The 115,343-nt window shown below is 44.0% G+C and carries 88 protein-coding genes, 3 tRNA genes, 3 rRNA genes and 7 pseudogenes (2 of these 101 running past the window's edge); 42 read left to right on the top strand and 59 right to left on the bottom strand.

Annotated elements, in window-relative coordinates; all coding sequences use genetic code 11:
• The 12 genes from AACL30_RS15905 to AACL30_RS15850 form a co-directional block, all read left to right on the top strand.
• Window positions 1-70: the 3' portion of a phage tail assembly chaperone gene (locus tag AACL30_RS15905; protein WP_339057315.1), read on the top strand. The gene continues 242 nt to the left of window position 1, outside the view; only the last 70 of its 312 coding nucleotides appear in the window; its start codon lies off the left edge, out of view; its stop codon occupies window positions 68-70.
• Between the two features lie 5 nt (window positions 71-75).
• The gene (locus AACL30_RS15900) at window positions 76-381 is read left to right on the top strand and encodes a DUF1799 domain-containing protein (RefSeq protein WP_339057314.1); all 306 of its coding nucleotides are present in this window, start codon (window positions 76-78) and stop codon (window positions 379-381) included.
• On the top strand, window positions 378-3,386 hold the full coding sequence (locus AACL30_RS15895; RefSeq protein WP_339057313.1) for a phage tail tape measure protein: 3,009 nt from the start codon (window positions 378-380) through the stop codon (window positions 3,384-3,386). Before AACL30_RS15900 ends, AACL30_RS15895 begins: the two co-directional genes overlap by 4 nt.
• 175 nt (window positions 3,387-3,561) lie before the next feature.
• Entirely contained in the window at window positions 3,562-5,196 is a 1,635-nt protein-coding gene (locus AACL30_RS15890; protein ID WP_339057312.1) for an ankyrin repeat domain-containing protein, read from the top strand.
• Window positions 5,197-5,447: 251 nt separating this feature from the next.
• Window positions 5,448-5,789, top strand: coding sequence for a phage tail protein (locus AACL30_RS15885; RefSeq protein WP_339058502.1), 342 nt, complete (start codon window positions 5,448-5,450; stop codon window positions 5,787-5,789).
• A 14-nt stretch (window positions 5,790-5,803) separates the two neighbouring features.
• On the top strand, window positions 5,804-6,556 hold the full coding sequence (locus tag AACL30_RS15880) for a phage minor tail protein L (RefSeq protein WP_339057311.1): 753 nt from the start codon (window positions 5,804-5,806) through the stop codon (window positions 6,554-6,556).
• Window positions 6,557-6,558: 2 nt separating this feature from the next.
• Window positions 6,559-7,266, top strand: a complete 708-nt coding sequence (locus AACL30_RS15875; protein ID WP_339058501.1) for a C40 family peptidase — start codon at window positions 6,559-6,561, stop codon at window positions 7,264-7,266.
• Between the two features lie 179 nt (window positions 7,267-7,445).
• The gene (locus tag AACL30_RS15870) at window positions 7,446-8,198 is read left to right on the top strand and encodes a hypothetical protein (protein WP_339057310.1); all 753 of its coding nucleotides are present in this window, start codon (window positions 7,446-7,448) and stop codon (window positions 8,196-8,198) included.
• Window positions 8,199-8,374: 176 nt separating this feature from the next.
• Complete coding sequence (locus tag AACL30_RS15865) at window positions 8,375-8,953, top strand: tail assembly protein (protein WP_339057309.1); 579 nt, start codon at window positions 8,375-8,377, stop codon at window positions 8,951-8,953.
• 60 nt (window positions 8,954-9,013) lie between these two features.
• A complete protein-coding gene (locus AACL30_RS15860) occupies window positions 9,014-9,496 on the top strand; it encodes a phage tail tip fiber protein (RefSeq protein WP_339057308.1) in 483 nt (160 codons plus the stop codon).
• 18 nt (window positions 9,497-9,514) lie between these two features.
• Window positions 9,515-9,799 carry a hypothetical protein gene (locus AACL30_RS15855; RefSeq protein WP_339057307.1) on the top strand — a complete coding sequence of 95 codons (285 nt, stop codon included), beginning with the start codon at window positions 9,515-9,517 and terminating at the stop codon, window positions 9,797-9,799.
• A gap of 2 nt (window positions 9,800-9,801) precedes the next feature.
• Complete coding sequence (locus AACL30_RS15850) at window positions 9,802-10,551, top strand: hypothetical protein (protein ID WP_339057306.1); 750 nt, start codon at window positions 9,802-9,804, stop codon at window positions 10,549-10,551.
• 39 nt (window positions 10,552-10,590) lie between these two features.
• Here the strand turns inward: AACL30_RS15850 and AACL30_RS15845 are convergent, their stop codons facing one another.
• Both AACL30_RS15845 and AACL30_RS15840 read right to left on the bottom strand, forming a co-directional pair.
• Window positions 10,591-12,321, bottom strand: coding sequence for a putative mucin/carbohydrate-binding domain-containing protein (locus AACL30_RS15845; protein ID WP_339057305.1), 1,731 nt, complete (start codon window positions 12,319-12,321; stop codon window positions 10,591-10,593).
• A gap of 320 nt (window positions 12,322-12,641) precedes the next feature.
• A complete protein-coding gene (locus AACL30_RS15840; protein ID WP_339057304.1) occupies window positions 12,642-13,526 on the bottom strand; it encodes a hypothetical protein in 885 nt (294 codons plus the stop codon).
• Window positions 13,527-13,725: 199 nt separating this feature from the next.
• Here AACL30_RS15840 and AACL30_RS15835 point away from each other — a divergent pair.
• A pseudogene (locus AACL30_RS15835) lies at window positions 13,726-13,911 on the top strand (transposase); the annotation flags it as partial.
• A gap of 55 nt (window positions 13,912-13,966) precedes the next feature.
• Here AACL30_RS15835 and istB (AACL30_RS15830) read toward each other — a convergent pair.
• Window positions 13,967-14,764: an IS21-like element helper ATPase IstB gene (gene istB, locus AACL30_RS15830; protein ID WP_339058365.1), complete on the bottom strand. Its 798-nt coding sequence runs from the start codon at window positions 14,762-14,764 to the stop codon at window positions 13,967-13,969.
• On the bottom strand, window positions 14,761-15,939 hold the full coding sequence (istA, locus tag AACL30_RS15825) for an IS21 family transposase (protein WP_339056344.1): 1,179 nt from the start codon (window positions 15,937-15,939) through the stop codon (window positions 14,761-14,763). Before istA (AACL30_RS15825) ends, istB (AACL30_RS15830) begins: the two co-directional genes overlap by 4 nt.
• On the opposite strand from istA (AACL30_RS15825), the gene AACL30_RS15820 reads away from it, so the two are divergent.
• On the top strand, window positions 15,938-16,093 hold the full coding sequence (locus tag AACL30_RS15820; protein WP_339057303.1) for a hypothetical protein: 156 nt from the start codon (window positions 15,938-15,940) through the stop codon (window positions 16,091-16,093). The genes istA (AACL30_RS15825) and AACL30_RS15820 overlap by 2 nt on opposite strands.
• Before the next feature lie 731 nt (window positions 16,094-16,824).
• Here AACL30_RS15820 and AACL30_RS15815 read toward each other — a convergent pair.
• The gene (locus tag AACL30_RS15815; RefSeq protein WP_339057302.1) at window positions 16,825-17,475 is read right to left on the bottom strand and encodes a tyrosine-type recombinase/integrase; all 651 of its coding nucleotides are present in this window, start codon (window positions 17,473-17,475) and stop codon (window positions 16,825-16,827) included.
• Window positions 17,476-17,723: 248 nt separating this feature from the next.
• On the opposite strand from AACL30_RS15815, the gene istA (AACL30_RS15810) reads away from it, so the two are divergent.
• The 5 genes and pseudogenes from istA (AACL30_RS15810) to istB (AACL30_RS15785) form a co-directional block, all read left to right on the top strand.
• Complete coding sequence (istA, locus tag AACL30_RS15810; protein ID WP_422389559.1) at window positions 17,724-18,758, top strand: IS21 family transposase; 1,035 nt, start codon at window positions 17,724-17,726, stop codon at window positions 18,756-18,758.
• Window positions 18,755-19,024 (top strand): ATP-binding protein, encoded by a 270-nt coding sequence (locus tag AACL30_RS16620; RefSeq protein WP_422389558.1) that lies wholly within the window; start codon window positions 18,755-18,757, stop codon window positions 19,022-19,024. Before istA (AACL30_RS15810) ends, AACL30_RS16620 begins: the two co-directional genes overlap by 4 nt.
• Window positions 19,025-19,099: 75 nt before the next feature.
• Window positions 19,100-20,278 carry an IS21 family transposase gene (gene istA / locus AACL30_RS15795; protein WP_339056693.1) on the top strand — a complete coding sequence of 393 codons (1,179 nt, stop codon included), beginning with the start codon at window positions 19,100-19,102 and terminating at the stop codon, window positions 20,276-20,278.
• Window positions 20,275-21,072: an IS21-like element helper ATPase IstB gene (gene istB, locus AACL30_RS15790; protein WP_339058365.1), complete on the top strand. Its 798-nt coding sequence runs from the start codon at window positions 20,275-20,277 to the stop codon at window positions 21,070-21,072. Before istA (AACL30_RS15795) ends, istB (AACL30_RS15790) begins: the two co-directional genes overlap by 4 nt.
• Before the next feature lie 58 nt (window positions 21,073-21,130).
• A pseudogene (istB, locus tag AACL30_RS15785) lies at window positions 21,131-21,664 on the top strand (IS21-like element helper ATPase IstB); the annotation flags it as partial.
• 51 nt (window positions 21,665-21,715) lie between these two features.
• Here istB (AACL30_RS15785) and AACL30_RS15780 read toward each other — a convergent pair.
• The gene (locus AACL30_RS15780; protein ID WP_339057300.1) at window positions 21,716-22,330 is read right to left on the bottom strand and encodes a transposase; all 615 of its coding nucleotides are present in this window, start codon (window positions 22,328-22,330) and stop codon (window positions 21,716-21,718) included.
• A 28-nt stretch (window positions 22,331-22,358) separates the two neighbouring features.
• Window positions 22,359-23,100: pseudogene (locus AACL30_RS15775) on the bottom strand (IS982 family transposase).
• 348 nt (window positions 23,101-23,448) lie between these two features.
• Here AACL30_RS15775 and AACL30_RS15770 point away from each other — a divergent pair.
• Both AACL30_RS15770 and AACL30_RS15765 read left to right on the top strand, forming a co-directional pair.
• Window positions 23,449-23,595, top strand: a complete 147-nt coding sequence (locus AACL30_RS15770) for a hypothetical protein (RefSeq protein WP_339057299.1) — start codon at window positions 23,449-23,451, stop codon at window positions 23,593-23,595.
• Window positions 23,573-23,899, top strand: a complete 327-nt coding sequence (locus tag AACL30_RS15765; RefSeq protein WP_339057298.1) for an IS110 family transposase — start codon at window positions 23,573-23,575, stop codon at window positions 23,897-23,899. The genes AACL30_RS15770 and AACL30_RS15765 overlap by 23 nt, the downstream gene beginning before the upstream one ends.
• 25 nt (window positions 23,900-23,924) lie before the next feature.
• On the opposite strand, the gene AACL30_RS15760 is transcribed toward AACL30_RS15765, so the two are convergent.
• The 4 genes from AACL30_RS15760 to AACL30_RS15745 form a co-directional block, all read right to left on the bottom strand.
• Window positions 23,925-24,158: an AraC family transcriptional regulator gene (locus AACL30_RS15760; RefSeq protein WP_339057297.1), complete on the bottom strand. Its 234-nt coding sequence runs from the start codon at window positions 24,156-24,158 to the stop codon at window positions 23,925-23,927.
• A gap of 141 nt (window positions 24,159-24,299) precedes the next feature.
• Window positions 24,300-24,539: a BrnA antitoxin family protein gene (locus AACL30_RS15755; protein ID WP_339057296.1), complete on the bottom strand. Its 240-nt coding sequence runs from the start codon at window positions 24,537-24,539 to the stop codon at window positions 24,300-24,302.
• A gap of 55 nt (window positions 24,540-24,594) precedes the next feature.
• Entirely contained in the window at window positions 24,595-24,960 is a 366-nt protein-coding gene (locus AACL30_RS15750; protein WP_339057295.1) for a type II toxin-antitoxin system VapC family toxin, read from the bottom strand.
• A complete protein-coding gene (locus AACL30_RS15745; protein ID WP_006707089.1) occupies window positions 24,957-25,163 on the bottom strand; it encodes a type II toxin-antitoxin system VapB family antitoxin in 207 nt (68 codons plus the stop codon). Before AACL30_RS15745 ends, AACL30_RS15750 begins: the two co-directional genes overlap by 4 nt.
• Window positions 25,164-25,496: 333 nt before the next feature.
• Between AACL30_RS15745 and AACL30_RS15740 the strand changes: the two genes are divergently transcribed.
• The 3 genes from AACL30_RS15740 to AACL30_RS15730 are packed head-to-tail and all read left to right on the top strand — an operon-like array spanning window position 25,497 to window position 27,313.
• Window positions 25,497-26,087: an IS5 family transposase gene (locus tag AACL30_RS15740; protein WP_339057294.1), complete on the top strand. Its 591-nt coding sequence runs from the start codon at window positions 25,497-25,499 to the stop codon at window positions 26,085-26,087.
• Window positions 26,071-26,334, top strand: a complete 264-nt coding sequence (locus AACL30_RS15735) for a hypothetical protein (protein ID WP_339057293.1) — start codon at window positions 26,071-26,073, stop codon at window positions 26,332-26,334. Before AACL30_RS15740 ends, AACL30_RS15735 begins: the two co-directional genes overlap by 17 nt.
• A 46-nt stretch (window positions 26,335-26,380) precedes the next feature.
• Complete coding sequence (locus AACL30_RS15730; RefSeq protein WP_339057292.1) at window positions 26,381-27,313, top strand: IS5 family transposase; 933 nt, start codon at window positions 26,381-26,383, stop codon at window positions 27,311-27,313.
• A 173-nt stretch (window positions 27,314-27,486) separates the two neighbouring features.
• Here AACL30_RS15730 and AACL30_RS15725 read toward each other — a convergent pair whose 3' ends face one another.
• From AACL30_RS15725 to istA (AACL30_RS15700), 6 genes and pseudogenes are all read right to left on the bottom strand, one after another.
• The gene (locus AACL30_RS15725) at window positions 27,487-28,035 is read right to left on the bottom strand and encodes an IS630 family transposase (protein WP_339057291.1); all 549 of its coding nucleotides are present in this window, start codon (window positions 28,033-28,035) and stop codon (window positions 27,487-27,489) included.
• Entirely contained in the window at window positions 27,944-28,312 is a 369-nt protein-coding gene (locus AACL30_RS15720) for an IS630 transposase-related protein (protein WP_339057934.1), read from the bottom strand. The genes AACL30_RS15725 and AACL30_RS15720 overlap by 92 nt, the downstream gene beginning before the upstream one ends.
• A gap of 352 nt (window positions 28,313-28,664) precedes the next feature.
• Window positions 28,665-29,180, bottom strand: coding sequence for a phage major tail tube protein (locus tag AACL30_RS15715; RefSeq protein WP_339057290.1), 516 nt, complete (start codon window positions 29,178-29,180; stop codon window positions 28,665-28,667).
• Between the two features lie 12 nt (window positions 29,181-29,192).
• A pseudogene (locus AACL30_RS15710) lies at window positions 29,193-30,005 on the bottom strand (phage tail sheath subtilisin-like domain-containing protein); the annotation flags it as partial.
• A gap of 54 nt (window positions 30,006-30,059) precedes the next feature.
• Complete coding sequence (istB, locus tag AACL30_RS15705; RefSeq protein ID WP_339058365.1) at window positions 30,060-30,857, bottom strand: IS21-like element helper ATPase IstB; 798 nt, start codon at window positions 30,855-30,857, stop codon at window positions 30,060-30,062.
• Entirely contained in the window at window positions 30,854-32,032 is a 1,179-nt protein-coding gene (gene istA / locus AACL30_RS15700; protein ID WP_339056344.1) for an IS21 family transposase, read from the bottom strand. The genes istB (AACL30_RS15705) and istA (AACL30_RS15700) overlap by 4 nt, the downstream gene beginning before the upstream one ends.
• Between istA (AACL30_RS15700) and AACL30_RS15695 the strand changes: the two genes are divergently transcribed.
• The 4 genes and pseudogenes from AACL30_RS15695 to AACL30_RS15680 form a co-directional block, all read left to right on the top strand.
• Entirely contained in the window at window positions 32,031-32,183 is a 153-nt protein-coding gene (locus AACL30_RS15695) for a hypothetical protein (protein WP_339057043.1), read from the top strand. The two genes, istA (AACL30_RS15700) and AACL30_RS15695, sit on opposite strands and share 2 nt — an antisense overlap.
• A pseudogene (locus tag AACL30_RS15690) lies at window positions 32,137-32,577 on the top strand (ATP-binding protein); the annotation flags it as partial. The gene AACL30_RS15695 and the pseudogene AACL30_RS15690, both read left to right, overlap by 47 nt.
• 238 nt (window positions 32,578-32,815) lie before the next feature.
• Window positions 32,816-34,356 (top strand): IS3 family transposase gene (locus tag AACL30_RS15685; protein ID WP_339057289.1). Its coding sequence is split into 2 segments (ribosomal slippage): window positions 32,816-33,290 and window positions 33,290-34,356, totalling 1,542 coding nucleotides; the frame shifts between segments, so codons are not numbered across the junction.
• A gap of 45 nt (window positions 34,357-34,401) precedes the next feature.
• A pseudogene (locus AACL30_RS15680) lies at window positions 34,402-34,995 on the top strand (IS630 family transposase); the annotation flags it as partial.
• 145 nt (window positions 34,996-35,140) lie between these two features.
• On the opposite strand, the pseudogene AACL30_RS15675 reads toward AACL30_RS15680, so the two are convergent.
• The 3 genes and pseudogenes from AACL30_RS15675 to tyrP all read right to left on the bottom strand — a co-directional run bounded on the left by AACL30_RS15675 (window position 35,141) and on the right by tyrP (window position 37,971).
• Window positions 35,141-36,073: pseudogene (locus AACL30_RS15675) on the bottom strand (IS5 family transposase).
• 75 nt (window positions 36,074-36,148) lie between these two features.
• A complete protein-coding gene (gene csdE, locus AACL30_RS15670; protein ID WP_339057288.1) occupies window positions 36,149-36,589 on the bottom strand; it encodes a cysteine desulfurase sulfur acceptor subunit CsdE in 441 nt (146 codons plus the stop codon).
• A 173-nt stretch (window positions 36,590-36,762) separates the two neighbouring features.
• Window positions 36,763-37,971 (bottom strand): tyrosine transporter TyrP, encoded by a 1,209-nt coding sequence (gene tyrP / locus AACL30_RS15665; RefSeq protein ID WP_339057287.1) that lies wholly within the window; start codon window positions 37,969-37,971, stop codon window positions 36,763-36,765.
• A gap of 324 nt (window positions 37,972-38,295) precedes the next feature.
• Between tyrP and AACL30_RS15660 the strand changes: the two genes are divergently transcribed.
• On the top strand, window positions 38,296-39,882 hold the full coding sequence (locus AACL30_RS15660; RefSeq protein WP_339057286.1) for a TerC family protein: 1,587 nt from the start codon (window positions 38,296-38,298) through the stop codon (window positions 39,880-39,882).
• Window positions 39,883-40,026: 144 nt separating this feature from the next.
• Here AACL30_RS15660 and asmA read toward each other — a convergent pair whose 3' ends face one another.
• From asmA to rsmC, 11 genes are all read right to left on the bottom strand, one after another.
• Window positions 40,027-41,796: an outer membrane assembly protein AsmA gene (asmA, locus tag AACL30_RS15655; RefSeq protein ID WP_339057285.1), complete on the bottom strand. Its 1,770-nt coding sequence runs from the start codon at window positions 41,794-41,796 to the stop codon at window positions 40,027-40,029.
• 58 nt (window positions 41,797-41,854) lie between these two features.
• Entirely contained in the window at window positions 41,855-42,442 is a 588-nt protein-coding gene (gene dcd, locus AACL30_RS15650) for a dCTP deaminase (RefSeq protein WP_176487951.1), read from the bottom strand.
• 130 nt (window positions 42,443-42,572) lie between these two features.
• On the bottom strand, window positions 42,573-43,685 hold the full coding sequence (apbC, locus tag AACL30_RS15645; protein ID WP_339057284.1) for an iron-sulfur cluster carrier protein ApbC: 1,113 nt from the start codon (window positions 43,683-43,685) through the stop codon (window positions 42,573-42,575).
• Window positions 43,686-43,923: 238 nt separating this feature from the next.
• Window positions 43,924-44,403 (bottom strand): lysis protein, encoded by a 480-nt coding sequence (locus tag AACL30_RS15640; RefSeq protein WP_339057283.1) that lies wholly within the window; start codon window positions 44,401-44,403, stop codon window positions 43,924-43,926.
• A 169-nt stretch (window positions 44,404-44,572) separates the two neighbouring features.
• On the bottom strand, window positions 44,573-52,669 hold the full coding sequence (locus AACL30_RS15635; protein ID WP_339057282.1) for a TcdA/TcdB catalytic glycosyltransferase domain-containing protein: 8,097 nt from the start codon (window positions 52,667-52,669) through the stop codon (window positions 44,573-44,575).
• Window positions 52,670-52,822: 153 nt separating this feature from the next.
• On the bottom strand, window positions 52,823-60,019 hold the full coding sequence (locus tag AACL30_RS15630) for a TcdA/TcdB catalytic glycosyltransferase domain-containing protein (protein ID WP_339057281.1): 7,197 nt from the start codon (window positions 60,017-60,019) through the stop codon (window positions 52,823-52,825).
• A gap of 273 nt (window positions 60,020-60,292) precedes the next feature.
• Window positions 60,293-60,763, bottom strand: a complete 471-nt coding sequence (locus AACL30_RS15625) for a methylated-DNA--[protein]-cysteine S-methyltransferase (RefSeq protein ID WP_339057280.1) — start codon at window positions 60,761-60,763, stop codon at window positions 60,293-60,295.
• Window positions 60,764-60,795: 32 nt separating this feature from the next.
• Window positions 60,796-62,484: a hypothetical protein gene (locus tag AACL30_RS15620; RefSeq protein ID WP_339057279.1), complete on the bottom strand. Its 1,689-nt coding sequence runs from the start codon at window positions 62,482-62,484 to the stop codon at window positions 60,796-60,798.
• A 58-nt stretch (window positions 62,485-62,542) separates the two neighbouring features.
• Entirely contained in the window at window positions 62,543-64,240 is a 1,698-nt protein-coding gene (locus tag AACL30_RS15615) for a hypothetical protein (protein ID WP_339057278.1), read from the bottom strand.
• Between the two features lie 365 nt (window positions 64,241-64,605).
• Window positions 64,606-65,841, bottom strand: a complete 1,236-nt coding sequence (gene fabB / locus AACL30_RS15610) for a beta-ketoacyl-ACP synthase I (RefSeq protein ID WP_339057277.1) — start codon at window positions 65,839-65,841, stop codon at window positions 64,606-64,608.
• A gap of 101 nt (window positions 65,842-65,942) precedes the next feature.
• Window positions 65,943-66,986: a 16S rRNA (guanine(1207)-N(2))-methyltransferase RsmC gene (gene rsmC, locus AACL30_RS15605; protein WP_339057276.1), complete on the bottom strand. Its 1,044-nt coding sequence runs from the start codon at window positions 66,984-66,986 to the stop codon at window positions 65,943-65,945.
• 236 nt (window positions 66,987-67,222) lie between these two features.
• Here rsmC and AACL30_RS15600 point away from each other — a divergent pair, with 236 nt between their 5' ends.
• The 3 genes from AACL30_RS15600 to mscL all read left to right on the top strand — a co-directional run bounded on the left by AACL30_RS15600 (window position 67,223) and on the right by mscL (window position 68,699).
• Window positions 67,223-67,636, top strand: a complete 414-nt coding sequence (locus tag AACL30_RS15600) for a DNA polymerase III subunit psi (RefSeq protein WP_339057275.1) — start codon at window positions 67,223-67,225, stop codon at window positions 67,634-67,636.
• Window positions 67,605-68,048: a ribosomal protein S18-alanine N-acetyltransferase gene (gene rimI / locus AACL30_RS15595; protein ID WP_339057274.1), complete on the top strand. Its 444-nt coding sequence runs from the start codon at window positions 67,605-67,607 to the stop codon at window positions 68,046-68,048. Before AACL30_RS15600 ends, rimI begins: the two co-directional genes overlap by 32 nt.
• A 255-nt stretch (window positions 68,049-68,303) precedes the next feature.
• Window positions 68,304-68,699, top strand: coding sequence for a large-conductance mechanosensitive channel protein MscL (mscL, locus tag AACL30_RS15590; RefSeq protein WP_339057273.1), 396 nt, complete (start codon window positions 68,304-68,306; stop codon window positions 68,697-68,699).
• Between the two features lie 628 nt (window positions 68,700-69,327).
• Here mscL and sgrT read toward each other — a convergent pair.
• Window positions 69,328-69,468, bottom strand: coding sequence for a glucose uptake inhibitor SgrT (sgrT, locus tag AACL30_RS15585; RefSeq protein ID WP_339057272.1), 141 nt, complete (start codon window positions 69,466-69,468; stop codon window positions 69,328-69,330).
• Between the two features lie 216 nt (window positions 69,469-69,684).
• On the opposite strand from sgrT, the gene thiB reads away from it, so the two are divergent.
• The 6 genes from thiB to dsbC all read left to right on the top strand — a co-directional run bounded on the left by thiB (window position 69,685) and on the right by dsbC (window position 75,987).
• Window positions 69,685-70,830 carry a thiamine ABC transporter substrate binding subunit gene (gene thiB, locus AACL30_RS15580; RefSeq protein WP_339057271.1) on the top strand — a complete coding sequence of 382 codons (1,146 nt, stop codon included), beginning with the start codon at window positions 69,685-69,687 and terminating at the stop codon, window positions 70,828-70,830.
• Window positions 70,806-72,413 (top strand): thiamine/thiamine pyrophosphate ABC transporter permease ThiP, encoded by a 1,608-nt coding sequence (gene thiP, locus AACL30_RS15575; RefSeq protein WP_339057270.1) that lies wholly within the window; start codon window positions 70,806-70,808, stop codon window positions 72,411-72,413. The genes thiB and thiP overlap by 25 nt, the downstream gene beginning before the upstream one ends.
• Entirely contained in the window at window positions 72,400-73,110 is a 711-nt protein-coding gene (gene thiQ / locus AACL30_RS15570) for a thiamine ABC transporter ATP-binding protein ThiQ (RefSeq protein ID WP_339057269.1), read from the top strand. The genes thiP and thiQ overlap by 14 nt, the downstream gene beginning before the upstream one ends.
• 214 nt (window positions 73,111-73,324) lie before the next feature.
• Complete coding sequence (nadA, locus tag AACL30_RS15565) at window positions 73,325-74,386, top strand: quinolinate synthase NadA (protein ID WP_339057268.1); 1,062 nt, start codon at window positions 73,325-73,327, stop codon at window positions 74,384-74,386.
• Window positions 74,387-74,501: 115 nt separating this feature from the next.
• Complete coding sequence (gene xerD / locus AACL30_RS15560; RefSeq protein WP_339057267.1) at window positions 74,502-75,404, top strand: site-specific tyrosine recombinase XerD; 903 nt, start codon at window positions 74,502-74,504, stop codon at window positions 75,402-75,404.
• 49 nt (window positions 75,405-75,453) lie between these two features.
• The gene (gene dsbC, locus AACL30_RS15555) at window positions 75,454-75,987 is read left to right on the top strand and encodes a bifunctional protein-disulfide isomerase/oxidoreductase DsbC (protein WP_339057266.1); all 534 of its coding nucleotides are present in this window, start codon (window positions 75,454-75,456) and stop codon (window positions 75,985-75,987) included.
• A 63-nt stretch (window positions 75,988-76,050) separates the two neighbouring features.
• On the opposite strand, the gene rraB is transcribed toward dsbC, so the two are convergent.
• From rraB to trkH, 9 genes are all read right to left on the bottom strand, one after another.
• The gene (gene rraB / locus AACL30_RS15550) at window positions 76,051-76,461 is read right to left on the bottom strand and encodes a ribonuclease E inhibitor RraB (RefSeq protein WP_339057265.1); all 411 of its coding nucleotides are present in this window, start codon (window positions 76,459-76,461) and stop codon (window positions 76,051-76,053) included.
• Between the two features lie 232 nt (window positions 76,462-76,693).
• Window positions 76,694-76,769: transfer RNA gene (locus AACL30_RS15545), tRNA-Trp, on the bottom strand.
• An 8-nt stretch (window positions 76,770-76,777) separates the two neighbouring features.
• A tRNA-Asp gene (locus AACL30_RS15540) sits at window positions 76,778-76,854 on the bottom strand.
• Between the two features lie 64 nt (window positions 76,855-76,918).
• Window positions 76,919-77,034, bottom strand: a 5S ribosomal RNA gene (gene rrf, locus AACL30_RS15535).
• Window positions 77,035-77,104: 70 nt separating this feature from the next.
• A 23S ribosomal RNA gene (locus tag AACL30_RS15530) occupies window positions 77,105-80,015 on the bottom strand.
• Window positions 80,016-80,125: 110 nt separating this feature from the next.
• Window positions 80,126-80,201: transfer RNA gene (locus AACL30_RS15525), tRNA-Glu, on the bottom strand.
• A gap of 101 nt (window positions 80,202-80,302) precedes the next feature.
• Window positions 80,303-81,845, bottom strand: a 16S ribosomal RNA gene (locus AACL30_RS15520).
• The 16S, 23S and 5S rRNA genes sit together here with 3 tRNA genes alongside, the layout of an rRNA operon.
• A 342-nt stretch (window positions 81,846-82,187) precedes the next feature.
• A complete protein-coding gene (gene hemG, locus AACL30_RS15515) occupies window positions 82,188-82,736 on the bottom strand; it encodes a menaquinone-dependent protoporphyrinogen IX dehydrogenase (protein ID WP_339057264.1) in 549 nt (182 codons plus the stop codon).
• A 23-nt stretch (window positions 82,737-82,759) separates the two neighbouring features.
• Window positions 82,760-84,211 carry a Trk system potassium transporter TrkH gene (trkH, locus tag AACL30_RS15510; protein WP_339057263.1) on the bottom strand — a complete coding sequence of 484 codons (1,452 nt, stop codon included), beginning with the start codon at window positions 84,209-84,211 and terminating at the stop codon, window positions 82,760-82,762.
• Between the two features lie 742 nt (window positions 84,212-84,953).
• Here trkH and AACL30_RS15505 point away from each other — a divergent pair.
• A complete protein-coding gene (locus tag AACL30_RS15505) occupies window positions 84,954-85,457 on the top strand; it encodes a hypothetical protein (RefSeq protein WP_339057262.1) in 504 nt (167 codons plus the stop codon).
• Window positions 85,458-85,637: 180 nt separating this feature from the next.
• Here the strand turns inward: AACL30_RS15505 and asnB are convergent, their stop codons facing one another.
• Window positions 85,638-87,308, bottom strand: coding sequence for an asparagine synthase B (gene asnB, locus AACL30_RS15500; RefSeq protein ID WP_339057261.1), 1,671 nt, complete (start codon window positions 87,306-87,308; stop codon window positions 85,638-85,640).
• Window positions 87,309-87,447: 139 nt separating this feature from the next.
• On the opposite strand from asnB, the gene AACL30_RS15495 reads away from it, so the two are divergent.
• The gene (locus AACL30_RS15495; protein WP_339057260.1) at window positions 87,448-87,693 is read left to right on the top strand and encodes a hypothetical protein; all 246 of its coding nucleotides are present in this window, start codon (window positions 87,448-87,450) and stop codon (window positions 87,691-87,693) included.
• A gap of 172 nt (window positions 87,694-87,865) precedes the next feature.
• On the opposite strand, the gene ruvB is transcribed toward AACL30_RS15495, so the two are convergent.
• The 10 genes from ruvB to AACL30_RS15445 form a co-directional block, all read right to left on the bottom strand.
• Window positions 87,866-88,870, bottom strand: coding sequence for a Holliday junction branch migration DNA helicase RuvB (ruvB, locus tag AACL30_RS15490; RefSeq protein WP_339057259.1), 1,005 nt, complete (start codon window positions 88,868-88,870; stop codon window positions 87,866-87,868).
• A 148-nt stretch (window positions 88,871-89,018) separates the two neighbouring features.
• Window positions 89,019-89,627 (bottom strand): Holliday junction branch migration protein RuvA, encoded by a 609-nt coding sequence (gene ruvA / locus AACL30_RS15485; RefSeq protein ID WP_339057258.1) that lies wholly within the window; start codon window positions 89,625-89,627, stop codon window positions 89,019-89,021.
• Window position 89,628: 1 nt separating this feature from the next.
• Window positions 89,629-90,159 carry a crossover junction endodeoxyribonuclease RuvC gene (gene ruvC / locus AACL30_RS15480; protein WP_339057257.1) on the bottom strand — a complete coding sequence of 177 codons (531 nt, stop codon included), beginning with the start codon at window positions 90,157-90,159 and terminating at the stop codon, window positions 89,629-89,631.
• 247 nt (window positions 90,160-90,406) lie between these two features.
• Window positions 90,407-91,687 carry an O-antigen ligase family protein gene (locus AACL30_RS15475; RefSeq protein WP_339057256.1) on the bottom strand — a complete coding sequence of 427 codons (1,281 nt, stop codon included), beginning with the start codon at window positions 91,685-91,687 and terminating at the stop codon, window positions 90,407-90,409.
• A gap of 12 nt (window positions 91,688-91,699) precedes the next feature.
• Window positions 91,700-93,004: a tyrosine--tRNA ligase gene (tyrS, locus tag AACL30_RS15470; protein ID WP_339057255.1), complete on the bottom strand. Its 1,305-nt coding sequence runs from the start codon at window positions 93,002-93,004 to the stop codon at window positions 91,700-91,702.
• A gap of 268 nt (window positions 93,005-93,272) precedes the next feature.
• Window positions 93,273-93,845, bottom strand: coding sequence for a hypothetical protein (locus AACL30_RS15465; RefSeq protein ID WP_339057254.1), 573 nt, complete (start codon window positions 93,843-93,845; stop codon window positions 93,273-93,275).
• Window positions 93,805-96,219, bottom strand: a complete 2,415-nt coding sequence (locus AACL30_RS15460; RefSeq protein ID WP_339057253.1) for a fimbrial biogenesis usher protein — start codon at window positions 96,217-96,219, stop codon at window positions 93,805-93,807. Before AACL30_RS15460 ends, AACL30_RS15465 begins: the two co-directional genes overlap by 41 nt.
• Window positions 96,220-96,294: 75 nt before the next feature.
• Window positions 96,295-97,005 (bottom strand): fimbria/pilus chaperone family protein, encoded by a 711-nt coding sequence (locus AACL30_RS15455; RefSeq protein WP_339057252.1) that lies wholly within the window; start codon window positions 97,003-97,005, stop codon window positions 96,295-96,297.
• A 160-nt stretch (window positions 97,006-97,165) separates the two neighbouring features.
• Window positions 97,166-97,861: a DUF1120 domain-containing protein gene (locus tag AACL30_RS15450; protein WP_339057251.1), complete on the bottom strand. Its 696-nt coding sequence runs from the start codon at window positions 97,859-97,861 to the stop codon at window positions 97,166-97,168.
• A 196-nt stretch (window positions 97,862-98,057) separates the two neighbouring features.
• Complete coding sequence (locus tag AACL30_RS15445; RefSeq protein ID WP_339057250.1) at window positions 98,058-98,903, bottom strand: hypothetical protein; 846 nt, start codon at window positions 98,901-98,903, stop codon at window positions 98,058-98,060.
• 705 nt (window positions 98,904-99,608) lie between these two features.
• On the opposite strand from AACL30_RS15445, the gene ltrA reads away from it, so the two are divergent.
• Window positions 99,609-100,940, top strand: coding sequence for a group II intron reverse transcriptase/maturase (ltrA, locus tag AACL30_RS15440; RefSeq protein ID WP_339057249.1), 1,332 nt, complete (start codon window positions 99,609-99,611; stop codon window positions 100,938-100,940).
• Between the two features lie 123 nt (window positions 100,941-101,063).
• On the opposite strand, the gene AACL30_RS15435 is transcribed toward ltrA, so the two are convergent.
• The 5 genes from AACL30_RS15435 to istA (AACL30_RS15415) all read right to left on the bottom strand — a co-directional run bounded on the left by AACL30_RS15435 (window position 101,064) and on the right by istA (AACL30_RS15415) (window position 104,995).
• Window positions 101,064-101,852, bottom strand: coding sequence for a M15 family metallopeptidase (locus tag AACL30_RS15435; protein ID WP_339057248.1), 789 nt, complete (start codon window positions 101,850-101,852; stop codon window positions 101,064-101,066).
• A 46-nt stretch (window positions 101,853-101,898) separates the two neighbouring features.
• Entirely contained in the window at window positions 101,899-102,279 is a 381-nt protein-coding gene (locus AACL30_RS15430) for an IS110 family transposase (protein ID WP_339057247.1), read from the bottom strand.
• A 187-nt stretch (window positions 102,280-102,466) separates the two neighbouring features.
• Window positions 102,467-102,967 (bottom strand): IS3 family transposase, encoded by a 501-nt coding sequence (locus AACL30_RS15425; protein ID WP_339058500.1) that lies wholly within the window; start codon window positions 102,965-102,967, stop codon window positions 102,467-102,469.
• 55 nt (window positions 102,968-103,022) lie between these two features.
• On the bottom strand, window positions 103,023-103,820 hold the full coding sequence (gene istB / locus AACL30_RS15420; RefSeq protein WP_339058365.1) for an IS21-like element helper ATPase IstB: 798 nt from the start codon (window positions 103,818-103,820) through the stop codon (window positions 103,023-103,025).
• Entirely contained in the window at window positions 103,817-104,995 is a 1,179-nt protein-coding gene (gene istA / locus AACL30_RS15415) for an IS21 family transposase (RefSeq protein WP_339056344.1), read from the bottom strand. Before istA (AACL30_RS15415) ends, istB (AACL30_RS15420) begins: the two co-directional genes overlap by 4 nt.
• On the opposite strand from istA (AACL30_RS15415), the gene AACL30_RS15410 reads away from it, so the two are divergent.
• Window positions 104,994-105,143, top strand: a complete 150-nt coding sequence (locus AACL30_RS15410) for a hypothetical protein (protein WP_339057246.1) — start codon at window positions 104,994-104,996, stop codon at window positions 105,141-105,143. The genes istA (AACL30_RS15415) and AACL30_RS15410 overlap by 2 nt on opposite strands.
• Here the strand turns inward: AACL30_RS15410 and AACL30_RS15405 are convergent.
• Together AACL30_RS15405 and AACL30_RS15400 are read right to left on the bottom strand one after the other, a co-directional pair.
• Window positions 105,087-114,797: a C80 family cysteine peptidase gene (locus AACL30_RS15405; protein ID WP_339057245.1), complete on the bottom strand. Its 9,711-nt coding sequence runs from the start codon at window positions 114,795-114,797 to the stop codon at window positions 105,087-105,089. The two genes, AACL30_RS15410 and AACL30_RS15405, sit on opposite strands and share 57 nt — an antisense overlap.
• A gap of 494 nt (window positions 114,798-115,291) precedes the next feature.
• Window positions 115,292-115,343, bottom strand: partial view of a hypothetical protein gene (locus tag AACL30_RS15400; protein WP_339057244.1) — the 3' end only. It continues 521 nt past the right edge of the window; 52 of the gene's 573 nt are visible here — the last part of the coding sequence; its start codon lies beyond the right edge, outside the window; it ends in the stop codon at window positions 115,292-115,294.

Below are 115,343 nucleotides of genomic sequence, written 5' to 3'. Positions count from 1 at the left end.
CCCGCAAGCGCTGGAAGCCATCATCACCACCTTTTACCGCGAGCTCCTGGGACAGCGCGAAAAAAACTGAGGGCGGTGGCAACCGCGCTCTACACCCCTGCGCCCAGTGCAGAAGCATTAGCCTGTGCGGGCTTGCGTCCAGAGGACTTTTCCCCCACCTCCCTCGAGGTTTGGCCAGATATTTGGCCTGCGTTCAGGGTAATGCAAGCGATGTCAACCCAATGGCGCACCGGGATGATGGGTCTCACCGGGCTGGATTACGGCTGCTTGCCGCAGGTGATGGCGCTGTTAGGGGTAGAAAACATTGCCACCGTTTTTGACGATATTAGACACATGGAGCGCATTGCCTTGTCACTGATGCATCAGCGGAGTTCAACATGACGAATATTGCGACTATTTCACTCCGTGTTGATACCTCTGGCCTAGAAAAAGGTATCCACGCCCTGGAAAACGTGGGCAAAACCGCTGCGTGTACCGCCAGCAAGGCAGAAGCGGTCAATGCAGCGTTTAAACCGACTGCCACTACGTTGAATCATGTCAGCCAGCAAACGCATCAAGCGACACGGTGCTTACAACAACAGCGTGATGAACTGCATCATTTACTGAGTAAAATCCATCCTGTCACCGCGGCTTTTAGCAAACTTGATGCGATGGAAGCGCAGCTTAGGCGGTATAAAAACTCGCCTCTGATTGACCGCGATACCTTTGACCACGCCGCACAGGCAATTCATCAAGCACGGGAGACACTGGCGAAAGCGGCACAAGCAAGAACCGCGGAAGGGCAAGCGGCGAGGGCACAAGCCCAGGCAGACAAACGCGCCACTCAAGCGAAAATAGCCTTTATTGCCACATTGCGTGAACAAAGTGAATGTCAGGGCAAAACCACCGCGGATAGGTTGGCGTATAAAGCCGCTCAGCTCGGGGTGACACAGCAGGCCGCACCCTTTATCGCCACGCTGAAAGCACAAGAAATAGCGTGGAAAAAAGGCACGCTCTCCGCGGGGCAATACCGTCAGGCGCTGCGTCAATTGCCGATGCAATTTACTGATATTGCCACCTCGATGGTAGGGGGGATGCCACTGTATATGATTGCTATTCAGCAAGGCGGGCAGATTAGAGACAGTTTTGGTGGCATCGGCAATGCATTAAAGGCGATGGGGCGTTTGCTCACCCCCACCAAACTGCTGCTCGGCGGGGTCGCGACCGCGCTGGCAGGGATAGGCATGGCCTATTACCGGGGAGCGCAAGAAAGTCGTACTTTTCACAAACAGCTTATCTTAACCGGCCAATATGCTGGCAAAACCGCAGCTCAATTACAAATTTTAGCGAAAAGGTTATCAGGTGATGGGTTAACGCAATCCGCCTTATCCGCTGTCATGGCACAGGTGGTCGGCAGCGGTGCTTTTGACCGTACACAAATTGCACAAATCAGTGTTGCTGCGGCAAAAATGGCGGCCGCTACCGGGCAATCCATTGATGAAACGGTGCAACATTTCAAACGTTTACAGCAGGAGCCCCTGACTGCCGCGACGGCTTTAGACAAGCAATTACATTTTTTGACCGCCTCCGAGTATCAACAGATAGCCGCGCTGGAACAGTCGGGCAATACGCTGGGGGCAGCACGCTTGGCAATGGAGGCCTATGCCCAGGCTCTAAAAACCCGCGCTGATGATATTGTCACCAATCTGGGGACAATGGAAAAAGCGTGGCACGGTTTAAAGAGCATGGCAAAAAATGCGTGGGATACCATGCTGGATATAGGCAGAGACAAGGGACTCGGCGATAAAATTGCATTAATTGATGCGCAGTTAACTGACCTTAAAAAAGGGTACTTTAATCGCACGATAATTCAGGGGCTAGAACGGCAAAAAGCACTGCTAACAGAAAAGCAATTTCAACAAGACCTCGCTGTCGCTCGCCAAACAGCCCATAATCAGGCGGAAGAAAGCGAAAAAAGGGCATTGCGACGACGCGATTCCTGGCGTGAACAGTATGCGAGCAACGCCCAGCGGCGTAGCCGAGAACTGAAAAAATTTGATGAAATTGCCGCGCGATTCAGTCTCCAGGAGCAGCGGCGCATTCGAGCAGAAATCGCCGCCCGATACGCGGATAAAGCGCTGCCAAAAAATAAAAAACCCGTTGTGAACCGTGATAATGCCGCCACCCGCGCCTTACTGCAAAGCCGTCAACGGCTGGCAATGTTACGTCAACAGGCTACCCTCACCATGGCCATGAGCGAGCAAGAAAAACAGCAGGTGAGATTCACGCAACAGATAGCGGATTTAAAAAACAAATCGCAATTAACCGCTAATCAAAAATCTTTGCTGATACATGCTAAAGAAATCAGTGCCAGCCTGCAACTGGAAGCCCAGCTATCCCGTGAAAATAGCCAACGGCAAAAAGGGCTCACTGCCCTCAAACAGATGGAAGACTACGGCCAGTCGCTTGCTCGTCGTCAGGCTCAGCAGCAAGCCAAATTTGGCCTAACACCGCAACAGGCGCAGCGGGTTAACCAAACCTTTCAGCTGGATAACCACTACCTGAAACAAAAAGAAGGGGTGACTGATACTGAGCAATGGGAAAAAATCACCGCGTCTTATCAGCGCGCGAAACACGCCTTACAGGCCGGATGGGCGCAAGAAGACCAGCAACAAGGCCATTGGCTTGCCGGCATGCAGCAAGGTATCATCGAGTACGGTGAAACTGCCCATCATGTCTTCGCCGCGACGCAAAAACTGGCCAGTCACACTATGGGTAACTTGTCATCGATGATGACGGAATTAACCACCACCGGTAAAGTGAATCTGAAAAGCTTTGCCACTGCCTTTTTAACAAGTATCGTCGATATTATTAATCGCCTACTGATTGCTCAAGCGATACAAGCCGCCATGGGCTGGATAGGGGGGTCTTTTAGCGCGATTCCGGCGAAGGCCGCCAGCAGCGGGGCAATGGGCATCAACACCGGCTGGCAAGGTTACCTGCCCAGTCATGCGAGTGGGGGCTACACCGGTGAAGGAGATAAATACCACCCCGCCGGTATCGTTCACAAAGGGGAATTTGTCATGACCAAAGCCGCCACCGAGCGCATCGGGGTTGATAATCTTTATGCCTTGATGCGCGGGTATGCACAAGGGGGCTTGGTTAATCATCAGCGAACAACATCGGCAAAGGCTCCCCTGTTGGGGATGCAAGGAAAAGGTACCAGGTTAGAAATCAATATTGGCGATATCAACATTCTGAATCAAGGCGCAGGACAACCACAGGGCACCGTCAGCACCCAGGAGAGTGCAGCACTACGAAAACAAATCAAGATGGCCATCACCACCACCCTCAGTGAACAACTCAGTAAGCCCGGCACACCCTTATGGCTGGCAGTGCAGGGGTGATCAAAAACAGAGGCAATGAAAAAATACGAACAGTTTTGTTCACCTCATCATGTTAATCAGAGGATAAAAAATGTCAGCACTAGAAATGCCTAATAAAACGGTGCATTTTAATGGATTGATAATTATTTTTTATATTATAATTAAAAAAATAATTATTAACAAATAGGATATTCTCATGCCAATCGGTAGTAACAGTGTGAACACAGTAAACAATGTAGACCCGGTAAGATATGAAAATTCATATGGAAACACTGACTTCTCTCATAAAGTGGTATCTGTGACGAATACTTCCCAAGCTATCCCGTATACACCTGATCCTCGCACGAGATTAAACGATCTACTGGAACTCGTTAAATCAGGTGCAGATCCAAATCAACCTCACAAGGGAGTCCTAGCTCTAATCTTTGCTATTGAGAGCAACGCTCCAGAAGCAACAGTACGGGCATTCCTTAAAATGCGTGCAGATCCAAAGATATCTCATAATGGAGAAATAGCTTTGTTCTCTGCTCTCGAGCATAAAGTTTCACTAGAAATAATACGACTACTTATTATAAGTGGTGCAGATATAAATCAAACTTATAATGGAGAAACAGTTTTGTTTTTTGCTCTCCAGTGCCAAGCTTCACCGGAAATAATACGACTACTCATTATAAATGGTGCAGATATAAATCAAACTTGTAATGGAGAAATAGCTTTGTTCTTTGCTCTCCAGTGCGAAGTTTCAGAAGCAGTAATACGGGTACTCCTTGAAATGGGCGCAGATCCAGATCTATCCATTGGTACACAGAGGATTTTGTCCCTAGCTATCAGCACCGGAACTTCAAGAGAAGTAATATGGGAACTAGTTAAAATGGGTGCAAATCCGTATCCAAAGAATCCATTTTTTGGAGAGACTTTTTTACAGTTTGCTTGTGACGAGTATATCTCAAATTTTAAGGATAGAAGCCCTATTGTTTTAGAAAAAATACAAACTCTGCTTGTCAAAGTGGTTGCCAACGGTGCAGATCTAAAAACATTTTTACACGATTTTTCTGAAAAATATCTCAGTGAGCCTGCTTTTTTCAAGGATTATCTACAAATACAAAATCATTATAGAGAAAAGATATTAAATACTCTGGATTTTCTGCTTAGAAATGGTAAGAGATTATCAAAAAGTGCTAAAAAATCTCTACAAGTTCTAATTAAAGAAGAAATAATATTAAATAACCCGGCTCCTCTACTTAGCAATGATGAGCCATTAACTGATATACGGAATAACGATCAAAAATTAATTCAGAAAATTCCTGATACTACAGCATTCTTATTAAATTTCATGGCTGAAAAAAATATTCTTAAAAAAGAAGGAATATTAAAGATTCTAGGTCTTCTGCTTAGCAATGGTGTTCCATTACCTGATATATGGAATCAAGATCCAAACTTAATTCAGAAAATTCTTGGTACTACGGTATCCTTATTTGATTTCATGACTGAACGAAATCTAAATAAACTGGCTACTCTTCTAAATAATAAAAGAATAAAAGAAGTGGTGTTGCAAGCAACTAAGGATAGTAATCCTCAGGTCAGTAATTTACTACAAGTTCAGTTTGAAAAAGCAGCACAGAGAGGGGTTCTATTATCCTACGGAAAAATAGGGATGAATGAAATGATAACTAAAATGGTAACAGAGGTGAATAATGATGAAAAAAGTGAAACAAAATTGTCTTTTCCGCCACATGAGTTGCTGCAAACAATGATAAATCTTTTATCTGATGAAGAATTAGAGGCTTTTAGAAAAAAACTAATGCAGCATTTTCAAGAATTAATATTATAGGTTCCGTAAACTACCAGAAGAAAAGCGACGAGATGGAATTAGTGCCAATATTGTAGAAGTTTGAATTTAATCTTATATTTTGATCGTTGCCTTTAAGAGGTTAATGATCCCCAGCAGGTCATAGGGATAAGTCATGATGCCATTAACCGTTATTTGATTTTTTAAAAATGAACTCCACTTTTTCTTTGGTGTACTCTCATGAAGCCGATCCGATAATTATCAAACCGACTCTTTTTTATCCGGTACACATCATGACAATCAACACCTTCACTTGGCGTACGCAAGGTACCCCGGAGGGGAACTTTTTACATCGCATCAGGGTGGCGCAATTTGGCGACGGCTATCAACAGGTGGCTGGCGATGGCATCAACCCGGAACGCCAATCCTGGCCGCTGACCTTTCAAGGCACAGAACCCGATATGCTGCCGTTACTGACTTTTATTCGCCAGCATACGATAAAAGCGTGCTTATGGACTCCGCCCTATGGCGTTTTGGGTCTTTACCGTGTGATAGCGGATTCTATCAAGATGATCCCCTTAGGCGGCAACACCCTGTCTATCAGCTTTACCTTTGAACAAGCCTTTCAGCCTTAATCACGAGTAAAAACATGTCCATTAACACCGACCTGCAACGCCTGTCGCCGGGCAATCGTATTCGTTTGTTCGAAGTCGACGGCACCGCCTTTCATGCCGAGATATTACGCTTTCATGCGGATACCTTAGCCTACACGCCAGAAGAATTAGCCGCTGCCGGGGGCGATGAAACGCAATTACCCGCAAAATCCATTTGGTGGCAAGGTAAGGACTATGCCCCTTGGCCAGTACAGATAGAAGGGCTGGAAACCGCTAGCGACGGGCAACAAGCTCAGCCTAAATTAACCGTCGCCAATTTAAACGGGGTCATCACTGCACTTTGTCTGAAATTTGATGACCTGCTCCAAGCTAAAGTCATTATTCACGATACCTTCAAACACTATCTTGATGCGCGTAATTTCCCGCACGGCAATATTGAGGCCGATCCACAACAAGAAAAAGTCCAGGTTTATCACATCGACAGCAAATCGATGGAAACTAACGAAGTGGTTGAATTCACCCTCTCCAGTCCGGCGGATTTGCAAGGGGTGTTACTTCCGACACGGCAGATTCATTCGCTGTGCAGCTGGGCAATGCGCGGAGGTTACCGCAGCGGTAATGGCTGTGATTATGCGGGTAGCCTGTATTTTGATGAGCAGGGTAATCCCACCGAGGATGTAACAAAAGATAAATGCCGTGGCCTACTAAAAGATTGTAAGAACCGCTTTGGTCAACATCAGCCGCTGCCGTTTGGCGGTTTCCCTGGCTCCGCACTGGTTAAGAGGTGATGATGCGTAAAAAAACGCGACAAGCGATGCTGGCGCATGCGGCTGCCGCTTATCCCTTTGAGTGTTGTGGTGTCATCGCCCAGCAATCACGGCAAGAACGTTACTTCCCCTGCCATAATCTGGCCGCTAATCCTCTCGAGCAGTTTCATCTCGATCCGCAAGGTTACATGGAGGCTGAAAACTGGGGCACCGTCACGGCAATCGTGCACAGTCATCCCGATGCCACTACTCAGCCCTCGGCATTAGATCGCGCGCAATGTGATCACAGCGAACTGCCCTGGCATATTATCAGCTGGCCAGAAGGCGATCTACGCACCCTTCAGCCACGCGGCGAGCTGCCGCTGATCGGACGTGAATTTGTGCTGGGGCATACCGACTGTTGGGGACTGATACTGTCTTATTTTCGCCAGACGCATGGCATTGAACTCAATGATTATCGGGTAGATTACCCTTGGTGGGAATCGGGTCAGGAAAACAGGTATCTGGATAATTGGTATCAATGCGGTTTTCGTGAAGTAAGTGGAGAAACTCAGCCCAGTGATATAGCGATGATGCAAGTTTCAGCACCGGTGGCCAATCATGCCGGGATTTTGCTGGCAGAGGGCATGTTACTGCATCATTTGTACGGCAAATCCAGCCAGAGGGTGCCCTATGGCGGGTATTGGCAAGAGCGTACCGTGAAGGTGGTAAGGTATAAAGTATTGATATAACCTGACTTTGTATCTTCTAAATCATTTTGCTATTAGTTCAATGTATTTTGATTGAACTGCAAAATTTTAAAGTTATGTAATATTTGTCATATTTTATTACATGACTCTATTGTACATAATATGATCAATAAGGGCATTATTGTGGTTTGTATAACATAAAATTAAAAGAGATTAGAAATATGAAAATAAGTTCTTTGTCAATAACAAAGCTTCGAGCCTCTTCACAAGTAAAGCCAGTAGACACAGACATAAAATCATTAGTAGAAGCTAATAATTCTGGATTTCGAATTAGCACAATGCCAGTATTTCCAGTATCTCCAGCAGATCTTTTAAATCCTTTAATAGATTCTTCAATTAAATGGCAGTCTCTGTCGTTTGGACAACCTTCCGTCTCGGGTCATGGTTCTGCTACCAGCCAAGATAAACTTATAGCTTTCAGAAAAAGGCCTGCAGATGATAGCACTCTTCATAATAAACCAGCAAAGTACTTAAAAATTTCCGGCTTGGATAGAGAGAATCATTGTTCCCAATCAAATAGTTCGGACTCATCAATTGGGTTTTCTACTCCTAATAGTAAGGAAAGCATAGGGAACACGGACACCGACGAGCCTAAAAAAGCAATAGAAGACAAAGTAGATAAGTTTTTTCAAACGTACATAAAAGATACTGTGAAGCCAGGAAAATACGATGAAGTAACGAAAAAACTCGTTGAACTCTGTAGATCAGTAAATGAAGACAAGGATAGATTCAGGTGTACATCTCAGAATAATTATGACCGTAATCCCGCAACAGGTGCTATCGGAATTAAATATTCTAAAAAGACAAAAAAGCTATTCCGCGAAGTTATGAATATATGTCAAAACGTTTCTACTTCTGATTTTTATCCCTTTTTAGCTATATGTAGTAATACTTTAGATAACTGGCTGAAGTGATGCTCAGTGAAGAGAGCCGTAGCATCATACAGACATCCTTAAGACACTCACTTACTGCATATTATCATCACTAATTTCACAAAAGAAATAGACTCAAAATCCAAGATTAATACCATTTCAACTTTATAATAAAAAGGCTGCCCCTACAGCCTTTTTTCCTATTGGGAGCCAATACCATGGCAGCATTCCATTCCCCCCTTCGCACCATCCGCCTGTATGGTAAACTCGGACGCTTGTTTGGCCGTGTACATCAACTCGCGGTAGAGACACCAAAAGAAGCGATCAAAGCGCTATCAGTTATCCTCCCTGGATTTGAGCAATTTATGTTGCAAAGCCAATCAAAAGGACTGACCTTTGCGGTATTTAACGGCGCGAATAACATTGGCAAAGATGAACTTGCCAGCGCCTACGGCACTCAAGACATTCGCATTGCTCCGGTGATTATTGGCAGTAAATGGGGAGGGGTGTTTCAAACCATTATCGGTGCGGTGTTAGTGGCAGCGTCCTTTATCCCTGGTGCACAGTTCTTAGCGCCTGTCGGGATATCGATGATGGTCGGTGGCGTGGTGCAGATGCTCTCCCCCCAACCCAGCGGGTTATCACGCCGCGAAGACCCGGATAACAAGCCCAGCTATGCCTTCGGCAGCCCGGTGAATTCTACCGCACAAGGCAATCCGGTGCCTATTGGCTACGGCCAACGACGCATCGGCGGTGCGGTGATTTCGGCGGGGGTGTATGCCGAAGACCAGATGTAGAAATAGACAATAGAGCAATCAACCAAGGTCGCCAAGGCGATCTTTTTTTATGGGTAAATTATGGCCATCATAGGAAACAAAGGCGGCAGCCATCGACCGCCTACGCCGACAGAATCACCGGATAGCCTGCATTCTACCGCCAAAGCCAAAATATTATTAGCACTGGGGGAAGATGCCGGCATGGTGGTCGGTGTGGAAACCCAGGGCAGCAGCGTAAAATCACAAATAGGCTTTAATGCCGATAACTTTATGCTGTTAAGCGGCCAGCAGGGCAAAAAATTCTCCCCCTTTGCGATTAAAAATAATCAAGTCTTTATCCGTGAAGGCTTTATTCAAGACGGCAGCATTACCAATGCCAAAATTGGCAACACCCTCCAATCGACCAATTATGTCGCCAACACTTCAGGCTGGCGATGGAGTAAAAACGGCGGCATTGAAATGAACGGCACCGGCAAAGGAAAAGCCAGAATGACCATTAAAAATAACCGCATTGATGTGTACGATGAAAGAGGCGTGTTACGGGTGCGCTTTGGTAAATTGTGATCAAAAAGGAGCGAAAACATGCATTACGGCATACAAATTAAATTAGACGATGGCACCGATTTAGTTACGGCTATTACGCCGACCTTCATTTTGGATTACCTCTCTTCGGTTAAGGGTCGCACAAAAAGCTACCCGGTTCCTGAGGGGTTGACCTTGAAAGTGATGGACACCACCATGAAAGACACCGGCACTCGGCCTCAGGCGCTGTACGCTGAAAACATCATCATCTCAGGCAATACCGTCACCTTTCCTGATTCTGACCTCTATCCCTTGGGCAGTGATATTGTGGTTTATATGGAGTAAGCATGGCATTCGGATTTGCAATAAGAAACCCTGCCGGCAGACTGTGGATGTCGCCGGAGGTCACGCCGATGAATCTTATCGAACGATTAACGATAACGGCCACCCATGGCGCCCGTTTTACCACCTCGATACCCCAGCATATTCCTATCATTATTTTTGTTCAGTACCAACAAAAAATCGCAACTGCCCACTACGGTAGAACAAATCCGGCTGAAGACAGCGTATTTATAGATTCTAACTACATGAGTACACTGCCTATGTCTAAAGAAAAACTGAAGGAAAAATTATTTGGCGGCTTCACCTGTCATACCTTTATTCACGCCCCCGTTGCCGGCTATCATGCCTATCAACTCACCGGCGGGTTTAATCAATCCTCCGCGATGCGGGTGTATGTTTTTGCCGCGATGGCGAAAAAAACGTCGCGCTACGGATTAGCGATTTACAATGCGGCCGGCACCTTAGTGTATTCAGCCCAAATGAGGCCGTTACAGCTGGAGTATAACGCTACCGGCCACGGCCTTTCATTTTACAGCAACATGCAAGAATCAGTAGCGGTGGTGCCGATGACCTATTCTTTATTGCCTTATTTAAAGCACCCTAACAGTGATTTTTTAATCTGCTACGGGGTAGCTGCCTGTGGCAATGAAATATACAGTGCGATAGAACAACGACGTGACTATCACGGACCTAAAGGGGTTGTGCTAGCTTCATCCGGCTTCTTTTATATCAGAACTGCCATATACGATAAGTAGTTATGCCAGGGAAAATGATTTATCCGGCAGATTACCATGCTACCAAAAGCCGCTGTATGACCCTGCACTGACCAAAGCACTGAAAAATTCGGATGGCGTTAGCCTGTTATCTTGCTGACAGGAAACGGCGCCTAAAGGGAAAAGGGTAAAACCAGACATTGCCTGAGCCATCTTGTCTGCTGTATCGCCCTGTGTTGGCTGAGGTGAAAACAGAATTTTTTCCAGACCTCTCGGTGTCATGATAAAGGTCGTGGTTTTTGCAGCTACGGCAACATCAACCTTGACACCAGAAGAGAAAATTTTTAAGCATTCTTCTGCCTGCGCATGATATATCTCCAGTTTATCGCCCTCAGAAAACAAAACCCGGGTACGTAACATGCCGGTATCACTGCCTTTGATCTCTTTTTTAAAAAACACCCGGCCTTTTTTATTGATCACGTTAATGCTTGCGTAAACGGAGTCCTGAGCATGCTCATCCGCCAGGGGCTTACTGATATCAATCTCCAGCTGCCTGGCAACGGCATCCACAGAAAGAGAAGCAAATGCATAATTATTCCTGTCCAGCAGGGTCATTTGATGAGCCGGTATCAGCCTTTTCAGCCCGGTTTTTGTCATGATGAAACGGTTTGTTTTGGCATTGGGCACCGATGCACCCTGGATATCTGAGGCGAACAGTAAACTGGTTTCTGCCTCAGCATGATAAATTTCCAGTTGATAGCCCTCAGTAAATGGGATCTCTTCACGTGGAGACACCCTACCTGTGCTTTTTATTTTTTTTTCAAAAATAACCTTGCCTGCATGATTTCTGATTCTAATCTCAGCATAGGTTTTATCTCTGAAATAATCATCTGCCTCTGTTGCTTCATCGAACACATCAACACATAGCATGCTGTGTACTTTATCAATAGAAACGAGAGCAATATCGGTATCCCCCGCACGTAAAAGTGACTTTTTCCAATAGGCTCCTGGCGTTACCTCTTCCTTTATCCTTGCCCACATCTTTGCCCTGGCCTGTTCCCCAGCCTTTATTCGTTCCTCTGATTGCGGATTGCTGTCGCGACCATGCAGCGTCCATAAAGCCAAAAAATCAGCAACCTGTAATCCCGTCGAACCCGGGTTATACGACATTATCGTGCGAGGATCCTTCAGGTCATCGCTGTGATCCAGTCTAAGCGCATGCCCGATTTCATGAACAAGAAAAAATTTAAAATACTTTGGAGCTAGGCGAGCCTTCCGCCTGGTATTCATCCAGATTTCGTTGCTTTTAGAAGGGACAGTAGTGGAATCAACAAAACCGAGAAGGCTACTCGTTGCAGCATCGAAATTAACAAAACCGAGAAGGGTACCCGTTGAAAGATGGAAATTACCAAAGACCAGATCAGCGAGTTCATCATCCTCAACCTGGCGGAACTCCAGACCGGTTTTCTCTGCAATTTCATTAAGAACAGACTGGGTTATCTCTCGTTGTAGTGCGGTAAAGGTGGTCAAACCCGATACCGACGGCTTTTTGTTTTGCCGTATGACAACATCATGATAACGGGGGGTAAGATAGTGAAAGGTCAGTTCCTTTTCTTTATCCGCCAGTTTATCTGGCTGTAATCCAGGGATGACTTGTGCTTCTATCAGGTACTGTATGAGTTGTGTTGCTAGCTCTTCATCAACAACAGACTGCGGTATCACCTGTTTTTGCTCTGTGGACGTTGTTAAATCTACATCGGATATCCTGTTATCCGGTTCTTCCACGGTATTGATTAAATTGGTTCTATCCATGATGATGACACTCCTTTTATGACACAGCTCCCGCTATGTAACCTATTTTTATTACGTGACGGCACATATTTCACAGACCTTGCCAAAGTTACAGAAGATTTACCGATAGTAGGTACCCTGTAATTTAACTGATATGTATTAATAAATATTATTTTATATCAATATATTATTGGCGCCTCTTTCCCTTCCTATTGTCAAAATGTCGCTAATGTCATTCCGTACCGTAGCCATAAAATGAAAAAAGTAGATCATCTTTCCGTAAGGGCAGCAAATAACCCAACAGAGGCCAGGTGCTGCTCTTCGCTTAAAGAATAATTTTGTTATTGAACGGCAAGACGCTGCAATCTGGAAAGATATTTATCTGTTTTATCAACCTCTGCCATCATTTTTTTGAGCATGGACATTGTCTTTTGCGGCTCTTCAGAAACTATGGTCACTTTATAATCGGGTTTAGCTTCCATGACATCCAAAATTTGTGTAATTAAGAAACGGCATCGAGGGTCGTAGGAGTCCCCGCATTTTGTCATATCGACAAAAATTTCAGGGCAATTTGTGATGTTTTGAAGAGTATTTTTTCGAAAATCTTGAAATGCTTGCCATGCTGAATCTTGGTGTGCTTTCTCTGCTAAATCTTGGAATGCTCGGAGTGTTTGCCCTACTTTGGCTGATACCATGTCATATTTTCTAATATACTCGGAATGTTTTTCAAGATAATCAGTTATTGAAAGCTGATAAGCTTCTGAAGAAACGGTGACAGTACCCGGTGTGGTGATCACTCCGCGTTTAATGCCATTAGCACGAAAATCTTCGCCTGGGATCAACTCTACGGAAGTAAAACGGCCGGCATAGCGGCTTTTCATGCGTGGTGATAACAATTCATTGCCAGATATTGTATCGCCCACCAAATCTTGCTGAGACTGACGATTAGACACCAAAATCACCTTGACCGGCTGGCCGTTTTTATTCAACAGGGTTTCAGTGTTCAGTAAATCAAAGAGCACTTTCTGATAGCGATAATTCCCTTTGGGATCGTTACAGTCATCAATCACCAGGTATTCAGTATCTGATGCAGCCAACTTATGCTGCAAGTTAACATCATCAATCAGCGTATGTGATTCTATCCAGAGTGTTTTTAAAGCCTGAGTGGAAAAATAGTCTTTCAGCACCGTGGTTTTACCCATACCAGGTGCGCCATAAAATGCCACACCATTGTGACCTGGATTAGCCTGTAATGTTTGCAGCCACTGATGTATTTGTTTCTGATTCTCTGTTGGCGCGAAATTGTTTATTCGTTCTGGTACAGGATAATGCTTAAGTAGTGTCGTCACGTAATAAAAAATATATTATCATGTAACAAATAACGACAACTGTTGAGATGATTCAATAATGAAAGATGATTCGGGAATGAATTTAGCCCATCGCCGCCACGATATATCCGATCATGTTTGGAGCCTATTGGAAGCTCATCTCCCGGGGAGAAAAGGCACTTGGGGTGGCATAGCCAGAGATAACAGGCAGTTTATTAATGCTGTTTTCTGGATATTGAGAACCGGCGCTCCCTGGCGTGATTTACCGCCTGATTATGGCGGTGTCAACGCTACTTTAGATTGACCACTTTTTGCTACTTTAAAATGTCCAGTTTTTGCTAATTTTCCTGTTGGGTTTCTATTCCAGGCGCCTGGATAATATCAGTCGTTTTTATAGGCAACATGCCTGCTTTGCGTTTATTTTTGAGTCGATAGCTTTCTCCTTTAATATTCAATGTGGTTGAATGATGTAAAAGCCTGTCTAAAATCGCAGTTGCTAAAATGTGATCACCGAATACGTCCCCCCAATCAGTAAAACTTTTATTTGATGTGAGAATGATGCTCGCCTTTTCATAACGACGGCTCAATAACCTGAAAAATAGGCTAGCTTCTTCGCGATTCATCGGTAAATACCCGATTTCATCCAGTATTAATACCCTGGCATAGCACAGTTGCTGAAGTTGGCGTTCCAGACGGTTTTCTTGCTTTGCCTTCATTAAGGTACAGCAGAGTCTATCCAGAGGCATAAACAATACCCGATGCCCAGCTGTAGCTGCCTTGACAGCCAGCGCTATCGCCAAATGCGTTTTCCCTACCCCAGGTGGGCCTAACAAAATGACGTTTTCATGATGTTCGACAAACCTCAGCCCCGCCAGCTCGCGGATAATTTTCCTGTCTATACTTGGTTGGAAAGTAAAGTCAAATTGCTCCAAGGTTTTTATCCACGGCAAACGTGCTTGTTTTAACCGCGATTCCAAGCCTTTTTGGTGACGCCCGTTCCATTCCTGGGCTAATGCCTGCTGGAGAAATTCACGGTAGTTCAGTGCTTTCTTGGTGGCTTCTTCACATAAACTCTCCAACGCATCGCCCAGGTAATCCATTTTTAACCGTATCAACAAGTTTTCCATTTCCATCAGAGTAGCTCCTCATACACACTGAGCGAACGAGACGCTACTCGATTGACCTGTTGCCAAAGGGCTTGATGATGTTCTGGCACCTTTTGCCAGCCCTGCGTTACCTCCTGCAAGAGATGCGTCGCGAGCAGTTGCTCATCGCCGTAAATACGTAGCGTATTATCTAAACCGATACGAATATTAACCGCACGACCACACCAGAATGAAGGCACGCTATAGCGATTACCTCTGACATCGATATAGCTGTCCCATGCCACTTGTCGTAGGTCGAAGTAGCTGGTATCGAAATCAGTCGCAGGGAGTGGCATCAAGGCTATTTTTTCCTCAGCAAAACGATTTTCCGGTGTCTGCTTGAATTGACGAAGATGACGCTGGTCTGCCACTTTCGCCAGCCACATCGCTAGCAGTTGATTAACATGAGCGAAACTCTCAAACTGACGGTAGCGAGTGAAAAAATTGTGTTTAACATAGCCCACCATCCGTTCGGTTTTGCCTTTCGTTTGCGGTCGATAAGGCTTACAGGCGCGAGGGCTAAACCCATAGTGATTAGCCAGTTGCAGGAAGCCCGCATTGAACTCGATGTGGCCATTTTGTCCATGTTTGATAACAGCGGCTTTTTGGTTATCTACCAAGACATTTTTTACGCTGCCACCGAAGTAATTGAAGCTGCGAACCAGCGATTCATACGTGTGCTCAGCATCTTGCTTAGGGGCAGCAAAGACATGAAAGCGACGCGAAAAACCGAGCGTATTAACGGCAAAATTAACCGTACAGGCAGAGCCTGCCACCTCAACGATGATTTCTCCCCAATCGTGTTGAAGTTGATAACCGGGGAGGGTTTCAAAGCGTACCGTGTTTTTCGAGGCCCTGAGCGGACGTTTGGGATGTATATAACGTCGGAGCATCGCACTCCCACCCCGGTAGCCTTTTTCACGGATTTCCTCAAAAATAACCGCCGCATTCCAAACCTGTTCACTCAACCTTGAATCGATGTAGTCTTTAAAGGGCTCGAGTTTAGCAACCTGTTTTTTACCGCGTTTTGCTGTTGGCGGCGCAGGATAGCTAATGTGCCGTCTCACCGTTTTTTCTGAACACCCTATCTGATGGGCAATATCAACAATAAATGCCCCCTGTTGATGGCGTTGTTTTATCATGTAGTGGTCCTCTCTTCTTAGCATGCTTATTTCCCTCATGGCTTTGTCACCACAAAGGAAACTGCATTCTGGCTTGAGTGGACAAATTAAATTAGCAATTTACGGTCTTTTATCATTAGCGCTGACACGTTACAAAGGCTTAGCTAAAAATACGGCGCTACTGTTTTCTCCGACGTGATTTTCTCTGCCAAAACCCCATAACCGAGACACACCAATGACTGCAAGACCCTGTTTCCCTCCGGTACAATCTTGGTGCATGATATTTTTTCTGATACGCGGTTTTCCAACGCGAACGCCGATACACCGCTAAGAAGCAGGAGCAGTAACGACAATAAAAGGCGGGAAAGGCAGGTTTTCATCTGCGCAGTATAGACAGATAACCCTCTTTTTTCATTAGTGGTCAAAGTTTTTGGCGATTACGGCAACCCGTGACGGCGACGCGGTTTACCGGGGCGCGGGCGCGGGTTCTGCGGGCGCGGGCGGCAGAGAGCCCGCAAGCGCCGTTCACGGCGCTCATGACTCGGATGCCACAGAGAACCACGATGGGGAGCCACCATGGCAGTATTTAGAGTCAGTAAGGGGTGAGGACGATTAAAAAGAGGTTTGATGCACTGAGGGAGAGCCCCCGGCAGGGCTGAAGAAGAACGGATTGGCTGACAGCGGAGGCGAAGCCTGCGCGCCACACTGTACCCCACTGCCGAAGTGGGTGCGCAAGACATAATGCAGATTATGCGCACCGGTGCTGCTCACTAGTGGGTCAGGGCAGCATGCCCCCCAACGGCGACGGTGCGCATAATCTCCTGCATTATGTTAAATGGCGGCAGGCCAGCCACTCATCACCTTCAACAACACCTGACCCGGCTGGCCTGCCGCCTTTTGCCTTTCCTCGCTCCCCAGCAAGGTTGAAGGTTATCGCGCTAACTTTTCCCGATTCTCCGCAACGATGGATTGGCATTCTGATTCGGCACTATCCGCGTTTCTGGCCAGTTTCGCAGGATGAGTAGCACGGTAAACCACTTTCAACGCCCCTATACTGACCCGTGTATAGATTTGTGTCGTCTCCAGTTTTTCATGCCCCAACATCACCTGTATCCAGCGTGTATCTGCGCCGTTCTCCAGCATCAATGTCGCCATCGTGTGCCGGAACAGATGACAGCTACCACGCTTCCCGATGTTTGCCTCCCTGACCAGCGCTCCCACACGCTTTGTCAGCCAATCAGGACTGATCGGACGACCATCGGCCAGCAGAAACAGCACCGCGCTTTCTCCTCCACACAGCAAATCAGGCCGCCCCTGATGTTGGTACTTCTCCAACCACATCAGCGCTCGCTCACCTATCGGAACCACCCGGTCTTTGCGCCCTTTTCCCTCACGCACCATCACCGTACCCTGTTCGCTGTCAATTGACGATAAGGTCAACCCCGCCAGCTCAGCACGCCGTAGCCCCGTACTGTACAGCACTTCCAGTATGGCACGGTCTCGCATCCCCTCAGCATTGTCGATAGCGGGCAGACTCAGAATAGACTCCACTTCTTTTACTGTCAGAATGTCCTTTGGCAATCGCTTGCCTTCTTTTGTCATTATCAAGTCTGACGCCGGATTAGACAGCAGTTTATTACTGCGCGCCAGCCATCTGAACCACGCAATAACCGGCGCTAATTGCGTACGCTGCGTATAAGCACTCAACGGGTAGCCGTTGCGCTTACGATGTTGATACAGATGGTGTTACCAACAATGCAAAACTGAGCCACTCCAACAATTGAAATCTGAGCCACTTGTTTTCACCATCGCGCCTTTTCGGAGGCACTTTGATTTCAAAAGAAGAACTCATGAAAATTCAGATTTTGCATAAACAAGGGCTGTCGCAAAGAGCTATCGCCAAAGAATTGGGCATCTCGCGTAATACCGTCAAGCGGTACTTACACAGCAAGATGAATGAGCCGGTTTATAAATCGCGCGCTCAGTCGTCTTCATTGCTTGCTCCATTTAAGTTGTTTCTGCACTCACGTATTGCACAAGCGAAACCGGCGCCTCTCTCCGGTGTCGTGTTATTCAGAGAACTCAAAGAGTTAGGCTATACAGGTAGCCTGTCGTTGTTACGTCAGTATTTGTATCTGTACCGTGGCAAACCTACGCCAGAGCCCATCGTGCGTTTTGAAACCGAAGCCGGCAAGCAAATGCAAGTCGACTGGGGTCAAATGCGGGGGGGTAAATCTCCCCTTCATGTCTTTATCGCTGTCTTGGGGTATAGCCGGGCGATGATGGTGATATTCACTGATAACATGCGATACGACACACTTGAGCACTGTCATCGACTCACCTTGGATTACTTCCAGAGCGTGCCACGCGAAGTCTGGTACGACAATATGAAAACGGTGGTGGTGGAGCGTGATGCTTATGGTGAAGGCAAACATAAGCTTAATCAGGCGTTTTACCCGTTTGCCAAAAGTATGGGGTTTATCCCGAAGCTTTGCCATACCTATCGACCACAAACCAAAGGCAAGGTTGAACGAATGGTACGCTATGTCAGGGATAATTTCTTTCGTCCGCTCAATACCAAGTTATTGGCGTTGGGCCTGACGCTCGATACTGACACTGCCAATGAGCACGTCACGCTATGGCTGGAAACGGTGGCACACCAACGGATCCATGACACCACTAAAGAAAAACCTGCACTGCGGCTTATCGATGAACGTAAAGCACTACAGGCATTACCTCCCGAAATAGTACCGATAAGCTCTTCTCTGGCCAGCGAGCGCTCATTACCTTCGGTCAATGAGTTGAGTCAGCAACCACTGCATCATGCTCTTAGCGTGTATGACCAACTGATGGAGGCGATATGAACCTGCAATTATCCCGTATTGGCGAACTTACCTCAGCGCTGCAACTGCCGGGGATTGATGCAAATGCCTGCGATTTAGCCCAGCAGGCGGCGCAACAAGAGTGGGATTATCTGACCTTCCTGGAGCAGATTCTGCAGTGTGAGAAACGTTCACGTCATCAGCGGAAGCAGCATATATTCACCCGAATGGCTGGATTCCCTGGCCTAAAAACGCTGGAAAAATTTGATTTTACCTTCGCTGTCAGCGCTAATGATAAAAGACCGTAAATTGCTAATTTAATTTGTCCACTCAAGCCAGAATGCAGTTTCCTTTGTGGTGACAAAGCCATGAGGGAAATAAGCATGCTAAGAAGAGAGGACCACTACATGATAAAACAACGCCATCAACAGGGGGCATTTATTGTTGATATTGCCCATCAGATAGGGTGTTCAGAAAAGACGGTGAGACGGCACATTAGCTATCCTGCGCCGCCAACAGCAAAATGCGGTAAAAAACAGGTTGCTAAACTCGAGCCCTTTAAAGACTACATCGATTCAAGGTTGAGTGAACAGGTTTGGAATGCGGCGGTTATTTTTGAGGAAATCCGTGAAAAAGGCTACCGCGGCGGGAGTGCGATGCTCCGACGTTATATTCATCCGAAGCGTCCACTCAGGGCCTCGAAAAACACGGTACGCTTTGAAACCCTCCCCGGTTATCAACTTCAACACGATTGGGGAGAAATCATCGTTGAGGTGGCAGGCTCTGCCTGTACGGTTAATTTTGCCGTTAATACGCTCGGTTTTTCGCGTCGCTTTCATGTCTTTGCTGCCCCTAAGCAAGATGCTGAGCACACGTATGAATCGCTGGTTCGCAGCTTCAATTACTTCGGTGGCAGCGTAAAAAATGTCTTGGTAGATAACCAAAAAGCCGCTGTTATCAAACATGGACAAAATGGCCACATCGAGTTCAATGCGGGCTTCCTGCAACTGGCTAATCACTATGGGTTTAGCCCTCGCGCCTGTAAGCCTTATCGACCGCAAACGAAAGGCAAAACCGAACGGATGGTGGGCTATGTTAAACACAATTTTTTCACTCGCTACCGTCAGTTTGAGAGTTTCGCTCATGTTAATCAACTGCTAGCGATGTGGCTGGCGAAAGTGGCAGACCAGCGTCATCTTCGTCAATTCAAGCAGACACCGGAAAATCGTTTTGCTGAGGAAAAAATAGCCTTGATGCCACTCCCTGCGACTGATTTCGATACCAGCTACTTCGACCTACGACAAGTGGCATGGGACAGCTATATCGATGTCAGAGGTAATCGCTATAGCGTGCCTTCATTCTGGTGTGGTCGTGCGGTTAATATTCGTATCGGTTTAGATAATACGCTACGTATTTACGGCGATGAGCAACTGCTCGCGACGCATCTCTTGCAGGAGGTAACGCAGGGCTGGCAAAAGGTGCCAGAACATCATCAAGCCCTTTGGCAACAGGTCAATCGAGTAGCGTCTCGTTCGCTCAGTGTGTATGAGGAGCTACTCTGATGGAAATGGAAAACTTGTTGATACGGTTAAAAATGGATTACCTGGGCGATGCGTTGGAGAGTTTATGTGAAGAAGCCACCAAGAAAGCACTGAACTACCGTGAATTTCTCCAGCAGGCATTAGCCCAGGAATGGAACGGGCGTCACCAAAAAGGCTTGGAATCGCGGTTAAAACAAGCACGTTTGCCGTGGATAAAAACCTTGGAGCAATTTGACTTTACTTTCCAACCAAGTATAGACAGGAAAATTATCCGCGAGCTGGCGGGGCTGAGGTTTGTCGAACATCATGAAAACGTCATTTTGTTAGGCCCACCTGGGGTAGGGAAAACGCATTTGGCGATAGCGCTGGCTGTCAAGGCAGCTACAGCTGGGCATCGGGTATTGTTTATGCCTCTGGATAGACTCTGCTGTACCTTAATGAAGGCAAAGCAAGAAAACCGTCTGGAACGCCAACTTCAGCAACTGTGCTATGCCAGGGTATTAATACTGGATGAAATCGGGTATTTACCGATGAATCGCGAAGAAGCTAGCCTATTTTTCAGGTTATTGAGCCGTCGTTATGAAAAGGCGAGCATCATTCTCACATCAAATAAAAGTTTTACTGATTGGGGGGACGTATTCGGTGATCACATTTTAGCAACTGCGATTTTAGACAGGCTTTTACATCATTCAACCACATTGAATATTAAAGGAGAAAGCTACCGACTCAAAAATAAACGCAAAGCAGGCATGTTGCCTATAAAAACGACTGATATTATCCAGGCGCCTGGAATAGAAACCCAACAGGAAAATTAGCAAAAACTGGACATTTTAAAGTAGCAAAAAGTGGTCAATCTAAAGTAGCGTTGACATCGCCGCGGGGGTGCCCAAAAAACAGGTCATCGAGTTAGCGTCGTTGTCATTTATTGAGCGCCAGGAGAATGTGGTGATGCTGGGGCCGTCAGGGGTGGGCAAGACCCATATCGCAATAGCCCTAGGTTACAAGGCCGTGCAGGCAGGAATCAAAACCCGTTTTATCAGTGCATCTGACTTAATTCTGCAACTAGCCACAGCGCAGCGACAAGACAACTATAAACAGGTCATGCAGCGCGCCGTACAGGCACCCAGGTTGCTAATTATTGATGAAATCGGCTATCTGCCCTTTACCGTACATGAGGCAAAATTGCTGTTTGAGGTCATAGCCAAACGCTATGAAAAAGCCTCTGTGATCTTAACGAGCAACTTGCCTTTTGGTCAGTGGGGACAAGTCTTTGCAAACGATACAGCACTCACCTCGGCCATGTTAGACCGGGTACTACACCACTCACATATCTTGCAAATCAAAGGAGAAAGCTATCGTATTAAAGAAAAGAAACAAGCCGGACTAATGGATAAACCCAAACAGTAGTGGATCACTTTTAGATTGTTGCTGTGGATCAGTTTTAGGCTGTTGTTGACATTAGGCAAAATTTTCAACCCAAGGTGATTTTCGTTTATAGACGCTACTCACCATAGAGAGCAATTTATGCATAACGGCAACAATAGCCACTTTACCGCATTTTCCCTTGGCGCGAAGCCGATGGTAAAAATCAGCCAGGGGTTTATTCCAGCGGACAGCGGCAACGGCTGCCATGTACAGTGCTTTCCTTAAGGTTTTGCGCCCCCCCTGAATAAACCGTTTGCCCCTAAATTTTCCGCTGTCTCGATTAAACGGGGCAACACCCACTAAAGCGGCTAATGACTTGTTTTCGATTGAGCCAATTTCAGGTAATAAAGTTAATATCATCAGGGCGGTTTGCTGTCCAATAGCGGGGATTGAGGTGAGTAGATTCACCTTTTCTTGCATCTCAGATTCAGCTGTTAATTGGTTAATCTCTTGCTGAACCGCTTCAATTTGTTGATTTAAAAAATCGATATGTGATGAAATAAATTCTTTAATGTTAGCGTTATAGTCTTTATCAAGACGAGAGGTTTCACGCATTTTGTCATCCAGTAATTGATGACGTCGTTTCAGTAAATCGCTTACTTTTTCAGCAATTTCAGATAATTGATTCTGTTTAGGAGGCAATTTCAATATACAAGTTCGGGATAAGCCGACTATTTTATAATGTAACGATATTTGAACAATACAGGGCTAATTTTGGTTTGGATGGAGTGAGGCAGTAAGCGAGGATACCGCCAAGTAAATTAACGATAAAATTCTGTGGTGAACGATGACGAGTATGCTCTATTTGGCACATATTTTTGAGTTGTTCAAAAACGGTTTCAACCAATGAACGTTTACGCAAAATGGCATTATCAAACTCAGTGTGCTCGAGAGGCTTCATGTTGCGACGAACACGAGTGATAAAGGCGCTCCCCTTTTCTTTGAGCTGTTGTAATAGTGTTTTAGAAATATAGCCTTTGTCTGCGTAAAGTTGGCCAAAAAGCGCTTTGGCCAGGTGAGGAACAGGTTTTCTATCATCACCATTACCCGAGGTTAGAAAAATACTGAGTAGTTCGCCTCGATGATTGATAATCGCATGTAATTTAAAACCAAAAAACCAGCCGGTTGAGCTTTTCCCCCGTTCTGCCAAGCCTTGAAAAACACGAGCGAGAATAAGAGGGAAGGGTTGGAAATTCAGCCCTGAGATGCTGACACACATGATAAAGATAGAATGATTTGAACTGGCGATAACGAATTTGATGGAACAATACCACTAGCGTCATCAGCTCTGCCAAAGAAAGAGAACTGGCACGGATACGCTGCTTGGCTCCCTCCGTTAAGAGCTTTGCATTTAATATTGGCTCAAATTTTTTGCAAAAATCATCCATTAAGCAATAAAGTTCGGTAATATCGGTCATGAGTGTCTCGCTATTTCGTGATTAATAATGTTCGCAAACACCATTATCTTGAAGTACGAGGCACTTATCTATTCTTAATCAAAAAGTTAGAGAAAATAAACGTCAATTCCTTATCCCGAACTTGTATATTGAAATTGCCTGTTAATTCTGATCACCTTAATAGGTGGATAGAGGGGTCGTTCTTCCGAATAAGGTGATGAAGCACCGTACCTGAGTCATGACCCTCTATCCTATTTTGATATAGGCCGGTTCCGAACAGATGTCATGAGGGTTTAAGACGCCTCGAATTACAAGTAGGGAAAAAGTCTATTATTTTTTCAATTCGATTATACAAAAGGAAAGGCCAACATGGGAGAGTATATTGGTATTGATGTTGGAAAAGCCACGCTTGATGTGTGTTTTTCAGATAAAGTCACTACCAAAGGTGAATCTACTCACCTCAATCCCCGCTATTGGACAGCAAACCGCCCTGATGATATTAACTTTATTACCTGAAATTGGCTCAATCGAAAACAAGTCATTAGCCGCTTTAGTGGGTGTTGCCCCGTTTAATCGAGACAGCGGAAAATTTAGGGGCAAACGGTTTATTCAGGGGGGGCGCAAAACCTTAAGGAAAGCACTGTACATGGCAGCCGTTGCCGCTGTCCGCTGGAATAAACCCCTGGCTGATTTTTACCATCGGCTTCGCGCCAAGGGAAAATGCGGTAAAGTGGCTATTGTTGCCGTTATGCATAAATTGCTCTCTATGGTGAGTAGCGTCTATAAACGAAAATCACCTTGGGTTGAAAATTTTGCCTAATTCACTTGATTTCTAATACAGATGCTCAGGTTAGAATAGAATCTTTCTGACTTTGAAGAGAGCGAAAAGCACATTCCATTCTGAGACGCCGAATAAATGCGCCAGGTGTTTTAGCCGTTGCTTCTATAAAAAGCCGCTTTAAAGAAGATACAGATATATCAACGGATTTTGCCAAGTCTTTTAGCGTGATAGGTTGATCAATATGGTCATAAACAAACCGGACTGCGTTGATAAAATTTGAACTATTTAAGTCATTCATTAGAAAAAACCCCTTTGCCAAGCTAGCTATCATACACATTAAATAGTTTATTATTTATGCAGAAAAGGTCATAAACTATTAATTTACAGGGTGTTCTTGATCGGTGCGGTTTGGGGTTATAGGGGCACAGTAAGGATTCGTTTAAAAATGGGCAATAGGTGTAATAACGCGGTTCACAGTCCAATGGAGCCCTATTACCTCGGGTGAAAGACGAATAGTAATTTTTGTTTTGGTGGGGGCTTTTTGACGACCTCGAATGCGCAGCGTTTTCAAAAGAGAAGTCGGCAATACTTCTTTGGCGGGCTGCATGACAGCGAAATCTTTTTCGGTCAGTTCACGCACCTCACCTTGTTCATCAATCAAGGATGGGTGACTTTTCATATTTAACTCCTTCTCTTTTTTGTCGTAGTTAGAAAAGACGTTAATGCGGCTGGAGCTAATAGGCTACCTTGAAACGCTTTGCTAAATTTTCGAGGCGTTTATCTAAGGTCAATAAGCTTGTTCCGGGTGTCATTAGCGTAGAAGCGAGTAGCACCATATCAACTAACCCACAGCCAAGCCCATACAGCTCTTCACGCTGGATGAAATCCATTACCTCGTCCAAGGTTGCTTGATTAACGTGTTGCAAAAGGCCAATTTTGTTAAGCGTTTGGGTTCGTGGTGCCGGCGGTGTTCCACAGGCTAGTTCAAGCATAACCATGGGGTGAGTTAGTGCCAAATCTGCCTCAAGCAATTTAACTAGCGTTTCGTTGCGGTTTTTAAAGTGATCGACCCATACCGAAGTATCAATGAGCACACTCATTGTGCCACGGGCTTTTCGCGACGCCGAGGAACAGCTTTTATTTCAGGTGTAGTGCCGCCCAAAGCAGCGAGGCGTTTAGCGGCTTGCACCCGCACAAATGTTTTAATGGCCTCTCGGAATAAATCAGATTTATCCATGCCGGGGTTGGCCATATCCAGTGCTTTTTCGTAGAGGGTATCATCAATAGTGACCGTAGTTCGCATAAAAAACCTCCGCTTTAAACATGATGCAAAAATACATCTTTTTAGACATCTTTGCAAGTTAATCATTGTTTATCATACAGATGTTTTTTTAGCCTTTTACATGTCAGCCACAAAAAGAGCCATCTATGTTTGACCAGAAAAAACCAATACATCTCGTCACCTACAACAAAGTCTTTGTTGTGGGGCTGGAATGGCGCGCGATTAAAGGCGGCCTGCACTATATGGAAACCCTGAAAAACCGCTAAAAGTAGTCTATTCTGTTAGCAATAATTTTTTTAGGTGAATAGTGAAATGAAAACGAAATCGACGAGACGAGCCGGCTTTTAAGCGCAAATGAATAGGATAGTTCCCTGGGAAAAGATTCTGGCCAAACTCAGTCGTCATTATCCGAAGGCAAGCTCTAAAGGCGGCAGACCGGCGAAACCGTTAGAAGTGATGCTGCGGATTTATTTTTTACAGAATGGGTTTAATTATGCTGATTTATCGATGGAAGAAGCGTTATACGACATCCCCTTATTACGTCAATTTGCGGGGGTATGTGTCGATGCCATTCCCTCCGATCCCACTATCCTGCATTTTCGTCATTGGCTGGAAAAACATCATTTAAGCGAAGCGCTGTTTGAAGAAGTTAATACGCATTTAGCTTCGCTTCAGCTATTTATCAAACGGGGTAGCATTGTCGATGCTACGATTATTGATGCACCCAGTTCAACTCAAAACCGGCAAAATACTCGTGAGCCAGACATGAAAGCCACCCGTAAAGGCAATCAGTGCTACTTTGGCATGAAAGCGCATATTGGCGTGGATGCACAGACGGGGCTGGTGCATTCCCTGGTGGGAACCTCGGCGAATGTAGCCGATGTGACGCAAGTTCATCACCTTCTTCACGGCCAAGAAGAGGTTGTTCATGGTGATGCCGGTTAGCGTGGTCACCTGGCACATCCTCCGACGGAGGGTATTGGCCTTGCCCGGGCAGGAGCAGCAGGTATGGGAAAAACATCGGCATCAGCAAAGTCTCAACGCGAAAATCCGGGCTAAAGTAGAACACCCCTTCCGTGTATTAAAATGCCAGTTCAACTTTAGAAAAGTGCGTTACAAAGGCTTAGCTCAAAATATTGCATTCATTTCGGTTTTTCAGGGTTTCCATATGGAAGCCCTGAAAAACCGCTAAAAGTAGTCTATTCTGTCATTAATAATTTTTTTAGGTTAATAGTGAAATGAAAACGAAATCGACGAGACGAGGCGACTTTTTAGCGCAGATGAATAGGATAGTTCCCTGGGAAAAAATTCTGTCTAAACTCAGTATCAATTATCCTAAGCCAACAGCCAAAGGGGGAAGACCGGCAAAACCTTTAGAGGTGATGCTGCGGATTTATTTTTTACAAAATGGGTTTAATTACGCTGATTTATCGATGGAAGAAGCGTTATATGACATCCCCTTACTACGTCAATTTACCGGTGTCTCCGTCGATGCGATTCCCTCCGATCCCACCATTCTGCATTTTCGACACTGGCTGGAAAAACATCATTTAAGCGAATCATTGTTTGAAGAGGTCAATGCGCATTTAGCTTCGTGTGGGCTGTTTATCAAACGGGGTAGTATTGTTGATGCTACGATCATTCATGCACCCAGTTCAACTAAAAACCGGCAAAATGGCCGCGATCCTGAAATGAAAGCCACCCGTAAAGGCAATCAGTGTTACTTTGGTATGAAAGCGCATATTGGTGTGGATGCACAGACGGGTCTGGTGCATTCCCTGGTAGGAACCTCGGCGAATGTAGCCGAGGTAACGCAAGTTCATCACCTTCTTCACGGCCAAGAAGAGGTTGTCCATGGTGATGCCGGTTATAAAGGCGTGATGCGACGCAGTGAACATCAACATCGTGCGGTCATCTGGCACATCCCCCGACGGAGGGTATTGGCCTTGCCCGGGCAGGAGCAGCAGGTATGGGAGAAACATCGGCATCGGCAAAGTCTTATTGCGAAAATCCGGGCTAAGGTTGAACATCCCTTTCGGGTGTTAAAATGTCAGTTCAACTTTAGAAAAGTGCGCTACAAGGGCTTGGCAAAAAATACCGCGCAGTTATTCAGCTTATTTGCTTTGACCAATCTCTTTCTCGCTAGAAAAATCCTGCTCTGTAACCCCTGATTTTCCATTGATACTGAAAAAAAGTGTATCCGCCGTCTCTATACCGTAAAAAAAGAGTGCATTCCTTTCCTTTTTTATTACATGACTTTAAGAATTAACGCTATTAGCTCAAAATATAGCATTCATTATCGGTTTTTCAGGGCTTCCTTATGGCATAAGCGGTATAAATTGATTTAAAATAAAGGTGCAGAAAACAAGGTATGGATATCACATTGGCGCTTTCTGCGAAGGGCTTTTGCTTGAGCCCATTTATGCTCAATGGGGTTCATATCAGGAGAATAAGTAGGAAGATATTCGAGAATAAAGCCGGCTTTCTGTATAGCAGCCTGGGTGTCTTGACGTTTATGGAAGCTGACATTATCCATTACGATGACAGCCCCTTGGGGAGATTTTGGTAGTAAGTCTTGCATGACCCAGGCATGAAAAATATCGCTGTTGATATGGCAATCGAAGGTACAAACGGGGGTTAATTTTCCGTTAAGCTGGGCACCAATAACGTTAGTACGTGCTTTGGCATGCCAATCGTGTTGGCCGTAACAGCGCTTACCTTTCATTGAATCACCATAAAGACGTGGCATATCATGGGCAAAACCGCTTTCATCCACGTAAACTATCGGGGTATCACAGGCTTCATAGGCCTGGAGCTTGTTTTGGAAATCTTTTCGCGCTTGGACGTCGATTTTGGGATGATAAAATGTTTTTTTTATAGCTAAACCCGGCACGTTTTAACGCATCGCAGATACCTCGAGCACTAACCCCCATACGTTGAGCGCGTTCGTATTGAGACGCGTCAGGATAGGTTTCTACGTCAAGGATTAACGCCGCTTGGTTTATTTTGGTAGCGGGTTTATCTCGAGTCAGGCAAGGTTCTATGCGTTTAGCCCAGCGCATCAGGCTCGCTGTCCCCACACAAAAACGTGTCGCTGTTTGGGCATAAGTGAGCTTTTCTTGCGTTTTAATAGCCAAGACATGTTGGCGAAATTTTAATGGATAGGTCATCTCAGTATTATACATCAATTTATACCACCTATGCCATAAACTCTCTGACGCTTGTTTGCACGTATACGCTTTTTCCAGGACTAACTTTGCTGCGTCTTGTTTAAACTCCAGCGTAAATGTCGATGGCTTCTTTTTACTTTTCATTTTATACACCTCTGATTTGCAGTTTATTACAGCTCTTCAAAAGTGTCCGGAAACATTAGACCATTACATAACCTCGTTCGGTGATTTCGCTATCGATTTGCTCATGTTTTATTCCAGTAAGAGAGAAAAATGCGATCAGGTTCGCAAATGACACTGTAATGCTAGGGTAAGACGGCATTGGCCTGGTGAGACCGAGTAAAATAAGCGATCATAATCCAATGGCACGTCGATGTTCTTTGAGCACGTCGACGCCCTCCACGATTTCAATCATATTGAGGGTGTCAATTTCGATGATTACCTTGTGATTAAGGGTTAATTTGTAATAAGTATTTTTGGATGCAATTTTGGTTTGGGAGTTGTCGCCCTGTTTGTAATCGCCACTGTCAATTTCCTGATGACGCCCGCGTGTCACCACTTCAATCTGAGTGATGTCCCCGGTATCATCGCGTTGCAGAGAGCCTGAGAAGCGCAGTTGCACGCCGTCAATTTTGGCACAGCCCCATTGTCGATACACTTGGGCTTCGACACCGCCCAGCGTCCATTCCATGTCTATCGCGCCTTCTTCCAGACCGAGATCAATTTTGGCGCTGCCGTTCATGCCGCCCCCGCGATAGGCTTCCAGTTGGCGTACCAGTTTGGGTAAGGTAATGGATTCGACGACACCTTGGTAATTATCGCCGTCGTTAAACAGGTTAAAATATTTAAGTTTGCGTGGTAATGCCATGCTCTTTTCTCCTTACGCGCCCTGTTGTGCCAAGTTGATAAGATAACGATCAGTAATACGTTGCCGCAATGTTAGATTTTCTAACGGCGGCACCGGCGTGTAATCGTAATCAATCACCAGTCTGCCTGCTTTGAGGGCATCTTTGTCATTGATGCTGTCATCAAACCAGCAGTGGCCGTCGATAAGATACCCCGCCGATTTTAGCGCCCGAAAGGTGGCGCTGATGCCTTCGACCACATCCTTGATTAAGGAGGGGTGGATCGGTTTGCCCATCGCCCACAGATGAGCGTTCGCTAAGGTATCGGCCAGCACTTGCGCGGTGCGGGTGTAGTTTTCAAACTGAAACAGCGGATCATCGGAGCAGGTACGCGAGCCCCAAAAGCGGTAGCCGTCTTGGCGGATCAGCGTGGTAACGCCATGCCGGTTCACTATATTGGCCTCGGTAGCGGGGTTTTGCAGATCCCAATAGACATCGGCGGAAATGCCGGTAACCCCGTTAACACCGACGTTGGAGAGGGTTTTGTGCCAGCCGGTCTGTTGGTCAATTTTAGCGCGTAGACCGAGCGCCCGCGCGGTTGCCCAGGCGGTGTTTTCTTTCTTGGTCACCGTATCCCAGCTAAGAAAATCCGGCCAAATCAACATGGCTTCACGTTGATTAAAATTTTTGCGGTAGTCTAGTGCCTCATCGCTCGTTTTGCAGCCATAGGCACTGATATAAGCGAATGCCCCCAGCGAGTCGGCAATCGACAGCAATTCCGTTGCCACCGCGTGATTATCATGACCCGGCACCCCGAGAATACGCGGTTTGACGCCACATTGACCTTGTCAACGCTACTTTAGATTGACCACTTTTTGCTACTTTAAAATGTCCAGTTTTTGCTAATTTTCCTGTTGGGTTTCTATTCCAGGCGCCTGGATAATATCAGTCGTTTTTATAGGCAACATGCCTGCTTTGCGTTTATTTTTGAGTCGATAGCTTTCTCCTTTAATATTCAATGTGGTTGAATGATGTAAAAGCCTGTCTAAAATCGCAGTTGCTAAAATGTGATCACCGAATACGTCCCCCCAATCAGTAAAACTTTTATTTGATGTGAGAATGATGCTCGCCTTTTCATAACGACGGCTCAATAACCTGAAAAATAGGCTAGCTTCTTCGCGATTCATCGGTAAATACCCGATTTCATCCAGTATTAATACCCTGGCATAGCACAGTTGCTGAAGTTGGCGTTCCAGACGGTTTTCTTGCTTTGCCTTCATTAAGGTACAGCAGAGTCTATCCAGAGGCATAAACAATACCCGATGCCCAGCTGTAGCTGCCTTGACAGCCAGCGCTATCGCCAAATGCGTTTTCCCTACCCCAGGTGGGCCTAACAAAATGACGTTTTCATGATGTTCGACAAACCTCAGCCCCGCCAGCTCGCGGATAATTTTCCTGTCTATACTTGGTTGGAAAGTAAAGTCAAATTGCTCCAAGGTTTTTATCCACGGCAAACGTGCTTGTTTTAACCGCGATTCCAAGCCTTTTTGGTGACGCCCGTTCCATTCCTGGGCTAATGCCTGCTGGAGAAATTCACGGTAGTTCAGTGCTTTCTTGGTGGCTTCTTCACATAAACTCTCCAACGCATCGCCCAGGTAATCCATTTTTAACCGTATCAACAAGTTTTCCATTTCCATCAGAGTAGCTCCTCATACACACTGAGCGAACGAGACGCTACTCGATTGACCTGTTGCCAAAGGGCTTGATGATGTTCTGGCACCTTTTGCCAGCCCTGCGTTACCTCCTGCAAGAGATGCGTCGCGAGCAGTTGCTCATCGCCGTAAATACGTAGCGTATTATCTAAACCGATACGAATATTAACCGCACGACCACACCAGAATGAAGGCACGCTATAGCGATTACCTCTGACATCGATATAGCTGTCCCATGCCACTTGTCGTAGGTCGAAGTAGCTGGTATCGAAATCAGTCGCAGGGAGTGGCATCAAGGCTATTTTTTCCTCAGCAAAACGATTTTCCGGTGTCTGCTTGAATTGACGAAGATGACGCTGGTCTGCCACTTTCGCCAGCCACATCGCTAGCAGTTGATTAACATGAGCGAAACTCTCAAACTGACGGTAGCGAGTGAAAAAATTGTGTTTAACATAGCCCACCATCCGTTCGGTTTTGCCTTTCGTTTGCGGTCGATAAGGCTTACAGGCGCGAGGGCTAAACCCATAGTGATTAGCCAGTTGCAGGAAGCCCGCATTGAACTCGATGTGGCCATTTTGTCCATGTTTGATAACAGCGGCTTTTTGGTTATCTACCAAGACATTTTTTACGCTGCCACCGAAGTAATTGAAGCTGCGAACCAGCGATTCATACGTGTGCTCAGCATCTTGCTTAGGGGCAGCAAAGACATGAAAGCGACGCGAAAAACCGAGCGTATTAACGGCAAAATTAACCGTACAGGCAGAGCCTGCCACCTCAACGATGATTTCTCCCCAATCGTGTTGAAGTTGATAACCGGGGAGGGTTTCAAAGCGTACCGTGTTTTTCGAGGCCCTGAGCGGACGTTTGGGATGTATATAACGTCGGAGCATCGCACTCCCACCCCGGTAGCCTTTTTCACGGATTTCCTCAAAAATAACCGCCGCATTCCAAACCTGTTCACTCAACCTTGAATCGATGTAGTCTTTAAAGGGCTCGAGTTTAGCAACCTGTTTTTTACCGCGTTTTGCTGTTGGCGGCGCAGGATAGCTAATGTGCCGTCTCACCGTTTTTTCTGAACACCCTATCTGATGGGCAATATCAACAATAAATGCCCCCTGTTGATGGCGTTGTTTTATCATGTAGTGGTCCTCTCTTCTTAGCATGCTTATTTCCCTCATGGCTTTGTCACCACAAAGGAAACTGCATTCTGGCTTGAGTGGACAAATTAAATTAGCAATTTACGGTCTTTTATCATTAGCGCTGACACAAGGCAGCTACAGCTGGGCATCGGGTATTGTTTATGCCTCTGGATAGACTCTGCTGTACCTTAATGAAGGCAAAGCAAGAAAACCGTCTGGAACGCCAACTTCAGCAACTGTGCTATGCCAGGGTATTAATACTGGATGAAATCGGGTATTTACCGATGAATCGCGAAGAAGCTAGCCTATTTTTCAGGTTATTGAGCCGTCGTTATGAAAAGGCGAGCATCATTCTCACATCAAATAAAAGTTTTACTGATTGGGGGGACGTATTCGGTGATCACATTTTAGCAACTGCGATTTTAGACAGGCTTTTACATCATTCAACCACATTGAATATTAAAGGAGAAAGCTATCGACTCAAAAATAAACGCAAAGCAGGCATGTTGCCTATAAAAACGACTGATATTATCCAGGCGCCTGGAATAGAAACCCAACAGGAAAATTAGCAAAAACTGGACATTTTAAAGTAGCAAAAAGTGGTCAATCTAAAGTAGCGTTGACACAATTAGGGGCGACAAAACAAAATTTTTCTAGCGAGAAAGAGATTGGTCAAAGCAAATAAGCTGAATAATTGCGCCGTATTTTTAGCTAAGCCTTTGTAACGTGCATATTATCATCAAGAAGATCACTGAATAACCCCCTGTGTCAGCATAGTTGTCGCCTGTTAATATTAAGGAGAACACCATGCCGGCAAACCCCGTGCCTATCAATATCAAGCAACAAGGGTTGCTCTGGCTTCAACCTCCGTATAATTGGTCTCACCGGCAAATAGCGAAGAAGCTAGACGTGAGCCCTTCGGTTGTTTCAAGATGGAGAAACGAGTTAATGAGTGATGGCCTGTTATGTGAAGATGAGCAGTTTTTAAAGAATAACGAAGGTTGGTCGCCCGAACAGCGTTTTGCGGTGGTCATTGAAAGCGCAGTGATGTCTGAAATTGAGCTGGCCGAATACTGTCGGCACAAAGGATTGTTTGTTGAACAGGTAAAGGAATGGCGAACGGCTTCGCTCCGGGCTCATGAGCCGAAAGCCTTGAATAATCATAAAGTTGATAAAGTCGTCAAAGAATACAGACAAAAGATCCGTGAACTTGAAAAAGAACTCACCAGAAAAGAAAAGGCGCTGGCGGAAACCGCAGCGCTACTGGTATTAAGGGAAAAGTTCAATGCCCTCTGGGACAACAGCGAGGACGTCTAATACCTCTCCCGGAGCGGCTTAATATAGTTGATATGCTTAGGAATGCGATGAAACAGGGGGCTCGTAAGGCGCAAGCCTGCCAGGTCATTGGGATTTCAGTCAGAACACTGCAACGCTGGCGCAACAATTGTCACAACGCTCCCCTGGCCGACAAACGGTCAACGGCCGTTCGCAATGCCCCCAGCAACAAATTGTCTGATGCTGAACGACAGCGGATCATGGAAATCTGTAACTCACCAGAGTTTTCAAGTTTCCCTCCGAATGTCATCGTTCCGACGCTGGCTGATAGGGGAATTTATATCGCCTCTGAGTCTACGTTTTATCGCGTGCTCAAAGCGAACAAACTGTTAACACCTAGACATCGAGAGAGAAGTTATAAACGTCCAGGCGCACAAAAAACGACAGCACCGAATCAGGTATGGTCCTGGGATAGTAGTTATTTGCCAACACCTATAAAAGGTCGGCATCTTTACCTCTACATGATGATGGACATTTTCAGTCGGAAAATTGTGGGGGCAGACGTTTTTGAACAAGAATCCGGCGAACAGGCTGCAGAGCTACTGCAACGATGCATCTGGAAAGAAAAATGCGCGGGCAAAAAAATCATTCTTCATTCAGATAATGGTGGCCCCATGCGTAGTTATACCCTGTTGGCGAAAATGTACGATCTGGGGGGAATCAGTTCATATTCTCGCCCACGAGTCAGCAATGATAACCCTTATTCCGAATCCTTGTTTCGAACGGTGAAATATTGTCCCCAGTGGCCAGCCGAGGGGTTTACTTTACTCAATGATGCCAGAGCCTGGGTAGCTCAGTTTGTGAACGGGTACAACCTTGAACATAAACACAGTGGTATCAAGTACGTTACTCCAGATGAACGTCATAGGGAGGCAGATAAAGAAATATTAGCTAAACGGAAAGCCATCTATGAATTAGCTCGAGCTAAAAAACCCGAACGTTGGAGCAAAGGCTGTCGTAACTGGAATTTTATTCATGAAGTGATGCTGAATCCGGAAGTAAGTGCTGCATAAAACAGTTTCAAGCGACAACTACATTGACAAACACCGTTTGGCGTCTGTTACACCGTATCTGGCATGACAAAATGGCTGAAAGCGCATTGTTTTAGCTATAAGCAGCCCAAAGCGACGCCGGTTAAAGTGGATGTTGCTCAGCAAGAAGCGTTTATCGCGTCTTATTTCACTTTGCTAGAGAGTGCTCTTAAGAATGAACCGATTGTTTTTATGGATTCAGCCCATCCAACGATGGCCACCAAAGTGGTCTGCGGTTGGATAAGGAAAGGCAAAGATAAGCCGCTGGTCAAAACAGGGGCAAAAACACGGGTTAATGTCATGGGTGCCATTGAATTGAGCACCATGAAGGTTGTCAGTGCCCGTCCTGAGCAGGTGAATTCAGAAACCACCGTCGCTTTTTTTGAGCAGCTCAAAACGGCTTATCCTGATGCACAAAAGATACACATTATTTTAGATAATTCTGGCTATCATTGCCGTCAGCGAGTCAAAGACGCCGCATTAGAGAAGGCTATCGTACTCCATTATTTACCCCCTTATAGCCCTAATCTTAATCCCATCGAGCGATTATGGAAGGTCATGAACGAGCGTGTCAGAAACAACCATTTTTCTCTTCAGCCAAAGAGTTTCGGGCGGCTATAGCCGAATTTTTTGATAGTACATTGGCAAAAATTGCTCCCTTTCTCAGGGGCAGAATTAACGATAATTTCCAAACCATCTAATCCAGACCTTCAAGTTGAATGAGTATACAGATGCTAGCTACACATTTTTCAGTATCAAAGGTCAATTAGGGGCGACAAAACAAAATTTTTCTAGCGAGAAAGAGATTGGTCAAAGCAAATAAGCTGAATAACTGCGCGGTATTTTTTGCCAAGCCCTTGTAGCGCACTTTTCTAAAGTTGAACTGGCATTTTAATACACGGAAGGGGGGTTCTACTTTAGCCCGGATTTTCGCGTTGAGACTTTGCTGATGCCGATGTTTTTCCCATACCTGCTGCTCCTGCCCGGGCAAGGCCAATACCCTCCGTCGGGGGATGTGCCAGATGACCGCACGATGTTGATGTTCACTGCGTCGCATCACGCCTTTATAACCGGCATCACCATGAACAACCTCTTCTTGGCCGTGAAGAAGGTGATGAACTTGCGTTACCTCGGCTACATTCGCCGAGGTTCCTACCAGGGAATGCACCAGACCCGTCTGTGCATCCACACCAATATGCGCTTTCATACCAAAGTAACACTGATTGCCTTTACGGGTGGCTTTCATGTCTGGCTCACGAGTATTTTGCCGGTTTTGAGTTGAACTGGGTGCATCAATAATCGTAGCATCGACAATGCTACCCCGTTTGATAAATAGCTGAAGCGAAGCTAAATGCGTATTAATTTCTTCAAACAGCGCTTCGCTTAAATGATGTTTTTCCAGCCAATGACGAAAATGCAGGATAGTGGGATCGGAGGGAATGGCATCGACACATACCCCCGCAAATTGACGTAATAAGGGGATGTCGTATAACGCTTCTTCCATCGATAAATCAGCATAATTAAACCCATTCTGTAAAAAATAAATCCGCAGCATCACTTCTAACGGTTTCGCCGGTCTGCCGCCTTTAGAGCTTGCCTTCGGATAATGACGACTGAGTTTGGCCAGAATCTTTTCCCAGGGAACTATCCTATTCATTTGCGCTTAAAAGTCGCCTCGTCTCGTCGATTTCGTTTTCATTTCACTATTAACCTAAAAAAATTATTGCTAACAGAATAGACTACTTTTAGCGGTTTTTCAGGGTTTCCATAAATACTAATTTAATATACCAGAGCTAACGATAGTCAAAACCCGTTGGCTCAACCTCTGTAAACCATTAACGCGGGAAGTACTTAGTTGTTGGTATAGTCCTAATTGATTAAATAGAATTAATGGATCTTGCTGCCGTAAATATTGTGGTGTTTTATTTTCAATTGCTGTCAATAATACCGTTAATAATCCACGCACAATACGTCCGTCACTGTCACCATAAAAATGCAGGTTACCGTTATCTAAACGCTGATAACCCAACCAGACTCTATTTTCACATCCTGATAATTCTATCTGGGGTTGCTTTAGTACGCTTGATAATGGCGGTAACTGCTGAGCCAATAAAATAAGTTGACGATAACGATCTTCCCATTGACGATGTACACTAAATCTATTGGCCAAATCAACAGCCGTGATGTCGTAGCCGAAGGGATGTGGGGCTATCATGATGTTTTCTCATTCATTTGAAATAGAACGGTATAGACCTCTTTCGAAACCGTAGTTCGTTATGCGAAGTCAAGGTACAGAGCGCACAGCAACCTCGTTGCCATAAGTACGTGAGGATTGCGCGCACCGGGAAACGCAGGATTCGCATAACGCAGTAGGTTTCGAAAGAGGTATCAACCAACTGCAGGTAAAATACCCATCACAATACCTATCTGAATAGCAATCACCGCCAAACCACAAATAAACACTAATATCAATGCGGGAGAGCCTCCCCATACTTGCTGATCATTTTGGTGCATTTTACGCACTTTCCAAGCCAACGATGACGGCAGTAATAATGCCAGTACTGCCAGTGCCGCAGCAGCAAAACCAAGCGCCATAATAAAGCCACGTGGGTAAAAAAGGGCAAACATTAATGGCGGAAGAAAAGTCATTAGCCCCGTTTGTAAGCGGCCACTTAAGCTATTGCCACGCTTAAACAAATCAGCCAAGTAATCAAACAGCCCAAGAGACACCCCAAGGAATGACGTGGCTAACGCAAGATTAGCAAACAAATTTACCGATAATTGAACACCGGGGGAATCAATTAGCCTGTAGAGCGCTTCAAGCAAACCGTTTAATCCAGCCTGTTGCGCCAAAATACCGATAAAAGTCTGCGAAGGAAGCGCCCCTAAGATGGCAAGTTGCCAAAAAATATAAATGACTAATGGAATAGCACTACCAATAATAAAAACCCAACGTAATGCACGAACATTTCCTCCCATATAACTCACAATACTGGGTACGCTACTATGGAAACCAAATGAAGCAAAAATAATGGGGATTGCTGAAACCACTAATCCCTGCTCCAAGGGCATCGTCATTAGATTATTTTTTTCAACATAAGGCATAATTAATACGAGCATAATAATTAAAAAAATAATTTTTATGCCAAATAAAATACGATTAAAAAAATCAACCGAATGTGTACTAATACACACCACTCCACCAGCCACCACAGTAAACAGTAAGCTAGCATAAGCGGCAGAAAAGGGTTGCTGTGTCCATTGACTGAGGCTCTTCGCCAATAATTCACCCGCCCCACTAATATAAGCAGCGGTAATCGAATACATCAAAAATAACATACTAAAACCGGTGAACCACTGCCAATAAGTACCAAGATAATGCTTAGCTAAAGAGCCTAATCCTTTATCGACCGGAGCGTGTTGGTACACTTCCACCAGCAGCAAAGCGGTGTAGCACATCAATAACCACAGCATGATCAATAATGCTAATGTCACGCCAAAACCGACACCAGCTGCTGCCAGCGGCATTGCCAGCATTCCCGCACCAATAGTGGTTCCCGCCACGATAAAAATACTGCCCAAAGTGCGATTCTTCACTCTGCCCTCTACTTTTTTTTTATTTAACATATATAGAATTTTTATTAGAAGCTATTTTATGCTCGCTAATACTGGATCAAAAACCTGTTCAAACCCTTTTTATTTCAAAATTTATTTTGAGGGTAATTTTGACAACCCCTTTATAAAAGATCCGTTATATTCGGGTTGTCAAGCCCCACAGAGTAGAAGAACGGATGAATCGGGTCAAATAAAATTTACCACAAGAGGTTGACCAAGAAGCGCTTACCAGTTGAATTTTATTACTTCAGCCCTCATGATCCTATACGCGCTATAATCCACAGCTAAAAAGGTAAAATTTGACCTATGGAATGGATCGCCGATCCGACTATTTGGGCAGGGCTAGCAACTCTGGTGGTGCTCGAAATTGTATTGGGTATCGATAATTTAATATTCATTGCTATTTTGGCAGAAAAACTTCCTGTTTCTCAAAGAGATAAGGCAAGAGTCGTCGGGCTACTCTGCGCATTATTGATGAGATTATTATTATTATCTAGCATATCCTGGTTAGCGACCCTGACAGCGCCCTTAATAACCCTCTATACCCATCAATTTAGCGCTCGTGATCTTCTTATGTTGCTAGGAGGGCTATTCTTGCTTTTTAAAGCCACAATGGAGCTCAATGCCAGATTAGAGGGTAAAGACCACCAACATCATCATCAACGTAAAAACGCACAATTTTGGCCAGTGGTCGCGCAAATAGTGGTGCTTGATGCTATCTTTTCGCTAGATTCAGTGATTACTGCTATCGGGATGGTCGATCATCTGACCGTAATGATGGCGGCGGTTATTATTTCTATCGCTGTCATGTTATTAGCCAGCAAGCCTTTAACTTCTTTTGTCAATTCGCATCCAACCATTGTTATCCTGTGTTTAAGTTTTTTATTAACTATTGGTTTTAGTTTGATAGCAGAAGCTTTTGGTTATGTTATTCCGAAAGGGTATCTGTATGCTGCGATAGGCTTTTCGGTCATTATCGAATCACTTAATCAATTCGCCCGATTTAATCGTCGGCGGTTTCTCTCTACCGTAAGACCTTTACGGGAGCGTACCGCCGCTGCAGTACTGCGAATGTTGAGTGGTAAACATGAAGAAGCTGAACTGGATAATCATACCGCTAATCTAATTGCCGACAATACCCGTGAAGGACAGGAAGTCTTTAATCAACAAGAGAGGCGGATGATTGAACGAGTACTGGGGCTAGCACAGCGTACAGTCAGTAGTATTATGACCTCTCGTCATGATGTGGAATATTTGGATCTCAACGATCCACCCGAAAAATTGACGCAATTATTAACAAAAAACATGCATACTCGCCTTATGGTAACTGAAAACAGTTCAACTGATGAGCCTTTAGGTGTCATTCATGTTATGGATTTGTTGAAACAACAGCTTGAAAAAAAACCATTAGATATACGCGCGTTGATTCAGCAACCCTTGATTTTTCCGGAACAAGCTTCCCTATTAATGGCGTTGGAACAATTTCGCCAAGCGCAAACCCATTTTGCCTTTGTAGTTGATGAATTTGGCACCATCGAAGGGATAGTAACGTTAACCGATGTCATGGAAACCATCGCGGGTAATCTACCCGTTGCCGGAGAAGTCCCCGACGCACGCCATGATATTCAGCAAACAGAAGAAGGATATTGGATTGCCAATGGCTACATGCCACTCGAAGATCTGGTGTCATATATTCCCTTGCCGATTGACGAAAAAAGGGAATATCACACTTTGGCTGGTTTACTGATGGAATATACTCAACGTATTCCGCAAGCAGGTGAAAAATTACAAATCGGCGATTACTTATTCGAATCATTAGAGGTCAGTAGTCACCGCATTCATAAAGTCAAAATCACTCCACTTAAGCCAACCGAAAAAGATGAAGACACATAAATGGGAACAGGCGCTAAGAGCCTATTCCAAATCTTCTTGAACGGCGCTCAATTGAGGAAAAAACAAGCGAAAAAACGCGGGTGCCTTTTTTGTACAAAACAAGGCAGTAAATGAGCATTTTGAGCCCATTTTTAACAAAAGACTTCACTCAGTACTCTTTTTCATCCAATCATCAAAGGCTTTTTTGGCTTTTTGCTTTAGACCCTCTTGCAACAATGATTCAATATCTAATTGATATTGTAATTTTTGCCACGAACCATAAATATGCAGCGGTATATCTGTGTTCTGTAATGTTTTAATTAAATCTGCCTTGCCCGGCCAAGCTTGTATCAGTCGCACGTTTAAATTCATATCACATTGTTGCATCGGTAAATTAACCTCTCCATTCCCTTTAAGAGAAAGTAAGGCTGAATCCCCACTGAGATTATTGATGTGCAAGATCCCTTGATGTAACGCGAAATCGGCTCGCAATTGTCGTATCGAGGTCGTAGCAACATAATGCTCTGACATCGGCACTTCATTGATGCGATTTGCAACAGTTTGTTGAATCAGTTGCGGTATATTGATGCCGTGGAGCTGAGCATCTTCCATGACAAATTGGCTATAACCCTGCCAATTTTGATTGAGGGCGTCAACACCAATCCCCTCTGCTGACCATTTTCCCCGAATCGAACCTTTACCTGTTAACAATTTTGGCAGCCCTATAGCCTGGAATAAAGGCCCCAACTCCATCTGATTTAGGTTCGATTCGATAGCTACCTTCATGTTATTACCAGTAACATCTATCGTATAAGGCAGAGAAAAATTACCCTTGAGTGCATTACCCAATAATCGATTGACAACCAACTTACCCTGTTTATTTTCCGCTACCAATTCGAATTTATTAATCGTTATACCCCGGTAAAGTACCCTGTTGGCCATTAAGGTTACACGAGCATTAAAATCACGCAATGGTCTTAAATGAGACTGTTTTTGAAACGCAATAACGGGCGCCATTACCGGCTGCTTGGCTTTTTCTTGCCGATGATTTTTAGATGACTGGCTCTCTAGAAGGGTATCAAGATTGATGTTTTGCGCGGTTAAATTAATTAAATAATGAGGAATATCGCCTAATTCGGCCTGTGCATTCCCCTTAAAGATATTGTCATTAGCGGTAATATCGATTTCTTTCAACATGACAGTTCGAGAAGCCGATTGGTAACTGGCTTGCATGCTCCCTTCTCCGCTAATTCCTGCTACTGGAATATCAGCGCCTTCCAGCCGATAGCTCAATTGATTGACATTAGCATTAACTGTCTGTGGATAATGCTGTAAATCAAGGTCGGCGACGAGAGAAAAAATCAGATCGCGTTGATTACGATTCACTTGGCTAGAAAGTAACACCTTGACGTGATGATTATTTTTTGTCAAATCGAGGTTCAGATTACGGATATTGATTTGTTCATTATTAACTTGTTGCCAAATTAATAAACTATCAACCAATTTTATTCGACTGATATCAAGCTCCCAGCCAAAATCGGCATTAGCAAAATGATTGCTGGCAGCAGTAGTCTCTTTGCTTTTACTCTCCGGAATTAAATTGATCACCGCGGCTTTTAGCATGACTTCTTTAATTTCTAGCCGCTGAAATAGCAACGGCCATAATTTAACATCCAGTCGTATATTCTCTGCGCTCACCATCGGTATTTCTGCACCTAAGGAGGTTAATGTGATCCTACCTGCAATAATGCTCAATTGCGCTCCCACATGCCAACGCAGATTTCCGTCAAAATGGAGTTGATAGCCCATTTTTTTTTTGACTTGTTTCACCATTTCGGCTCGAAAATCATTGGGATTAACCAAAAGCACTAATGTAGCCATACAGGATACTGACATGGTCAACAAAATAATCAGTATCGTCAGTAGTTTTCTCATTACATCCTCATTGCATTGTCTAAAAATCCCACACAAAATAGGCTCTAATGATAAGCCATCAAAATGAATCCTCATCGATACGACTCGCCACAGCACCTTGTTGATCGCGATATTTAGCATTTTGGCGACTATGGTAAGGACGGGCGGCAGAGCCTGAAAGTGGCTCAAAGCTCAGTGCGCCAATAAGCATACCAGGGCGGAGCACCAGCGGTAATTTACCTGAATTGTAGAATTCTAATACGATTTTTCCGTTCCAGCCCGGATCAATACGATGCGCTGTGACATGCACCATTAATCCCAAGCGGGCTAACGATGAACGGCCATCTAACCAGCCGACTAAGTTATCGGGGAGGCACACTGATTCTAAAGTCACCGCCAGTGCTAATTCACCTGGATGCAAAAAGAAAGGTTCACCTTCTGATAAAACAATTTCATCACTCATGACACGCTCAAGCGCCGCGCTCACTTCATCTTTAGGGCCACTCAAATCGATAAAGGCGGCAGTATGAGCGCGAAAAACACGAAACTTATTACCTAAACACACATCAACTGTCGCACCATTAATACGTGATTGTGGCGGGCGGGGCGTAATACTCAATGTCCCCTTATCCAGCCAAGCTTCTATATCACGATCACAAAGCCTCATTAAAAAATTCCTATTTAAATTAAAATATTATTACGTTGATTTTATACCCATAGTCCTTCAGTTAGTACATGACAGAGAATGAGGATCGCTGCCAACGCCGCCGTAACTTCAAAAGCGAAGGGGATAGGCTTTACAAAGTACGGCACGCTATATCAGTTGGGATCACCTCGCCTTGCCAGTACATTTCTGCAGCGATATCAGCCGCTAACTGACGATAGATTTGGCTGAGGTGACTCATTGGCTGAGAGATGACCGTAGGTTCGCCTTGATCTAAATCTTCACGTAAAGCACTATCCAAGGGTATCTGCCCCAGCAGTTTACACTGATATTTTTGGACTAATTTTTCTGCTCCACCGCTGCCAAAAATAGGCTCTAAATGATCACAATGAGGGCAAACATGTCCACTCATATTTTCGATAACACCTAATACTGGGATCTGTACTTTTTGAAACATCATAATCCCTTTTACGGCATCAACCAAAGCGATCTCTTGTGGCGTGGTAACGACTAACACCCCCGTGACCGGAATATTTTGCGCGAGGGTTAATTGGATATCACCGGTACCTGGCGGCATATCGATTACCAGATAATCTACATCAGGCCATAAGGTCTCTTGCAGCATCTGCATTAGCGCTTTACTGGCCATCGGCCCACGCCAAACCGTCGCGTTTTCATCCGTCATTAGATAACCAATAGAATTGCTTGCTAACCCATGCGCCATTACCGGGGTCATGTGCTTACCATCTGGCGATATCGGTCGTTCACCGCTAGTGCCTAACATTTTAGGCACCGATGGGCCATAAATATCGGCATCCAAAATACCTACTTTTGCCCCTTCTTTTTGTAAAGCTAAAGCTAAGTTGATCGCAGTACTAGATTTGCCGACACCACCTTTACCAGAGCTAACGGCCAGAATATTACGGATCCCTGTGATACCTCGTAGGTTGTTGACTCTGCGTAGCGTTGCAACATTATGTGAAAGTCGCCAGTCAATAGCTGTAGCCCCGGTAGCTAATTGCAATTGCTCAGTGGTTTGCTCTTTCAATAAGTTAAAAGCAGAGTGCCATACAAAAGGCATCGTCAATTCAATATGTAATACATTATCGAGTAAAACGAGGTAATCGATGGCATTCAGTTCATGCAAATTTTTTTTCAATGTTGGATGCGTAAAATGACTAAGTATGGTTGAAACCTGTGCTCGTAGCAGGTGAGGGGTACTCTGTTCGCAGAATTTTTTGCTCATCCTGTATTCCTCGAATTTGCCTAAAAAAATAGACACTAGCATAGCAGAACTCTGTTGTGGTAACAGAGCAGAGCGATTATTTTTTATATTTTTCGAAAGCGGTCTATTAAAGGGATTTAATTTTAATTAACTTAATAATATTAGTGATATATTCAATTAATCAACGTCAATTTAGCTTTATTTAAAATAATAATTTATAAAAAATACCGCCAACACTGTCATATTTTTATAAAAATGATTATTTGGCAAGACACACGTTATTGATGTAATCCTGTAACCCGGCGATCTGTATTGTCGCCGTCGCTATATGTTCTCTGAGACTGAAATAATTCCATTCAACGGCGTTAGAAAGTCGGGGGGCGGTAGCATCATCCATCTCGGTGGCTCGGGGAGCTGTGGACAGATCACAGCGGGCGGAGAGGCGCAACCGCTTATCGCCATTAATAAGAGCGAAGCGTAAGCGCTCAATATGAGCTTTTGCATGGGCTAATTCCTCTGTATATTTTTTATCTGTGGCAGTAATGATTTGTTGTTGGTCTTTCATTTTTTTAATATTTTTTGTTGTAGCAAGAAGATCCTCATTTAACGTTGTAATAATATTATTTTTTTCAGCAATTTCTTTTTGATAATGTTTTTCTTGATAAAGGCATCTTCCTTGATAATAAAATAAAAAACCGGTTAGTATTATAATAAATAAGGTCATTAATCGAAAATACATAACGTTGTCTCCTATTGTTGACAGGTAATTTATCGAAAATATCGGGATATACCCTTCGTCTTTGAAGTTGCCGCTAGGCGGCCAGGGTGTGAGACCGATGAGCGTAGACATACTACGTGATTCGGCGAGCACCCGCAGCCAACAACGCGGCGGCTTCAAAGGCGAAGGGTTAAGCCACTAATCGAGGCAAAGGGATCATCACATGACCATCCCTTGTCTCTGCGCTGGCCTGTTCTATGTAGTATTTTACCAATTGGTGAATACTGATGATGACATCAATAACAGCACTGTCATCGGTTACCAAAGGATCACGGGGGATAGCAATGTAATGTTTTGATAAACCTTGGATAGGCATTTCAAGCCCTTCGAATACGAGCTGTAAACGTTGGCTAGAGTTATCGTCGGTAGGGACAAAAGAATGATTCACCACAAAGAGGTTATTTTTAACAAATAAACAGAGAAATTTAAATTTTCTAGCAATAAATAGGCTTTCTGGCTGGCTACCCGCAGGCATGATACATCGCAGAGTTCCTGCATTGCCATGCTCAAGATAGATCACCGGGTAGCGAAATTTTTCGGCCTGGAAAGTAAAAGAGGCATTTTTAGGTTGATCAAACGGGGTAGTTATCAGTAAAGCCGGTACATCAACGTTAACATATTCATCATCAGCAAGCTGGGTCGCCGTATCACTATCCAGAATAAGTAAAGAATTCGTTCGTTGGTACAGCCTTCCCTTCTTCAAGAGAATATTTTCAATTTCTTCGTTTTGATTTATCTTGATTAAGTTAGCATTATTTTCATCATTGTTAGTGAAATAAGCACAATGGGTTTGGTTATTAAAACCAAGATAGTGATCAAGATTGTAGATTGTCTTAATACCCCACTCATTGACTTCAACTGGCATAAACAATTTATCTTTTTTCGTGTGATACCAACCCTGTATATCTTTTTTTATTTTCACCCGTAGTAATTCAGGATAGTGATAATATTGAATGATGTTTTTAATCTGCTGTTTAATCTCTGCGGTATTAACGGTCTGTATAGAAATAAAAGGGAGCGTTATTCCCAATAAGGACATGTCAAAAAATCCATTCGCTTTTTTTATTTGCAATAATAGACCTTCAGTGGTGGTCGCTTTTAGATAGCCATTTTCTTCTGTACTCACTTGGGTAAAAGATAGCGGAGTACCTGATTGTCTATTGAGTACCCGCTTTAATCTGCTCAGACCGGTTTTCTTTAACACTATTTTGTGGAAAAAAGCCCCCACCTCATCTAAAGCAACCGAATCGACGTAGCCTATTTCTTTATTTTTTTCATTCTTGACATCCATTATCCAGGCATTTTTTTGCGTATTACTGTCTATACCAAGATAATTTAATTGCTGGCTGCTATTGTTTGTAGAAAAATTATCAGCAGAAAAATCGCGTTGACAAAAAATAAATTGTTGACTGCTACGATCATACCAAGCGGCAAGCGGCTTTAATCCGTCATTGTCGAGTAAACCGGAAATGGTCAGATAGGGCGCGATATTAATAGGATTTATTTGCCCGGATGGCAATGAAGTGAGGCCTTCTACTCTTTTTGTTAGCTGATCGATATAGCTTTTAAAATAAATCCACCAATCACCATGATCGGTTAACCAATTTTTTCCTACACCGACAAAGGATATGCTTTGATCATCGTACAAACCATATATCAAACCATTGGCGGTATTAATAATGGTATTCTTTATGCTCAACACCTTGTCTTTACCTAAGCCAAAATGACGCAAATCCATTTCTGTCGCCGGCATATTATCCTGCTGAACATACAATTTTTTAAATTTTTGCTCCCTATCGGTAATACTCCAAAAATGATAGTACAGAGTATTCGTTTGTTGCTTACTACCGGTGATCAGGTTTTCATTGATCGCCACCATCGTTGTTCCAGCATGGTTAATGGTATCAGTTGAATTATTGGAAATACTCATCGGCAAATTCACATTGATTATCCCTTTAGCCACAATAGTGCCCATCAATGGCCATATTAATTGATTGCTTATCATAATGACCGTATCGGTTGAAAAATTATGGATGGCTTTTATATTCAGTGCGCGACGCGTCCAGGGATTAAGCTTATCAAGAGGCAGCGTAATAGGCTTGAGAGTAGAATATTGCTGCATAAAGTGGCTTAGGAAATCCAAGTTGAGATCGGTAATCAGTCGATTTTTGATGGTTGATGGTAAACTCAGCGCTCGAGTAAAAATCACCCCTTGCTCAGGTTTCAGGGTGTCGATTTTATATTTTAGAATAAAGCGTTGCTCAATACCCTGCCGTTGATAGCTGTATTCTTGTTCAAAAAAGATAAACCTTTCAATATTTTTTTGATCTGTGATGCGGGTTATTTTTGATCGAGATTGATGTTTAATATTTTCTTGAACCCCCTCTCCTTTATTTTGAACCTCCAACACATCAGGTTGATGGCAAATAGGAAAATAAACCTGTATGAGCTTTTTACTTTCAACTGCCGATACCCAAATAAGATTTCTATAAATATAAAGATGCTGATTATCATCAGCCGTGGATAGCAGTAAATCGCCTTTAAACCAAGCATATGTTTCATCAAAAAAAAGGGTTTCAACATGGCGACGCTGGGTGTTGGCAAACAAAGTGTCCTGCTGATTCTCGGTACGAACAAAATCTTGTGTGCGTAACGAGTAATAAACGTTTTTATTTTCTTCATCACCACGAAGCGTAAAATTTTTTACATAGCTATATAACGGGAAAGCCGTCATTTCAGGGGAAGATTGCAACAATTGAATCAGGTGCATCACTTTATTGGATTTAATCGTTTGAATTTCTTCCGCTATGTTGGCAACGATTTTGGCCACAACACCCTTGCCGTTATCCGATTGTATCTCGGTAATCGATTGCATCTCGGTTAGCATTATCGTGATGTCGGTGACCTCGCGTAAGGATTGAAGGGCTTGCAGAGCGGCAGCATAGTCTGTGGATTTTTTCATCAAGGTAACGGCTTTAACCATCTTGGTGATTTTTTCCGTCATTTTTTTAATATCTTCAATAGCGATGTTTCTCACCGTAGCGATGATCACTTCTCTAAAATAGGCTTTTACCACTTCCGGGGTGATTAACGCTGGATTTAAGCTACGCATTAATTCAGTCGGATCATGAAAATCAATGCTTTCGTTGTCCAATGACAATAGAATATGATCTGCGTCAATTTCGTTAATCATGATGTTGCCGTTTCTATCGGCTATGCCAATACCGCTCGCCATATGAAAGATAAGCTTAGTATTCGCCCGCTGTGTCACATTTAAACAAATGGATCCGGTTTCATCGAAATTATCCGGTAAATTTTTAAAAATCCGGTACCCGCTAGGCGTTTTTTCTACTTCCATAGCAGTAAGATGCTCATGATCAGTGCTGATGACCCATTGTACATTCGGGTTGTTACACACAATGGTGACGTCGGCTTGCCCCCGATTCAACAGCAAGAAAACACTTCCTTTCCCCTGCTCTGGCGCATGAAGAATATAATGCAGGTGTTTTTTGTATAGGGAATCACTGGTTTTCTGCTTTTTCTTAATGCCCGGGGCAATCAAATTGAAATGATCATTGCCTAAATAAACATTGATATCCGTTTTGGTTGCTTGGTAGCGATAGCTTAAACCGGTCATCGCCATCCAACCCAAACCAACAGCGTTATTCATCGGATCAAGAAAAGAAGCGTTTTTATAAAAGGAAAAAATGAAATGCGGATCCTTTTTAGCAAAATAGCGCACCGCATCAAACTCAGCATCTCCACGCCATTTTATCAAATTCGTTTGCCCATATATCGGATCGATTTTTACCCTTGGTGAGGTTGGTAGCATCAATATGTTTGATGCAGCGGTCTTACCTGGTGCACCTGCTGTCGGCACATGGGCAATAGCCACAATCTGATCTTTTTCGATCTCATTCAGCTCACGTAAATTGATATAAGCCTCAGGATCATCAGCATTGGTGAAGTAATCTTCGCCCTGTACGGTTTTTTTGCGTATTTGTGCGCCAATCTCATCAAATACCACCGTCGGTGCTCGCGCATTTTCCAGATGAATCGCCTTGATAACCGCCCCCTGCCAGGGGATCAGCACGTTACCGATCAGGGTAAATCCGCCCTGCTCAAAGCCTTGTTTCAAGTAATTAAAGTACATGCCGGCAAGCCTGGCCTGCGTGATATTGTCAACCATTAACTCTATGCTGCTGGTTAGTGCTTTACTCGTTTCAGAAAGTCCGTAACCGGCAGCGATGACCGCCATCATTTCAGGAAATCCCTGTGCTATTGACAGGTATTTGGTGCTCATAACATCAAAGGTTATTCCCACCACATCAAAGCCAACTCTTGTCAACGCTAGGCTGCTTTGGCGGTAGTCTTCTGCGTTATGGTATTCATAAGCATTAAAAAGAAAGCTGGTGAAACTGATGGCAAGTGCGGCCTCTGTGGTAATGAAATCAAGCGCTTTCATTTCATTAGATTTAGAAATCTTATAAAAAACATTCCAATAGTTATTAATCGGATTTCTATATTTTTCAAATATCCCCATCTCGATGCAGGCATCCAAGAATCGATAAGTGCCTGTGGTAACGGTAGGAATAATATTCAACACACTGGTAAAGTCTGACGCTAAACAAACAAAAACATGCAGTTGCATGGCTTTGCGTAAGATAGAGTCTCCTTCTATCACCAATGGCCCCTCAGTTAAAAAATCAAATAATGATTCGATTGATCCCGGAATATTTGATAATCCCCCTGCACCAGCGAAATTCCCCACAAGTTTAGGTTGCTGGCGCTTATTTTCGCTAAATAAGTAATTCTTTTTGGCGATATCAAGATACTTGTCTGCCTGCTGCCTCATTTCAGCAAAAATAGAATTTTTAGTGGTTACATCAATGATGTTCTGATTATTGGTATTGAGATAGGTGATGGTATAGTTTGCATCTATCGGATCATATTTCAGTTGCGATAATAAGGGCAGCCATTCACCTGCCGCGAGCCGTTGATCCTGCTTCAATATATTGTGGTTCGTACGTTTCCATGCCTGTGTATGCGCATATTTATCGGCACTGCGAATGCTGGCATTAAACCCTTTACTCCAGATTAATTGCCCCGCTCTTTGTATATAATTAATATTTGCATATTCTTTTTGCAAAAAGGCTTGCCGGTTTTCAAGATCAGGGTTTTCCGCGTGACTATTTTGTTGCAGATTCGCTTTCCCATCCAATAGGGAGTATTCATACAGCCTGAATGAGGAGTGACGGGGCAGGGGGTTATTTTTGGGCAAATGGTTCAGCTGACCACAATGCGCTTCAATATTCTGAATGCTGTCAGTCACCTGTTTTAACTGCGTACTTTCATCTGCATCTATGTCAAACAATAAGGCATCTTCAATACTGCCTAAAAAAACCGAACTAATCGCTGCCCTGCTCTTCATTTCTTTACCTATCAGCGCCGCGCTACCATTATGGGTGAAATGCTGATTAAAAAAAGTAAAACGCTTGCCACGTACTCTCGATTGCAAGCGCTTAAAAGCCTGTTGGAGTGCAAAGGGCGTGGCAAAAAGCGCGTTCACAAGCTGATTGAATTGTTTTTCTCCACAAGCAAAATCCAAATCTGCAAACCAGTCTGCGTAGTTTTCAGCTTCTAAACTCTGCTGCAATGCTGTCATCAGTACCGCTATTTTGGCAAGATTAACATCACTGATGATAAGCTCATGGGTCAAATCCCCCATCGCGGCGATCAGCACCATGCTCTCAGCCGCCATGATCACCACGCCATTTTGCCCCTTTTTTAATATTTCAGCGGCGGTGGTTTTGTCTAGCCAGCCATCTAATTTTTCAGGACTATTCATCCATTCTGGTCGTTTTTCTGGATGAACGATCGGCATTTCTATCACAGAGCCGAGGCCAAAGGATTTTTTATTCAATGGGGTGATCACTTTATGGCGCATCAGCATACTCTCCCCCAAGGGGAGTGTTAAATAAGATACGGTTGCTCCAGCAGCGCCTTTGCTAGCGAGGGTTTCTGTGTCATTTTCTGCTGACAGGCTCCAATGGATGTTTGTTTCTTCTACCAAGGGCAGCGCTTTGATGGCAGGCAGCGCGCCTTTCCATTTCCGCCCCATCATATCGACAGTAAAGAGATGCTCCTGCACCACAATGCGCTTTAGCTGTATTTTAGGGACACTGTGTTCAAAGGCATGAAAAAACGCTTTAATCGAAAACCTATTGCTGCTTTCTCCTGCCATTATTGGCTGACAAGCCAGCAGGTTTACCTGCTCTAGCGTCGTTCGATGAACCAGTAGGGTACTTTTTAGTAATTCTATAATTTTAAGCGTACTGAGGAGGGTAATTGGCTTAGCATTGCCGATCAAAAAAATATTTTTCCCGCTTGCTAAGTTAGCCGTACTGCCCACTGCGGTACCACTGCGATAAATTAATCGGTTATTTGCTGCATCATAGCGATACCAATCACTGTTATCCGCGTTTTGATGATATAAAAACTGAGCTGCTTTTTGCGTAATCAGATCATCCATGAGTTGTATAATGTACAGCCCCGCATACTGAGGCTGATTACTCAGCGGCGCCAAATACCGCATCGGCCCCATAAGACGAGATTGCGCTGCCTCTTCGGTTAAAAAAGTTGCAGCCTGGAAGGAAGGAGTAAAATGCTTTTGAAAAAAATAGATACTGGTCGGTAACAGCTCCTTGCCCTCTTTATCCGATACCCGCGTGAGGATCCCCTTTAACTGTTGGGCATAAACCGCATTATAGGCCGATGTTGCTAAAAGCGCAGAGGTCGCAGGCTCTGCTTGGCTCAGAATATCCCACCGGTAATGCATAAGTGCTTTGGCTTTTATTTGCAAGCCACTGCTCTGCAAAGCCGCCTTAACACTGACTATTTTTTCTTGTATCGAAGCACATTTAAGTGTTTTCCCATCATGCAAATGATATTGCCAGATGATGTCGTAGGCTTTTGCCAAATTTTGTAGCAACTGAGTGATAAATGGATTGCCTTTTTTCCCCTCCACCTCACTGCCTTTTTGCGCGGCCAACGCCCTAACATTGCTATCAGCGTAAGAAAACTGGAAATAAGCATCTATTTTGACATCACCTAAGCCGATAAAAAGAGGGATATCCTGTTGCTTGGATTTTTCAATCACTTCCTGTATAGCGGCTTCGGTTGCTTGACCAAGATCATCATTTTGATAACTTTGCACCCGATTTATCGTGCGTCCTGGCATGACGGCGTCTTTGCCCAATTCATCCAAAATGAGCCTAGCAATGATCGCCTTGCTTTGCGTCCCTTGCGGATCTTCTGGCGTTGCCTGGATCAAATGCGCGAATAAGTGGCTATTAATTGCTGGCAGTAAATCGGTAGTTAAATAAATACCGCCATAATTATTCAAAATATTTAGCGCCAGTATATCGCTGGCAGCAGCCAAATGCCCTCGTAGTGCCAGTTCTCTCAGGTAATATGTGTCACTGGTATAGTGAGATGATCGATACAAAAATGAAATATTGGCTTTTACTGCTGGATTGATTTTTTTTAAATAGTCCCAGGTTTCTATAAGATGGTTTTTGTTGGCATCACGGCAATCCGTCAGCTCAGCGCGTTCTCCTAAACCCTGCTCGATACAAAAATTTATCACGCACTCATCAAAGGATAATGCGCTTTTCCCCTCTGTATTTTTGCTGCTTTTTGCTAAAAAATAATGATAAAAACGATCTTGCCACTGGAAAAGAAGCTTGGCAAAAGACTGCTGTGCATCGCCTAATACCTCTCGACTCGCCTGTTTTTGTAAACGTATTGACAATTCTTGTGCCAAAATCGCGTCTCTATCCGCCCATAGTTTTATCAAATAGTCTGGATTGTTTTGTATCCAAAGATTGATGTAGTCTCGTTGAATGTCGGTGATTTTGCTCAGGCAGATAAAATGTATGATTTTCGGAGCGGTTTCCATGATGGCGTTTTTACGCGCAGAAAGCCTTTGTGATAGGAAAGGGTTATAACGTCCTTCATTTTTTTTATTTTTAATAAATATCCATTTCGTCAACGAGTTCATCATATCAAACAACAGTTTGGTTTCTTCTGATGGCGATAGGTTTTCGCTTAAGGATAAATAATCATTCCTGGCTTTTATAAATCCGTAGTAATAGTTTTTTTTATTATATTCAGACTGATCTACAGTAATGTTTTCGAGCTGTTTGATGATTTCTTCCCTTTGCATGACTGCTCCTTATAGAGAATGGCAAGCACCACACCGCGTAATGCAGAAATTCCCATCACGCAGTAGGTTTTAATGGTTTTTAGTCGATTTTGAGTGGATTTTGATTTGGAGGGTGTATAGCAGAATCAAATTAAACTGCTTTGGCTATGGCAATCAATTCTCTGTAGGGTAAGGCAAATGAACACAAGATAACGGCTCAACATCGCTGTTTTCTACGTTACTGCTGTAATAACTCGCCAACTGACTGAGCGTTATTTCTTGCTGATGAGAGACAAACCACAACCGACTATGCGCGGTATTTTTCTGTGGATTAAAAACATCATTGATGATCAGAATTTTGTCTGGGATCAGTATCAACAGCTGTTCATTTTTGCGCACGATAGACATGTTTTCTAGCGAGCCGTTATAACGCAAATGTAACGCGCCTTCGCCCTGATGCGTTATTTCGATCACCTCATAATCAAATAAAGCAATATCGCAAATAAATTGTTGAGCCGCTTGTTGATTGATTGTGGTGCGGATCCACAAACGGTTCACTTCATCAATATTAAGATAATAAGGGGCTGTCTTCTTATTCAAGTTTAAGACATCAGTAAAATCCGCATTTAATATTAAACATTCCCCCAAGCGTTGGTAGGTGCCCACTTTATTTTCGACAAAATCGTGATCATAAGAAGAGGAAATCTGCAACAAATAACCAGGCCGATAAACAGAAAAATAGGCAGATTGTTGGTCATAACTATAACCAAGGTATTCGGCTTGGCTTGCCTCTATTGGCAGCGTAAACAAAGCGCTGCTAGCAGGATGAAACCAACCATAGCCCCTATTTTTTAATCTGATCATGATGATTTCTGGACAAGAGTACAGTGAACAAAATGTAGTCAAAGCCCTTTCTAATTCCCCCCTATTGATCATCATCCCCGCCCGCGAGCGGTCATCGGCATCGCTAAAGCGAGGCGTACAGCCAAACAAAGTAGCGATAAAGGCATCATTTTGTAGTTTGATGTCGAGAATACAGCCATTCTTCGTCATGATGTTGAGATATCCATCATCGCTTAAAGAAATGCTAATACTCTCATCCCCACAGGGCGGCACGTCGTTCATCATGCCTAAAGCCTCCCATGGGGTAGCGGCGTTGGGCATTTCAGGACAAATTAACAATTTTTCACCAAGGGTGTCATACCAGATTGAGGGAGCGTCGTGGTCATTAGCGCGCAGTGAATTGTGGATAGCCAGGATAGGGGCAATGGCTATCGCTTTTATCTGCCCTGTAATAAAAGCGCCACTTTGCTGCGCTTTTAAAGCGCGCATAGCCTGTATCAAAGGGATCAACCAATGCTGATGCTCCCTTTGCCAGCTATTAGCGACACTTTTCAAGCTGAGTTGTTGATCAAGGTTGAGATGATAGCCATCGCCATTTTTCATACCGATGGCGATACCTTGTTCGGCGGCAATAATACTGACAACCTCGCTGTTCTGTAAGCCAAAATCACTTAATCGAACCTCGATGGCCGGGGCTTGACCTACTTGCAAATAGAGTTGATGTAATTGGTAACTATCAGCTTGGGTCACACTCCAAAAACAATGATAATGATCGGGCTGATCTCCCTTGATCACCGCGGATAAGGTAGTTAAATAATCACTGTTATTAAGAAGACTAAAATCAATATTAGCGGATATATTTCCGCTAACTGTCGTGATGTTTCCTGATAAAGGCCATATCAGTTTATTACCTATTGATACCGTCGTAACCGATTGTGGTGCGCTAACGTTCACAATACTCGGATGGCCGGAAGAAGAAAATTGTGCCCCTGCCGAGGAATCAGAGGCCGATTGTTGCATAAATGCATGCAGCGCGGTTAGGTGGCGACTGTTAATCAGATCTTGCATCACTTCAGGAGGCAGATCGCGTACTTCAAGCAATCTCAGCGACCCAAGGCGATGAGTGTCAATAAGATAGATAAGATGGATCTGCTTTTTCATCTCGCCAACAAAATACGTATACTCCTGTTCAAACACAATACCCTGGTCGCTCAGCTGGGTTTGTACTATCTCTGAGCCCGCGGCTGGACGCGGCCTACCTTGTATATTGCTGATCATCGGCAAATGAAGAAGGGGCAAGTAAACATATTTCAGCTTTTTGGTTGCAATATGTGATACCCAAAAAATATTTTTATAATACTCTCGGCTCTCATTACGCTGCCCTTTATCAAAAATAAGCGCAATATCGCCCTGATACCAAGCAAAGGTTTCATTATGATAAATCAGCTCAACATGGTATCTGACGCACAGATCGTTGAAGATAGTGTCGTCGTGATCAGCGGTATAAAGTAAAGCGCCCTGCTGTAACGAATAAAAACACCGCTCGGTTTTTGCTACTAGCGCATTTTCATCATCAGAATAATTAAAATCATCCAGACGAATACTATTTATCGCGTGAGTATTCTGTTGTTTTTGCTTTAGCAAATAAGATTTCACGGCCTGCACGAGGTTATCATCGTGCCGATTATTTGTGTCCTGATTGATAGGTAATTGCGCCATATTAAGCGAATAAAAAATACTCTGCTGGCTATCTAGTACCACGTCACCCTGCGGAAAATAGAGTGTCAGGCAGGTTTTGTTAGGATTTTTTAATATGATAGTAGTGATAATTTCTTCATGATATTGGTTCGACGCAATCAGCGTACGGCGAATCAATTTGAGTTTATTCCCTTCGGTTACATCAGTTGAATGATTGATCAACTCAATATCCTTGATATGACGCGCATTAATGATCCACTTTACCTGTTCATTCTCACAATCAATAGTAACGTTTGCTTGCCCTTCATTGAGCACCAAGACAACCGTTGCCTCGCCTTTTTTCGGGGCGATGAGATGATAATGTAAATGTTGATGGTATTGTGGGGGCGTTATCAACGCATCCATGACCTGCATTTTGTCGCTTCCCGGCGCGATAAGATGGTAGTGATCATTCCCTAAAACAATATCAATATCGGTAAAAAGATAATTAAAATTTAATTCAACAGGCGTGTTGTAATAAATTAAACCGTTCATCGGATTTTTCTTTTCTGTAAAAGGAAAATCTGGGTTTTGGCGGGCAAAAAAACGTATGCCATCGAATAAGGTGATTTCTTTTGCCGATACATGCACCCTGGTACTGGAAACAGCGCTGATGTCTACCCGTGGATGTATGGGTAAAATCAAGCTCTTCATGCCCGAATAGTTATTATCGAGTTCCCGTTGTGCCATTACTGGCAATGGAGATAAATTGATGTAACTGCTCGCGCTGTTATCAAGGGCATTTTTTTTCTTTATTCTCTGGCCTGCTTGATCAAAAACGACAGTAATCGATTGTGGTGCACTGAGATCGATTTTGGTGATAACCACAGTGTTACTGGGCAACAATATCCCCCGCTGAAAAGTAATGCCCTGCTGCCAACCCATCCGCATTTGATTAAAATAATCGGCGATCGCCGCCGCTTTTTCTATATCACTAAATCTGCGAACCAGGGCTGACTGCACAAAATAACTACTGACCGCCAACGCAATACCGACGATAAATAATCCCCCCACCAGCAAGGTTAAACCGAGTATCCCCGCCACAATACTGCCGATAAATAATGACATACCCAGTGTTGAGAAAATAAGTTGCATGCTCGATAGGCTACGTTGTACGGCAGTGTCAGCTCTGCTTAATTCAACAGCGCTGAAAACCACATCCGTCAAACCTAATCCTAGGCCAATAGGGAGCGCTATCGATTGAAACAGGCGGGTAAAACCGCCATTTTCGACTTGTCTTAAAGCCGTTTGCAGTAACGTCACTGCATCACTGGTGGTATTGAAGGTGACCTGTGTCACCGCCACGTAAGTGTGTGCTTGCAAGGTCTTCGCTAAGGGGGTATTGCCAGAAACGCCGATGCCATTGGTTAGCCAGTGTTGGATAGCCATAATAGCAAACACCGCATTGGTTCCCATGCCAGAGAGCGTCATTTTGTTAATCGATTGATTTGAATAAAGTCGCCCATTGGCCAACTGATAGCATGTCGTCAGTTGTTCATGTTGTTGCTGCAAATAACCTTTCACTGCCGCAAAGGTTTCATCTTCGGTAGTTAACTGTATTTTTTGCTTATTATCTTCATGCAGATAAAAGAGTTTATATTGTTGAACATCGCTATCGTAGTTGAGAGATAATAATAATGGCCCCCACTTATTAATCTCTAACTTATTTTGCAGCAATAAATTTTGGTTTGCTTTAACCAATGCCTCACAGAGAGCAACACTTGGGCGGGGAGAAAGGTGCTCCTTTAATACATTAGAGTAATATATTTCTGCTTTAGCGATATAACGTGGATTGGTATAGGCTCTTACTAATTTAGTATTGTTAAGCGTAGCGCGCTCTGATTTACCTATCAGTTCAGAATGATAATAAAGTGAGGTATTTTCTTTTCCTTTACTTAATTGCTTTAGATTTTTTTCTATGTTGTCAATATCCTCTTTTATCTTTTTCCAAGCAAACTCAGACTTATCGCTAGAGGCTAAACTCATCTTGGTTCTTTTACTTAGATGTTGTTCAATTTGGCCTAAATAAATACTCTTGATCCGTTTTTTGACACGTCTATCACGCTCAATAATACCCGCACTCTCGGGATCATTGAGATCGAGGCTAAATAAATCAAAATCATCATGTAAATAACGTTCTTTCAAACGCATAAAAGCGGCTTGTGGATCAGTAAATAGTTTTTCCATCAACCACTTTAATTTTTTTGTTCCCCCCAATAAATCAAGCGCATCTAACCAATAGAGATAATTATTATAATTTTCTGTTTGCCGCAAAATATGCTGCAACGCCGCCATAGCCGGCTCATTACCATTGATAATAATTTGATGATGCTCTGCTCCGTTTTCACTCATGCCGGCTATCAATGCCATGATATCAGCCGCCATCAGGATAGGGCCTTGCTTGATATCCTCTAAAATCAGCATGCTAACACCCGCATTCATGGCGCCACTGAGTTTTTGCTGTTCTATCTCGGTAATATAATCGACGCTAAAACGACCGTTATAAGAGGTTTTCGGTCTTCGAGTACGCTCAGCAATGTCTTTTATAAAACCGAGGCGGTTACTCACTATCCTGCCATCATTGGTCTGAGTAAAAATAATTTTTCGATTACTTTCTTTTACCAACATCCAATCAATATACCAGGCTTCTGCAACTGCCTCGGGATTATGAACCCATCCGGTCCATTTTCGCCCCAAGACATCGATGGCCACTAATTTTTCGCGCACACTAATACTATTAACCCTGATTCTGTTTGACGAAAACGCCTGATAAATACTTTCTATAAAATTTTCGTCTTCGACTGGGGCAACAGTGACTATGCTCGCGGGAGTGGCTTCATTAATATAACAAGCGGCTATCGATACCCTATCAATAATGGGAAAATCGCCTGTGTGATCTTTGGCTAATAACCCACTGCTGATAAGCAGCTGAACAATGCTTTCTCCGCCCACTCTTTTCATAAAAATGCCATGGCTTATCAAAATAAGCCGGGTTTTACCCTGAAATGAAAAATTGGCGGCCGCATTCACCTGGACTAAATCTTCGCTTCGTTTTTGATAACGATAATGCGCGCTCCGATCCGCGTTTTTGTTGTAGAGCAAGCGCGCCATTTGACCGACCTCCTCGTCATCTTGCAATTGGATAATATATTGACTGTCGTATTGGCTGACATGATGAAATACATTACGGGGAAACCTGATGGAATGCGTTGATACATTTGATAAATGGGCTTCTTCAGTGGCAAAAAAAGCACGGCGAAAAGGGGGGATCATTTTATGCAGTGAGGGTTGTACTCCCCTACTAGCCACCACGCCAACGTCCTTCATTAATACGCTGTAAGCATGGCGGTAAGGAGCGAGCCGATTAGGGAGCTCAGTTCGATAAGGAGCGACTTCGCGATAAGCAAGTAACGCCCTCGAGTCGGGTACTAGCTCATAGGCTCGCAAATCTGCCACAATTTTTTGGCTAATTTCACTTGGAATAGGTTCACCAAGATCTAATCCATCAATATTGTTATAACGAATGACGTTATTAATTTGTTGAATGTAGGTCAATATTTGCTCAATAAAGGGGCTTTTTTTTGTCGCCACTATGGCTTTATTATTGTCCCCCGCATAACTGCAATTAAAATAAGGGTCTACCGTTAAGTCGCCAAGGGGAGAAAATACGCTCTGACCTCCCTCTAGCGTGGTGGTCACAATATTTTTGATATCTTGTACTGCTGCCTCACCGATGGCTTGCAAATAAACAGGATAGCCACCTCGGTCAACGTTATTAATAATCGCCGCCCGTCCTGGCATTTTCCCTTGATGCGTTAATTCATCCAACACCACCTGCATCACCACAGTGGAAGGGTATTTGTTGATCGAATTATTAGGACTGCTGGCTATCAAGCGTGAAGAGATGGCTTCATTAAAATTCGGCAATAAATTGCTATCAAGATAAATCCCCCCTCTATCTTTGAGGATCAGCAAGCGGCTAATATCCATTGCAGCAATGGGATTGCCTCGTAACATCAGTTCTTTAATATACAACTGATACTCTGGCAAAGAATGAAACTGGTTGAAATCGAGCAGACGGATGTTATCTGAATGGCAAGTGGCTTGTTGTAATTGTTTAAAATCGGCATGAAAACGCTCAGTATATCTTTGGCGGATCTGCGCCAATTCGCCCGGTCTGGCTAATCCTTCCTTTTCCAAAAATATTATCGCGGCTTGATCAAAACAAAATTTGCGGTCGCCTGGCAATGAGCCATCATGCTGAGACAGAGTTTGCGTCATATTATAATGAGCATAATTTTGCCACTCAATCAGCTCGGTTCGGAAGGCGTCGGGGCTTTTATATTTTCCATTAGTAGCATGACGCACCGCCACCTCTTCTATCCGCCCTGACAACTCTCCTGCTAACAGCGTGGTGGGATCCATCCAAATATTGATTTTATAACTCTCGGCATTTTCTTGGATCCACAGTTTGATATAGTCCAGTTGGACAGGCTCAAATCCAATCAACGACATAAAATGGATTTCTTGCGGCACAGTCACCGATAAACAAGCGATGCGTTGTCTGATACTGTTAGGGATCTTTTCTGTATGAAAAAAATAACGCTCACATCTCATACTCCAATAAAGTATTTTACTCAATGCTAGCATTTCATTCGGCGGTGAGAGCGTTTTATTAAAGACATATTCTAACAATGCGGAAAACAACTCATTTTCAGCAACACTGGTTTTAATTAAAACATTTTGAAAGAGGAAGGTTTTTATTTTTCGGTGAAGTTCTGATTGGGTCATGTCCGTATCATCCTTGATTAATTTTTACTATACCCTCCGCCTTTGAAGCCGCCGCGTTGTTGACTGCGGGTGCTCGCCGAATCACGTAGTAGTCTACGCTCATCGGTCGGTCGCCCTTGCCGCCTAGCTGCAACTTCAAAGGCGGAGGGTATATTTTGCCTCGTGCCAAAGACAAAAAAGGGCAGCGGTGATCACCGCTACCCTTGTTAGATAAATTATTCGATTGTTGGCGTAATCTACACCAGTTTTATGCACGATGCAAAATTAGACTTCTTACCTACTTATTTTCTTTTCATGCTCAAGTAACCATTGTTTGGTTTTTAATCCACCGGCATAGCCTACCAGACGCTGATCACTGCCTATCACGCGATGACAGGGGACAATAATCGATATTGGATTTTTGCCATTGGCCGCCCCCACCGCCCGACAATAATTAGCCGAGCCGATGGCCAACGCCAGTTGTTTATAGCTCCATGTCTCGCCAAAAGGAATTTTTTTCAGTTCAGACCAGACTCTTTTCTGAAAATCAGTGCCGATAACATCTAGCTTCAGCCTAAAGATTTTACCCTGGCCAGCAAAATAATTTTCTAGCGCGCTAATCGCTTCTGATATAAGGCGGTTGATCTTCACCGGCTCTTTTTTTTCATTAACAAAGGCCAGAGTACATAAGCCAATGTCAGTAGCTTGAAGATGTATAAAATCAGCGTCAAATCCCGATGGGGCATCAATATAATAATTATACATAGCAGTTATCTTTTCAGAACATATTGTTTAGGTTAGCTATCTACTTTAGGTTGAGATCTCTCATTGTGTTTAACCCATGTCTTGTCTTCCCTCGTATATTCGGAGTAAACAGGCAGGGGCTTGTTACTCTGTTCCGGATTAAGTCTCGAGTGTGCGAACGAGCTGGATGATCCGGAAGCGGTAATAAGAGGCTTAGGCTTAGGCTTAGGCTTATTATTGATTTTTGTCCATAGGAAGCGTTTAATATTTCCATCCCAGTGCCTCTCGTAACCCTCTCTCTCTATTACACCTCCCTTTTTTATTTCAGACACTGACTCAGGTACCTTATCTAAAGACTGAGTTGTTGTTACTACTCTCGGTGCCGGACTCGGACTAAGTTGCGCGTATATCCCGTTAGCTGATCCGTAGGTGGTAATAAGCGGTTTGTCGGGAATTTTGACTTCAGCCCATTTCCCGCCTACTTTCGGCACTGATTTAGGCGTCGTATCTTTAGTATCACTGACTTCTTCATCTACAGGTTTGACGTTTTTATCAATCTTAACCTCAGGTGCTCCTCTTTCTTCTACTACTGCAGTTTCACTAGGAACTAGAAGATTTTTAGGTTTTTTAGATTTAGGCACAGGCACCTCTGCTGGGCGGGGCTTGCTACTACCGCCCACCTCCGGTGTTTCATTTCCCTTTTCTTTTTTCACCTTAGCATCAGGCTCATCATCAGATGATGTATCATCATCAGATCCTATATTATCTGCCGGATCATGTGGGGGTACCTCTGGAAAAAGTAGAAATGGCGGAATGCTATTAGTAGTAGAAGATGGATCAGAAGACACTTCATCTCCATCGACACTATCGACACTGTCATCAGTATTCGTTCCAGCCTCTACAGAGCCAGATGCAAGAGGATGTTCCATATATTCTAGGGTAAGTAGCTTCCCTCCAAGTACCGTAAGGAAAGTTATTACTTTATCAGCATCCAACCTTTCACATAGCATGAATTCTTCTGTAAGAAGCTTAATCAAGGTTGCAACCGGCTTACCATATAAAAACTCGGGATTTTCTCGTTGCTCTTTTGTTAATGTAACGTTTAAGGATGCTTCTATTCTTTCGGCACGTTTTGGATTCATTATCTTAGCTATAAAGCCTGACAAAAATTGCTGTGCTGCAAAAGAATTCTTGTCTTCCTTTGTCATTATTCCTTTCGTTTCATTAGTTCTTTCTTCAACAGTTTTTTTGCTTATTTTGTTCGTCGTTTTTATGAAATCGGTATTAGATGTCCCCATCAAATCGGAATATATTTTCTTTGTTTTCGCATTCGATAATTCTTTGACAAATTTTTGGACATCTTTTTTCATATCTTTTTTAGTATATGTAGAATTTACTATATTTAAAAAGATAGCATTTAGATGACGCTCAATAATATCTCGCTGCAAGTAATCTATTTTATCAGTTGTATCAATCTCTTTTAGCTTCGCTAAAAAATTTTTCGATAATGCTCCACTCGAATCGATATCATTTAAAATTTTTACCATTCCTTCCCGTGCTATTTCAGAGACCCATTTTTTTGCTTCGTATTCCGATAACGCTACTTTTGGTTGGTTATTAGGTGCTGCTGAAGGCGCTGTTGGAGATCTCGCTGGGTCAGTAGTTTGATGTTCGAATGGAACCTTACCCTGCTTCACATTAATAAGATCGAACGTTCTCTCTGTCGTCGATATTATCGGCATACTCGCTGAACGTTCTAAGCGAGAAGAAGTAGAATTAAATTTCGTTGGGAAGCACATATTATCCCCTTATTGATGCAATAGCTGAATTAAAAGTTTCGTATATTGATTTCAGATTCTGCATAAGCTTTTGTATTAATGTTTCAATATTAGTTAAAACACCCGCGGCTTTTCTGGTTACCGCACTTGCTGCAGTTTCTATTTGTGTTTCTAGCATGGTAAATGCTTTACTAAAAATATTGTATTGAGAGGCATTCATTGAAACTTTGGGGAGTTTTTTTTCAACTTCTTCGCTAATCAAATCCTTAAAAAATTCAGCTTTTGTAGCCTCAATGTCAACCCCCTTACCCGTTAATTCCTCTATTGTTTGGCGAAGAAATTCTTTTTTAGTTTCTCTTAAATAATGCTTAACATGTCCCCATCTAATAACAAGATTAGGATTGTCCTCTGTCTGACCCTCTCCCCCCTCAACCCACCCACGATGGTGTTCCGGCATCCATTTCTTCCAATCACCATGTTTATAAGAAGCCAAAAAGCTATATGATACATTAAAAATATCAGGGTCTATATCCATACGTGACTGAGATTTAATCCCTCTTACATAATCATCTCCAGCTTTTATTAACGCCTCTAATCTATCTACTTGCTCCTGCGTTATCACATCCTCTATATTCGATGCATGATTTTTTCGCAACAATAATGCGAATTTCATTTGTGTATCACGATCCATCTCCTCCAAAAAATTTGAATCATTATAGGATTTATCCCAAACACCTTCTTGCACCGCAATTCTTATATTTTCTTTATAATCATTGCTACTCAATATCCCTATCAGCTTTTCTGCTTTATCTTTATCTGCTTGATTTTTATATTTAGGCAGCGATTCTAACATTTTATCTAACGGCGAAGTATCTAGCGTCACCAGCCATTTATTACCCTTCTGTTTCACGACATTAGCCGGATCCAGACTCAGATCCTCTGCTTTCTTTATTGCTATTTTTTCATTTTCTTCGCTTTGTTCAGCATTATCATGCTCAATAGAATACAAAATCCCCGCATCTTGATCAGAGCTATAATCCTTTATTAACTGGCGGAGTTCTTGTTCCACTTTAGCGCGATTCATAACAACATCAGAGCCCTTACTTTCCGTTAGCTTATGCATGTTAACAATAAAATTGCTGACCGCGGTATTATACTTGTTATATTTACTCGCCACCTTCGATGTCAGATCCATATTGCCTCTCGAAATAGCATTGATGGTATTGACTATAAGCTCATACATACTAACATTCTTGTTCATGGCAACATCGGCTATGCTGTGATACATTTTAACCCCATTGTTCATATCATTCGCACTTTCCTTTGCCTCAGCGGCGATCTTTTGACGCACGCTGTCTTGTTTTTCTTCCGGTAAATCATCGATAGCGGATTCAGCTGTCGCCGTGAATTCGCTTACATCAGCGTTAACAGCTTGTGTTCTCAATGTTATTTTTGCAAGATGTTCTTCTGAATTGACTAGCGCAAGATTACCCTTTACTTCTGTGTATAGATGCCCTAATTCTTCAATTTTCTGCGTTGATGATTCAAAAGAACGCTCCAGAGGAGAAGGTTTATTTTCTTGGATAGGTGCCTGGTTTGATAGAGGAGAAACAGAAAAGAATTCATCTTCTGAATTTGATTTTCCATTTAACTCATAGCATTGAACATGACTTCGGGTTTTATTGTGATTCGCATTCACTACATTAACCATCTCACCCATAATTACCTTCCCCTTTCATCAATTAATTTAAGCATCAATATTTCGTTACACATTATAGTGATGCGATTTTCATTAATTGTCATGAAAGGTAATCTAATGAAGAGGGTTATTAAAATTACTTCAATGATGGCTGGTGTATACCCTTCGCCTTTGACAAGGGGTATAACACATCAGCCTGGTAGCAAAAAAGACGTTGCAAAATTATTTTACGCGGGGATCGCCGGCGCTGTTTTCCGGCTATATACCCAATGAATTTCGCGTTACGGCAAGGCAGCAACCAATCAAATCCCAGGAGGGTGGTACATGACAGAGGATGAGAGATCGCTGCCAACGCCGCCGTAACTTGAAAGGCAAAGGGGATATTTCTATTTTGAGTTGTATTTACGCATCACTAAGGTGGCATTGGTTCCACCAAAACCAAAGCTATTAGACATCACGGTAGTTAATTCTATCTCTTTCATTTGGGTGATGATATCCATCCCTTCGGCATCTTCATCAAGGTTGTCGATGTTAATACTCGGCGCAATAAAACCATGTTCCAACATCAACAAACTGTAAATCGCCTCATGAACCCCGGCCGCACCCAATGAATGCCCAGTCATGGCTTTCGTTGCGGAAATCGCGGGCGTTTGATTGCCAAAGACCTCTTTAATCGCCTGCAATTCTTTTGTATCACCCACCGGAGTGGAAGTACCATGTACATTGATATAATCGATGGATTGCTTGTACACCCCCTCCATCGCCATCTCCATACAGCGCACTGCCCCTTCACCGGAGGGAGCAACCATATCCGCACCATCAGAAGTCGCACCATAACCCACAATCTCTGCATAAATATGTGCACCACGCGCCAAGGCGTGTTCCAATGATTCAACCACCACCATACCGCCCCCGCCTGCTATCACAAAACCATCACGATCTTTATCATAAGTCCGTGACGCTTTCTCAGGTGTGTCGTTGTATTTGGTTGAAAGCGCACTCATGGCATCAAACTCACAAGACATTTCCCAACACAACTCTTCTCCACCACCGGCAAAAACGATATCTTGCTTACCTAGCTGTATCAATTCAACGGCATGACCAATACAGTGGGCAGAAGTGGCACAGGCGGAACTGATCGAATAATTCACCCCTTTGATCTTAAAAGGCGTGGCGAGACAAGCGGAAACGCCAGAGGCCATCGCTCTCGTGACCATATAAGGGCCAACGCCTCTCAAGCCTTTAGCTCGCATGCCATCACAGGCAACCATTTGATTACGAGGAGATCCGCCACCGGATCCGACTACCAGACCCGTACGAAAATTAGACACTTGTTGATCAGAAAGCCCCGCATTCTTAATCGACTCTTGCATCGCGAGATAGACATAAATAGATGCATTGCTCATAAAGCGCAATGTTTTACGATCAATCAGCTTAAAAGGATCCCATTTTGCCGCATCATATTTAACATTACCCCATACCTGGCTACGCATTCCGGCGGTTTTAAACTCTTCTGAGAAAGTAATGCCAGAATGTCCTTCTTTCAGAGATGCCAAGACCTCTTGCTGGTTATTACCTATGCTGGAGACAATACCCAGGCCAGTGATCACCGCACGCTTCATTCCATACCCCTTCAAATTTTATTACACCCAAGATATTGCCACGCACTTTAGCTTACAGTTGTACGCTGAACAAGTCCGATCAGAATAAAATTTATCACTGCCTATGCTCGATGGGATGATAAATCGCGCTGATGACTTAACTCAGCTTGATAAACTTTGAAACGACTGTTCTGAGCCAGTACCTGATGGCTGCCAAAAACGGCATCCAACAGCGCAGGATAAGGTAAAAACGCATTGGCAACGATTCGTAATTTTCCCCCGATCCGGAGATGATCATAGGCACCACGAATCAATCTTTCTGCAATATGCAAGCTAATCGCTAATCCGTCGTGAAAAGGAGGATTAGCCATAATGAGATCAAAACGCCCCTTAATATCAGAATAGAGGTTACTGGCGATCACCTCGGCGTCAATATTGTTAATCGCCAAAGTGGCACGACTGGCTTCAAGCGCAGCAGCACTGACATCACTGAGCGTGAGTTTTATTTGAGGTGAATGATGCGCCAACACACAGGCCAAAACCCCAGTACCACAAGCAATATCCAACACTTTTCCCTTCACCTGCTCAGTAAAAGAAGAAAGCAATAATTGACTGCCTGGATCGAGTCCATCACGACTAAAAACACCGGGCAAGGTTTTGATTATCCTAGTACCAACATGATAATGACCCCACCAGATAGCATTATCGTGTTTAATCTTTTTATCTAAGCGACCATAATAAAGGCTGCAACGACGGGCGCTATCGATTTTACTCAGCTCCAGCATCTCCCACAGCTTATTTTCCGCGCTACGTACACCGCTACGATTTTCTCCGACAATAAAAATATCACTTCCAACAGGGAATAAAGCCAACAAGTTGGATAACTGAAATTGGGCTTCTTGTTTGTTTTTAGGCCAAAAATAAATGAGCGTATTACAGTCAGCAACACTTTTTTTATCTGCTGAAAAACTAAATGTAACCTTATCCTCTAAGATAGGTTTTAATAATTGCCAATGATGGTATTGATTAGTATGAGCTAGGACAGTAGCAGCGATGAACTGCGCAGGCAATGTATCTTGCCAATCACCGGCAAACAAAACCCGACGCTCAGTAAATTCATTACTGTGGCGCAATATCATTTCACTGGCAGGGGTTAATACTGACATGAAAATTATTATCCTAAAATGGAGTGTTATACCCAATGAATTTCGAGTTACGGCAAGGCGGCAATCAAGCGAATCTGTGTACAGGTAGTACATGACAGAGGATGAATGCGAGCTGCCAACGCCGCCGTAACTTGAAAAGCGAAGGGTATAGATGATTTCATACCGCAATGATATAAGATTTGTTAACATAGCACCAAAATAAAGCGCCACCTATTAATAGGATAATAGAAAAATCAATGACATCGAGACGAGATTGGTTTTTACAACAGCTTGGCATTACACAATGGAAACTTCGACGCCCGGCGATTTTGCAGGGCGAAGCTACCATACCAATCCCCTCAAATGTTCGCCTACTTATCGTAGCGCAATCACCTCCTCAACATCAGGATCCTTTATTTTGTGATCTGTTATTGAGTTTACATCTCACTCCTGAGCAAACTTACAGCTTAACGCCAAATCAACTTGCAGTGATACCCAAAGATAGGCAATACCACTATTGGTATCTAGGGGATCATGAACCTTTAACAGATGCTCAAGTGCACTTACAAAGTCCAGTATTGAATGAACTTTATCAAAATGGACACGCCAAACGAGCACTCTGGCAACAAATTTGTCAATATGAAAAAGATTTCTATCCTGACGCCAGCTGATATAGCAGAAGCCTACCAGATTGAGCAAGCCAGCCATGCTTTTCCGTGGACTAAAAATGTTTTCGCCAGCAACCACAGCGAACATTATCTCAACTATAAATTAAGTGTTAATCACTGCTTAGCAGGATTTAGCATGACACAACTCATTATTGATGAAGCAACATTGTTTAATATTGCCATTGATCCGCAATATCAGCGCCAAGGTTACGGGCGCTTACTGCTTGAGTATCTCATTAAACAGCTAATAATACGTCATGTGGCGACATGTTGGCTTGAAGTTCGGCAATCAAACCTAGGCGCTATCGCTCTCTATAAAAGCTTAAATTTTAAAGCAGTTTCAGTGCGGAAAAACTATTATCCTTGCACTAAAGGAAGTGAAAATGCCGTTATTATGAAGTTATCTTTGGCCTAGTTAAAAATTTTTCGACAATAGCTGATCCCAAGCTAATATTAATCAATAACGTTTTAGAGCCTATTCAAAAGCTTCTTTGTATAGCCGAATCAGTTTAATTTGATTTAAAGCGGAAGTGCGCAGACAGTACAAATAGTACGGCAAGCGACGACAACACAAAATAAAATTAAAATGATTTGGTTATATCAGCAAGCACAGAAGATTTCGAATAGGCACTAAAGGATCTCCATCATTTTAATTAAAATAGGAGGATCAATGAGCTTTATAAAGGAATTTCGTGAATTTGCCATGCGCGGCAATGTGGTTGATTTAGCCGTCGGGGTTATTATTGGTACGGCCTTTGGAAAAATTGTTTCCTCATTGGTTTCCGATATCATTATGCCTGTGTTAGGTCTTTTAATCGGCGGAATTGATTTTAAAAAATTTGCTTTTATCCTGCGTGCAGCTGAAAGTACAAACCCAGCAGTTATTATGAGTTATGGTTTGTTTCTGCAAAATATTTTTGATTTTTTAATTATTACATTAGCGATCTTTTCCGCAATGAAATTAATGAATAACTGGCGCCGAAAACAAACCGAAGAGGTAGCAGTGCCAACCGCTGAAGAAAAGTTATTAACTGAAATTCGTGATTTATTGAAAAATAAAATTTAGCCCCCCTCCAACATCCTCACTTGTAAGATATATCTTACATTAACTGTAAGATATCATTTATTTTTATAAAATACAGATTCAGCATTTAATATTTATTTCTAATAAAATCATTATATTAAATATATTTTTTTTATAATAAGGAAAAAATATACATAAGAATCTTTACAGTATATTGCCTCTATTTGTTAATTAATCCATTATCTTGGTATCAGGTAAATGGGATCGGGTGAGCTATGCGATATCATTATTGTTATCACTGATCGCTGTCGAGATAAATGGATGCTCGATTAATCCCTGAGTAAGAACGGTATTATACGGAGTATAAACGACGTAACCGTGATAGTAGTATAAGTCAAATATAGTTATATTAATTGTCTTAAATTACTAGGAGATAGAAGAGAAGGATTAATGCTAGGACGCTACAAAAATGCAAAGGACTGCGGGTTAGGATAACCATTAAAGGATAAGTTTTCAAGGATGAAGCAAGGAGCACTATTTTTAGCTGGATTGCTATAAAACGAACCCAAAGGCACTGTTCAGGCAGTGCCTTTTTCATCAGTGCCAAATACCATTCTTCCTTATTATTTGATTAAAACAGGCGCTTACAAAATCGTATTGAGTGTAATTGTTATTTCTGCATAGCATCCCATTGAACCAGCTGTGCTAAAGTTTTTAAGCGCCAATCGGTTGATACCCAAGGCAGCCAATCAACCTGCCGATTAGCATAAAAATAATTTTTATAGAAGGGTCTCGATAAGTACGCTTTCATAAATTCCTGTTATAATTTTCCTACCAATAATTATAAGCGTAGTATATAAAAAGATAAATTGAAGCCTGTTGCTACGATATTTATTTAATCTATTCATTTTTTTATAAAAGTATACACAATGAATTTCGAGTTACGGCAAAGCAGCAATCAATCGAATCCCAGGAGTGTATCCCCTTCGCCTTTGAAGTTGCCTTCGGCTGCCAGGGCGGGCGACCGATGAGCGTAGACATACTACCTGATGAGGCAAGCACCCGCAGCCAGGCTTCAAAGGCGAAGGGGATAGTAATGACAGAGGATGAGAGATCACTGCAACGCCGCCGTAACTTGAAAGGCGAAGGGGATAGATATATTTTTAAGGAATATCAAGTGATTAAGCTTTTTATTTTCCACCTATTACTCATTGCTACCCCGCTCTCTGCTACCGAAACAAAACTACCCACGCTAACAGTTTATACTTACAGTGCTTTTATCGCCGACGGGGGGTCTGGAGCTGCTATAAAAAAAAGCTTTGAGCTTGAATGCCATTGTAAACTTAAATGGGTGACACTCAATGACAGTATTTCTTTGTTTAACCGCTTACGGATGGAAGGGAAAAATAGTCCGGCGGACGTGGTTCTCGGTCTAGATAACAATTTATTGCACATCGCCGAACAAACAGGTTTGTTTACCAGCAATCCTATCGATACTCAAGCACTGGCACTACCGGAAAACTGGCACAATAAGATCTTTATTCCTTATAATTACGGCTATTTTGCTTTCATCTATCACAAAAATAAATTAAAAAATCCGCCTAAAAGTTTACAAGAACTGGTCGAAAGCAGCACCCCGTGGCGAATCATTTATCAGGATCCACGTACCAGTAGTCCCGGCCTTGGTTTATTACTATGGATGCAAAAAGTATACGGAGCACAGGCACCTCAAGCTTGGCAACAATTAGCGAAAAAAACCGTTACTGTCACTCGAAGCTGGAGCGAAGCCTATGGTCTTTTTCTCAAGGGTGAGAGTGATTTAGTCTTAAGTTATACAACCTCTCCGGCCTATCATCGAATAGCAGAAAAAACAAATAATTACGTGGCAGCAGACTTTAGTGAAGGACATTATCTACAAGTTGAAGTCGCAGGCCAGTTGGCCGCCAGTAAACAACCAGAGTTAGCCCAGCGTTTTATGCAGTTCATCCTGACTCCCGCTTTTCAGCAGCATATTCCTACCGGTAATTGGATGTATCCAGCAATAAAAATAGCCCTCCCCGTAGATTTTACTTCTTTAGCCGTACCACCGAAGGCATTACAGTACCCTGCTAAAGAAATAGCAAAAAACCGTCTTCAATGGATCCAAGCATGGCAAACTGCCGTCAGTCATTAATTCCAGGTTGGTTACTTCCTGGCCTATTCACTGCCAGTCTATTATTCGGCTTAATTATTTTAATTTTTACTACCCTCTGGCAACATGCGCAGACTAGCAACTGGCAAAATATATGGCACGATAACTATTTATGGCATGTGATTCGTTTTACCTTTTGGCAAGCGCTACTATCAACGTTACTCTCCATCCTGCCCGCCATTTTTCTAGCGCGAGCACTTTACCGAAGGCGTTTCCCAGGCCGACAATGGTTGCTGCGTCTCAGTGCCATGACATTGGTGCTCCCTGTATTAGTGGCACTGTTTGGTATCTTAAGTGTCTATGGCAATCAAGGGTGGTTAGCGCAGTTATCTGCTTGGTTAGGCATCGAATACCGCTTTTCGATCTATGGATTGCCTGGCATTTTATTGGCTCATACTTTTTTTAATTTGCCACTTGCAACCCGACTATTATTACAGTCATTGGCCGCCATTGCCGTTGAACAGCGCCAGCTGGCGGCTCAGCTTGGGATGAATAGTTGGCAATATTTTCGCTGGATTGAATGGCACTATTTACGACGCCAGATATTGCCAACGAGCGCGCTGATTTTTATGTTGTGTTTTGCTAGTTTTGCGACCGTGTTGGCGCTAGGTGGAGAACCGCAAGCGACAACCATAGAATTGGCTATTTATCAGGCGCTGAGTTACGACTACGATCTAGAACGAGCGGCTATACTGGCATTGATACAATTGACTTGTTGTTTAGGCTTAGTCTTATTAAGCCAACGATTAAATAACTTGCTAACGATTGGTCATACTCATCAGCAATATTGGCGTGATCCGCAAGATAATCGATGGCAATGTATCAGCGATACCTTATTTATTGGCCTATTTTTATTATTTTTACTTCCCCCTCTATTGGCGGTAATGATTGATGGCTGTAATCAGGCGCTGGTAAAAGTGCTGCAAAAAAAAGCATTATGGCAAGCATTAATTACATCATTAATAATTGCAATCAGTGCTAGCTTACTTTGTCTGGTATTAACAATGATGTTGTTATGGAGTAGTCGTGAATTAAAATTGCGCCAACAAATTGCTTACGGACAAACGTTGGAAATCAGTGGTATGATGATTTTAGCCACACCAAGTGTTGTCTTAGCCACCGGTTTTTTTTTATTGCTGAAGGATCGTTATCTACTATCCCAGTCGTCTTATGGATTAGTTATCTTTATCAATGCACTGATGGCATTACCCTATAGCTTAAAAGTGTTAACTGACCCAATGCAGGATCTTGCACAACGTTATAACCGATTATGTTCATCGCTCAATATCCGCGGCTGGCAACGCCTACGCCAGATAGAATGCCGAGCACTGCAACGCCCATTAACACAAGCCCTGGCTTTCTCTTGTGTATTATCATTGGGAGATTTTGGCATAGTCGCTCTCTTTGGCGATGAAGAGTTCCGCACACTGCCTTTTTACCTATATCAACAAATAAACGCTTACCGTAGCCAGGATGGAGGCGTTACTGCGTTGCTATTGTTATTACTTTGCCTTTTGCTGTTTACGTTGATAGAACGACTCGCGAGCCCCTGTGATCACACTTAGAAAAATTACCTATTTATCCCACAATTTACCCATACACTTTAACCTGAACATTCAAACGGGTGAACGTGTGGCCATTCTTGGCCCCAGTGGAGCGGGAAAAAGCAGTTTACTTAATTTGATTGCTGGATTTTTAATCCCAAGTAGTGGTCATATCTTATTAAATCATCAAAATCATACCTTAACCCCACCAGCCAACCGGCCGGTATCCATGTTATTTCAAGAAAATAACCTGTTTTCTCATTTAACGGTAAAGCAAAATATCGCTTTAGGATCACACCCAGGCCTGAAACTGAATGCAGCACAACACCAGCGACTTCTGCAAATTATTGAGCAGGTTGGATTAACAGCCTATTTAAATCGTTTACCAGCACAGCTTTCCGGCGGACAACGTCAGCGGACAGCACTAGCGCGTTGTATGATACGTAGTCAACCCATTCTATTACTAGATGAGCCATTTTCTGCACTTGATCCGGCATTACGTAACGAAATGCTACAATTAATAAAGCAGCTCTGCACTGACCGTCAACTGACGCTGCTGATGGTGTCACATAATATCAATGATGCGGCGCATATTGCTGAACGTACGTTATTGATTGTTGATGGAGGGATATATTACGATGGCTCAACAAAAGCAATAATCGAAGGGAGGGTATCTGAAGCAAAAGTGCTGGGTATCGATACTATCAACCACTCCTAACTTATACAAACCCGATAGATTTCAAATAGTCCAATTAAGGAAATATTGCAAAAAATGATATCTTTTTTTTATCATCAGGCGGATAATTTTTCCCTAAGTTTTATGGTAATTACCGCTGAACGTTGAGTAATTGCTCTAAGAGCCTATTCGAAATCTCCTTTACATCGGTGAACAGATTTACAGGCTCTAATCTTGGTCAGAGAGAACATAGATCATGAATCATATTTTTGATACAGATAAAGCTATCTATCCCTTCCCGGCGAAACCGGCTCCACTCTCGGAAGATGAGAAGACTTTCTATTGTGCAAAAATTAAAAAATTGTTAAAAAAGCAAAACGCAGTGCTCGTTGCCCACTATTATACCGATCCAGAAATACAAGCATTGGTAGAAGAAACTGGGGGTTGTGTTGCCGACTCTTTAGAGATGGCACGCTTTGGCAATTCTCACCCAGCCTCTACTCTACTGGTTGCCGGGGTGCGTTTTATGGGGGAAACCGCCAAAATCCTCAATCCAGAAAAACGTGTTTTTATGCCAACACTCAATGCTGAGTGCTCTCTGGATTTGGGTTGTCCTGCTGACGAATTTTCCGCTTTTTGTAATAGCCACCCTGATCGTACCGTCGTGGTTTATGCCAATACCTCCGCAGCAGTAAAAGCCAGAGCAGATTGGGTCGTTACTTCAAGTATAGCGCTAGAATTAATTGAATATTTAGATAGTCGTGGCGAAAAAATCATCTGGGCTCCTGATCGACATTTGGGACATTATGTACAGAAAAAAAGCAGAGCCGACATGTTGTGTTGGCAAGCTACTTGTATCGTGCATGACGAATTTAAAATCCAAGGGCTCATACAGATGAAAACACTCCATCCAGATGCAGCTATATTGGTTCATCCTGAATCACCTGAGGCAGTGATAGAAATGGCAGACGCGGTTGGATCAACCAGCCAACTGATTCAAGCGGCTAAAACCCTACCGCAAAAAAAATTGATCGTCGCCACTGATCGAGGTATTTTTTACAAAATGCAGCAGGCATGTCCAGATAAAGAATTATATGCAGCACCGACTGCCGGTGAAGGTGCCACATGTAAAGTATGTGCTCATTGCCCATGGATGGCGATGAATGGTTTTAAAGCCATTGCTGAAGGGTTAGAACAAGGGGGGTTAATGCATGAAATTTGTATAGATGATACATTACGTCAGCAGGCTCTAGTCCCTTTAAACCGTATGTTGGATTTTGCTAACCGGCTAAAATTACCAACCAGCGAGAATGCTTAAAGACTCTCCTATTTCTCTATACTGCGCTGTCAGACGATATTCACTACATAAATCAATATTATTAATTGGCTAAAGTACTAAGCCAATACCGTCATATCCATGCTGAGAATTTTGCATGCAACCTCAAAATGATATTGAGTTGATTGAACAATTTCTTGATGCCATATGGCTCGAGCGGAATTTAGCTGAAAACACATTAATATCTTATCGACTAGATTTACAGACGCTGGCGCATTGGTTACAACAGCATGGCAGCCATTTATTGTGTGCACAGGTGCTCGATCTACAACGCTTTTTTGCCGAACGAATTGATAGTCACTATAAAGCGACCAGCTCAGCACGCTTACTCAGTGCCATGAAACGTTTTTTTCAATATTTATATCGTGAAAAACTACGGATCAATGATCCCACTGCATTACTTTCTTCACCTAAATTACCACAACGTTTGCCTAAAGATTTAAGTGAAAAACAAGTTGAAGCATTGTTAAATGCCCCCAATGTAGATATTCCATTACAATTACGTGATAAAACCATGCTAGAAGTGCTCTATGCCACTGGTTTGCGTGTTTCTGAATTGGTTGGATTAATAATCAGTGATATCAGTCTACGTCAAGGGGTATTGCGCGTCATTGGCAAAGGCAACAAGGAACGATTAGTGCCCTTAGGAGAAGAAGCCTTATACTGGATTGAGCAATATATAGAGCACGGGCGTCCTTGGTTGGTTAATGGCCAAGCATTAGATGCTTTCTTTCCTAGTAATCGATGCCAAAAAATGACCCGTCAAACTTTCTGGTATCGTATTAAACATTATGCGATCCTTGCTAACATTGACAGTGAACGACTATCACCTCATGTTTTACGTCATGCATTTGCCACACATTTATTAAATCATGGAGCTGATTTACGTGTAGTACAAATGTTATTAGGACACAGTAATTTATCAACCACACAAATCTATACTCATGTAGCAACTGAAAGGCTTAAACAGCTACATCAACGACACCATCCTCGCGCATAATAAAGTTAGTTATAATTTAATAGAAATAATTAAAACATAGGACAAGACCATGAAAAAAGTTTTACCACTACTGCCGATTTTGATATTTTTATTCGTTAAATTTTCCTACGCTAATATCAATAATGAATCTATTGACGCCAGACTAAAAAACTTAGCAAATGAAATGATCATATACAAGGCACCAAAAGAGAAACATGTGGTTACCATATTTACTGATATTAGCTGTGGTTTTTGCCACAAATTGCACAATAAAATGAAAGAATATAATGATTTAGGAATTACTGTTCAGTATTTAGCATTTCCACGGAATTGGAAGGAAGAAGCAAAGGAAAGAGAAAAAAAGGGAGCAGCAAAGGTCATGGAATCGATTTGGTGTACTGCTGATCGGAAAAAATCTTTGGATAATGCCATGAAAGGTGAAACTATTTCTCCGGCGTCCTGCGAAATAGATCTAGCTAAACACTATAATTTAGGCATTGAACTCGGTGTACAAGGTACCCCTTCAATCCTACTGGAAAATGGTACGATACTGCCGGGTTATAGCGTACCAGAGGCATTAAATAGACGATTGAATCAAAATTAGTTTCCTATACCTTATAATAATTATAATTTAGTCAGTATTTACAGATTAAATTATAATTAATTTTTAATGACGTTTACCATCATCGCCAAGCCATTCAATTTCATCATCAATTTCACCATTAGGATCTTGATAATATGTACCCCATCCATCGTAATTAACATTACACTTATTAGCTATATTGACTAATTGCACTACCTGGATATCGATCAATTCAGCATCAAGGGTAGTTCCTTTAATAGCATCAAAACATAAGATAATCGAACCATCTTCAAGTTTTAGCTCCTCAGTATCAGTGACTTCATACCCCAACTGAAACGCACTCGCAGCGGCAATTTTCAGCACATCCGCATCATGAGCAGAAAAATGATGTTCAATCATATATAATGCACGCAAATCACTACCATCATTAATCAATTCCTCAATAATCTGCCGAGTATGTTCAGCCTGATTATCCCATTCTTCACTATTTCCCATGTCGTCATCTCTAGTAGCAAATCGAAGGTGTTAACTGTTGTAAGCTGAAGTGGGCGGTCAATTTCGGTCATACCTGTTTTCAAATGTTTCTCTAATCGCTGGCTAAAATGGTGGGAGCAACATAGCCTAATCCTTGAATGCCGGCTCTGTCGGTTATAAAAAATCTCAATGTACTCACATTTTACGAACGCCAACCACAAAAAATCCCCTGCTTATGCAGGGGATTTTTATTTGGCAGGGGCGGAGAGGCTCGAACTCCCAACACCCGGTTTTGGAGACCGGTGCTCTACCAATTGAACTACGCCCCTAGTTAGGGTGGCGGTGCGGACGGGGTTCGAACCCGCGACCCCCGGCGTGACAGGCCGGTATTCTAACCAGCTGAACTACCGCACCACCGATTTTTTGATTTTCGAGAAAAAGGCCTCTGGCATTGAACAAGAGGCTTGTGGTATTGGGTGCCTGGCGGTGACCGACTCTCACATGGGGAGACCCCACACTACCATAGGCGCAACGGTGTTTCACTGCTGAGTTCGGAATGGGCTCAGGTGGTGCCACCGCGCTATAGCCGCCAGGCAAATTCTGTATGCTGCGTACACAGCTAATCTGTTAACAAGCGCGTAAACCAAAACACTTTCGGTGTTGTGAAGTTAAGCCTATCGGGTCATTAGTACTGGTCAGCTCAATGTGTCACCACACTTACACACCCAGCCTATCAACGTCTTAGTCTTAAACGTCCCTCAAGGGAAGACTCATCTCGGGGCAAGTTTCCCGCTTAGATGCTTTCAGCGGTTATCTCTTCCGCATGTAGCTACCGGGCAATGCCATTGGCATGACAACCCAAACACCAGTGATGCGTCCACTCCGGTCCTCTCGTACTAGGAGCAGCCCCCCTCAATCTTCCTACGCCCACGGCAGATAGGGACCGAACTGTCTCACGACGTTCTAAACCCAGCTCGCGTACCACTTTAAATGGCGAACAGCCATACCCTTGGGACCTACTTCAGCCCCAGGATGTGATGAGCCGACATCGAGGTGCCAAACACCGCCGTCGATATGAACTCTTGGGCGGTATCAGCCTGTTATCCCCGGAGTACCTTTTATCCGTTGAGCGATGGCTCTTCCATTCAGAACCACCGGATCACTAAGACCTACTTTCGTACCTGCTCGAGCCGTCACTCTCGCAGTCAAGCTAGCTTATGCCTTTGCACTAACCTCACGATGTCCGACCGTGATTAGCTAACCTTCGTGCTCCTCCGTTACGCTTTAGGAGGAGACCGCCCCAGTCAAACTACCCACCAGACACTGTCCTCGCACCGGATTACGGCGCTGAGTTAGAAAACCAAAACTCACAGGGTGGTATTTCAACGGCGACTCCACAACAACTGGCGTCATCGCTTCAACGTCTCCCACCTATCCTACACAGTCAGTTTCAACTCCCAGTGTCAAGCTATAGTAAAGGTTCACGGGGTCTTTCCGTCTTGCCGCGGGTACACTGCATCTTCACAGCCATTTCAATTTCACTGAGTCTCGGGTGGAGACAGCCTGGCCATCATTACGCCATTCGTGCAGGTCGGAACTTACCCGACAAGGAATTTCGCTACCTTAGGACCGTTATAGTTACGGCCGCCGTTTACCGGGGCTTCGATCAAGAGCTTCGTATCTCTACTAACCCCATCAATTAACCTTCCGGCACCGGGCAGGCGTCACACCGTATACCTCCACTTACGTGTTTGCACAGTGCTGTGTTTTTAATAAACAGTTGCAGCCAGCTGGTCTCTGCGACTGACTTCAGCTACAGGGAGCAAGTCCCCTCACCTAATGCCAGCGTGCCTTCTCCCGAAGTTACGGCACCATTTTGCCTAGTTCCTTCACCCGAGTTCTCTCAAGCGCCTTAGTATGCTCTACCTGACCACCTGTGTCGGTTTCGGGTACGATTGACTGTAACCTAAGCTTAGAGGCTTTTCCTGGAAGCCGGGCATCAACTACTTCTGCACCTAAGTGCTTCGTCATCACGCCTCAGTGTCTATGAAAAAGCGGATTTGCCTACTCTTTCCACCTACACGCTTAAACCGGGATTACCGTCACCCGGATAGTCTAGCCTTCTCCGTCCCCCCTTCGCAGTCACAACCAGTACGGGAATATTAACCCGTTTCCCATCGACTACGCTTTTCAGCCTCGCCTTAGGGGTCGACTCACCCTGCCTCGATTAACGTGGGACAGGAACCCTTGGTCTTTCGGCGAGCGGGTCTTTCACCCGCTTTATCGTTACTTATGTCAGCATTCGCACTTCTGATACCTCCAGCTCGCCTCTCAGCTCACCTTCTACGGCTTACAGAACGCTCCCCTACCCAATAACGTCGTCTCCAACGCTACTGCCGCAGCTTCGGTGGAGGGTTTAGCCCCGTTACATCTTCCGCGCAGGCCGACTCGACCAGTGAGCTATTACGCTTTCTTTCAATGATGGCTGCTTCTAAGCCAACATCCTGGCTGTTTTCGCCTTCCCACTTCGTTTCCCACTTAACCCTCACTTCGGGATCTTAGCTGGCGGTCTGGGTTGTTTCCCTTTCCACGACGGACGTTAGCACCCGCCGTGTGTCTCCCGTGGTCACATTCTTCGGTATTCGCAGTTTGCATCGGGGTGGTAAGCCGGGATGGCCCCCTAGCCGAAACAGTGCTCTACCCCCAAAGATTAACCCACGAGGCGCTACCTAAATAGCTTTCGGGGAGAACCAGCTATCTCCCGGTTTGATTGGCCTTTCACCCCCAGCCACACGTCATCCGCTACTTTTTCAACAGGAGTCGGTTCGGCCCTCCAGTTAGTATTACCCAACCTTCAGCCTGCACATGGCTAGATCACCGGGTTTCGGGTCTATACCCTGCAACTATTCGCCCAGTTAAGACTCGGTTTCCCTACGGCTCCCCTATTCGGTTAACCTCGCTACAGAATATAAGTCGCTGACCCATTATACAAAAGGTACGCAGTCACCCTTACCACACTCGCGTATGATTCAGGCTCCCACTGCTTGTACGTACAGGGTTTCAGGGTCTATTTCACTCCCCTCCCGGGGTTCTTTTCGCCTTTCCCTCACGGTACTGGTTCACTATCGGTCAGTCAGGAGTATTTAGCCTTGGAGGATGGTCCCCCCTTCTTCAAACAGGATTTCTCGTGTCCCGTCCTACTCTTCGAGCTCACACTATTGCTACCTTCGAGTACGGGGCTATCACCCTCTTTCGCAGGCCTTTCCAGACCCTTCCTCTGATAACAACAATGATGCACACTCTGGGCTGCTTCCCTTTCGCTCGCCGCTACTCAGGAAATCTCGGTTGATTTCTTTTCCTCGGGGTACTTAGATGTTTCACTTCTCCCGGTTCGCCTCGTTAAACTAGTTTATTCATCTAACGATAGTGCAACTGCTTGCACTGGGTTTCCCCATTCGGGTATCAACGGCTAATAACGCTTCCTATCAGCTCACCGTCGCTTTTCGCAGATTTGCACGCCCTTCTTCGCCTCTGACTGCCTAGGCATCCGCCCTGTACGCTTCTATCACTTAACTTCACAACCCGAAAGTGTCTTACTAATAAACACTTCTCGCTGTTCATTACTCGCTTGTTCCAGATTGTTAAAGAGCATATTCAATACGCATAGACCCTTGTCTTTGCAAATTGGCGTCCCCTAGGGGGTTCGAACCCCTGTTACCGCCGTGAAAGGGCGGTGTCCTAGGCCTCTAGACGAAGGGGACATGGCTACATCGTCCCTATGAAGAACGCTCTCTCCATAAAAACCACTAGCTACTTTCATCAGACAATCTGTGTGAGCACTCAGCGTAGCCGCCATCTTTGGTAAGGAGGTGATCCAACCGCAGGTTCCCCTACGGTTACCTTGTTACGACTTCACCCCAGTCATGAACCACAAAGTGGTAAGCGCCCTCCCGAAGGTTAAGCTACCTACTTCTTTTGCCGCCCACTCCCATGGTGTGACGGGCGGTGTGTACAAGGCCCGGGAACGTATTCACCGTAGCATTCTGATCCACGATTACTAGCGATTCCGACTTCATGGAGTCGAGTTGCAGACTCCAATCCGGACTACGACGCACTTTATGAGGTTCGCTTACGTTCGCACGCTCGCCGCTCTTTGTATGCGCCATTGTAGCACGTGTGTAGCCCTACTCGTAAGGGCCATGATGACTTGACGTCATCCCCACCTTCCTCCGGTTTATCACCGGCAGTCTCCTTTGAGTTCCCACCATCACGTGCTGGCAACAAAGGACAAGGGTTGCGCTCGTTGCGGGACTTAACCCAACATTTCACAACACGAGCTGACGACAGCCATGCAGCACCTGTCTCACGGCTCCCGAAGGCACTTAAGCATCTCTGCTAAATTCCGTGGATGTCAAGAGTAGGTAAGGTTCTTCGCGTTGCATCGAATTAAACCACATGCTCCACCGCTTGTGCGGGCCCCCGTCAATTCATTTGAGTTTTAACCTTGCGGCCGTACTCCCCAGGCGGTCGATTTATCGCGTTAGCTTCGGACGCCATAACACTAGGTCACAACCTCCAAATCGACATCGTTTACAGCGTGGACTACCAGGGTATCTAATCCTGTTTGCTACCCACGCTTTCGCACCTCAGCGTCAGTCCTTGTCCAGGGGGCCGCCTTCGCCACCGGTATTCCTCCAGATCTCTACGCATTTCACCGCTACACCTGGAATTCTACCCCCCTCTACAAAACTCTAGCCAGCCAGTCTCAAATGCCGTTCCCAAGTTAAGCTCGGGGATTTCACATCTGACTTAACTTACCGCCTACATGCCCTTTACGCCCAGTTATTCCGATTAACGCTCGCACCCTCCGTATTACCGCGGCTGCTGGCACGGAGTTAGCCGGTGCTTCTTTTGCGGGTAACGTCAATCGATAAGCATATTACTCTTACCTCCTTCCTCCCCGCTGAAAGTGCTTTACAACCCTAAGGCCTTCTTCACACACGCGGCATGGCTGCATCAGGCTTCCGCCCATTGTGCAATATTCCCCACTGCTGCCTCCCGTAGGAGTCTGGACCGTTTCTCAGTTCCAGTGTGGCTGGTCATCCTCTCAGACCAGCTAGAGATCGTCGCCTAGGTACGCCATTACCGCACCTACTAGCTAATCTCATCTGGGTTCATCTTATGGCGTGAGGCCCTAAAGTCCCCCACTTTGGTCTTGCGACATCATGCGGTATTAGCCACCGTTTCCAATGGTTATCCCCCTCCATAAGCCAGATCCCCAGACTTTACTCACCCGTCCGCCGCTCGCCGGCAGAGTAGCAAGCTACTCCCCGCTGCCGCTCGACTTGCATGTGTTAGGCCTGCCGCCAGCGTTCAATCTGAGCCATGATCAAACTCTTCAATTTATTACTTTTTTAACAACTTCATAAACCCTGCTTTCTATTATGTTTCCATAAAAAAACAAAATCCAATCCGCTGTTTGTTTTTATACTGCTTCTACTGCCCCAATATTACAGCGCAGCACAACAGCGCACTCGCCAGTGCCCACACAGATTGTCTGATAAATTGTTAAAGAGCTTCTCGTCTAGCCTTACAACGAGAGGGCGCATTCTACCCTTTCTTCTCTCAGAGTCAAGGCCTTCTTTTACCAAGCTCCCCTTCTTCTGTGGGGTCGCATTATAGCCCCTTTATTAACACCTGCAACCTTTAATTTAAGAAAAAAAATTAGATGCTCTTTATTTCATCAATCAAACCTCATTCGCCTGCTTTTTAGGCGATAAATGTAAAAAATCTTGAGCAAAATGATTCACTTGTTGCCAATCTGTGTATTCCACCTCCTTATCGGTCTGTGTCTCACCTCCAGTGATACGCATAATAAATTGTATTATAACGCGATCAAACCAACTGTACTGTGGATAACGTAATGCTCCAGCAAATACGGCACATAATTTTGGCTGCCAAGGGGTGCGAGACAAAAATTTAGACACATACGTATTTGTTTGCGGTGAACGTTTCTCCAATTTGCGCGCTGTCAAGTTAACAGCAAAAAATGCGCCAGGCAGCTGATAGAGCTGCGCTATGTGGCGCTTGATAAATGTGTTCAGTACAGGGCTAAAGTGCCCATAATGAACCGACGCACCAATCATAATTTTTTGATATTGCGCTAAATCGATTTCAATCGACGAAGATAACGCTTGCACCTCACAAATAGCCATCTTCGATAGTTGATTAGTAATATAAGCGGCAATTTTTTGTGTTTGTCCGTCTCGGCTAGCGTAGAGTATTAAGACTTTCATGCTGATGAGCCTTTATTGAAGGATTATTCACGCCAAAATGTCGGCGTAAATAAAACCAGTAGAGTAAATATTTCCAAACGACCGAATAACATGGTGATCACTAAAATCCACTTTGCAGTATCGTTCATAGAAATAAAATTATCCGCTACAACGCCTAGTCCCGGCCCTAAATTGTTTAGACTTGCAGTAACAGCGGAAAACGCCGAAAACTCATCCACTCCCGTTGCAATAATAGCTAATACACTAATGATAAAGACTAATGCATAAGCTGAGAAAAAACCCCAGACTGCTTCGAGGATCCTTTCTGGTAGCGCACGACGCCCCAATTTTATGGTGTAAACCGCGTTTGGATGAACTAACCGTTTTAATTCTCTCGATCCCTGTAAGTATAGTAGGATGATACGAATGACTTTCAAACCACCACCGGTTGAACCCGCACAACCACCAATAAAAGCAGAAGAGAGCAATAGCATTGGCAAAAATGATGGCCATTTAGCGAAAGTATCAGTCGTGAAACCTGCCGTAGTGGCCATCGACACTACTTGAAAAAAAGCATGATTCAATGTATCTGAGTGGGATGGATATACATTGTACTGCCACAGCACTGCGGTACAAATAGTCACCAATATCAGTTGTATGAAAATAAAAACCCGAAACTCTAAATCACGCCAATAAGCCTTTAAATTTAAGCCACTCAACGCCGCAAAATGTAGACTAAAATTACAAGCGGAAATCAGTAAGAATATTGCAATGATGGTATTGATAGCAGGACTAGAAAAATAACCAATGCTTGCATCATGGGTAGAAAAACCACCAATGGCAATAGTTGAAAAACTATGGGATATGGCGTCAAATACTGACATCCCTGCGCACCAGAGGGCAAATGCACAGAGGATGGTCAACAATAGGTAAATTAACCAAAGTGTTTTAGCCGTTTCTGCAATCCTTGGACGCATTTTGTTATCTTTCAACGGACCCGGCATTTCTGCTCGATATAATTGCATGCCTCCCACGCCAAGAATTGGCAAAATAGCGACGGCTAATACAATGATTCCCATTCCGCCTAACCATTGCAGCATTTGTCGATAAAATAAAATGGCTTTAGGTAAAGAGTCTAAACCTGCCAACGTTGTCGCCCCGGTCGTGGTCAGTGCGGAAAAAGATTCGAAAAAGGCATCACTGACCGAAAGATTAGGCCGCTCAGAAAATATAAAAGGCAAGGCTCCAACGCTTCCTAATACCGTCCAAAAAAGAATCACAATCAAAAAACCCTCACGAGATTTCAGCTCGTGCTTCTGTGTTTTGTTCGGCAGCCAAAGCAATAGCCCAATAATTAAGACCACGAAAAAAGTTTCGCCAAAGGCACGTCCCGCCCCATCGTGATAGATCAATGCCACCAAACCAGGAATAAACATAGTTACCGAGAATAAGATAACCAAAAATCCAACAATACGGGCTATAGCACGAAAATGCATACTGACACATTCCTCAATGATTCAAAGGGATAACTACAGATATCCCCTCATTTACGTCAGCGCAAGCACCATGCAGCGAATTCAAGAAAAGGAGCTTGAAGATGACCATCCATTCTATCTCTATTTTCGTTTGGATAAAGAGAATAGTAATAATTTTCCAGTTTTAAACAAGAAATACGGACATCAATTAAGATCACCTTCTGCTGCGCTGCTATTAGCGGTAGTGTAGTATGTTAATAGACCAGTAGCCGACTTCTCTATACTTTATTTCATTGAAATAAATGCCACAAAATTGTGCGTTGCTGATATTGTCAATATTTCTTTCTATAAAACTAATGGCTTTTTTATTCCCTTCTGCAAAAAGTAATCGGCGGGAATACCCCCTAAGAATCTATTCGAAATCTTCTTTAACAAAGCTCAAACGAGGAAAATAATGGGCAAAATCCATCGATTAGATGCCAAACCTACGATATCAAATACGCCTCCAGTGATGGAAAAGCTACGTTGGCGGTCGTTTTCAGCTTCGTGATATTCAATTTTTTCTTCGTTTTATATCAAAAACCCTCATTTTATATCAAAAATAAAATCACTATGTTAACGATATGTTGATAGCTTCTTAACATTGATGCTACAAATATTGTAACTGTCCGCTTAATAGATGATCGTTGCAATCACATCTGTGTTATTCATCATTATTAGGGCGGGTTTGTAAAAAAGAAGCCACCTATTTAGGAGAAGAATAATGCCTAATAACATAGAAGCAGTTCTACCTACAACGAATCCGATTTCTCTAGCAAACAATACACGCGGTGCTCCAACAAGCGTAGGCTTGTCACTTATTGGCGTGTGCAATGTCAGCAGTAAAATGTATAACCTTTTATGTGGCGCTGCTGTAATAGGGGGCACTTCTCTTATAATGGGATCTTCATGGCTGATAGCAGCTTATGGGACAAATGATTTATACAAAAATCAGTCAGGTTCAGAAAGGGTATTTAATGAGGAGACGCTGCAAGTAATCAAAAAAATGACGATAGGTGTCGCTGCTTTTATGTCGGCGCAGGTATCTTTATATTTTCATCACCGAGCTGAAGATATGCAAAAATTCCCTGAACGCATGCGTGCACTGCCCGTAGAAGTACAGAGAGAATTCCAAGACATAATCAATCGCGGAGATAAAGAAGGGCTAGAGGCGAAACTCCAGCAATATAAGATGTGGAGACCTTTCTTTGAGTTAAGTAGAGCCTGATTAATTTAATCCATTTTTATGTTTAAAGGAGGGCAGGCGCCACTTTAGGCCGCGCCTGTACAGGAATGCGCAATATAGCCAAATCAGTTTAATTTGATTTAAGTGTTGTCGTCGCTTGCCGTACTATTTGGTCTGCGCTCCTCCGCCTTGAATCAAATTAAACTGCTTCGGCTACATCAATTATTTATAGGCTGACTGGTGAATCCCTACTGTCCGCCCTGAGGGATCATCCTTATTTTTGAAGGATTCGTCCCATTCAATGGCTGTGGCCGAAGAACAAGCCACCGAAGGCCCTCCAGGAACACATTCTGCGGCGCTCTCTAAGGGAAACAATTCGGCAAAAATAGTGCGATACCAATAACCTTCTTTAGAGCTCGGCGGATTATAAGGAAAACGAACAGCGGATTGCGCTAAATCTTGATCGCTGATTTGTTTCTCAGCTATTTCTTTTAATGAGTCGATCCAACTGTAGCCAACGCCGTCAGAAAATTGCTCTTTTTGCCGCCAGGCTACGCTCGCGGGTAAATACGAAGAAAAGCTTTCACGTAAAACCTGTTTCTCTATTTTTCCATTAACACACATTTTGTCTTGTGGATTAATGCGCATCGCCACCTCTAAAAAATTTTTATCTAAAAAGGGAACGCGGGCTTCAACACCCCAGGCAGACATGGCTTTATTGGCACGGGCACAATCATACTGATGTAAAGCTTGTAATTTTCGTACCGTTTCTTCATGCAATGCCTTTGCATTAGGGGCTTTATGGAAATAAAGATAACCGCCAAAGATTTCATCGGCTCCTTCGCCCGAGAGTACCATTTTGATCCCCATCGCTTTAATTTTACGTGCCATCAGATACATCGGCGTTGACGCACGAATGGTGGTGACATCGTAGGTTTCAATGTGATAAATCACATCTCGGATCGCGTCAATACCTTCTTGCTCGGTGAAATGAATTTCGTGGTGTACCGTACCAAGATGATCAGCCACTTCTTTTGCCGCACGAAGATCAGGAGCCTCCTTTAAACCGACAGCGAAGGAATGAAGCTGTGGCCACCAGGCTTCTTTGCTTTCCGCCTCTTCGATCCGCCGCGCGGAAAATTTTTTGCTAATGGCGGAGATAATCGAAGAATCCAATCCCCCTGACAGCAGCACGCCATAGGGTACATCAGACATCAGATGACTTTTTACTGCCGCCTCTAAGCTATTACGCAGCTTATCTTTATCGGTAACATTATCTTTGACCTTGTCGTAATCAAACCAATCGCGATCATAATATTTGCAAGTTTTACCGTCCTGGCTCCACAGATAATGGCCGGCTGGAAATTCTTCAATTTTAATACTGTTAGAAATCGGCACCAATGCTTTCATTTCTGACGCAACAAATTTATTGCCTGATGCATCCTCTCCTCTATACAGCGGGATAATTCCCAAATGATCACGCCCAATCAAATAGGCATCCTTTTCACTGTCATAGAGTACAAAAGCAAACATACCTTGCAGATCATCTAAAAAATTTACCCCTTTTTGCTGATATAACGCCAAAATGACTTCACAATCTGAAGCGGTTTGAAAATCGTAATGAGCAGCATATTGAGCACGCAAAGCTTGATGATTATAAATTTCGCCATTAACCGCCAAAACATGGGTGCGCTTCCGGTTATAGAGAGGTTGAGCACCGGTATTAACGCCGACAATAGATAAACGCTCATGAACCAATATCGCTTTATCGCTGGCATAAACCCCCGACCAATCAGGACCACGGTGGCGCATTAGACGCGACATCGCTAAGGCGGTTTTACGCAATTCGACCGGATCAGTCTTTATATCCAGCACGCCAAAAATAGAACACATAACAATCTCCCTAATGTTTTGAGTAGTAATAATAGCGGATTATAAACCACTATTAGCCAACACCCACTATGATGGCTATCTTTAAAAGAAAGGAAATATACGATGACAGTAAACGAAATGTAAAAAATAGAGGGATCACATGCAAAAGATAACGGCTATTTTACTATTTTCAACGATGTTATCTGTGCCCACCCCTGTTTTAGCTTCTGCTGCTGAGAGCCTTGAGGCGTGTAAAATTCAGTGGAGACATAAATATATGAGTATTGGGTCGGTATTATCCTGCCTTCAAGAACAGCAGGCGGAGGCACAAAAAACACCTCCCTTTTCCTCTCAAGAAAAAATGGATGAAGCGTATCGAATGAGAAAGCTGACGCTTTTTTTGTAATAACCCGTGGCATAAATTGCACCTCATATTTTACGCTACCAAGATCCCTGTTGCCTAAAAACCCTTGAAACATGAGCTGCAGAAAATAACGCATCTGGAACAGAAAGTAACTAAGGCAGCGTTGAGGAGGTGATTAGATTATTTTTACTTCAGCACTAAACCCTGCTTTTGCCTATTCTTTCCAGGTGATGCCACAGTGTTGGTAAGCATGCTGGGTGGCTATTCTGCCGCGCGGAGTGCGCTGAATAAAGCCTTGCTGAATGAGATAAGGCTCTAACACATCTTCAATAGTTTCACGCTCTTCACCAATAGCAGCGGCGATATTATCTAAACCCACTGGCCCACCGTTAAATTTATCGATAATGGCCAGCAGTAATTTTCGATCCATATAATCAAAGCCTTCTCCATCGATATTTAACATCTCTAGGGCTTTTATCGCTATCGGACCATCAATGACACCTTGCGCTTTCACTTCAGCAAAATCGCGCACACGGCGTAATAAACGATTGGTGATACGCGGCGTTCCTCTCGAGCAGCGTGCTAAATGATGCGCCCCTTCTAGGGTTAAGGTTAACCCTAAACAACGGGCACTTCGGGCTACAATCTGTTCTAAATCAGCGATTTGATAAAATTCTAACCGTTGGACAATGCCAAATCGATCACGTAACGGCGAAGTAAGCGAACCGGCACGTGTGGTAGCCCCTATCAGCGTAAAGGGCGGTAAATCAAGTTTAATCGACCGCGCAGCAGGCCCTTCGCCAATCATAATATCCAGCTGATAATCTTCCATCGCAGGGTAGAGAATTTCTTCAATTATCGGTGATAAGCGATGAATTTCGTCGATAAACAAAACATCGTGAGGTTCAAGGTTGGTTAATAACGCGGCCAAATCACCGGCTTTCTCTAATACTGGCCCTGAGGTAGTGCGCAGATTAACACCCATTTCATTGGCAATGATATTGGCTAAAGTGGTTTTTCCAAGCCCAGGCGGGCCAAATATCAGCAGATGATCCAACGCCTCACCGCGCTGCTTAGCCGCCTGGATAAAAATTTCCATTTGTTCTCGCACAGGCAATTGCCCGATATATTCAACCAATAACTTGGGTCGAATGGCGCGATCAATGACCACTTCATCATTGATGATCTGTGCTGAAACGAGGCGATCGGCTTCAATCATTTTTTACCTTTATTTTTGCGCTATAGCCAATGAATTTCGAGTTACGGCAAGGCGGCCAGGGTGTGAGGCCGATGAGCGTGAACCTACTACCTGATGAGGACGAATGTCCACAGCCAACAACGCGGCGGCTTCAAAGGCGAAGGGTATATTACAAAGCGGCACGCAAAGCCTCCCGAATCAAAGTTTCGCAATCCATCCCAGCGCTGGCAATTTTATTAATCAGTCGACTGGCTTCTTGTGGTTTATAACCTAGCGCGATCAGTGCTGAGACAGCTTCAGCTTCATTGTTAACCGTGGTTGACAACGAAGCAGATAATGGTACCGCAGCGCTATTAGTGAAGAGATCGCCATTTAAACCTTTAATGCGATCTTTCATCTCAACCACTAAACGTTCAGCCGTCTTTTTACCTACTCCTGGCAATTTTATTAATGTGCTGATCTTTTCTTGTTCAACAGCATCAACAAATTGCGGCGCTGACATCCCCGATAAAATAGCCAACGCCAATTTAGGACCAACACCATTGACTTTAATTAATTCACGAAACAGCGCCCGCTCTTGTTTATCGTTAAATCCGTATAATAGTTGCGCCTCTTCACGCACCACAAATTGCGTAAAAATAATCGCTTCTTGTCCTACCTCCGGCAACTGATAGAAACAGCTGATGGGTAACTGAATTTCATAACCTACCCCATGGGTTTCTAACAAAACCTGAGGGGGCTGCTTTTCTAAAATAATACCGCGCAGACGCCCTATCACTTTAGTTCCTCTTTTTAAAGTCGTAATTTACGTGGCCGCGTCCTGTTTTTCTGCAGGTAGCAATGAGTTTTTGCTGCAAGTGACAATGCGTAATAGCGATAGCTAATGCATCTGCTGCATCCGAGGGTGGTGCGGCCGAGAGATTTAATAAACAACGAACCATATGCTGTACTTGTTTTTTTTCTGCCGCCCCACTCCCCACGACGGTTTGTTTGACCAGCCTGGCTGCGTATTCAAACACCGTTAAGTGCTGATTGACCGCGGCAACTATCGCCACACCACGGGCTTGACCGAGTTTCAAGGCAGAATCAGCATTTTTTGCCATAAATACTTGTTCGATAGCAAAAAAATCAGGCTGAAATTGGGTAATAATCTCGCTGACACCCGCGTAAATCAATTTTAAGCGCGTAGGTAAAGACCCTCCTCCTGTACGAATGCAACCGCTAGCCAGATAACTTAATTGCCGCCCTTTCAGTGCAATCACTCCATAGCCGGTAATACGAGATCCCGGATCAATACCTATGATTATCATAGCTGTCCAAAAATAAAATAAATCATTTAAAACAAGTAGAGGTATTATTTTAGATCAAATAATAGGCAACAAAAGACAACAAAACACAACTTTTCAGTCATTATTTATCAATACCTTGCCTCTTTATTTTGACCTGTTATTTTTGTCATTGTACATTAATATTATCGTTGTTTTCCTAATAAAATTCTTTTTTCATTAGGCAACAGAGATAAGATTTACTCTCTAAAAACCAGCCATAACTCGAAATTCATTGGGTATATCCAGCTTGCTTTTCTTGCATCCCATCATTTGATATCTTCTCAAAGGCAGCGGTTTTACTGCATATCGAATAACTGGCCAGTATAGCGGTAACGACGATAAAAAAATTTCCTTCGGAAGAATCAAGCAAAAATGAATTAAATAAATTACAAACCATATAACTACTTAATAGCGCTATAAATAGGTTTTTTATTACCGGAGATTGTTGCCAGGCAGCGCGGAAAATACTTAACATCCAGGCCAAAAAAAGCACCAGTCCTATCAAGCCTAATTGAACGGTTTGCAATAGATATTCATTATGTGGATTACTCACTTTATAGCCCGCTTCAGGAATGGCATAGAAAAAACCACCAGCACCATGGCCAAATAAGGGAGCCTGTTTAATTAATTGCCAAGATTTCAGTACAAATGCTTTACGTAGTCCCATTGAGCTACTGCAAGACAGTTGCCACTCTTCAGCAACGGCTATTGAGCACTCTTCCATTTCTTGTATACCCAGCTGTAGGCGATCATGGCTACGATTGGGCACCATAATAAAAATGCAAGCTAAAAAAGCAGCACAAGCAGCGACCATTAACTGCTGCCTGAAAGGCAGTGAAAGTTTTGTCCATACAGCAATAGCAGCAATGAGTGCAACATAACCGGTTCTACCCAGCAGCATAAACAATACATTATAAAGGGTTATCGCAACTAAAAACGCATAAGCCCAACGCTTTATACCCTGATAAAAAAAGAGGTTTTGCAACCAAAAAAGAGCAGCCAGCGCCATAAAAAAATTTTGGGTGATGTGCAGTTTAAAAACTGTCGGATTGAGGGGATTGTGAGAGCCAAAAGGAAGATGAAAGACAGCTATCAATAAACTCATCACCAGTATGACCGCATTCGCTAGCAAAAAACCTTTAATAAAATAATCAATTAACCGACGAGAGAGTAAGAAAAAAAGGGCTAATGGCAAAACATATAATAATTTCCTATATTTAGCGACCATCTCAAGCCCGTGCACGTTTTGCTGCCACAGCAAAGAAAGCGATAGCAGAGAGAATATAACCATAGGTAGCCAAACGAGCGGATTTTGCATCAATACTTTTACCGCGTTACCATTCCATCTCAATAATACACAGAGTAAAACCAGTACCAGTGAAAGGTGGATTAAAAAAGTAGAACTGGGTAACGCGATACCTAACAAAAATGCCGTTACACTGGGCAACATTTCTTTACATTGGTGAATGACAGAGCCTTCACGCACGGAACAACAAACAGAGGCAGTCATGAATTATCCATTTTATGATGATGAGACTAATGAACTTAATTTTGGTAACCAACTCACTAGAGAATAATGTTTTTTTCCCCGACACAATAGAGTGTATTTGCCAAACAGACGATCGGCATCAGTGAATAGATATTGCGTATCACCTTGCTTTTTACCATTCACTTTCACCGCATTCTCACTGATCAATTTACGGGCTTGCCCACGTGAAGGAGCCAACCCTGCATTGACTAAGGCTTGTTGTAAATCAGTATTAGGGGGTAAATCAGTAGTAGGCATGCCGTCTTGTGCTAACTGAGCAAAATCGGCTTCAGTCATTTCAGAAAAATGACTAGAAAAGAGACTCTGAGTGATACGCTGCACTGTTGTCAATGCTTCTTTGCCATGTACCATCTCGGTCATCTTCTCTGCTAGCACCGCCTGTGCTCTTGGTGGCTTGCCACTGAGTTGATCTTCTTCTTGCAATGCCTTGATATCTTCCAACGCCATAAAGGTGAATAATTTTAAAAAACGATAAACATCGGCATCAGCCGTATTGATCCAAAATTGATAAAATTTATACGGGCTGGTTTTTTTGGCATCCAACCAAATGGCTCCTGCTTCGGTTTTACCGAATTTAGTGCCATCGGCTTTCGTTATCAGCGGTACCGTTAAACCATATACCTGCTGTTGATGTAAACGCCGGGTGAGATCAATACCCGAGGTGATATTGCCCCATTGATCGGATCCACCAATTTGTAGCTCTACTTCATGATTTTTATTCAAGCTAGCAAAATCATAGCCTTGTAATAAATTATAAGAAAATTCGGTAAAAGAAAGACCACTCTCATGACGCTCTAAACGTTGTTTAACCGCCTCTTTATTTATCATCTGATTAATAGAGAAATGTTTGCCGATATCGCGCAAAAAAGTCAGCACATTCATCTGGGCAAACCAATCATAATTATTGACGATGATCGCGCGATTTTTATCACAGTCAAAATCAAGAAAGGGAGAGACTTGTTGGCGAATTTTTGCTACCCATTGATCCACTGTCTCTACCGTATTTAATTTCCGTTCCGTAGCTTTAAAACTGGGATCGCCGATAAGTCCCGTGGCTCCCCCCACCAAGGCAACGGGGGTATGGCCTGCAAGTTGAAAACGTTTTAAACACAGCAACGGCACCAAATGCCCCAAATGCAAGCTATCAGCAGTAGGATCAAAACCACAGTACAGCGAGAGAGAGCCTTGAGTTAGCCTCTTTGTTAACGCCTCTTTATCTGTAATCTGAGCGACCAGGCCACGTTCTTCTAATTCTTTTATCAGGTCGATGTTATTCATTAATTATTCCGTTTGTCATTAGACCTCTTTCCAAACCTACTGCGTGAAGCAAATCCTGCGTTGCCCGGTGCGCGCAATCCTCATGTACTTATGGCAACGAAGGTTGCTGTGCGCCGGGCGCCTTGACTTCACATAACGAACTACGGTTTGGAAAGAGGTCTATTATACCCTTCGCCTTGAATCAAATCAGACGGATTCGGCTATATCACTTTTGCACCATTTTATAACGTCCCCCTGACAATTGACAAACATCGATTTTTTTCAATTATTATTCAAGGGTCGCCTTAACGGCAGTATTTAATTCACTGACAGTAGCTACTGACCAAGCATTTTCGTTTATCCTCGGGGTTACCTTCAGCTGTAACGTCAAAGGCTTTTTACCCTCTATCTCTGTTATATGGAGACGATCTTCTGCTAATAGCTCTAGAGGGCGACTCACCAGAGACAAAGGCTGATCTGAACGCTCAAGTTCTATTGCAGAATTGGGGTTGACTAATTCTATTTTTGTTCGCCCATTATCGCCAAAAGCAAAATGCGGATCTGAAGATACAGTGGCTCCACTCAGTTTCAATACCCTATCACGTGTCGTTTCCTCACAGAGCAGCGTTAAGGATACATTACGTTCAGGGAGTGTCCGCCAGCCTAGATCACCTGAGGAGGTAGTTTTATCCTGGGTGATCCTGCCGTAATTAAGTGATCCTTGACTCATTATTACCTGACATTGTTGCGCTTGTGACCAGTGTGAGAATACAAGCAGTAGTAGGATCCCCCCTACCCACCAATGATGAATTAATGCTTTACTACGCTTTTTCAAAAACACAAGTGGCGGCAAGGGTTTCATAATAGTTCTCCAAATCGGGTTGTTCATTGAGTGGATACATCAGACGGCAGGCTTCATGGCCGTTTTCAGCCGCGACGAATAAGGTGCCACTGGCAGGGATGTTGTTGATAAAAACCACGCCGTTGTCTACAGAAGAGGTAATGTATTGCTGATCACTGTCAACAATTAAACTGTCTTTGGGTAAAGGACTGCCATCGGGCAAGGTGACATTCAGCAACGCCCGACGCTCTTTCAGCAGTTGATAATTGAGTTGAGTCACCGCGCCACGTCCAACCTTAACCGATTGTAAACCGTTGCTCACATCCGCATTTTTCGGCAAAGTTTCCGTATTTAATTCAACATGTGATGATTGATAGGCAGGTAACGAAGGCACCACCGCTTGCCCCCAAAAATCGGTCCACACACGCCCTTGCCCGGTATCAATGGCTATTCCTGCTACCTTTTGATCTAATTTAACAATCGCAAAGCTTTCCTGTATCGGCTCCGGTGAAAAGGTGATCCCAGCGGCATGGGCGGCCACCCCTCCCTGCGTGCTAACGTTATAATTTTGGCTTCGATTAGTATCAACACTGGCACTAAAGTTAATTTTTGTATAATGCAGATTGCTATTAAGACTTCCCCTGATCGCAGTATGTTTTTCAGTAAATTCATGGTTAGCGGCGAGTGAATAATGCAATGCCGGCATAATTTGGCCGTGAGTATTAATGCCGCTACCCAGGATGGCTCTGGTGCCACTACGACGGTAATAGTTGTCGATATGTTGCTCACCCCATGGCAGGCTGAAATTAACAAAAAGCTGATCAGCGCCATTTTTTGTATTAGATCGACCGAGGCTACGCTGCCAATCGGCACGAATATTCACTTTACCCATCGTTTTTCGCCAGCCAATATTGATACTTTGCGTCGTCTGCTGGCTGACAAAACCTGTATAACCGAGCGAAAATCCACCTAGGTAAGGCAGTGACCAATTAGCATAAGCACCAAAAGTATGCGCGCTCAATTCATGTTGATGATTTTGATACATAGAATCGCTCAGATGACGATATCCGGCGCTTTTATGACCCGCATGCAGTGTCATTGCCAAATTTTTTAACGGACGATAGGTGCTAGACAGCTCTAAGTTTTGCCCTTGCACTGAATGCTGTTGATCATGACTTAACCACCAGCTACTTTTTAATAGCCAATTATTGCGCGGAGTAAACTCCCCTCTCGCCGCCAAAGACTGATAGCCTTGAGCGAGCAGCACGCCACCGCTCAGATTAAGCTGTGAATGGATCCGCCATCCTTGAGAAAAACTCCCTACCCAAGGTGGCGTCTGCCCCGCCATACCCTGGCTAACTTTGCCCAATGCAAAAGATAACCCTTCGGGTTGACTAAGCTGAGCCGCATTCTGTTCACTCGCGCTCACCACAAAATGATGCTGTTCACCGTTAGTTTCATTCACGGTGACCTGGAGATCCGTATTAGCACTGATCGTCGGTACATCAGGAAGCGTAAAACGCCCCGCGGGAACCAAAGTGGAATAAATCAGCTGGTGGTTCTGTTTAATTTCAACACGCGCCTGGGCGGTTTGAGCGATACCCGTCACCGTCACACCAGATCCTGATACCGGATTTAGCGCGCGATCCGGCTCTATTTGCATGCCGGATAATGAAGGAATAGCAAACAGCGAGTTCCTCACATTAATTTGACCGGCTTGTAATTGCAGACCAACACTGGGAAAGGTACGCTGCGCGTAAGTCTGTAGTGCGGTGAATTGCGTCTCCCTTTCGGATTGATTAATAATTTGCCGACTGCGTACCAGCCAATCGCCGGCATTAAACCCGTTTTCCAATGACGCGTAGCTGTGACGAGAAGTATCCCACTGGTTTTTCGACAAACTGCTAAACATATCGTAGTTCAACAAACCTGCCATACCGCCGCGTAAATAGCCGGTCGGCGCCGTAGAGACTGGCGCGAGTGCATCACTCGGAACCACCACTAAAACACGCGTTTCATTGGGAAACAGGCTAACAGTAGTGCCTGGGTAGTAAGTCGCGTAATCATCGCAAGGGAGTGGAGTTTGATCACCCTTAGCCGATGAATCAAGCGAGGCAGAGGCTAAATCGCTCGGGATCTTCAAGCCCGCCTGCTGCAAAAAATGAGCATCCATACACAATTGACCTTCAGTAGAAAATTGAGCGTTGATGGTGCCTTTGTCGTTACCATTAATAGAGACCGATACCGGTATGGTGCCAGGTGAAAAACGCGGGGCTTCAGAAAAATAAGCCGCCACCTCTGGGCTAATACCGCGTGCTTTCAGTACATCGAGATCAAATTCACTCGCCATGATTCCTTGACAAGCCAGCAGCAGACCACTCGCAACCCACCGCATTAGTATTTTCTTAGGACAAAATAAGATGGCTATTATAGGATTCATGATCATGGCCAGACTGATCAAGCAATCTGATTAAAGATTGACTAAGGGCGCCAGATAATCATCAACCTGAAAACCATAACGCGACGCCGGCATCAGCTTAATTTGCGTATTGCCAGCTAGAGACGCGGTCGGTGCTACTTTAGCGCTCAGGGTTTGCCCCGGCAAAATATAGGTTTTGGCTAGCGTGGCGGCGGTTTTACTGGGTAATAATTGCAATTGCTGTGATAAACGGACGATGTAAGGGCTCGGGTTAGTGACGGTCAGCTCTTTCCCCTTCAGCGTCCACTTCAAACCTGTCCAAGGATCTTTAACCTCTGGCAGTCCAGCCGGATGAATGATCACCGGCAGATCTTGCCGTACGGTAAAGGCAATATTTTGTGATCCGGGATGGCGCTGTTGGATCCCTTCAAAGATAACGCGTTTAAAATGTTCAACTTTAATTGGCTCGGCACTACTGACCACAAAGCGAACCCGATGCTGCTGCCCGCCCTCAACCCGGGCAACCGGTTGCGTCACGATCACCTGCGGGCCGCTCTTATCATCAGGTAGATCATATAGCGTGACATGCAACAAAGATGCCTGCGGATCGCTGTTTTTCACATTAATACTGCCACCGCCCTCGGCCATGTTAAGCAGCACCACTGAAGTTTCTGGTTCCATACCCGCAGCATAAAGTGCCATCGAGCTAAAAAGAGCGGCGGCAATAATGCCGGCGCTAAATAATGTGCGTAAATAAAACATAGCGGTACCTAAATTAAGTTTAGAAAATAAAAAATCGGGTGAGTAATGAAAATAATATTGTTTTTTAAATAGGGTGATTTTCTATTTATAAAAAATACCATCCAATGATTTAAAAATTAAAGCCTGGTTATTTAATTTATTTAATAGTAAATAAATTTATTTATAGATATTTAATAGTAAAGGTGTTTTTACCTTCTACTTCAATATTCTGTGCAATTGCAGAACCGGTTATTTTATTTAGTGTTGGTTCAACTTCTAATCCAATCATTAATGTTTTTAAAGCCACGGGAACATTAATAGAATCATTTTTTTTAGCGATAGATATTTCATTAAACATTACGCTACCTTGAGGAGAGAAAAATAGTGAGCTTGTTGCTTCATGCCAAATGTTATCGGCAGCTCTTTCTGTAGAATAGAAAATAGGCATTTTTCCGTTATGATAAGAACTTTCTACAATAACACTATCATTTTTTATCTTTATTTTATAAAAACCCAGTATAGTATCACCCAATGTATTTCTTAAATAAAATCTATCATTTTGTGCTTCAGCTTCACCTTTTTTATCATCAGTCGTTGATAGAGAAATTTTAGTATCAGCATCACATTTTATACTTACACTTATATTTTTAGCAGGCAATACTTTATCTCCTCTGATTAATTCTGAAGATTTAATACCTTGGAAATCTAATATATTTCCATTTTCTACTCCGAACAATTCTATTTTGCAGGCTCCAGGTATAATTTTTGCTCTTACCGTCAATGTCGCTGAATCTTGCTCTGCGGCCAACGCACCCCCAACCCAACTATTTAATACTAATACCGAGGCCAACCACACCCCTTTTTTCTTTAACAACATATTATTTTCCCTTTCGTGATAAAATAAAAAATCGATAAAAATACTAACGCTACGATAAACTATCATGCGAATGTATAGTTAACCTGGGTTAATTGTAATGAATTGTCAGTTTAGCTTCTTGCAAGAAACGCTTATTTTTAAAAACATTATTTAATGTTGATTGATCTTCTTTGCATACAAATTGAAACCATTCGATTTATTTAAAAACAATTATCTTTTTAGTATCAAATAAAGTCGAGCGGGGAGAATTAATCTCATTATTTTCTAGCGGCCAAATAAAAATCTCTGACGTGATGATCTGTTGCCAATACAGGAGAAACAGTTCATTGGCTATCAACAGGGCAAGAAATGACAACATCCATAGCGCTAATTTTTCTAATTGACAGTGATGTTTTAACCATATCACTGTCCTATTCAGGATAGCGCCTAGCGTTAAATATAATCGCTTAACGATAGCCGCGCCTTTTTTTCGTATCAATATACGAGCGCGATTTATCAGGCTCAGTGATTGATGATTCGATGAGATAATATCCGTTTCCCCATCACCCATTACATCATGATGACAAACAACTTGCTCGCCCCCGTGATGAGTCGCCAAAGGAGTGAGCTTCTTTTTAGCATCAGCCACTATAGCAAGATCTACGACATCTGGCTGAAAATCGCTCATAGCCTGCAGATAGGATCTAGAATGATAGGCGGTAGAGGGGGCTGTTGACGTTACCTTCGGTGCCCTCAAAGGGTGATCCGTCTTGATTAAAGTGGCCAAACGATTTCGCCGAATAACCGACTGAAAACTTACTTGTAAACTACCACTGAGAACCAAATTTTCTACTGGCACATACCACTCTGATGATTTAATGGCTGGAGGATTGACAACATCACCTAACGGCTCTAATACATGTTTATAATGACTGAGATTTTTAAAATGTAAGTTTGCATTGTTATCAACAGAAACAGCAGCATGCAATGAAACGATTTCTCGATAGTTTGATCTTAGCGGATGCTGATGAGATAGTGATCTAATTGAGAGCGGTGCCGACATTTTAATCTTCTCTGTCCTGTTTTCAAATAGTTAACCTGACGAAGAGCCTGTTCGAAATTTTCTTAAACAAGAGATTTCGAACAGGCTCTAATAAAATCATGACGTATCTTTACGTATCAAAACAAAAAGAGCTTATACAGCCTATTTCGCCTTACTGCTTGCAAAAAACGCTCATGTGCAACATGAATCTATATAACTAGTTGTTATCAAATGTTTTTTTAGATAACCGTCTGGTGCGCTGGGCAAAGCTGCTCTGTTCTTGCAGGTGGAAGTCCTGCCGTAGAAGGGTAGCTAGACCACTACGTAGCGAGTCTTGCGCTGTCGGAGGTAACGAAGGCGGTGAAGCGTAGACAGTGAAACATTCGAGCCGAAATCAACAGATGAACGCGATAACTCCGAAATCCCCGAGTGGTGCTGTGCCGATGGCCTTGGAGGGTCAGCAGGCCACGGTTTCTCGATGGTTAGACTAGCGAAATCCATCATGAAACACACCGGAGTCGCAGGCGTCGGCGAGTTTGTAGAGAACAGTGTGGAACCCAGGAGATCCAGAAGGTTCTCAATGGAGTGAGTATTCTAAGCACAAGTGCCAAACACGAGGCTTAAAAGAAGGCCTTCTGGAAGTCGGAGTCAGCCATAGTAGCGAAGAAGCGAGTAATGATCGTGGAGCGAAGGGCGGGCAGATAGATCGAGCGTAAGAGGGAAACAATGACCGTACTCAGCAACGACGGAACAACATGGTTAACAAAACTTGAGCGCATAGGTGAGAGATCAGCATGTGACAAACAGCTCGTGTTCAACAACTTAAGACATCTGCTAAACAACACTCTGTTGAGTGGACAATTCCATCGGCTGGACGGGAATAAAGCCGTAGGTATTGATCGCGTGACAAAGGCGGCCTATGGGGAAAACCTCGAGGAGAACATGATTCGTCTCGTCAAGCAGATACGCAAGGGGACATACCAACCCAAGCCAGCCAGAATAACGGAGATCCCAAAAGAAGACGGTAGTAAACGGCCATTAGCTATTTCGTGCGTGGAAGATAAGTTGGTACAGCTTGCTGTCAGCGATATTCTGAGTAGAATATACGAACCGCTATTTCTGCCCTGTTCTTACGGTTTTCGCCCGGAATTAAACTGTCACGATGCATTAAAGGCGTTGCAACAACAAACCTTCCGAAACTGGAAAGGAGCTATTGTAGGGATTGATATCCAAAAATATTTCAATACAATTCCGCATACGGAATTGATGGAATTACTGCGGAGAAAGATATCAGATCGACGCTTCCTGAGATTGATCGAGGTGTTGATAACTGCGCCAGTCATGGAAGGTAAACAATTATCCAGTAACGTGCAAGGCTGTCCGCAAGGGTCAATTCTGTCGCCCATTCTTGCCAATATCTACCTACACCATGTGATTGATAAATGGTTTGATGAAATTAACCGTTCATCTCTTCGTGGACGTGTGGAGATGGTGCGATATGCTGACGACATGATATTTACCTTTCAGATTCAAAGAGAAGCGGAACGCTTCTACAGAGTCTTGCCGAAACGATTGAATAAATATGGTTTGGCACTGCATGATGATAAATCGCAACTATTACCTGCGGGGCATATTGCAGCGCTAAAAGCCAGCCAGTCCGGAGAACGTCTACTGACGTTCAACTTTCTGGGGTTTACCTGCTATTGGGGGAAAACGCGAAAGGGATACTGGCGGCTGAAATTTACTAGTCGAAAAGATCGCTTTGCGGCCAAACTCAAAGGGTTAAGAGACTTCCTTTGGAAGAATCTAAATTCAGATAAAAGGCAAACCCTAAATACCGTCATTAGCGTTGTCAGGGGCTGGGTAAATTACCATGGCATTTCGGACAACCAAAGACCGGTTGGCCAGTTTATACACCAGAGTCGCCGTATCATCTTCAGGTGGTTTAACCGTAAAGGTGGGCGACGTCGCCTGACATGGGAAAAGCTCGCTCTGATCCTGAAAATGCTGGGTTATCCAGCAAAATGGAAAACCCGATCAATGTTTCAACCTCGCTGAATAGGTGTGTGGGGATACTGATCTATCGGGAGCCGGATGCGGTAGTTCCGCAAGTCCGGATCTGAGGAGGGGTCTGCTCGGGTGACCGGCAGGTCTACTCACCCACGACCTTTTTAAGTTTTATTACCCGGCTTCTTTTTGCACTTTTTCTACACAAATCACATGTTTTCTAACGGGATCAATTTCTCTGCTTTGTGCTATACAATCGCGATAATGCTGTGCATAAAGGTCGAAAGCTTCACGGGCAGCATCAGGCGTTTGGCTAAGTAAATTATCAATAAATTTTTGACTGCCAATCTCAAAATGCTGATAATCAATAGGATAATTCCAATTACCTCCCCAAATCATGAAACCATGCTGTGCAAAAATTTCAACCACGTCTTCAACTAATCCAGCACGTTTCTCCTTGTTTGGACGTACATCGTTGCGATTAACAAAAAACTTGGCACTGGCTGGCGGTAATATCTGAGCGTTACCCTCATCATCAAACGAAATGTACGGGTTTTGCAGAGGATTAAGATCAATGGCAACACCATAAGCATGTTTTGACCAGCCATCACCATTGGTGATGGGACGACCATTGAAAGCAGAGGTATTATTTTCGCTCATTGAAACTTTATCATTACCTTCATAACTTTCCATAACAACGGCTTTTTTAATGGGAAAACGTAGCTCAAATAGCTTAGAAAAAAGTTTTTCAACCTGATTTGCCACTGCATCGAGCACAACAATATTGCCTGTTGTTGTCTTACCTTCAAAATCAATGTGCTCAAATCTTACCCGACGTAAACGATCACAGGCAACAGGGTTTTTAGGTGTAATGACGTTATGCGTTTGCATGTCAGTACATTCTTCTGGTGTAAAGGAAAAAATTCCAATATCTGAAGCAATACAGGACGATACCATTATCATGGCAAAGATGGGTATAATCGTACGAGTGATAAGTCGCATAAGTATCTCAAAAAATAGGGAGACGTGATCTAGCCATACTATAGAAGAGACAGAAAATGTCATCAAGAACATCGACCTGATCATTTTTGGTCAGTACCCCCATACCTTTGGCAAAATTTTTCACCCGCTGAGGGTTTGCCAGTGAAACGTGGAACCCTGCCTGATGAAGCGTATAAAGCAAGGATTCATGATAAATACCCGTGGCTTCCATGATTATTCTGACTTGCTCATGAGTGACCGCTTGCTTTTGTAGCCACTGGCAGAGTTGTGTGACTGATTGGCAATTATTGGCTAAAGATTTATGTTTTTGTTTTCCTTTAACTCCTTCAGATAATAGGCAGATATCTAATTTTAATTTACTGACATCGATACCGATATGAAACATCATTTGCTCTCTCCTCTCATAGAAACCATCACGCCTATTTACCTTGTACATGCAGAGTCAATGCTCTTGGTAACCGTTCAATGTTTATGCTGGCGTGAAAGGTGAAACAGAGGGCTTTAGCTCACCCGCAAAGTTTGACTTTAATGTGCTAGGAGAAGCTTGTAGTGGTCAAGTAAACCCAGACACATTTTTAAGACAAATTGATTACAGGTATACGCTCAAATTCCATGGGTGAAAAATAAGCGAGTAGACTATGTGGTCTTCTACTATTGTAATAGGCTAAATAATCCAGCCCCCCTAACTTGGCATCATTACGGGTTTTAAGTATTTCATAATTCAAGTATTCATATTTCAAGCTCCGAAAAAAACGTTCTGTTGGTGCGTTATCCCAACCTTGCCCTTTACCACTCATACTGGCTTGCACACCCATCACTTGCAAATGGGCACGATACTGATGGCGGGTATATTGGCTGCCTCTATCTGAGTGATGGAGCAACCCTTTTGGAGGTTTTCTGCGCCAGTAAGCCATCTGGAGAGCTTGTACACACAGTGCTGTCTTCATGTGGGCTGCCATTGCCCAACCGATTATTTGGCGCGAGTATAAGTCCATCACCACCGCTAAATACATCCAGCCTTCATAAGTCCAAACATAGGTGATATCCGTTGTCCATACCTCCTCTCTCTGAGTAATGTCAACGCTACTTTAGATTGACCACTTTTTGCTACTTTAAAATGTCCAGTTTTTGCTAATTTTCCTGTTGGGTTTCTATTCCAGGCGCCTGGATAATATCAGTCGTTTTTATAGGCAACATGCCTGCTTTGCGTTTATTTTTGAGTCGATAGCTTTCTCCTTTAATATTCAATGTGGTTGAATGATGTAAAAGCCTGTCTAAAATCGCAGTTGCTAAAATGTGATCACCGAATACGTCCCCCCAATCAGTAAAACTTTTATTTGATGTGAGAATGATGCTCGCCTTTTCATAACGACGGCTCAATAACCTGAAAAATAGGCTAGCTTCTTCGCGATTCATCGGTAAATACCCGATTTCATCCAGTATTAATACCCTGGCATAGCACAGTTGCTGAAGTTGGCGTTCCAGACGGTTTTCTTGCTTTGCCTTCATTAAGGTACAGCAGAGTCTATCCAGAGGCATAAACAATACCCGATGCCCAGCTGTAGCTGCCTTGACAGCCAGCGCTATCGCCAAATGCGTTTTCCCTACCCCAGGTGGGCCTAACAAAATGACGTTTTCATGATGTTCGACAAACCTCAGCCCCGCCAGCTCGCGGATAATTTTCCTGTCTATACTTGGTTGGAAAGTAAAGTCAAATTGCTCCAAGGTTTTTATCCACGGCAAACGTGCTTGTTTTAACCGCGATTCCAAGCCTTTTTGGTGACGCCCGTTCCATTCCTGGGCTAATGCCTGCTGGAGAAATTCACGGTAGTTCAGTGCTTTCTTGGTGGCTTCTTCACATAAACTCTCCAACGCATCGCCCAGGTAATCCATTTTTAACCGTATCAACAAGTTTTCCATTTCCATCAGAGTAGCTCCTCATACACACTGAGCGAACGAGACGCTACTCGATTGACCTGTTGCCAAAGGGCTTGATGATGTTCTGGCACCTTTTGCCAGCCCTGCGTTACCTCCTGCAAGAGATGCGTCGCGAGCAGTTGCTCATCGCCGTAAATACGTAGCGTATTATCTAAACCGATACGAATATTAACCGCACGACCACACCAGAATGAAGGCACGCTATAGCGATTACCTCTGACATCGATATAGCTGTCCCATGCCACTTGTCGTAGGTCGAAGTAGCTGGTATCGAAATCAGTCGCAGGGAGTGGCATCAAGGCTATTTTTTCCTCAGCAAAACGATTTTCCGGTGTCTGCTTGAATTGACGAAGATGACGCTGGTCTGCCACTTTCGCCAGCCACATCGCTAGCAGTTGATTAACATGAGCGAAACTCTCAAACTGACGGTAGCGAGTGAAAAAATTGTGTTTAACATAGCCCACCATCCGTTCGGTTTTGCCTTTCGTTTGCGGTCGATAAGGCTTACAGGCGCGAGGGCTAAACCCATAGTGATTAGCCAGTTGCAGGAAGCCCGCATTGAACTCGATGTGGCCATTTTGTCCATGTTTGATAACAGCGGCTTTTTGGTTATCTACCAAGACATTTTTTACGCTGCCACCGAAGTAATTGAAGCTGCGAACCAGCGATTCATACGTGTGCTCAGCATCTTGCTTAGGGGCAGCAAAGACATGAAAGCGACGCGAAAAACCGAGCGTATTAACGGCAAAATTAACCGTACAGGCAGAGCCTGCCACCTCAACGATGATTTCTCCCCAATCGTGTTGAAGTTGATAACCGGGGAGGGTTTCAAAGCGTACCGTGTTTTTCGAGGCCCTGAGCGGACGTTTGGGATGTATATAACGTCGGAGCATCGCACTCCCACCCCGGTAGCCTTTTTCACGGATTTCCTCAAAAATAACCGCCGCATTCCAAACCTGTTCACTCAACCTTGAATCGATGTAGTCTTTAAAGGGCTCGAGTTTAGCAACCTGTTTTTTACCGCGTTTTGCTGTTGGCGGCGCAGGATAGCTAATGTGCCGTCTCACCGTTTTTTCTGAACACCCTATCTGATGGGCAATATCAACAATAAATGCCCCCTGTTGATGGCGTTGTTTTATCATGTAGTGGTCCTCTCTTCTTAGCATGCTTATTTCCCTCATGGCTTTGTCACCACAAAGGAAACTGCATTCTGGCTTGAGTGGACAAATTAAATTAGCAATTTACGGTCTTTTATCATTAGCGCTGACAGTCCTCACCATCCCCCCAGGTGTAATGGTATTGATCGTCTCCTAAGCCCCCTTCGAGTCTATCGTTACCGGCGCCACCAATGAGTTTATCGTTTCCTAAACCCCCAGAGAGATGATCGTCGCCATTACCCCCATACAGCTGATCATCTCCGGTGTCGCCACTGAGTGTATCGTTGCCATCACCACCAAAGAGCCTATCGGCACCTGTGCCACCAAAGAGATAATCGTTGCCATTATCACCCGAGAGATCATCATTGCCTTCATCACCATACAGGCTATCATCGCCCGCGCCGCCAAAAAGAATATCGTCTCCCAAGCCGCCATGCAGCCTGTCTATATCGCCATCCCCCCACATCCAGTCATCGTCGTCGTCACCAAAGAGGATATCCTCTCCCGATCCGCCATAAAGTTTGTCATTTCCGCTACCCCCTCTGAGGATATCCCTTCCCGCAAACCCAAACAGGGTATCCTGCCCCGCATAACCATTAAGCTGATCATCCCCGACACCGCCGGTAAGCTTATTGTCTCCTGCGTCGCCATCACGCTGTAGTGAAGAAAGTGCCCACAGCGCATCCAGGGTGTAGGATTTTCCCGCTATCTCAACCTGGTTCATCGCAAAAACAGGGCGCGGAGTGACGCTATGACGCGCGTTTTCTTGCCCTTTAATCGTGAGATAACGGCGTTCATCATCATTGCCATTGCTATCTAACCCGACAAAAATAAGGCGTAAATGATTATCTAACTGACGTAAACGTAGCTTATCTACCCTGATATCCCCCCATAACTTCAGGGTATTACGACCTTCTACATCGTCAATAACATCATTGCCATCCCCCAGGGTATATAAATAGGTATCATCACCCGCCCCGCCATAAAGGTGATCGTCTCCGCCGTTCCCCTTTAGCGTATCGTTACCGCTACCGCCAAAGAGCTGATCGCTCTCTTTGCCACCATAAAGCTGATCATTTCCCGCTTCACCGTAGAAGGTTTTTGCGCCGCGCTGATCCGCCCCGGCGAGTAAAATATCATTGCCGGCGCCACCGAAAATAGTACGATCGCCGTGACTCTTATCGGTGATCTCATCATCCCCTGCCAGCGCGTCAAAACGATTATTGGCCAATGCCATCGCACCGGTCAAGACGATGACATCCTTGCCCGACGTGCCTTGCGGGGTTTGCTGTTTTATACCACGCTTCAGATGCCCTTTTTCGTCAAGAGATAAACGATAAAAAACCGGTTTATTCTGTTCGTCAGTCTCCAGGAGATAAGCCTCATCCTCTTTATCGATAATCGCGATATGACGATAACGGGTATGCTGAAAAAAATGACGGAGGCGAACAGTGCCCCTATTTTCAGGGCGGCTACGGGGAGCCGTCTCCTTTAAAACCAAATCGTCATTTTCCCTCTCCTGCGTTAATTGATCGAGAGAGCGCGAGTGGAGCATCACCACATCCAGCTGGGGAGCGCCATCGGTATCTTCATTATCGATCACGATATGTCTGACGCTATCAGCGTCATGATACAGGTTATAGACATCACTGCCGGCGCCCCCTTTGAGGTGATCATCACCGCCAAAACTGTAGAGCATATTTTCGGTGTGATCGCCGGTTATCCTGTCGTTAAAAGCCGTATCTATCAACAGGAGTCGCATAAAGTGTGGCAGCAGCCTGTCACGATCATTAACGCGGATTTTTCCTTTTTGCTCACCGTTATCTTGCAGCAACTGCACCCGCTTTTGCGACGAGCCGGATAAATCAGCACTTCTATCAGCGCTAGACAGGTAACGCACAGGAAGCGGGGAGGGCAACTGCCACCCCCCATCGGCTTGTTTTTCTATCACCGGTGGCCAACCATCCGCATTAAGGTAAACCCCGTCACGTGTTATCAGGTTATAGCGATTAGCCAAATGCAGTCGTTGATTATCGTCAGAAAGCACATAGGCATCCTGTAAAAAAAGATAGGTTTGGGTGCCATTGGCATTTTTTAACCGGATGGCTAACTGATATCGACTGCCGTCTGACGGGTTCACACACCGACGGAGTGTAATGGAATGAATATCCTTAACATCGTAATCCAGTATGACACTGCTGTCTTCCGAGGGCGTCTCTACCTCCCCGGCTTGACTGTCATTCAACGTGACCTGAACGTTTATCGAGCGTGAATTTTGCAAAATGGTGTAGCTATCATGCCCTATGCCACCATAAGCGAAACCGGCCTCTAAAAGTAAAATATCATCGCCGGCTTCGCCGTACAGGGTATCACTTCCCCCCCGACCATTGAGCCGATTGTTACCGCTATTACCTATTAGGACATCATTGCGTTCAGTATGTCCATTAATATGCTCAATATGACGAATATTCGCGGCCAGGATCCGCTCACCCTGCAAAGGCTGGTAGTAAATTTTTCCGCTATTCAAATCAACGTGATAACCACTTATCCCGGCGGGCGTCGCGTCAATAACCAGCGTATCTTCATCGGAATCCCCGCCATCAAAATAGCTGCTCAGGCTGGCATCCGGCAATACCGTGCCCTCGGCTGCTCGGCTGCCCAGGTAAAAAACATCGGCTAATGCCCCCCCAGTATAGTTTTTCCTGCCGGCACCGCCGAGAAAGATATTTTTTTTATGCTGATAACCGATAGCTGAATCATTACCCTCCCTAAAATCAAACACCACTTGGTTTGATTGACCCGATGCGGGGGCGCGCGCCACCATTTTCACACTGCCGGGGAACAGGGAGGTGATAACCGTGCGATACTTTTCCTGGTAGGCTTGGTTATAAATATGAAGGCGCGCTTCTTCGATTAACTGCCGGTAGGCTTCTGGCGCGCGCTTCAGTTCACGCTCGGCCGCTTGTATCAACTGTTGATAAATGCTGTTCTCAGCATTGACTTCAGCCCGGGCTTCGGCCTCGGCATCAGCCTTGTAGGAGTCCACGCTCCGAGGGGAGATAAGCCCATATAAATTAATTTGACTCCAGTCGCTATAACGCGTCCTTGCCAGGGTGGGTGCCTGGGCTTTAGCCCGCGCCTTGGCTTGTGCTCTCGCATTGGGGTAGCCTAATCGTACGGCGATCGCGTTGGCTACTGCCGTTTTTTTATACTCCGTTTTTTCGGTTTCATTTTCAGCGTAAGCCTGAGCCTGGTTATGCGCCATCGTTTGTACGTAGTCGATATCCGGTCGATCAGCAATAAAGGTATCATTAACCCCCTTAATCGCCCCGGGGGTGTAATAATACTGACCGCTGTCACGCACCAACATCACCTCATCCAGGGCTAATGTTAATCGATGCTTTCCACTCTCTTTCGTGACCTGTTCTTTACGAAGCCCCGCAACCAGTAGTCTGCTACTGATGAGCTTGCCAAAAACATTTTTACGTTCAGCCACGATTTCCTGAAAAGAATGCCTTTCTAAATCAAAATCGCCAAGACTATAAAAATAACTATGCATAGTGGGATTTGTTAACAGCTGTTGATAACCATAGCTAAATAAAAATGCGTTATGACCGTCACGAAAGGCGGGTTTATCCGTGCGTTCTGCGACACGTCCCTGTACATCCTTCGTGGCGTACATTCCCCAAAAGACTCTCCAGCCATTTTCCCATTTTTCAGCGGTATTCAAGCGGATATATTTTTCTATTTCTTCAATTTGACGCACCGCGGAATAGATTGCCCCTGCCAGCATCAGGGCGGCACTCAGCACGATACCGACCGGACCTGCTATCGCCGCCGCGCTGGCGCCGGCCAGAAAGGCCAGGCTAGTCGCAATCCCGATCACCGCACTGACCGTCGAGAGGGCACCGCTGACGATAAGATCCTGCCGCGCTTCTGCGTTCGTTTCAGTACTTAGCTTGTTAAAGGCATGGTAAGCCTCATAAATATCAAAAACAGCACCGCCCAGGCTTAATCCCGCCCCGCCAAATTTGACCATAGAATATTTTAGCTTGAAACCTAACTTTGCCGCCCGGGAAGAAAAATGCGGCAATTTGCTACTGCGGTACATCGCTGCCTGGCGCGCCACCGACGGATAGGCTTTAGCCAATGCCACTTGTAATGGATCCGCGATGCCATTGTAAGTAAGAGAAGCCAATACCCGATTTCGCTCGGATCCAATCTCTTTTTTCTGTTCATCAGACAATCTAACATCGCGTAGCAGGCGGTTATATTTCGCTATCGTCACCACCCCCACGATGTAACCCAGGGTTTGCATCCCCATAGACAAACGATTCGTCGCGATATTGATACGCTCTGACAGGGGACGCGGGCGTAATAAAGACCACAGTGTCGGCGCTATTTGATAATTTTCGCCCCCCTTAAGCCTGACATGCTTCCGTACGATTTTGAGTAACTTCAAGGCGTTTTGTGAAGACCTATACTCTTTTTGATCGCGTAATGGCTCAAAGGTCAATAAGCGGTTTTCGGTGAGTTCGATTCTTTTTCTTAACAAGAAGACAGCCTGCTGCGCAAACGGCTGGCTGGCATCCAGGTTCGATAGAAAATGATGTAAGTGTTCAGGCTGAAAACGGAGTTTTGCCAGCAGATTATTTTCCTGAAGGTGCTTAGGTAACAGGCTGATATCATTAACGGTCGCGCCCATATCAAGCAGCGTTTTCAGGTTCAGGGTGACGCCGGCAAGTGTAACAGGCAGTGAGTGCTGCTGCTTGGTAGCAAAATCACCCAGTGATTTTTGCCACAGCGTCAGTGAGGGGAGAAGGGTACTGGCTTGATGAGGATCCACCCGATAGATGTCAAACCGATAGCCCCCGGCGTCTTGCCTGATACCGTACTCTTGGGCGCGGGTCTGGCCGGAACTTTGCTTTGATTGTAAATAGTTATTCAGCAAAGTTTGTAACGTGGTACAACGGGTGGCAGGCGTTTTCGTGCTGAAATCGACAACGCCGACATAGGGATCATAAAGCGAACAGCGGTAGCGCGATCCCTGTTGTCGAATAGTCAACATCACGGAATGATACTGACCCTTTAACAGGTAATTGCCTGACACTGACGCCGTATTAAAAAAATGCTGTGTTTGTTTGAGGTTGAGCAGCGTAAAGATAGCTTTATTGTTGACCCTGATGGCGGGATCGGCTTTTAACTGCTCAAACTGGCGGTGTAGCCCGTCGGCTGCCTCCGCTTCACTGCCTGGCACCAGGCGACTGACTTTTTTTTCACGACTTTCCGTATACGCATTCAACCCATCAATAAAGGGGTCAGCATCACCGACTAGCGATGAATTTTTGGCATTAAGCCAAGCCAGACCCAATACCGTGGCATCCCGCTGTGTATTGACTCCCTGTCCTCTGGCACAGCACCCTGGTAACACTAAACGTGTTTTAACCTTTATTCGTGCCTCATTTTCCTCTGCACCTAGCTGATAAAAGTCGTAAGCGTTCTGTTGCTGGCGACGATGCCAATGTTGATGCTGTGCTAAAACATCCTCTCTTTGTAATGCTGTCGGGGCGTCATGCCGTTCAAGGTGGTGTAACAACTGCTCATTATTCTTATGCCATTCCTGCAAACGCGCTTCATCACGCAGCGTTAGCACCAATTTTTCAACATCCAGTTGCTCATCTGGTCTCTGGAAGGCGTCTTTGAGGTCAGCGTGTTCGAGGCTATTAAGTTCATTGTATTTTATTTCACCTAAAGCTAAAGCATCCATCAGGGTCGCTGTACGTTTCAGACGAATAGGCTGAGATTCCCGTATTAACTGATTTCGTGCATTCCAGCTTAGCACCACCTTATGATTAGCAATTTCTTTAGGAACCAGGTCATTTCCCTCCGGCACCGTAGGATTGAGTTTATGACCACGCCCCACATAGTAGGCATCACCATGACGGTAGTGGGCGCGATCCCTGGAATTCACTACTACCGTAGTTGAGCGAGCGGCTACCTCAGTACGAATACCCACCTTTTCCATAGCATAAGCAAAACTTGTGGCAAAACCGGTCAGTGTTTCAACATTGATCAGTTTACAACCCACTAAAGAGATGCGCTTGGGTAAAATATCAACGCCATAGTCCCTTTTTATATCTTCACGAAGTTGTATAAGGTCTTTTGCCAGCTCTTTTGCTGTTCGTTTTGCCAGACGAGATGGGTTACCGTGGCCGACGAGTTGCCAGCGTAGGTTGCCATGCAGTTTTTGTGGGACACCAGAGATCAGGCGATAATTGCCCTTAGCATCTTGCTGAATTAACACAGCGTTCGGATGTTTTCTCGCCAGATCTACCGCTGATTGGAGAACGATTTCATTATCCTCAAGCTGAATAGTGACTTGACCATCATAATTGCTTTCCCCTCCCTTTTGCGCCGTGATAATGGGTGGTTTTTTCCAGGTATGCACATTACGGAGGTGATCATTAACCGCTGGGCTAGTGGTTGGTGTTAGCGACCCAGAGAGAGAGGATAGGGTGGGCACAGGATCAGCAATGTCTGCTTTTCCATTGATAAAGAGGATAGGGATCCCCATAGCTTCAGCAACGACAGGCGCATGACGGATAAAAGTATTATATTTTTCACCCTTTGACATTATTGGCTGATCTGAAGCCTCAGCATTATAGCTAGAGGGCTCGGTATCCATCAGAAATAATGCTTTGATCTTGACTGGAGCAGTCACGGGTAATCCTGCATGAATATTGACATCGGGGCGTAATGCAACTACGACTTCATTTCTAGCTCCAGTGGTTTTTCTGAGTATTTCATCTGGCGTTACGCTATTTTTATTTGCATTGAGATGCAAAATTTCGGCAGAGAGCAAACCATTACGTTGCTGAGGCTCCATCCTTCGAATTCTATCCCGTTCCTCTTGGTGTTCTACTCTATCGGGTACTCCAGTGCTGAGTTCACTCATTAAATCTTCACTGGAAATCGCCAATATATTCTGCTCTGGTACTTCCAGTATCACACCGACAGATCGATAGCTGTACGGCTTCTTGTCTGAAATGACACTTGCTGAAATAACATCCCATATCTGCATGTTTTCTTGTGCATACGGCGAGAAAATTCCGGTTCGATTAATCAAATGATCGAATGATGCTGTGTGGATAATGAATTTAAAGGGAGTATTGATATTTCCCTGTTGTTGCATTTTTGCGAATTGCCGGGGATCGGTAAATTTTGTCATTCCCCAGGAGGATAAGATATTGGCTTTATCATCACTGAACGCCATTTTTCCCTCTCCAATCGCAATCATTCGCAAAAAACTATCATGGGGACTATTAATAATGCGTTTTAAATGAGAAGGGGAGTTCAGGGTGTCGATCACCTCGTTCAAATTATTGCTAATGGGGAGCTGAATGGTCACTTGCTGGTCTTGTTTTACCATGACCTTAATCGTGATTGAATCACTATCCTTGTTGATAATTTTACCGGTGAGATCATCAGATAGAGCAAAGGAATGGTTGAGCGCGGGCAAGGGTGTTATTTCTATTTGATTCCTGTCAACGTAAACGGTGCGTTGAGTTAAATCGTCTGCCTGGACGCTAAAATTATTCTGCGCGTCGACTTTCAGCGCCGGTAATCCCAGACGGTGAGAAATCCCCGGTAAAAAACGGTTTATTCCTCGATGCGATCGCAAATGCGCCCCACCATAGATCGCGATGAATTTTTCACTGGAGGGCAACTGATCTAATGTTGCCACTGCCACATTATTTGCTGCAGCTGCTCGGTACATCAATCCTTGTCCATTAGAGAGGATCGGGAGGACGGTACTGTCTGCATCTAGTGCAATTATCTTCATCTGCAGTTTATGCGCTGCGGTAAATAAGGCTTGCAAAGAGTGATTTTCCACCATCACTTTTAAATCGCCAGAGAGAGTCCCCGTCCGCAGATAGTTATCGATGAGTGGTTGTGCCCATTCTTTTCTCAGGTGCTCCAAACCAATGGTAGTGACACCTCGTCTTTTTAGTGCCTCCATATGCTCAGTAATAAAACGTCGACCGTTTTCATCACTACCATGAATTTCACTAACAAGAAGACCCCTACGATTTTCAAGCAGCAGCGTCAGCTGTTGATCAAGGTTTTTATCTGTAAGCTGTTGATTCAAGCTTTCAAGTGCAGTACCGGAATATTGCGCATCCCAGGCCGAGATATCGGTATTTTGACTACTTTGATAGATTTTAACCATGTGCGCTAAACGTGCTTTTTGTAACCTGAGGATGCTATTTTTATTGCCGAATTTAGCCAGTATGAATTCGGCATTTTGCCCAATAAAATTGCTATTTTCCATCGATTTTTTAACGAATTTACTTATGAATTCAGCAACTTCTTGTGTGGGGGTACTGTGTCTTAAATTTTTGAACTCACTTAATTGCTCATAGGTATAGCCAAGATGCACCGTTTTCGTGCTTTCTTCCAAAAACACTTTACGCATTACATCTGGATCCTGCTGCTGCGCCTGTAACAACAACCGCTTAAATTTAGAAAAACCTTCCGTGTTTAGCTTTAGATGAAAGGTGGCAACAAAACCCAAAAGCTGATTGTCTGGTACTGTTTCGGTAAAACCTGGCATCGGCCGTAAGTAAGGATCTGTTTCTATCCAGCGAATCATCAAATCGGTTACCCCTGGGAGATAACCCTGTGCTTCGTTAAAGGCTGAATGATAAAGCTGGCTCGCCAGTGCGGGCTGGCTTATGGCCAGCTGGTTTATTGCCTGCACCTGATGAGGCTTGATAGTAGCGTTAAAAAGTGCTTGATTAATTTGTGTTTCCAGCTGTAAAAAAACCGGATTACGAGGAGAATCCACATGTTTGTCCAAATAAGCTTGGATTTGGCTTTTTAGGGTAAAAGCGGTGTCGACGCGTTCGCTACCTTGGAGTTGATGGAGCTTATCAAGGGAAGAGAGAATGTTTTGATATGATGTCCCTACACTTTTATAGGGTACAGATGAGAGCTTTGATAAGGTAGCTCGGGACATCACTTGCTGAAACTTATCATTTAAATCACTGGCTATAAGGCTTCGCCAGGCGGTTTTTTGCTCTTCGACGGGATTGGCATTAAATTGATCCGATGGCTTGCCAACAAAGGGTATCATCGGATCAACATCATTAAATAAACGTTGGCATAATCGTTGGTAGTAAACTTTTTTGTCTATACCCTTCGCTTTTGAAGCCGCCGCGTTGTTGGCTGTGGGTATTCGCTGAATCACGTAGTTGTCTACGCTCATCGGTCGGTCACCCTGTCCGCCTAGCGGCAACTTCAAAGGCGAAGGGTATATTTCTTCTTGATGCAACCAAGTATTAATATCTGCTAGGCCGTAGTTTGAGCCACTCTGTGTGATGAAATCGTCAAAAGATGCCTGGTTTTCGCGGATAATGCGTTCTAGTCTTTTTCGTGATCCGCCTAATTGATTACAAATAAAATCTGATGCAGCCTGATCAAATATTTTATTATTATCAATAGCCTGAATTATTTTATCGGCCGCCTTATTTTGTAGTTGAGTTACCTTATCAATCCAATCACTTTCACCAATAAGATGATCTTTGGAGACGAAATCTTTTATCTGTTGAGCTAATTCATAAGCCAACAGTGCTGTGGGGTTGTACCAAACCTTGACGGTGTCACCATTATTATCGCCGTTGCTGTTAGCGTAAGTTTTTATATAGCCCTGTTGTATATTATTTAGCTTGGCTAACCAAACGAAATGCCATGTTTTTGATGTTAGTTCAGTGTGTGGCTGGGCAGCTATTGTTGCCAGAGGTTCATCCATGATAACGATATTCCTAAGTAAAAATGTTTCTTATCATACTTAATTAATTTTTTAGCCATAAGGTGGTGCTGTCACATTAAATTTTCTTTTTTTGTATTTCCGTTAATTACCAATTTCTAATCGGTCGGTCGCCCTGGCAGCCGAAGGCAACTTCAAAGACGAAGGGAATATGCCGCCTTGCCGTAACTCGAAATTCATTGGGTATAGGCTCCCAAAAAATAAAAAAGGCTGCAGAGGCAGCCGGAGGGTTTTTAGTGCAAGGTTAACTAAAATAGCCTGTGGCCTTCAATGTAAAATAGATTGCAAATATTGGTAGCGAAAAACATCCCCAAAAGCGAAATAACTCTTTTATGATAATGCGTATTCTGCGGAAGAGAGCTCATCAAAGAAAGGCACGGTTTGGTAGTAAACCGTGCTTATCCAACATCAAATACCAAATTGAGTCTAATACAGCTCTGTTTGCCCATCTTCAACTTGTACTTAATTTTAGAAGATTAGCTTTTATCGAAATCAGCTAAGTAACCAGGGGTAACATAGTAAATATTA

It is taken from the genome of Candidatus Regiella endosymbiont of Tuberolachnus salignus (genome assembly GCF_964020115.1).
In the GTDB taxonomy this organism is placed as follows: domain Bacteria; phylum Pseudomonadota; class Gammaproteobacteria; order Enterobacterales; family Enterobacteriaceae; genus Regiella; species Regiella insecticola.
The sequence above is the reverse complement of the archived record's forward strand: the minus strand, read 5'-3'. Positions and strand labels throughout refer to the sequence as shown.

What these genes read in the sequence shown, in the direction of transcription:
- AACL30_RS15765 (WP_339057298.1), top strand. Translation starts at nt 23,573, where the DNA reads ATGATATTAACTTTATTACCTGAAATTGGCTCAATCGAAAACAAGTCA.
- AACL30_RS15755 (WP_339057296.1), bottom strand. Translation starts at nt 24,539, where the DNA reads ATGAAAAGTCACCCATCCTTGATTGATGAACAAGGTGAGGTGCGTGAA.
- AACL30_RS15640 (WP_339057283.1), bottom strand. Translation starts at nt 44,403, where the DNA reads ATGTATTTTCGATTAATGACCTTATTTATTATAATACTAACCGGTTTT.
- AACL30_RS15410 (WP_339057246.1), top strand. Translation starts at nt 104,994, where the DNA reads ATGCTTATTTCCCTCATGGCTTTGTCACCACAAAGGAAACTGCATTCT.
- mscL (WP_339057273.1), top strand. Translation starts at nt 68,304, where the DNA reads ATGAGCTTTATAAAGGAATTTCGTGAATTTGCCATGCGCGGCAATGTG.
- AACL30_RS15855 (WP_339057307.1), top strand. Translation starts at nt 9,515, where the DNA reads ATGCATTACGGCATACAAATTAAATTAGACGATGGCACCGATTTAGTT.
- asmA (WP_339057285.1), bottom strand. Translation starts at nt 41,796, where the DNA reads ATGAGAAAACTACTGACGATACTGATTATTTTGTTGACCATGTCAGTA.
- AACL30_RS15615 (WP_339057278.1), bottom strand. Translation starts at nt 64,240, where the DNA reads ATGGGTGAGATGGTTAATGTAGTGAATGCGAATCACAATAAAACCCGA.
- AACL30_RS15430 (WP_339057247.1), bottom strand. Translation starts at nt 102,279, where the DNA reads ATGATGTTTCATATCGGTATCGATGTCAGTAAATTAAAATTAGATATC.
- AACL30_RS15875 (WP_339058501.1), top strand. Translation starts at nt 6,559, where the DNA reads ATGCGTAAAAAAACGCGACAAGCGATGCTGGCGCATGCGGCTGCCGCT.
- AACL30_RS15405 (WP_339057245.1), bottom strand. Translation starts at nt 114,797, where the DNA reads ATGGATGAACCTCTGGCAACAATAGCTGCCCAGCCACACACTGAACTA.
- AACL30_RS15630 (WP_339057281.1), bottom strand. Translation starts at nt 60,019, where the DNA reads ATGACCCAATCAGAACTTCACCGAAAAATAAAAACCTTCCTCTTTCAA.
- AACL30_RS15735 (WP_339057293.1), top strand. Translation starts at nt 26,071, where the DNA reads ATGGTGATGCCGGTTAGCGTGGTCACCTGGCACATCCTCCGACGGAGG.
- csdE (WP_339057288.1), bottom strand. Translation starts at nt 36,589, where the DNA reads ATGATAGCCCCACATCCCTTCGGCTACGACATCACGGCTGTTGATTTG.
- AACL30_RS15505 (WP_339057262.1), top strand. Translation starts at nt 84,954, where the DNA reads ATGCCTAATAACATAGAAGCAGTTCTACCTACAACGAATCCGATTTCT.
- AACL30_RS15660 (WP_339057286.1), top strand. Translation starts at nt 38,296, where the DNA reads ATGGAATGGATCGCCGATCCGACTATTTGGGCAGGGCTAGCAACTCTG.
- rimI (WP_339057274.1), top strand. Translation starts at nt 67,605, where the DNA reads ATGAAAAAGATTTCTATCCTGACGCCAGCTGATATAGCAGAAGCCTAC.
- AACL30_RS15730 (WP_339057292.1), top strand. Translation starts at nt 26,381, where the DNA reads ATGAAAACGAAATCGACGAGACGAGGCGACTTTTTAGCGCAGATGAAT.
- AACL30_RS15465 (WP_339057254.1), bottom strand. Translation starts at nt 93,845, where the DNA reads ATGAAACCCTTGCCGCCACTTGTGTTTTTGAAAAAGCGTAGTAAAGCA.
- AACL30_RS16620 (WP_422389558.1), top strand. Translation starts at nt 18,755, where the DNA reads ATGAACCTGCAATTATCCCGTATTGGCGAACTTACCTCAGCGCTGCAA.
- AACL30_RS15770 (WP_339057299.1), top strand. Translation starts at nt 23,449, where the DNA reads ATGGGAGAGTATATTGGTATTGATGTTGGAAAAGCCACGCTTGATGTG.
- AACL30_RS15695 (WP_339057043.1), top strand. Translation starts at nt 32,031, where the DNA reads ATGCTTATTTCCCTCATGGCTTTGTCACCACAAAGGAAACTGCATTCT.
- istA (WP_339056693.1), top strand. Translation starts at nt 19,100, where the DNA reads ATGCTAAGAAGAGAGGACCACTACATGATAAAACAACGCCATCAACAG.
- dsbC (WP_339057266.1), top strand. Translation starts at nt 75,454, where the DNA reads ATGAAAAAAGTTTTACCACTACTGCCGATTTTGATATTTTTATTCGTT.
- rraB (WP_339057265.1), bottom strand. Translation starts at nt 76,461, where the DNA reads ATGGGAAATAGTGAAGAATGGGATAATCAGGCTGAACATACTCGGCAG.
- AACL30_RS15715 (WP_339057290.1), bottom strand. Translation starts at nt 29,180, where the DNA reads ATGGCATTACCACGCAAACTTAAATATTTTAACCTGTTTAACGACGGC.
- AACL30_RS15600 (WP_339057275.1), top strand. Translation starts at nt 67,223, where the DNA reads ATGACATCGAGACGAGATTGGTTTTTACAACAGCTTGGCATTACACAA.
- thiB (WP_339057271.1), top strand. Translation starts at nt 69,685, where the DNA reads ATGAGCGTAGACATACTACCTGATGAGGCAAGCACCCGCAGCCAGGCT.
- sgrT (WP_339057272.1), bottom strand. Translation starts at nt 69,468, where the DNA reads ATGAAAGCGTACTTATCGAGACCCTTCTATAAAAATTATTTTTATGCT.
- AACL30_RS15845 (WP_339057305.1), bottom strand. Translation starts at nt 12,321, where the DNA reads ATGGATAGAACCAATTTAATCAATACCGTGGAAGAACCGGATAACAGG.
- AACL30_RS15760 (WP_339057297.1), bottom strand. Translation starts at nt 24,158, where the DNA reads ATGAATGACTTAAATAGTTCAAATTTTATCAACGCAGTCCGGTTTGTT.
- tyrS (WP_339057255.1), bottom strand. Translation starts at nt 93,004, where the DNA reads ATGAATAACATCGACCTGATAAAAGAATTAGAAGAACGTGGCCTGGTC.
- AACL30_RS15850 (WP_339057306.1), top strand. Translation starts at nt 9,802, where the DNA reads ATGGCATTCGGATTTGCAATAAGAAACCCTGCCGGCAGACTGTGGATG.
- ltrA (WP_339057249.1), top strand. Translation starts at nt 99,609, where the DNA reads ATGACCGTACTCAGCAACGACGGAACAACATGGTTAACAAAACTTGAG.
- xerD (WP_339057267.1), top strand. Translation starts at nt 74,502, where the DNA reads ATGCAACCTCAAAATGATATTGAGTTGATTGAACAATTTCTTGATGCC.
- AACL30_RS15750 (WP_339057295.1), bottom strand. Translation starts at nt 24,960, where the DNA reads ATGAGTGTGCTCATTGATACTTCGGTATGGGTCGATCACTTTAAAAAC.
- hemG (WP_339057264.1), bottom strand. Translation starts at nt 82,736, where the DNA reads ATGAAAGTCTTAATACTCTACGCTAGCCGAGACGGACAAACACAAAAA.
- AACL30_RS15450 (WP_339057251.1), bottom strand. Translation starts at nt 97,861, where the DNA reads ATGTTGTTAAAGAAAAAAGGGGTGTGGTTGGCCTCGGTATTAGTATTA.
- ruvC (WP_339057257.1), bottom strand. Translation starts at nt 90,159, where the DNA reads ATGATAATCATAGGTATTGATCCGGGATCTCGTATTACCGGCTATGGA.
- fabB (WP_339057277.1), bottom strand. Translation starts at nt 65,841, where the DNA reads ATGAAGCGTGCGGTGATCACTGGCCTGGGTATTGTCTCCAGCATAGGT.
- AACL30_RS15475 (WP_339057256.1), bottom strand. Translation starts at nt 91,687, where the DNA reads ATGACTGCCTCTGTTTGTTGTTCCGTGCGTGAAGGCTCTGTCATTCAC.
- AACL30_RS15860 (WP_339057308.1), top strand. Translation starts at nt 9,014, where the DNA reads ATGGCCATCATAGGAAACAAAGGCGGCAGCCATCGACCGCCTACGCCG.
- AACL30_RS15865 (WP_339057309.1), top strand. Translation starts at nt 8,375, where the DNA reads ATGGCAGCATTCCATTCCCCCCTTCGCACCATCCGCCTGTATGGTAAA.
- AACL30_RS15445 (WP_339057250.1), bottom strand. Translation starts at nt 98,903, where the DNA reads ATGTCGGCACCGCTCTCAATTAGATCACTATCTCATCAGCATCCGCTA.
- AACL30_RS15870 (WP_339057310.1), top strand. Translation starts at nt 7,446, where the DNA reads ATGAAAATAAGTTCTTTGTCAATAACAAAGCTTCGAGCCTCTTCACAA.
- AACL30_RS15745 (WP_006707089.1), bottom strand. Translation starts at nt 25,163, where the DNA reads ATGCGAACTACGGTCACTATTGATGATACCCTCTACGAAAAAGCACTG.
- istA (WP_339056344.1), bottom strand. Translation starts at nt 15,939, where the DNA reads ATGCTAAGAAGAGAGGACCACTACATGATAAAACAACGCCATCAACAG.
- istA (WP_339056344.1), bottom strand. Translation starts at nt 104,995, where the DNA reads ATGCTAAGAAGAGAGGACCACTACATGATAAAACAACGCCATCAACAG.
- AACL30_RS15495 (WP_339057260.1), top strand. Translation starts at nt 87,448, where the DNA reads ATGCAAAAGATAACGGCTATTTTACTATTTTCAACGATGTTATCTGTG.
- thiP (WP_339057270.1), top strand. Translation starts at nt 70,806, where the DNA reads ATGGCAAACTGCCGTCAGTCATTAATTCCAGGTTGGTTACTTCCTGGC.
- apbC (WP_339057284.1), bottom strand. Translation starts at nt 43,685, where the DNA reads ATGAGCAAAAAATTCTGCGAACAGAGTACCCCTCACCTGCTACGAGCA.
- ruvB (WP_339057259.1), bottom strand. Translation starts at nt 88,870, where the DNA reads ATGATTGAAGCCGATCGCCTCGTTTCAGCACAGATCATCAATGATGAA.
- AACL30_RS15820 (WP_339057303.1), top strand. Translation starts at nt 15,938, where the DNA reads ATGCTTATTTCCCTCATGGCTTTGTCACCACAAAGGAAACTGCATTCT.
- trkH (WP_339057263.1), bottom strand. Translation starts at nt 84,211, where the DNA reads ATGCATTTTCGTGCTATAGCCCGTATTGTTGGATTTTTGGTTATCTTA.
- AACL30_RS15720 (WP_339057934.1), bottom strand. Translation starts at nt 28,312, where the DNA reads ATGACCTATCCATTAAAATTTCGCCAACATGTCTTGGCTATTAAAACG.
- rsmC (WP_339057276.1), bottom strand. Translation starts at nt 66,986, where the DNA reads ATGTCAGTATTAACCCCTGCCAGTGAAATGATATTGCGCCACAGTAAT.
- AACL30_RS15740 (WP_339057294.1), top strand. Translation starts at nt 25,497, where the DNA reads ATGAATAGGATAGTTCCCTGGGAAAAGATTCTGGCCAAACTCAGTCGT.
- AACL30_RS15625 (WP_339057280.1), bottom strand. Translation starts at nt 60,763, where the DNA reads ATGTATAATTATTATATTGATGCCCCATCGGGATTTGACGCTGATTTT.
- AACL30_RS15455 (WP_339057252.1), bottom strand. Translation starts at nt 97,005, where the DNA reads ATGTTTTATTTACGCACATTATTTAGCGCCGGCATTATTGCCGCCGCT.
- AACL30_RS15635 (WP_339057282.1), bottom strand. Translation starts at nt 52,669, where the DNA reads ATGCAAAGGGAAGAAATCATCAAACAGCTCGAAAACATTACTGTAGAT.
- AACL30_RS15885 (WP_339058502.1), top strand. Translation starts at nt 5,448, where the DNA reads ATGACAATCAACACCTTCACTTGGCGTACGCAAGGTACCCCGGAGGGG.
- AACL30_RS15435 (WP_339057248.1), bottom strand. Translation starts at nt 101,852, where the DNA reads ATGATAATGGTATCGTCCTGTATTGCTTCAGATATTGGAATTTTTTCC.
- AACL30_RS15620 (WP_339057279.1), bottom strand. Translation starts at nt 62,484, where the DNA reads ATGCCGATAATATCGACGACAGAGAGAACGTTCGATCTTATTAATGTG.
- AACL30_RS15895 (WP_339057313.1), top strand. Translation starts at nt 378, where the DNA reads ATGACGAATATTGCGACTATTTCACTCCGTGTTGATACCTCTGGCCTA.
- asnB (WP_339057261.1), bottom strand. Translation starts at nt 87,308, where the DNA reads ATGTGTTCTATTTTTGGCGTGCTGGATATAAAGACTGATCCGGTCGAA.
- AACL30_RS15880 (WP_339057311.1), top strand. Translation starts at nt 5,804, where the DNA reads ATGTCCATTAACACCGACCTGCAACGCCTGTCGCCGGGCAATCGTATT.
- AACL30_RS15890 (WP_339057312.1), top strand. Translation starts at nt 3,562, where the DNA reads ATGCCAATCGGTAGTAACAGTGTGAACACAGTAAACAATGTAGACCCG.
- nadA (WP_339057268.1), top strand. Translation starts at nt 73,325, where the DNA reads ATGAATCATATTTTTGATACAGATAAAGCTATCTATCCCTTCCCGGCG.
- dcd (WP_176487951.1), bottom strand. Translation starts at nt 42,442, where the DNA reads ATGAGGCTTTGTGATCGTGATATAGAAGCTTGGCTGGATAAGGGGACA.
- istA (WP_339056344.1), bottom strand. Translation starts at nt 32,032, where the DNA reads ATGCTAAGAAGAGAGGACCACTACATGATAAAACAACGCCATCAACAG.
- AACL30_RS15460 (WP_339057253.1), bottom strand. Translation starts at nt 96,219, where the DNA reads ATGCGGTGGGTTGCGAGTGGTCTGCTGCTGGCTTGTCAAGGAATCATG.